Source organism: Specibacter sp. BI4 (assembly GCF_056680095.1).
In genome coordinates, this window is the sequence record NZ_CM155265.1 from 3,327,188 (window position 1) to 3,442,530 (window position 115,343).

The 115,343-nt window shown below is 64.2% G+C and carries 96 protein-coding genes, 1 tRNA gene and 3 rRNA genes (2 of these 100 running past the window's edge); 37 read left to right on the plus strand and 63 right to left on the minus strand.

Annotation, left to right across the window (positions count from 1 at the left end; translation table 11 throughout):
• Positions 1-1,435 carry the beginning of a pyruvate carboxylase gene (locus AC1L6K_RS15245; protein ID WP_480949697.1) on the minus strand. The gene continues 1,961 nt to the left of window position 1, outside the view, so the window shows 1,435 of its 3,396 coding nt (coding positions 1-1,435); its start codon is at positions 1,433-1,435; its stop codon lies off the left edge, out of view.
• 339 nt (positions 1,436-1,774) lie between these two features.
• Complete coding sequence (gcvP, locus tag AC1L6K_RS15250) at positions 1,775-4,636, minus strand: aminomethyl-transferring glycine dehydrogenase (protein ID WP_480952785.1); 2,862 nt, start codon at positions 4,634-4,636, stop codon at positions 1,775-1,777.
• A gap of 153 nt (positions 4,637-4,789) precedes the next feature.
• Between gcvP and AC1L6K_RS15255 the strand changes: the two genes are divergently transcribed.
• Positions 4,790-5,626 (plus strand): ParA family protein, encoded by an 837-nt coding sequence (locus AC1L6K_RS15255; RefSeq protein ID WP_480949698.1) that lies wholly within the window; start codon positions 4,790-4,792, stop codon positions 5,624-5,626.
• 101 nt (positions 5,627-5,727) lie between these two features.
• Here the strand turns inward: AC1L6K_RS15255 and AC1L6K_RS15260 are convergent, their stop codons facing one another.
• From AC1L6K_RS15260 to gcvH, 6 genes are all read right to left on the minus strand, one after another.
• Positions 5,728-6,666, minus strand: a complete 939-nt coding sequence (locus tag AC1L6K_RS15260) for an endonuclease domain-containing protein (protein ID WP_480949699.1) — start codon at positions 6,664-6,666, stop codon at positions 5,728-5,730.
• 149 nt (positions 6,667-6,815) lie between these two features.
• Entirely contained in the window at positions 6,816-7,409 is a 594-nt protein-coding gene (locus AC1L6K_RS15265) for a MerR family transcriptional regulator (protein ID WP_480949700.1), read from the minus strand.
• A gap of 264 nt (positions 7,410-7,673) precedes the next feature.
• Complete coding sequence (locus tag AC1L6K_RS15270; protein WP_480949701.1) at positions 7,674-8,183, minus strand: bifunctional nuclease family protein; 510 nt, start codon at positions 8,181-8,183, stop codon at positions 7,674-7,676.
• Positions 8,180-8,914, minus strand: a complete 735-nt coding sequence (gene ftsR / locus AC1L6K_RS15275) for a transcriptional regulator FtsR (protein WP_480952786.1) — start codon at positions 8,912-8,914, stop codon at positions 8,180-8,182. Before ftsR ends, AC1L6K_RS15270 begins: the two co-directional genes overlap by 4 nt.
• Before the next feature lie 39 nt (positions 8,915-8,953).
• Positions 8,954-9,451 (minus strand): FHA domain-containing protein, encoded by a 498-nt coding sequence (locus tag AC1L6K_RS15280; RefSeq protein ID WP_480949702.1) that lies wholly within the window; start codon positions 9,449-9,451, stop codon positions 8,954-8,956.
• Positions 9,452-9,605: 154 nt separating this feature from the next.
• A complete protein-coding gene (gcvH, locus tag AC1L6K_RS15285; RefSeq protein WP_480949703.1) occupies positions 9,606-9,992 on the minus strand; it encodes a glycine cleavage system protein GcvH in 387 nt (128 codons plus the stop codon).
• A gap of 206 nt (positions 9,993-10,198) precedes the next feature.
• On the opposite strand from gcvH, the gene AC1L6K_RS15290 reads away from it, so the two are divergent.
• Genes AC1L6K_RS15290 through crcB form a run of 4 tightly spaced genes read left to right on the plus strand, consistent with a single transcriptional unit; the run spans position 10,199 to position 12,431 of the window.
• Positions 10,199-11,008, plus strand: a complete 810-nt coding sequence (locus AC1L6K_RS15290) for a hypothetical protein (protein WP_480949704.1) — start codon at positions 10,199-10,201, stop codon at positions 11,006-11,008.
• A 9-nt stretch (positions 11,009-11,017) separates the two neighbouring features.
• Positions 11,018-11,539, plus strand: coding sequence for a universal stress protein (locus AC1L6K_RS15295; RefSeq protein ID WP_480949705.1), 522 nt, complete (start codon positions 11,018-11,020; stop codon positions 11,537-11,539).
• Entirely contained in the window at positions 11,536-12,057 is a 522-nt protein-coding gene (locus tag AC1L6K_RS15300) for a fluoride efflux transporter FluC (protein WP_480949706.1), read from the plus strand. The genes AC1L6K_RS15295 and AC1L6K_RS15300 overlap by 4 nt, the downstream gene beginning before the upstream one ends.
• Positions 12,054-12,431, plus strand: coding sequence for a fluoride efflux transporter CrcB (gene crcB / locus AC1L6K_RS15305; protein ID WP_480949707.1), 378 nt, complete (start codon positions 12,054-12,056; stop codon positions 12,429-12,431). Before AC1L6K_RS15300 ends, crcB begins: the two co-directional genes overlap by 4 nt.
• Here crcB and AC1L6K_RS15310 read toward each other — a convergent pair.
• The 3 genes from AC1L6K_RS15310 to AC1L6K_RS15320 form a co-directional block, all read right to left on the minus strand.
• Positions 12,428-12,907 carry a GNAT family N-acetyltransferase gene (locus AC1L6K_RS15310; RefSeq protein WP_480949708.1) on the minus strand — a complete coding sequence of 160 codons (480 nt, stop codon included), beginning with the start codon at positions 12,905-12,907 and terminating at the stop codon, positions 12,428-12,430. The genes crcB and AC1L6K_RS15310 overlap by 4 nt on opposite strands.
• A gap of 434 nt (positions 12,908-13,341) precedes the next feature.
• The gene (locus AC1L6K_RS15315) at positions 13,342-14,172 is read right to left on the minus strand and encodes an SMP-30/gluconolactonase/LRE family protein (protein ID WP_480949709.1); all 831 of its coding nucleotides are present in this window, start codon (positions 14,170-14,172) and stop codon (positions 13,342-13,344) included.
• 114 nt (positions 14,173-14,286) lie between these two features.
• Positions 14,287-15,033, minus strand: coding sequence for a sulfite exporter TauE/SafE family protein (locus AC1L6K_RS15320; RefSeq protein WP_480949710.1), 747 nt, complete (start codon positions 15,031-15,033; stop codon positions 14,287-14,289).
• Positions 15,034-15,284: 251 nt separating this feature from the next.
• Between AC1L6K_RS15320 and AC1L6K_RS15325 the strand changes: the two genes are divergently transcribed.
• Positions 15,285-17,081: an acyl-CoA dehydrogenase gene (locus AC1L6K_RS15325; protein ID WP_480949711.1), complete on the plus strand. Its 1,797-nt coding sequence runs from the start codon at positions 15,285-15,287 to the stop codon at positions 17,079-17,081.
• Here the strand turns inward: AC1L6K_RS15325 and AC1L6K_RS15330 are convergent.
• Positions 17,071-17,745, minus strand: a complete 675-nt coding sequence (locus AC1L6K_RS15330) for a GyrI-like domain-containing protein (RefSeq protein WP_480949712.1) — start codon at positions 17,743-17,745, stop codon at positions 17,071-17,073. The two genes, AC1L6K_RS15325 and AC1L6K_RS15330, sit on opposite strands and share 11 nt — an antisense overlap.
• 130 nt (positions 17,746-17,875) lie before the next feature.
• Between AC1L6K_RS15330 and AC1L6K_RS15335 the strand changes: the two genes are divergently transcribed.
• Positions 17,876-18,571, plus strand: coding sequence for a lysoplasmalogenase family protein (locus tag AC1L6K_RS15335; protein ID WP_480949713.1), 696 nt, complete (start codon positions 17,876-17,878; stop codon positions 18,569-18,571).
• Positions 18,572-19,442: 871 nt separating this feature from the next.
• Positions 19,443-20,129 (plus strand): HAD-IA family hydrolase, encoded by a 687-nt coding sequence (locus AC1L6K_RS15340; protein ID WP_480949714.1) that lies wholly within the window; start codon positions 19,443-19,445, stop codon positions 20,127-20,129.
• 117 nt (positions 20,130-20,246) lie between these two features.
• Here the strand turns inward: AC1L6K_RS15340 and AC1L6K_RS15345 are convergent, their stop codons facing one another.
• From AC1L6K_RS15345 to AC1L6K_RS15395, 11 genes are all read right to left on the minus strand, one after another.
• Positions 20,247-21,539 (minus strand): hypothetical protein, encoded by a 1,293-nt coding sequence (locus AC1L6K_RS15345; RefSeq protein ID WP_480949715.1) that lies wholly within the window; start codon positions 21,537-21,539, stop codon positions 20,247-20,249.
• Positions 21,540-21,562: 23 nt separating this feature from the next.
• A complete protein-coding gene (locus tag AC1L6K_RS15350) occupies positions 21,563-22,666 on the minus strand; it encodes an FAD-dependent monooxygenase (RefSeq protein ID WP_480949716.1) in 1,104 nt (367 codons plus the stop codon).
• Positions 22,667-22,980: 314 nt separating this feature from the next.
• A tRNA-Pro gene (locus tag AC1L6K_RS15355) sits at positions 22,981-23,054 on the minus strand.
• 104 nt (positions 23,055-23,158) lie between these two features.
• Entirely contained in the window at positions 23,159-24,715 is a 1,557-nt protein-coding gene (gene der / locus AC1L6K_RS15360; RefSeq protein WP_480949717.1) for a ribosome biogenesis GTPase Der, read from the minus strand.
• Positions 24,712-25,434: a lysophospholipid acyltransferase family protein gene (locus AC1L6K_RS15365; RefSeq protein WP_480949718.1), complete on the minus strand. Its 723-nt coding sequence runs from the start codon at positions 25,432-25,434 to the stop codon at positions 24,712-24,714. The genes der and AC1L6K_RS15365 overlap by 4 nt, the downstream gene beginning before the upstream one ends.
• Complete coding sequence (gene cmk / locus AC1L6K_RS15370) at positions 25,431-26,264, minus strand: (d)CMP kinase (protein ID WP_480949719.1); 834 nt, start codon at positions 26,262-26,264, stop codon at positions 25,431-25,433. Before cmk ends, AC1L6K_RS15365 begins: the two co-directional genes overlap by 4 nt.
• Entirely contained in the window at positions 26,261-27,364 is a 1,104-nt protein-coding gene (locus AC1L6K_RS15375; RefSeq protein ID WP_480949720.1) for a prephenate dehydrogenase, read from the minus strand. Before AC1L6K_RS15375 ends, cmk begins: the two co-directional genes overlap by 4 nt.
• A 7-nt stretch (positions 27,365-27,371) precedes the next feature.
• Positions 27,372-28,544, minus strand: a complete 1,173-nt coding sequence (locus AC1L6K_RS15380) for a pseudouridine synthase (protein WP_480949721.1) — start codon at positions 28,542-28,544, stop codon at positions 27,372-27,374.
• Between the two features lie 36 nt (positions 28,545-28,580).
• Positions 28,581-29,240 carry an SMC-Scp complex subunit ScpB gene (gene scpB, locus AC1L6K_RS15385; RefSeq protein ID WP_480949722.1) on the minus strand — a complete coding sequence of 220 codons (660 nt, stop codon included), beginning with the start codon at positions 29,238-29,240 and terminating at the stop codon, positions 28,581-28,583.
• On the minus strand, positions 29,233-30,168 hold the full coding sequence (locus tag AC1L6K_RS15390) for a segregation and condensation protein A (protein ID WP_480949723.1): 936 nt from the start codon (positions 30,166-30,168) through the stop codon (positions 29,233-29,235). The genes scpB and AC1L6K_RS15390 overlap by 8 nt, the downstream gene beginning before the upstream one ends.
• Before the next feature lies 1 nt (position 30,169).
• Entirely contained in the window at positions 30,170-31,051 is an 882-nt protein-coding gene (locus AC1L6K_RS15395) for a ParA family protein (protein WP_480949724.1), read from the minus strand.
• A 225-nt stretch (positions 31,052-31,276) separates the two neighbouring features.
• On the opposite strand from AC1L6K_RS15395, the gene AC1L6K_RS15400 reads away from it, so the two are divergent.
• Both AC1L6K_RS15400 and AC1L6K_RS15405 read left to right on the plus strand, forming a co-directional pair.
• Positions 31,277-32,011, plus strand: a complete 735-nt coding sequence (locus AC1L6K_RS15400; protein ID WP_480949725.1) for an ABC transporter ATP-binding protein — start codon at positions 31,277-31,279, stop codon at positions 32,009-32,011.
• A gap of 10 nt (positions 32,012-32,021) precedes the next feature.
• Positions 32,022-33,698 carry a DUF6297 family protein gene (locus AC1L6K_RS15405; RefSeq protein WP_480952787.1) on the plus strand — a complete coding sequence of 559 codons (1,677 nt, stop codon included), beginning with the start codon at positions 32,022-32,024 and terminating at the stop codon, positions 33,696-33,698.
• 533 nt (positions 33,699-34,231) lie between these two features.
• Here AC1L6K_RS15405 and AC1L6K_RS15410 read toward each other — a convergent pair.
• Positions 34,232-35,641 (minus strand): cation:dicarboxylate symporter family transporter, encoded by a 1,410-nt coding sequence (locus AC1L6K_RS15410; RefSeq protein WP_480949726.1) that lies wholly within the window; start codon positions 35,639-35,641, stop codon positions 34,232-34,234.
• Positions 35,642-35,768: 127 nt separating this feature from the next.
• Between AC1L6K_RS15410 and AC1L6K_RS15415 the strand changes: the two genes are divergently transcribed.
• The 7 genes from AC1L6K_RS15415 to AC1L6K_RS15445 all read left to right on the plus strand — a co-directional run bounded on the left by AC1L6K_RS15415 (position 35,769) and on the right by AC1L6K_RS15445 (position 45,100).
• Positions 35,769-37,391: a sensor histidine kinase gene (locus AC1L6K_RS15415; RefSeq protein WP_480949727.1), complete on the plus strand. Its 1,623-nt coding sequence runs from the start codon at positions 35,769-35,771 to the stop codon at positions 37,389-37,391.
• On the plus strand, positions 37,388-38,083 hold the full coding sequence (locus AC1L6K_RS15420) for a response regulator (protein ID WP_480949728.1): 696 nt from the start codon (positions 37,388-37,390) through the stop codon (positions 38,081-38,083). Before AC1L6K_RS15415 ends, AC1L6K_RS15420 begins: the two co-directional genes overlap by 4 nt.
• A 168-nt stretch (positions 38,084-38,251) precedes the next feature.
• Positions 38,252-39,808: a pyridoxal phosphate-dependent decarboxylase family protein gene (locus tag AC1L6K_RS15425; protein WP_480952788.1), complete on the plus strand. Its 1,557-nt coding sequence runs from the start codon at positions 38,252-38,254 to the stop codon at positions 39,806-39,808.
• Positions 39,805-41,145 (plus strand): lysine N(6)-hydroxylase/L-ornithine N(5)-oxygenase family protein, encoded by a 1,341-nt coding sequence (locus AC1L6K_RS15430; RefSeq protein ID WP_480949729.1) that lies wholly within the window; start codon positions 39,805-39,807, stop codon positions 41,143-41,145. Before AC1L6K_RS15425 ends, AC1L6K_RS15430 begins: the two co-directional genes overlap by 4 nt.
• Positions 41,142-41,702, plus strand: coding sequence for a GNAT family N-acetyltransferase (locus tag AC1L6K_RS15435; RefSeq protein WP_480949730.1), 561 nt, complete (start codon positions 41,142-41,144; stop codon positions 41,700-41,702). The genes AC1L6K_RS15430 and AC1L6K_RS15435 overlap by 4 nt, the downstream gene beginning before the upstream one ends.
• A complete protein-coding gene (locus AC1L6K_RS15440; RefSeq protein WP_480949731.1) occupies positions 41,699-43,600 on the plus strand; it encodes an IucA/IucC family protein in 1,902 nt (633 codons plus the stop codon). Before AC1L6K_RS15435 ends, AC1L6K_RS15440 begins: the two co-directional genes overlap by 4 nt.
• Positions 43,601-43,816: 216 nt before the next feature.
• A complete protein-coding gene (locus AC1L6K_RS15445) occupies positions 43,817-45,100 on the plus strand; it encodes a dicarboxylate/amino acid:cation symporter (protein ID WP_480949732.1) in 1,284 nt (427 codons plus the stop codon).
• Positions 45,101-45,146: 46 nt separating this feature from the next.
• Here the strand turns inward: AC1L6K_RS15445 and AC1L6K_RS15450 are convergent, their stop codons facing one another.
• Positions 45,147-47,045: an AMP-binding protein gene (locus AC1L6K_RS15450; protein WP_480949733.1), complete on the minus strand. Its 1,899-nt coding sequence runs from the start codon at positions 47,043-47,045 to the stop codon at positions 45,147-45,149.
• A 234-nt stretch (positions 47,046-47,279) separates the two neighbouring features.
• On the opposite strand from AC1L6K_RS15450, the gene AC1L6K_RS15455 reads away from it, so the two are divergent.
• The 5 genes from AC1L6K_RS15455 (at position 47,280) to AC1L6K_RS15475 (ending at position 52,144) form a co-directional block, all read left to right on the plus strand.
• On the plus strand, positions 47,280-47,915 hold the full coding sequence (locus AC1L6K_RS15455; protein WP_480949734.1) for a GntR family transcriptional regulator: 636 nt from the start codon (positions 47,280-47,282) through the stop codon (positions 47,913-47,915).
• A gap of 42 nt (positions 47,916-47,957) precedes the next feature.
• On the plus strand, positions 47,958-49,478 hold the full coding sequence (locus AC1L6K_RS15460) for an MmgE/PrpD family protein (protein ID WP_480949735.1): 1,521 nt from the start codon (positions 47,958-47,960) through the stop codon (positions 49,476-49,478).
• Between the two features lies 1 nt (position 49,479).
• The gene (prpB, locus tag AC1L6K_RS15465) at positions 49,480-50,409 is read left to right on the plus strand and encodes a methylisocitrate lyase (protein WP_480949736.1); all 930 of its coding nucleotides are present in this window, start codon (positions 49,480-49,482) and stop codon (positions 50,407-50,409) included.
• A 62-nt stretch (positions 50,410-50,471) separates the two neighbouring features.
• Entirely contained in the window at positions 50,472-51,611 is a 1,140-nt protein-coding gene (locus tag AC1L6K_RS15470; protein ID WP_480949737.1) for a bifunctional 2-methylcitrate synthase/citrate synthase, read from the plus strand.
• Positions 51,612-51,814: 203 nt separating this feature from the next.
• The gene (locus tag AC1L6K_RS15475; protein WP_480949738.1) at positions 51,815-52,144 is read left to right on the plus strand and encodes a cupin domain-containing protein; all 330 of its coding nucleotides are present in this window, start codon (positions 51,815-51,817) and stop codon (positions 52,142-52,144) included.
• Here AC1L6K_RS15475 and AC1L6K_RS15480 read toward each other — a convergent pair.
• From AC1L6K_RS15480 to AC1L6K_RS15560, 17 genes are all read right to left on the minus strand, one after another.
• A complete protein-coding gene (locus AC1L6K_RS15480) occupies positions 52,141-52,662 on the minus strand; it encodes an 8-oxo-dGTP diphosphatase (protein ID WP_480949739.1) in 522 nt (173 codons plus the stop codon). The two genes, AC1L6K_RS15475 and AC1L6K_RS15480, sit on opposite strands and share 4 nt — an antisense overlap.
• Positions 52,663-52,819: 157 nt before the next feature.
• A complete protein-coding gene (gene xerD / locus AC1L6K_RS15485) occupies positions 52,820-53,803 on the minus strand; it encodes a site-specific tyrosine recombinase XerD (protein WP_480949740.1) in 984 nt (327 codons plus the stop codon).
• 29 nt (positions 53,804-53,832) lie between these two features.
• Entirely contained in the window at positions 53,833-54,525 is a 693-nt protein-coding gene (locus AC1L6K_RS15490) for an NUDIX domain-containing protein (protein ID WP_480949741.1), read from the minus strand.
• Positions 54,526-56,232 carry a CTP synthase gene (locus AC1L6K_RS15495; protein ID WP_480949742.1) on the minus strand — a complete coding sequence of 569 codons (1,707 nt, stop codon included), beginning with the start codon at positions 56,230-56,232 and terminating at the stop codon, positions 54,526-54,528.
• Positions 56,233-56,290: 58 nt separating this feature from the next.
• The gene (gene recN / locus AC1L6K_RS15500; RefSeq protein ID WP_480949743.1) at positions 56,291-58,018 is read right to left on the minus strand and encodes a DNA repair protein RecN; all 1,728 of its coding nucleotides are present in this window, start codon (positions 58,016-58,018) and stop codon (positions 56,291-56,293) included.
• The gene (locus AC1L6K_RS15505) at positions 58,015-59,091 is read right to left on the minus strand and encodes an NAD kinase (RefSeq protein WP_480949744.1); all 1,077 of its coding nucleotides are present in this window, start codon (positions 59,089-59,091) and stop codon (positions 58,015-58,017) included. Before AC1L6K_RS15505 ends, recN begins: the two co-directional genes overlap by 4 nt.
• 106 nt (positions 59,092-59,197) lie before the next feature.
• Positions 59,198-60,043, minus strand: a complete 846-nt coding sequence (locus AC1L6K_RS15510) for a TlyA family RNA methyltransferase (protein ID WP_480949745.1) — start codon at positions 60,041-60,043, stop codon at positions 59,198-59,200.
• Positions 60,030-60,248, minus strand: coding sequence for a hypothetical protein (locus tag AC1L6K_RS15515; RefSeq protein WP_480949746.1), 219 nt, complete (start codon positions 60,246-60,248; stop codon positions 60,030-60,032). Before AC1L6K_RS15515 ends, AC1L6K_RS15510 begins: the two co-directional genes overlap by 14 nt.
• A gap of 13 nt (positions 60,249-60,261) precedes the next feature.
• On the minus strand, positions 60,262-61,272 hold the full coding sequence (locus AC1L6K_RS15520; protein WP_480949747.1) for an HAD-IIA family hydrolase: 1,011 nt from the start codon (positions 61,270-61,272) through the stop codon (positions 60,262-60,264).
• Positions 61,262-63,670: a tetratricopeptide repeat protein gene (locus tag AC1L6K_RS15525; protein ID WP_480949748.1), complete on the minus strand. Its 2,409-nt coding sequence runs from the start codon at positions 63,668-63,670 to the stop codon at positions 61,262-61,264. Before AC1L6K_RS15525 ends, AC1L6K_RS15520 begins: the two co-directional genes overlap by 11 nt.
• 104 nt (positions 63,671-63,774) lie before the next feature.
• The gene (locus AC1L6K_RS15530) at positions 63,775-64,215 is read right to left on the minus strand and encodes an SRPBCC domain-containing protein (protein WP_480949749.1); all 441 of its coding nucleotides are present in this window, start codon (positions 64,213-64,215) and stop codon (positions 63,775-63,777) included.
• Between the two features lie 189 nt (positions 64,216-64,404).
• A 5S ribosomal RNA gene (gene rrf / locus AC1L6K_RS15535) occupies positions 64,405-64,521 on the minus strand.
• Between the two features lie 232 nt (positions 64,522-64,753).
• A 23S ribosomal RNA gene (locus tag AC1L6K_RS15540) occupies positions 64,754-67,927 on the minus strand.
• Between the two features lie 555 nt (positions 67,928-68,482).
• Positions 68,483-70,020: ribosomal RNA gene (locus AC1L6K_RS15545) — 16S ribosomal RNA — on the minus strand.
• The 16S, 23S and 5S rRNA genes sit together here, the layout of an rRNA operon.
• A gap of 513 nt (positions 70,021-70,533) precedes the next feature.
• Positions 70,534-71,844 (minus strand): tyrosine--tRNA ligase, encoded by a 1,311-nt coding sequence (gene tyrS, locus AC1L6K_RS15550; protein WP_480949750.1) that lies wholly within the window; start codon positions 71,842-71,844, stop codon positions 70,534-70,536.
• A 102-nt stretch (positions 71,845-71,946) separates the two neighbouring features.
• Complete coding sequence (locus tag AC1L6K_RS15555; protein WP_480949751.1) at positions 71,947-74,187, minus strand: HelD family protein; 2,241 nt, start codon at positions 74,185-74,187, stop codon at positions 71,947-71,949.
• 92 nt (positions 74,188-74,279) lie between these two features.
• Positions 74,280-74,819: an adenine phosphoribosyltransferase gene (locus AC1L6K_RS15560; protein ID WP_480952789.1), complete on the minus strand. Its 540-nt coding sequence runs from the start codon at positions 74,817-74,819 to the stop codon at positions 74,280-74,282.
• Positions 74,820-74,930: 111 nt separating this feature from the next.
• On the opposite strand from AC1L6K_RS15560, the gene AC1L6K_RS15565 reads away from it, so the two are divergent.
• Positions 74,931-75,590: a GNAT family N-acetyltransferase gene (locus AC1L6K_RS15565; RefSeq protein WP_480949752.1), complete on the plus strand. Its 660-nt coding sequence runs from the start codon at positions 74,931-74,933 to the stop codon at positions 75,588-75,590.
• Here the strand turns inward: AC1L6K_RS15565 and AC1L6K_RS15570 are convergent.
• Both AC1L6K_RS15570 and AC1L6K_RS15575 read right to left on the minus strand, forming a co-directional pair.
• Positions 75,529-76,194 carry a DNA-3-methyladenine glycosylase gene (locus AC1L6K_RS15570; RefSeq protein WP_480949753.1) on the minus strand — a complete coding sequence of 222 codons (666 nt, stop codon included), beginning with the start codon at positions 76,192-76,194 and terminating at the stop codon, positions 75,529-75,531. The genes AC1L6K_RS15565 and AC1L6K_RS15570 overlap by 62 nt on opposite strands.
• Positions 76,195-76,290: 96 nt before the next feature.
• Entirely contained in the window at positions 76,291-76,929 is a 639-nt protein-coding gene (locus tag AC1L6K_RS15575) for an SRPBCC domain-containing protein (RefSeq protein WP_480949754.1), read from the minus strand.
• An 88-nt stretch (positions 76,930-77,017) separates the two neighbouring features.
• Between AC1L6K_RS15575 and AC1L6K_RS15580 the strand changes: the two genes are divergently transcribed.
• On the plus strand, positions 77,018-77,893 hold the full coding sequence (locus tag AC1L6K_RS15580; RefSeq protein WP_480949755.1) for a DNA-3-methyladenine glycosylase family protein: 876 nt from the start codon (positions 77,018-77,020) through the stop codon (positions 77,891-77,893).
• Between the two features lie 241 nt (positions 77,894-78,134).
• Here AC1L6K_RS15580 and AC1L6K_RS15585 read toward each other — a convergent pair whose 3' ends face one another.
• From AC1L6K_RS15585 to argC, 10 genes are all read right to left on the minus strand, one after another.
• Complete coding sequence (locus AC1L6K_RS15585) at positions 78,135-80,576, minus strand: HNH endonuclease signature motif containing protein (RefSeq protein WP_480949756.1); 2,442 nt, start codon at positions 80,574-80,576, stop codon at positions 78,135-78,137.
• 303 nt (positions 80,577-80,879) lie between these two features.
• Positions 80,880-81,614 carry a maleylpyruvate isomerase family mycothiol-dependent enzyme gene (locus tag AC1L6K_RS15590; RefSeq protein WP_480949757.1) on the minus strand — a complete coding sequence of 245 codons (735 nt, stop codon included), beginning with the start codon at positions 81,612-81,614 and terminating at the stop codon, positions 80,880-80,882.
• A gap of 227 nt (positions 81,615-81,841) precedes the next feature.
• Positions 81,842-83,257 (minus strand): argininosuccinate lyase, encoded by a 1,416-nt coding sequence (gene argH, locus AC1L6K_RS15595; protein ID WP_480949758.1) that lies wholly within the window; start codon positions 83,255-83,257, stop codon positions 81,842-81,844.
• A 2-nt stretch (positions 83,258-83,259) separates the two neighbouring features.
• A complete protein-coding gene (locus AC1L6K_RS15600) occupies positions 83,260-84,465 on the minus strand; it encodes an argininosuccinate synthase (protein ID WP_480949759.1) in 1,206 nt (401 codons plus the stop codon).
• 149 nt (positions 84,466-84,614) lie between these two features.
• Positions 84,615-85,148: an arginine repressor gene (locus tag AC1L6K_RS15605; RefSeq protein WP_480949760.1), complete on the minus strand. Its 534-nt coding sequence runs from the start codon at positions 85,146-85,148 to the stop codon at positions 84,615-84,617.
• Positions 85,149-85,150: 2 nt separating this feature from the next.
• Positions 85,151-86,257 carry an ornithine carbamoyltransferase gene (gene argF / locus AC1L6K_RS15610; RefSeq protein WP_480949761.1) on the minus strand — a complete coding sequence of 369 codons (1,107 nt, stop codon included), beginning with the start codon at positions 86,255-86,257 and terminating at the stop codon, positions 85,151-85,153.
• A complete protein-coding gene (locus AC1L6K_RS15615; RefSeq protein ID WP_480949762.1) occupies positions 86,258-87,562 on the minus strand; it encodes an acetylornithine transaminase in 1,305 nt (434 codons plus the stop codon).
• Positions 87,562-88,458 carry an acetylglutamate kinase gene (gene argB / locus AC1L6K_RS15620; RefSeq protein WP_480949763.1) on the minus strand — a complete coding sequence of 299 codons (897 nt, stop codon included), beginning with the start codon at positions 88,456-88,458 and terminating at the stop codon, positions 87,562-87,564. Before argB ends, AC1L6K_RS15615 begins: the two co-directional genes overlap by 1 nt.
• Positions 88,459-88,665: 207 nt before the next feature.
• Positions 88,666-89,835 carry a bifunctional glutamate N-acetyltransferase/amino-acid acetyltransferase ArgJ gene (gene argJ / locus AC1L6K_RS15625; protein WP_480949764.1) on the minus strand — a complete coding sequence of 390 codons (1,170 nt, stop codon included), beginning with the start codon at positions 89,833-89,835 and terminating at the stop codon, positions 88,666-88,668.
• Complete coding sequence (gene argC, locus AC1L6K_RS15630) at positions 89,832-90,878, minus strand: N-acetyl-gamma-glutamyl-phosphate reductase (protein WP_480949765.1); 1,047 nt, start codon at positions 90,876-90,878, stop codon at positions 89,832-89,834. The genes argJ and argC overlap by 4 nt, the downstream gene beginning before the upstream one ends.
• A gap of 138 nt (positions 90,879-91,016) precedes the next feature.
• Between argC and AC1L6K_RS15635 the strand changes: the two genes are divergently transcribed.
• The 7 genes from AC1L6K_RS15635 to AC1L6K_RS15665 all read left to right on the plus strand — a co-directional run bounded on the left by AC1L6K_RS15635 (position 91,017) and on the right by AC1L6K_RS15665 (position 101,400).
• Positions 91,017-91,991, plus strand: coding sequence for a quinone oxidoreductase family protein (locus AC1L6K_RS15635; protein ID WP_480949766.1), 975 nt, complete (start codon positions 91,017-91,019; stop codon positions 91,989-91,991).
• Between the two features lie 168 nt (positions 91,992-92,159).
• A complete protein-coding gene (locus tag AC1L6K_RS15640; RefSeq protein ID WP_480949767.1) occupies positions 92,160-92,624 on the plus strand; it encodes a hypothetical protein in 465 nt (154 codons plus the stop codon).
• Positions 92,625-92,977: 353 nt separating this feature from the next.
• Entirely contained in the window at positions 92,978-93,415 is a 438-nt protein-coding gene (locus AC1L6K_RS15645; protein WP_480949768.1) for a hypothetical protein, read from the plus strand.
• 685 nt (positions 93,416-94,100) lie between these two features.
• Positions 94,101-94,772 carry a VOC family protein gene (locus AC1L6K_RS15650; protein WP_480949769.1) on the plus strand — a complete coding sequence of 224 codons (672 nt, stop codon included), beginning with the start codon at positions 94,101-94,103 and terminating at the stop codon, positions 94,770-94,772.
• Between the two features lie 279 nt (positions 94,773-95,051).
• The gene (locus tag AC1L6K_RS15655; RefSeq protein WP_480952790.1) at positions 95,052-98,933 is read left to right on the plus strand and encodes a Pls/PosA family non-ribosomal peptide synthetase; all 3,882 of its coding nucleotides are present in this window, start codon (positions 95,052-95,054) and stop codon (positions 98,931-98,933) included.
• A gap of 80 nt (positions 98,934-99,013) precedes the next feature.
• A complete protein-coding gene (locus AC1L6K_RS15660; RefSeq protein WP_480949770.1) occupies positions 99,014-100,417 on the plus strand; it encodes a M1 family metallopeptidase in 1,404 nt (467 codons plus the stop codon).
• Positions 100,414-101,400: a hypothetical protein gene (locus AC1L6K_RS15665; RefSeq protein WP_480949771.1), complete on the plus strand. Its 987-nt coding sequence runs from the start codon at positions 100,414-100,416 to the stop codon at positions 101,398-101,400. Before AC1L6K_RS15660 ends, AC1L6K_RS15665 begins: the two co-directional genes overlap by 4 nt.
• Before the next feature lie 78 nt (positions 101,401-101,478).
• On the opposite strand, the gene AC1L6K_RS15670 is transcribed toward AC1L6K_RS15665, so the two are convergent.
• Complete coding sequence (locus tag AC1L6K_RS15670; protein WP_480949772.1) at positions 101,479-102,192, minus strand: 4'-phosphopantetheinyl transferase family protein; 714 nt, start codon at positions 102,190-102,192, stop codon at positions 101,479-101,481.
• Positions 102,193-102,247: 55 nt separating this feature from the next.
• Here AC1L6K_RS15670 and ppk2 point away from each other — a divergent pair, with 55 nt between their 5' ends.
• Complete coding sequence (ppk2, locus tag AC1L6K_RS15675) at positions 102,248-103,132, plus strand: polyphosphate kinase 2 (RefSeq protein WP_480949773.1); 885 nt, start codon at positions 102,248-102,250, stop codon at positions 103,130-103,132.
• A 193-nt stretch (positions 103,133-103,325) separates the two neighbouring features.
• On the opposite strand, the gene AC1L6K_RS15680 is transcribed toward ppk2, so the two are convergent.
• The 5 genes from AC1L6K_RS15680 to pheS form a co-directional block, all read right to left on the minus strand.
• Entirely contained in the window at positions 103,326-104,330 is a 1,005-nt protein-coding gene (locus AC1L6K_RS15680; protein WP_480949774.1) for a hypothetical protein, read from the minus strand.
• Positions 104,327-104,698, minus strand: coding sequence for a GntR family transcriptional regulator (locus AC1L6K_RS15685; RefSeq protein ID WP_480949775.1), 372 nt, complete (start codon positions 104,696-104,698; stop codon positions 104,327-104,329). The genes AC1L6K_RS15680 and AC1L6K_RS15685 overlap by 4 nt, the downstream gene beginning before the upstream one ends.
• Positions 104,699-104,735: 37 nt before the next feature.
• Complete coding sequence (locus AC1L6K_RS15690; protein ID WP_480949776.1) at positions 104,736-105,701, minus strand: alpha/beta fold hydrolase; 966 nt, start codon at positions 105,699-105,701, stop codon at positions 104,736-104,738.
• 157 nt (positions 105,702-105,858) lie between these two features.
• On the minus strand, positions 105,859-108,402 hold the full coding sequence (gene pheT / locus AC1L6K_RS15695; protein WP_480949777.1) for a phenylalanine--tRNA ligase subunit beta: 2,544 nt from the start codon (positions 108,400-108,402) through the stop codon (positions 105,859-105,861).
• 3 nt (positions 108,403-108,405) lie between these two features.
• Complete coding sequence (gene pheS, locus AC1L6K_RS15700) at positions 108,406-109,500, minus strand: phenylalanine--tRNA ligase subunit alpha (RefSeq protein ID WP_480949778.1); 1,095 nt, start codon at positions 109,498-109,500, stop codon at positions 108,406-108,408.
• Between the two features lie 151 nt (positions 109,501-109,651).
• Between pheS and AC1L6K_RS15705 the strand changes: the two genes are divergently transcribed.
• From AC1L6K_RS15705 to AC1L6K_RS15720, 4 genes are read left to right on the plus strand one after another with little or no spacing between them, the layout of a single operon-like run.
• A complete protein-coding gene (locus AC1L6K_RS15705; RefSeq protein WP_480949779.1) occupies positions 109,652-110,233 on the plus strand; it encodes a hypothetical protein in 582 nt (193 codons plus the stop codon).
• Positions 110,230-110,763, plus strand: coding sequence for a hypothetical protein (locus tag AC1L6K_RS15710; RefSeq protein ID WP_480949780.1), 534 nt, complete (start codon positions 110,230-110,232; stop codon positions 110,761-110,763). Before AC1L6K_RS15705 ends, AC1L6K_RS15710 begins: the two co-directional genes overlap by 4 nt.
• Positions 110,760-111,308, plus strand: a complete 549-nt coding sequence (locus AC1L6K_RS15715; RefSeq protein WP_480949781.1) for an eCIS core domain-containing protein — start codon at positions 110,760-110,762, stop codon at positions 111,306-111,308. Before AC1L6K_RS15710 ends, AC1L6K_RS15715 begins: the two co-directional genes overlap by 4 nt.
• A complete protein-coding gene (locus AC1L6K_RS15720; protein ID WP_480949782.1) occupies positions 111,301-111,939 on the plus strand; it encodes an SIMPL domain-containing protein in 639 nt (212 codons plus the stop codon). The genes AC1L6K_RS15715 and AC1L6K_RS15720 overlap by 8 nt, the downstream gene beginning before the upstream one ends.
• Before the next feature lie 56 nt (positions 111,940-111,995).
• Here the strand turns inward: AC1L6K_RS15720 and AC1L6K_RS15725 are convergent, their stop codons facing one another.
• Entirely contained in the window at positions 111,996-113,495 is a 1,500-nt protein-coding gene (locus AC1L6K_RS15725; protein WP_480949783.1) for a long-chain-fatty-acid--CoA ligase, read from the minus strand.
• 203 nt (positions 113,496-113,698) lie between these two features.
• Between AC1L6K_RS15725 and AC1L6K_RS15730 the strand changes: the two genes are divergently transcribed.
• Complete coding sequence (locus AC1L6K_RS15730) at positions 113,699-114,910, plus strand: Rv2578c family radical SAM protein (RefSeq protein WP_480949784.1); 1,212 nt, start codon at positions 113,699-113,701, stop codon at positions 114,908-114,910.
• Between the two features lie 92 nt (positions 114,911-115,002).
• Here the strand turns inward: AC1L6K_RS15730 and AC1L6K_RS15735 are convergent, their stop codons facing one another.
• Positions 115,003-115,194 (minus strand): DUF5302 domain-containing protein, encoded by a 192-nt coding sequence (locus AC1L6K_RS15735; protein ID WP_480949785.1) that lies wholly within the window; start codon positions 115,192-115,194, stop codon positions 115,003-115,005.
• Between the two features lie 86 nt (positions 115,195-115,280).
• Positions 115,281-115,343 carry the 3' end of a (deoxy)nucleoside triphosphate pyrophosphohydrolase gene (locus AC1L6K_RS15740; RefSeq protein WP_480949786.1) on the minus strand. The gene runs 366 nt beyond the window's last position, so 63 of the gene's 429 nt are visible here — the last part of the coding sequence; its start codon lies off the right edge, out of view — the gene reads right to left on this strand; the stop codon is at positions 115,281-115,283.

Consider the following 115,343-nt stretch of genomic DNA (forward strand, 5'->3'; position numbering starts at 1 on the left):
TGTTGACTGTCGTGTCGGCAAGCCAGGTCAGCAGCTTGGTGCCGCGGTCCGAGGACACGTGCGAGTTCAGCAGTTCGGGGCGCTCGTCGATGAAGGACGTGGCCACGTCCCCGGCGTTGAACGCGGGGTCGGCAAGAACTGCCTGCAGGAACGAAATGTTGGTGGAGACGCCGCGGATGCGGAACTCTGCCAGTGCGCGGCGGGCACGGGAAACCGCAGCCTCGTAGTTGCGTCCGCGGCAGGTGAGCTTGACCAGCATGGAGTCGAAGTGCGGGCTGATTTCGGCACCTGCATAGATCGTGCCGCCGTCGAGCCTGACACCGGCGCCGCCGGCTGAACGGTAGGTGGTGATCTTGCCGACGTCGGGCCGGAAACCGTTGGACGGGTCTTCGGTGGTGATGCGGCACTGCAGCGCGGCACCCTTGACCTGGACGGTTTCCTGGCTCAGGCCAAGGTCGGCCAGTGTTTCGCCGGCGGCGATGCGCAGCTGGGCCTGGACCAGGTCGACGTCGGTGATTTCTTCCGTGACCGTGTGCTCGACCTGGATGCGGGGGTTCATCTCAATGAACACGTGCTGGCCGGCGCGTTCGCCCACGGTGTCGACAAGGAACTCGACGGTGCCGGCGTTGACGTAGCCCATGGCCTTGGCGAACTTCACGGCGTCGGCGTGCAGCGCCTTGCGGATGCTCTCGTCCAGGTTTGGGGCCGGGGCGATTTCCACCACCTTCTGGTGGCGGCGCTGCAGGGAGCAGTCGCGCTCAAACAGGTGGATGACGTTGCCCTCGCCGTCCGCGAGGATCTGGACCTCGATGTGGCGGGGACGCAGCACGGCCTGCTCGAGGAACATGGTCGCGTCGCCAAAGGCGGCATCAGCTTCACGCATGGCAGCCTTGAGCGCCTCTTCGAGGTCTTCGGCCTTTTCCACGCGGCGCATGCCGCGCCCGCCGCCGCCGGCGACGGCCTTGGCAAAGATCGGGTAGCCGATGTCAGCGGCAGCACCCAGGAGGTACTCCAAGTCGTCGCTGGGCTCGCTTGACTCCAGCACCGGGATGCCGGCCTTGCGGGCGGCGTTCAGGGCGTGGACCTTGTTGCCCGTCAGTTCCAGCACTTCGGCCGGCGGGCCCACAAAAGTGATGCCTGCCTCCTTCGCAGCCGCGGCCAGGTCGGGGTTTTCCGAGAGGAATCCATAGCCGGGGTAGATGGCGTCGGCGCCGGCTTCCTTGGCGACGCGAATCACCTCTGCCACGTCCAGGTAGGCCCGCACGGGATGACCTTCTTCACCAATCAGGTAAGCCTCGTCGGCCTTTTGCCGGTGGATGGAGGTGCGGTCCTCGTAGGGGAATACCGCAACTGTCTTTGCACCAAGCTCGTAGCTGGCACGGAATGCCCGGATCGCGATTTCGCCGCGGTTGGCAACCAGAATTTTCGAAAACATCCCACTCCTGTGTGAACGATGGTCTGGTGGAACCTGCTTTGGCGCCTGATTCAAGGCACCCGCGCGGTGTCCCACTGTCTAAGGCGGCAGCCTGACGAGGTTACGCCCGGCACCGGCCCATTGTATAGAAGCTGAAAAACATCTGTCGTTCGGGAAACTGCGCCGGGGCCGTCCCGGCGGTAATTCCACCCCTGTGCCACGAAGCTGTGTCACGACACAAAGTTGTGTCAGTTTCCCCCCGCACGGCGACAGCGGGCAAATCCTGTGGCGCAACTCACTCTTGCCAGCGTAACAAACCCGCCGCGGCCCCACGCACCCGAGTTGCCCCGGGGGCCGGGGTCAGAAGACTTCCGCCAGTTCCTCAAGGGACGGGCAGGAACAAACCAGGTTTCTGTCGCCGTAGGCCTGGTCGACGCGGCGCACCACGGGCCAGTACTTGGCGCGAGGGTCCACCCCTGCCGGGAAGACAGCCTCTTCCCGGGTGTACGGGTGCTCCCACTCCAGTGCGATGCTCTGCGCGGTGTGCGGGGCGTTGACCAGCGGGTTGTCCGCCGCCGGCCACAGCCCATCCTGCACCGCAGCGATTTCCATGCGGATGGCGATCATGGCGTTGATGAATCTGTCGATCTCGCCCAGGTCCTCAGACTCGGTGGGCTCAACCATCAACGTGCCTGCCACGGGGAAGGACATGGTCGGCGCGTGGAAGCCGTAGTCGATGAGGCGCTTGGCCACGTCGTCCACGGTGACACCCGAATCCGCCGTAATGCCGCGCAGGTCAAGGATGCACTCGTGCGCCACCAGGTCGTTGGCGCCGGTGTACAGCACCGGGAAGTGCTCACCCAAGCTGCGGGCAATGTAGTTCGCGGACAGGATGGCCGTCTGGGTGGCCTGGCGCAGGCCGTCCGGGCCCATCATGCGGATGTAGGCCCAGGAGATCGGCAGGATCGACGCCGAACCGTACGGCGCGCTGGACACCAGCCCCACGGAGGTGTCGGCGCCAAGCTCGCGGGCGGGCAGGTGCTTGGCCAGGTGCGCACCAACAGCCACGGGGCCTACTCCGGGGCCGCCGCCGCCGTGCGGGATGCAAAACGTCTTGTGCAGGTTCAGGTGCGAAACGTCGGCACCGAACTTGCCCGGCTGGGCCAGCCCAACCAGTGCGTTGAGGTTGGCGCCGTCGACGTAAACCTGGCCTCCGGCGTCGTGGATCATGGCGCAGATGGTGCTGATGGACGTCTCAAACACGCCGTGGGTTGAGGGGTAGGTGACCATGATGGCGGCGAGATCATGCTCATGGTTCGTGATCTGGCGTTTGAGGTCGTCCATGTCGATGTTGCCGAATCCGTCCGTGGCGACCGGGACGACCTTGAGCCCGGCCATGACGGCGGAGGCGGCGTTCGTGCCGTGGGCGGAGCTGGGGATCAAGACGATGTCGCGGCCCGGGTTGCCGTTCTCCACGTGGTGGGCGCGGATGGCCATGAGCCCGGCGAACTCGCCCTGCGAGCCGGCGTTGGGCTGCACGGACACGGCGTCGTAGCCGGTGATTTCGGCCAGCCACGCCTCCAGCTGGGTTGCCATTTCCACGATGCCCACCGTGTCGGCGGCAGGCGCGAAGGGGTGCAGATTGGCGAACTCGGGCCAGGTGATGGCAGCCATTTCGGCGGTGGCGTTCAGCTTCATGGTGCACGAGCCCAGCGGAATCATGCCGCGGTCCAGCGCATAGTCGGCGTCGGCGAGCCTGCGCAGGTAGCGCAGCATCTGGGTTTCGGAGTTGTGCGTGTGGAACACGGCATTTTCCAGGTAGGCGGTGGCGCGGGCCGGCACGGGAAGCTCGACGTCGGCCGCAGCCCCGGTCAGCGCCGGCGCCCGGGTGCCCGCTCCGGATCCGCCAAGCAGCATTGCCAACGCGTCGACGTCGGCTTCCGTGGTGGTCTCGTCAACGGCGATCTGCAGGTTCTCGTGGTCCACCTGGCGCAGCAGGAAGCCGGCACGGTGGGCGGCGGCGACCAACTCGGCGGTGGAGTGCCCGCTGCCGGCGGCAATGCGGATCTTGACGGTGTCAAAGTAGTTCTCGTGGACCACCGTGTGCCCGGCCGCCGTTGCAGCGGCGGCAACAGCCCGGGCCGTGGCGTGGACGCGGGTGGCAATCTTCCGCAGCCCCTCGGGGCCGTGGTACACGGCGTACATGCCGGCCATCACGGCCAGCAGCACCTGGGCGGTGCAGATGTTGGAGGTGGCCTTCTCACGGCGGATGTGCTGCTCGCGGGTCTGCAGCGCCAGCCGGAAGGCCTGGTTTCCTGCGGCGTCCTTGGACACACCGACCAGCCGGCCCGGCAGGGACCGCTCCAGGCCCTTGCGGACGGCCATGTAGCCGGCGTGGGGTCCGCCAAAGCCCATGGGCACGCCAAAACGCTGGGAGGTGCCCACCGCAAGGTCCGCCCCAAGTTCGCCTGGGGATTCCAGCAGCGTCAGCGCCAGGAGGTCGGCAGCCACGGCCACCACCGCCTTTCTGGCATGGGCGGCGGCGATGACAGGGGCAATGTCACGGACCAGGCCCGAGTCGCCCGGATACTGCAGCAGGACCCCAAAGAACTCCACGTCGGGGAGGTCGTCGGCGAAGTCATGCGCGAGGACCGGGATGCCCATCGCCTTGGCGCGGGTATGCACCACTGCGAGGGTTTGGGGGAAGGTGTCAGCGTCAACCAGCAGGACGGCGTCGTCCGCTGCAGAACGGTTGGTGCGGCGCATCAGGGCCACGGCCTCAGCCGCTGCGGTGCCCTCATCCAGCATGGACGCGTTGGCCGTGGCCATGCCTGTCAGGTCGGCCACCACCGTCTGGAAATTCAGCAGCGCCTCGAGCCGGCCCTGGGAGATTTCAGGCTGATAGGGCGTGTAGGCGGTGTACCAGGCCGGGCTTTCAAGTACGTTGCGCTGAATCACACCCGGGGTGTGGGTGCCGTAGTAGCCCTGGCCGAGAAAGGACTTGTTGACGGTGTTTTTCCCCGCCAGCGCCTGCAACTCGGCCAACATCGCCTCCTCCGACACGGCGGCCGGCAAGGTCATCGGCGCCGTCGTGTAGATGGATTTGGGCAGCGCGGCCGTGGAAAGCTCCTCCAAAGAAACAAATCCGAGGGTACGCAACATATGATGAATGTGGGGCTGCGAAGTAACCCCGATGTGACGGTCACTAAAAACGGCCGACACACGGCTGTTAGTGTTCTGGCGCCCGGGCAATTGTTCTGGGGTGTTTGTCAATGGGTTCTCCAAGTCGCGAACGTTCCACGGCTATTGTATGTGGCAGAGCTATTCGCAGCAGCACATGATTGGGTAAGCAACGCAAAGGGTAATGGTTCATCCGTGCAAGTAGTGAGTATCAGCAGCCTCAAGGGCGGCGTAGGCAAGACGTCAGTGACGCTGGGCCTGGCTTCGGCAGCCTTGGCAGCAGGCATCCCCACCCTGGTGATCGACCTTGATCCCCACGCCGACGCCACGACCGGTCTGGGGGTGGCAGCCCGGGGGCAGCTGGACATTGGGCAGCTCATCAAGAATGCCCGCAAGGCGGATTTGGCCGCCAACATTGTGCCGAGCGGTTGGCTTGCCGCCCACAGGAACGACGACGGGTCCACACCGACGCTTGACGTCGCCATGGGCTCCGCGTTCAGCGGCATCTACGACCGCCCGGACCTGGGCAAGCGCGATCTGCGGCGCCTGTCCACGATCCTGGCCAACGCCGACCGCGACGGCAACGCTCCGTACCAGCTGGTGCTGATCGACTGCCCGCCATCGCTGAACGGCCTGACCCGCATGGCCTGGACCGCCAGCAGCCGGGTGCTGCTCGTGGCCGAGCCGGGCCTGTTTTCGGTGGCCGGCACGCAGCGGACCTTGCGTGCCATTGAACTTTTCCGGACCGAATTTGCCCCGGCACTGGTCCCTGCCGGCATCGTGGCCAACAGGGTGCGTACCGGCTCCAATGAGCATGCTTACCGTTTGGCCGAGATGAAAACCATGTTTGGCGAGCTGCTGCTCTCCCCCACCATTCCGGAGCAGGCCAACTGGCAGCAGATTCAAGGTGCGGCCCATCCTGTGCACCAGTGGCCCGGCGACTCGGCCAAGAACGCCTCAGCACTTTTTGACAGGCTGCTCGATTCGGTGCTGACCCAAAGCGCCACACGCAGCCGCCTGTACCGCGGCTGACCCGCCGGCTCCGCCCACCCCGCGCCGCCCTTTCCAACTACCCCGCAGAAGTGGTTGCTGAAACAGCCAATTTTGGTTGATTCAGCAACCACTTCTGCGGGTTACTTTTGCTTGGGGCGCCAGCCGCGCCGGTGGAGCGCGTCCCGGATCTTTCGGATGGCTGATTTCGCGTCATCACGCATGTGTTCCTTGCCAATTCGCACCTCAATCCAGCCGGCCTCCTCAAAGTCCTCCTGCCGCCGAATGTCGCGGCCGACTTGTGCAGCTTCTGAATGGGTGGCCCCGTCGTATTGCACCGCCACACGGTATTCCAGGAACTGGGCGTCGGGAGTGCGGGTCTTCCCATCCATCAGTTTCACTGGTACGTTGACGAGCGGTTCGGGCAGGCCTGCCCTGTCCATGGCCAGCCGAAGCCTCGTCTCCGGGGCGGAGTCCGACCCAACACGGGCCAAGGCCAACGCCTGCCGGGCCTTTTGAATGCCGGGCGTGCCTTTGTGCCGCTCCAGCATGGACAACAGGCCCTGGGGCGTTGTGTACGGTTCGGACCGGCCCTCAAACTCCGGCCGTGGAATGCGCAGGAGATGGTCGGCCACCACCACCAGCTCCTCGACGCTCATGCGCCTGGCGCAGTCGAGCCACGTGCGCACGCGGGTGGTGATCCACAGACCGTCAAGACACGTGAGCTCGTCATCCCGGAATTTCGTCATGTGGCCAACCACCCCGAACCTGCGGGGCTCGTCGTGTGGCGCCTGCCTAGAAATATGGATGCCCGGCTCTTCACTCCCCGGCAAGAATCCGGGAAACTCCCAAATGCAGAAGGCCGTGGCGTGGGAGGCTGCCGAATATCCTGTCACCTGCGTGTAAGGGCGCGTCAAAAGCGCCAAGGGCAAGTCGTCAACGGCAAAGGCAAGGATGCCGCGGCTGAGTGAAACCACGTCAGCGTGCCGCAATTTCCCCCGGCTCACACCCAGTTCAGAAGCTTCCCCCGCTGTGAAGGGGGCGGAGGTGAGTTTTATCGGCAAATCCACTGGCTCGTCCATGAATCAATCATGGCAATCGTCAGCCGGGCCCGCTTAAGTTATCCACAGACCCCCTCACCTTAAGCAAGTGACCCGCAGTTGTGGTTGCAAAACACCGTGAAATCGCGTGTTTAGCAACCACAACTGCGGGTCACTTGGAAAAAAGGGGGTTAGGAGATTTTGCGGGCCTCGCGGCGCTTGCTGAGCTCGTCGCCCGGGAACGACTGCACTGCTGCGTGTTCGCTGGGCAGCGCGGCCAGGCTGCCCTCAACCTCACGCCAGACACGTCCCACGGCGATCCCAAAGACGCCCTGCCCGCCCTGGACCAGGTCAATGACTTCGTCGGCCGAGGTGCATTCGTAGACTGAAGCGCCGTCGCTCATCAAGGTGATCTGTGCCAAGTCCTCGACGCCGCGCTCGCGCAGGTGTTCCACTGCGGTGCGGATCTGCTGCAGCGACACACCCGTGTCCAGCAGGCGCTTGACAACCTTGAGGACCAAAATGTCGCGGAAGCCATAAAGCCGCTGCGAGCCGGAGCCGGCCGCGCCGCGGACGGCGGGTTCCACCAGGCCGGTGCGGGCCCAGTAGTCCAGTTGGCGGTAGGTGATGCCGGCAGCCTTGCAGGCGGTGGGCCCGCGGTAGCCGGCGTGTTCGTCCAGGACAGGCAAATCTTCGGTGAACAGCAGGCCCTGCGACCCTGCCCTCATGGCAGTGCTGGGGACAACGGCTGCCGTCAGCTCGCCGGCGTCACTCTTGGCACTCACGTGGATCCTCCTGTTCACAGTCCCCCTGAACGGTTGTCTTGCCTGCACACTGGACAGGCACGGCACACCGAGGGTGAGCTGTAGGGGCTCTAACCTCAAGTGTGCCTGTACCGGCCGAAGCTGGCAATGGGGTACTCGATACTTCGACGTTAGAGGGGTGTGGGACCAAGGTCAAAGACGTCTGCACATCTATTTAAACGTGTCGAAAGTTTCAGCCTCAGCTTTAACGTTAGACATGGCGGTGAAACGCTGAAAACAAGCGGATTACTTGTCAAAATCCTCGGGTTCAACGTCATTGAGGAATTCCCTGAATTGACGAACCTCACGTTCCTTGGCCTCGTCGTCGTCGACAACTGCCTGCTCATTGCCATCCTCATCGTGGCCGCCGATCACAACGCCGGCCTCTTCCACGAGGCTTTCCGCAGCCCAAATCGGGCATTCGGCCCGCTGGGCAATGGCGATGGCGTCGGAGGCCCGGGAGCCGATGGTGGTTCCGTTCTCAAAGAGCAGTTCGGCATAAAACACGCCTTCTTCGACCTTTGTCAGGTTCACCCGCACGATCCTGTGGCCCAGGGCAACGACGACGCCGCAGAGCAGATCGTGGGTCAGCGGACGCGGCGGCACCACGCCCTGTTCGGCCAGGGCAATGGCCGTGGCCTCTGCAGCCCCGATCCAGATGGGGATGTGGCGCTCCCCCAGCAGCTCGCGCAGCAATACGAGCGGCTGGTTGGACGGCATTTCTATGCGGACGCCAACAATCTTGACCTCAATCACGGGGTTTCCATTTCGGCGATGCGTGCCTGCACCAGTGCACTGTGCAGGCCCAGGCACAGCTCGGCAATCTCGCGCGCAGCCTCGGCGGCACGCATGGCCGATGTGCTGTCCTTGCGGGAGGAAACAGGGCCGACGGCCCGTTCCACCAACCCGAATTCCCTGTCGGCGGCGGCCTGAAAGGGCCGCAGGTGCCGCGGCTCAAGCCCGTGGGCAGCCAGGGCGGTGCAGGCCTGCGCGACCTTCAGGGCATGGTCGTCAAAGGTGCCGCCGCGAAGCTCGATCAGCCCATAGCTGAGCATTGTCTCGTACAGTTCGGTGCCCGCGGCCGATTCCGTGCGCAGTTGTTCCGGCGTCAGCCGTCGCGACCTGCTCTTGAGTTCCTTGGCGAGGTCCTCGGACACCATCCGTGGCGCAATGGACACACCAGGGGGAAGGTTTTGCGGCGTGAGGCCCTGGTCAATGGCGTCAAGGTATTCGCGGATCACCTTCAGCGGCAGGTAGTGGTCCCGCTGGAGGGCCAGCACAAACCTCAGGCGTTCGACGTCGGACTCGCGAAACTGGCGGTAGCCGGCAGGCGTCCGCTGCGGGGTGATCAGTCCCTTTTCTTCGTAAAACCGGATCTTCGACGCCGTCACTGACGGGAAGTCAGCACACAAAAGTGCCAGGACTTCGCCAATGTTCAGGACGGGTGTGGCACCGGGGCGCCGGTTGGTGGTTTGTACATCCACCAAGCGGCGCCCGGCGCCCGGGCTCACGCTCACCACAGCGCCCTAGGCGTCCGCAGCCGAGTCGTTGGCCTTCGACTCATTGGCACTGAAGTAGTAGGTGAGGCGGAACTTTCCGATCTGCACCTCATTGCCTGTGCGCAGGCGCACGGCATCCACCCGGTCCCCGTTGACGTAGGTGCCGTTGAGGCTGCCTGCATCAATGACTTCAAAACCGCCGTCATACTTCATGAAGTTCACGTGCCTGCGCGAGACCGTCACGTCATCCAGGAAGATGTCCGCGTCCGGGTGGCGTCCGGCTGTTGTGACCTCGCTGTCAAGCAAAAACCTTGCACCTGCATTCGGCCCCACGTGGGCGATGAGCAGCGCTGAACCCGCGGGAAGCGAGTTCACGGCGCTTTGCTCATCGCTCGCCAGAACCGGAACCGTTGAGGGCCCGGCCTGGACGGGAGGGAGCTGAATCGAGGTGGTATCTGTTGCACCGGGCTGATCCTGGGCGTTCGCCTGATCATTCACCCCGGCGTCGTTACCCCTGTCAACCATTGGTACTCCTCCTTGCTGAAAAAATTGCGGGGAACCCAGTTGGGTACCCAGTAATAACAACGTACGGGCTTTCACTCGAAAAAGTCTGGGTGTGGCCGGCACACATGATTGCACGTGCTGCTGCGCCGGTCCTGCGCCAAAAGTTTCCTGGCTACTAGCCTACCTTTTCCTGGTAGTCTGCTGCGCTGAGCAAAGTGCCGTAGCTGGATGCATCCGCGAGCGTGATTTCCACGAGCCAACCGGCACCGTACGGATCCGAATTGATGAGTGCCGGATCGGTGTCCAGGGCCTCATTGCGGGCCGTCACAGTTCCGGTCAGCGGGGCATAAATGTCGCTGACGCTCTTGGTGGATTCAACTTCACCCACAACAGAGTTGGCCGTGACTTCGGTGCCAAGCTCGGGCACCTGGACATAGACGACGTCACCCAGGGCATCCTGGGCAAAATCGGTGATGCCAACGCGCACCACGCCGTCGGCGGTGGGTGCCAGGATCCACTCGTGTTCGGCCGTGTAGGACAGGTCTGCGGGAATGTTGCTCATAATGCGCACCTTTCGGGGTTCAATCGCTGCCGCTCGAAGAAAAAGTGAAGTTTAAAGTAAAACACAAACACAGTCTGTGGCAGATTTCACCCATAAACCACACCCAGTCTTTAGTGTGGCGGCGTTCTTTACAAGTCGAAGGTACTTTCTAGGATATTTCACGCGGATTTCACCCCGCCAGCCCTCGACTCTGACATGATTCAACTATGACTGAATCAGCAACGCCCACTCCCGGCGACGGCGGGCACACCCCGGGCGTCCAGGGAAATGGGACGGAAAAGGCACCGGCAGGCAGCGCCACCAAGGCAAAGATGCCGGTGTGGCTTTTCCGCACCATCCTCGGCGTGGCAGCGGCCGTCGTGCTTGTCGTGGTTTATCTCATCGCCTCCGTGACAGTGCCGCTCATGTGGGCAAACTCGATCCGGGACCAGATTGGCGGACAGCTGGGCAACAGCATTCCGCTGGGCATGTTTTACGGCTTTGTGTTCTCGTTCGTGCCTGTCACGATCGCGTGGCAGGCACATCGCCGCCACCTGAACAAGTGGGTCCGGGTCGGACTTGTCGTGCTGGGCGTGCTGCTGACCATCCCCAACCTGCTCACCTTGGCCGTCCTCTTCGGCGGCACCCAAACAGCTGCCGACGCCCGGTCAATCTGGGCCAACACCGCCAACTGGTTCGGCACCTGGAGCCAGATTTTCATGGTCGTAGGCGTGGTGTGCGCAGTGGCGCTGATCGTGCTGGGGCGCATGTGGCTGCGCCGCGGCAAGAAGATCCGGGAGATCAAGGCCGCCGAGAAGCTCGTGCACGAGGACAAGCTGGCCCGGTCGCTCGCCAGCAAGGAAGCCGCAAGAGAGGCTGAAAAACAGGCCAGGACGGATGCCCGCACTGCCGAAAAGGCCGCCAGGGAAGCTGCCCGTGCCCAACGCCGGCAGCACACGCCCGCCGCCAACGGTGCGTCCCCCGAAACAACGGGGACTGACAATCCGGCAACGCCCGGCGACACTCCAACGGCCTAGTCCCCCAGCATGAAACAGCACCAGCCGTGCGTGCTGGCCGGCGTCTTCCCCGGCCAGTCCCCCGCCGTCGTTGACGAGGCTGCCGGGTTCGCTGCCGCCTTGGGCTGGCCCCTCATCTGCGCCTACGCCAACCCCGCCCGCTACCCGGTCTCCGAAGCGGCGGACGGGACAGTGACCTCGGCACCCGTCGACCCCGACTTCATGGACGACGCCGGAGCCTCCTTCCCCGCACAGCTCGCCGACACGCTGGCACAGCAGTTGAACGCCGTTCAGTTCAATGCGGAGCCGTCCGATGCGGCACCCCTTCAGTGGCGCCTGCTGCTGCTCGCCGGCGACCCTGCCCAGGCCCTGGCCCGCTGTGCCGACACCCTGGGTGCGCACATGATTGTGGTGGGCACCCACGGCGAAAGCCACACACCACTGCGCGAGCTGGTGCACCGCTCGGTGGCTGTCCAGCTTTCCCGCAAACAACACCGCCCGGTCCTGGTTGTCCCCACCCATCATGGCCGGACGGAACAGGACCGCCTGTGACACGGCAGTTCCTGCACGCCCATTCCTTGGCCCTGGTGGCCGTGGGCGGCACCTTGGGTGCCGGCACGCGTGAGGCCCTGGTCCTGGCCGTGCCCGACGCCGGTCCCCTCCCTGTGGCGATCATCGTGGCCAACATTGCCGGCGCTTTCGTGTTGGGCCTGCTGTATGCGTCCCTCAACCGCCGGGATGCACAGGACAGCCGGCCACCCGGCACCACCCTGCCGCGCAGCCGCCGGCTCCGGTTGCTGCTGGGAACCGGCTTTTGTGGCGGCTTCACCACCTACAGCACGCTCGCCGTGGGGATGCTGCTGCTGGCCGGAACGGGGACATCGGATGCTGGTTCCGCAGCTGCCGGATCCGCAGGCTTGTCCTGGGCCGCGGCGTACGGACTCGGCACCGTCCTGGCCGGCGCCCTGGCCACCTGGGCCGGGATAGCCGTCGGGACTGGCTCCCGGCCCGCCGTCGAACGCCACCCGGACCTTCCGGAAGCCACGCACCGGGGAGGGCAACAGCCATGACACCGCTGGTCTTTGCGGCCCTCGCCGTGGCCGGCGGGCTCGGCGCCGCCGCACGGTTTGCCCTCGACGGGGTCATGGGCAGCCGATGGCGGACAGTTTTTCCGTGGGCCACCTTCACGATCAACGTTTCAGGCTCACTGGCCCTGGGCCTGCTGACCGCCCTGGCCGCCGGACACCTGCTCCCCCAGGAATGGGCGCTCATCCTGGGCACAGGGTTTTTGGGTGGATACACCACCTTCAGCACCACCAGCTATGAAACGGTCCGGCTGATGGGCGAAAAACGATACCTCGCATCACTCGCCAATGCAGTGGGAACACTGGCCGCAAGTGCCGGCGCCGCGTCACTGGGCTATTGGGCGGGCACCCTCTTCTAGGGCCGGTTTGCGCCGTCGGGCCCGGCGTCCCACATCATGCGCAGCAACGGGTTGGGCGAGCCGTGGGCGTCAGTTGCCGAGCGGCCCGTCGGCGTAAACCCGCGCCGGATGTAAAAAATCGCGGCTCGGGGGTTTTGTTCGTTGACTTCAAGGTGCAGGCGGGAAAACTGTTGCTGCGCCCAGCCGAGCAGTTCGCTGCCAATGCCTGTCGACCGTGCCTCGTCAGCCACAAAGAGCATGGCCACCTGGTCCTGGTCCAGCCCGATGAAGCCCAGTATGCAGCCATTGCGTTCGGCCACGTGGATCCTGAGGTTTGGCAGGTGCTCATCCCTGATCAGCGGTTCGAGCCTGTCAATGGCATCGAGGGACAGGAAGTGGTGGGTCGCTTCGACGGAATCTCGCCAGACATTGGTGAGCTCCTCAATGTCCTCGGGGCAGCGGCCTGCCCGCAGGATGACAGCCGCGCGCACATTCACGATTCCCCCATCGTGCCCCCACGAAGGCTGGCTGGCAGTTGCCGGCACCTTCGGCAGTGGGCAATTCCCAGCCTAGCGGCGGGGCGGCGCCAGCCACAGGCAAGTAATCGAAACGTTATTGCCGTCCCTGCCGGTCCCTGCCATCCCCTGAATGCACGACGGCGGTCAGCGCACGTTGGCTGGGATGCCGGGAATTGCGGTTGCGCACCAGGAAGGGGCCAAAGGCTGGTTGGCGCGGCAAAAGTCAGTTCGCCTTTAACTAAGTCGACCCGCAGAGCATCGGCGAGATACTCGTACGGGCCTAACCGCCGCTAACTCTGAGAAGAGCGCCTTGGCTAGTAAAAATAGTACCTGCCGACGGCCTCAACTGTTGCATTGAAAGGCGTTGATGAGCCGCAGTTCACATTACAGCCCCACCATTCACCGCTGGCACGCTAGTCACCGTCGGCACGATCCAGCCGGATGGCCACCGCCCGGCCCGTGGCGGCGGCGCCCGGTTGCATCGCCCCGGGCCAGTCGGCCGCCATGACCAGCAGCGTGTTGGCGTCCTCGCCGCCCACTGCGCAGGAAAAACAGCCTTGTTCCAATTCAATGGTGTCCAGCACCTCACCGCCGCGGGCCACCAGGACACAGCACTTCCCCGGCACGTCTGCGTACCAGATGCCACCCTCCCCCAGACAGATGCCATCCGGGGCACTCCCCGGCACGGCAGCCCACACATGCCGGTTGGCCAGCGAACCGTCGGCCAAGATATCGAAAGCCGTCAGGCACCCGGCGTTGGATTCGGCAACCACCAGGGTGCCGCCGTCGTCCGTGACCACCATCCCGTTCGGGAAGGCGAGGTGCTCCGCAACCACTGTTGCGCCGCCGTCGGGCTTCACGAGGGCAATCAGCCCGGACACCTGTGCCGGACCGGGGTAGGCGTAGCCAATGCAGTTGACGTACGCATGGTCGCTCAGGGTGGCAACCTCATTCCACGGCGTGGCGGATAGGTTGCCAAGATTGGCACGGCGGGCAAAGGTGCCGGCCGGGGTGAGCGTCAGCAATTCACCGGCGGAACCGGAAACAACCAGCAGTTCCCCGTCGGGCAGCCAGTCAAAAGTGATAGGGAAGGACGGCACGGCGAAACTTTGGTGCTCGGTGCCGTCCGGGTCGATGGCGTGGATGAGGCGTGCGGTCCAGTCCGCGAACCAAAAACGTCCCCCGTGCCACCGCGCCGATTCGCCCATGCCGATCCCCGCCGCGATGACCTGCTGCGTTTCCATGGTTCTCCTCCACCGTGCATTGGGATGTGGAACAGTGCCAGTTTAGGCGTCGCCGGGATGCCTTGGGAATCGCGATTTTTCCCGATACCGGCAGCGGGCTTGCGCACTTGATGCCTATCCGGCCAGCCCGACGAGCTCTGCGATGCCCCGGACCGTTGCCGCGGTCGCGCCACCATAGGCGAGCACCACCACAATGAAGCGTGCACGGTGCGGTGTCACCCATTTGGCCAGCACCTCTCCGGCAAGGAGCCCGGCGATGATTGCGGCACCGACGACACCCCATGCCAGCGGTTCCAGATGCGGCATCGATTCGGGACCCGCCACGTATTTGGCGGCAATGGAGGCAAGGCCGATCGTGAGGAAATATGGCTGCATGGTTGCGGCAAAGGAGCGCTGGTCCCATTTGGAGGCGATGGCGTAGATGCTCATGGCCGGCCCGCCCACCCCTGCGGTCGTGTTCATGATGCCGCTGGTGGCACCGGCGACCAGCATGGGCTTGAGCCCGGATTCGGGTTTGAGCGACTTCATGCGCAGGGACACTGTAAGGCTCACGAGCACAAGCAGCCCCACACCCACCTGCAGCCAGGCCCCGGGAACCTGCGTCACGATGAATGCCCCGGGCACGGCCCCCACCACGGCAGCCGGTGCCAGCACCAGGTATTTGCGCCAGTCAATGTGCCTGAACACCCTGAACAGGACAAATGCCGAAGCCACCACTACGCAGACATTGACAAGGACGATCCCCGTCACGGGTCCCATGATCAACACCACGAATGGGGCCGCCACCAAGGCGAACCCCATCCCCGTCAAACGTTGCATGGTGGCCCCGGTGAAGACAGCCAGCACGAGCAGCAGGGCCATTCCCACGCCTATGGCCGCCGCCCCAGCGAGTGTGTTCCAGAACTTTCTGCCACTTCTGCGGATCCTCCTTCATTGCCTCCGGCCCGATTGTGCCACACCATCGCAGTGGCGGCTGGTTCGCCCCGTGCCGCAGTCTCCCAGCCTGCAGTGCGGCCGTTAAGAAGCCGTCCATTCCCTGTGACCCGCACAACATTACTCGTTAGTAACAAATTTCCGGCTTAAACGCGTTCGGTCAAGGTACGCTGACGAATATGAGCCAATACCAGCCTCCAATTGCAGACATCGCCTTCGCCCTTGAGCATGTTGTGGGATACCCGGACATCGCCAATCTGCCGGGCTTCGAACACGCAGACCTCGACACCGTCGTCGAGCTCCTGGAACAGTGCGGGGAGTTCATGGCTGAGGCCGTGGCACCCCTGAACCAACAGGGCGACGTCCAAGGTTCCCACCTCCAGCCCGACGGGACTGTCAAGACGCCTGACGGCTTCAAGGAGGCTTACAAACAGTACGTCGACGCCGGATGGGGTTCCGTGCCTCTGCCGGAGGAATACGGCGGCGGCGGGTTCCCTCGCACCATTGGCCTCGCCATCCAGGAAATGTTCAACAGCGCGAACCTGGCCTTCTCACTGTGCCCGCTGCTGACCCAGGGCGCCATTGACGCCCTCCTGCACTACGGCGACGACGCCATGAAGAACCGCTACCTGCCCAAGATGGTCAGCGGCGAGTGGACGGGCACAATGAACCTGACCGAGCCACAGGCCGGCTCGGATGTTGGCGCTTTGACCACCAAGGCCGTCAGGAACGACGACGGCAGCTACGCCATCACGGGCCAGAAGATCTTCATCACCTACGGTGACCACGACATGGCCGAGCAGATCGTCCACCTGGTCCTGGCCCGCACCCCCGGCGCCCCGGAGGGCACCCGCGGCATCTCCTGTTTCATCGTACCGAAGTTCCACATCAACGACGACGAGTCGCTGGGCGAACGCAACGGGGTGCAAACCGTCTCACTGGAACACAAGATGGGCATCCACGCCTCCCCCACGTGCGTGCTGTCCTACGAGAACGCCACCGGCTACTTGATCGGCGAAGAAAACAAGGGCATGCGCATCATGTTCGTCATGATGAACGCCGCACGTCTTGGCGTCGGCGCCCAGGGCCTGGCCGTCGCAGAGCGCGCTTACCAGCAGTCACTGGAGTACGCCCGGCAGCGCCAGCAGGGCTTGGCCATCGGCGCCACCGGGACCAGCTCGGCCATCATCGAGTTCCCCGATGTGCGCCGCATGCTCATGACGCAGCGGGCCAGCATCGCGGCCCTGCGCTACCTGATTCTGCTGGATGCAAGCTATGTGGACCACAGCACGAACGACCCCGATCCGGGAGTCCGCGCCCGGGCCGATGAGATTGCGGGCATCCTGACACCCATTTGCAAGTCGTTCGGCACCGACCTTGGCAATGAGCTCACCTCGCTTGCCCTGCAGATCCACGGCGGCATGGGCTTCATCGAGGAAACCGGCGCGGCCCAGCATGTGCGCGATATTCGCATTGCCGCGATCTATGAAGGCACCAACGGCATCCAGGCAGCAGACCTCGTGGGCCGAAAGCTGGGCATCCGGGGCGGCGCCTCCGTCCTGGAATTCCTGGCCACCATGCGGGAAATTGATGCGGACCTGGATGCGGCAGGTGCCGACTTTGCGGGGATCCGTGAGGAGCTGGACCGCCAGTTCACGGCGCTGGAAAAAGCGACGCACTGGATGCTCCGCACAGGCCAGGGAGATCCGAATTCCGTTCTGGCAGGTTCCTCCCCGTACCTGCGCATGTGGGGGCTGTGCACGAGTGCCTGGATGCTGGCCCGGGCGGCCGTTGCGGCCGCGAAGACTGATGATGCGCGGCTGGCAAACGAGCAGTTGGTGCTGGCCCGCTTCTACGCCCAGCAGCTGCTGCCGGCGTGCGCCAGCCTGTTGGGCGCTGCCACGGCGGGTGCCGATGACCTGTTTGCACTGGATGCGAACAGTCTCGCAGGCGCCGGCCACAAGGTCAGGAGCTAGGAGCGGACCCGTCGGCGGCAGGGTCCGCTCCGCTGGCGGGCGCCACCGGCTGGCGCAGAATGGTTTTGAGCTTCTCCGGGGCCGAGCGGCGCGGATCGCTGAGGTAGATCTCATGGTGCTTGCCGTTGAATCGCAGGTTGTTGGCGGGCATGAACTCATGGTGCAGCCGTGCCAGGACGGGGCCTTCGTTGTCGTAGGGGCCGATGTGGAGGATCTGGACGCACAGCCCTTCCTGAACTTCCTCGAAGCGCAGGTGGGGGAACCCGGGCAGCTCCTTCTTGGCGGCGGGCTGCTCAATGGTTTCCCGTGCGAGCTCGGGGGTGATCCACTCCGGCTGGCTGATCATCATGGTCCAGTCCCAGCTGGCTTTGTCCCGGCTTGCGCCGTCCCCGGCGGTAAAGGTGGCCATGTCGTCGGCCCACCACAGCCCCTCCAAGGGTGCAACCACAAAGTCCCGGTCCAGTTTCTTCTTGCTGTGGAATTTCAGCGCATAGGATGTGGCGTACAACGCTTCCAACGCTTCGGCATATTTGGTTGAAGAGTTTGGATCTCCGTGGCCGTCAACGGCCAGGTAACGAAAAGCCGGCACCTCAACCAGGGAGAAGTCCTTGGCGCCGGGCGCGTAGAGGTCCTTGTGGGCTTTCTTGACGTCGTATTTGTCCATGGTTTCTTCCTCTTGTGCCGGTCAATCGTTTCCGCCCGGCTGCTTCCGCCCAGTCTAGGATGATGCGGCCCCGCAACGGCGCACCATCCCCCACCACGCCAAACCACGCCAAACCACGCCAAGGAGTTCAGTGTCCACTGAAACGAATCTGTCCGAGCCGGGGACCCGCCCCTTGTGGTGGGTGTTCGTCCCCTACATCCTGATCTCCTTGGTCCACGTTGCAGCCCGCTTCGCCAACAACGATGCACTGGCCGACCCCACCAAGCTGCTCCTCATGCCCGCCTTGCTCTTGGCTGCTGCCTGGGTACTGCGCCGGCTCGGCAACGGTGTGGTTTTGTGGCTGCTCCTTGCCGCACTGTTCTTCTCGTGGCTCGGCGACGGTGCGGGCGCGTTTTTCCCGTTTGCCCCGACGCTGCCGCTGATGCTGCTGTGCTTTGGCATTGCGCACCTTTGCTACATGCGGCTGTTTTGGCGCCACCTGGCCGCCCGGCCGGTGCCTTGGTGGGCACTGGTTTTTGCGGTGTGGTGGGTTGTGCTGTTGGTCTTCCTGTGGCCCCGTGCCGGCGGCCTGGCAATCGCCGTGGCAGCCTATGGCCTGGTACTGGGCGGCACTGCCGCGCTGTCCACGCGCTGCCACCCGGTCATCTTGTGGGGAGGCGTCTTCTTCCTGGCCTCGGACACCATTCTGGCGTTCAGGATCTTTGCCCTTGAACTGATGCCCGACTGGACCAGCGGCATGGTCATGCTGACGTACACCGTGGGCCAGGGGCTCATTGTTGCAGGCACCGTCCGCACCCTGCAACGGGAGAAACTCCCCACGCGGTAAGGAACCAGCAAGGTGAAGCAAGCTGGCGCCGGGAGCTGAACAGGGCGGTTCTGCGGAGTTGCCAGCCAGCGTGGGTGACTCCGTGCATCCCAGCCACCATCGTCAGCCCACCGCTGCCTGCGAGCGCAGTACCAAGCCTTTCACGGAAGATGACCGGGTCGTCGGCCGGGCGATGCGCACGGGGTCGTTTGTGACACTGCTTCAAGCTCGTTGACAGCCGTGCAATCCGCCTGCCACCGCGCTGCAGCCACGTTGACGGCGCCAGTGCATGTACGACGGAGGGGGGAGGGGCAGCCTTGGGCCGGGAGCATCCGCTCGTCCCGGCATTGGCAACGCTCCCCCGGTTTCCGCCCGGCCGACTCCGGGGTGCCGGCAGCGACGCTGCCCACTGGCTAACGGGAGATCGAAGGGGTGGTGCGCGGTCCACTACGGCAGGATTCCGACGTCGCATGCTCCCCGCCACAAGCCTTTGCCTCACCTGCTTGGGCCTAGCCCTCTTGCGTCTCACCACCCTGTGCGCCGTCACAGCCCTGGTCCGCCCGCCCGCTCCCTGACCGGACAGGTCCGCCGGAAAGGCCACAGTTCCCGACCGTCCGGGCCAGGCGCCGGGCAAGCCACGAGGGGGCTGCCATCATGGGGCTGGCACTGAAGCAAAAGCTAGTTCGAACATTTGTTCTAATTTGTCAATGGGGGGGGTATCCGTGACCGCCTGTCCGGACCCCGCCACCAGCCCCGCCAATCGCCGCACAGCCGTTGGCGGCCCTCGGCCCTGCGGACGTGCCGCAGTTGCCGCCTGGTCGCACGCAGGCCGGCCTCCCGCCGTCGGACGTCATGCCTCCGGCAGCTTTTCAGGCGCGGATAGGCTGGTGCCATGACGATTCATGATGCCGCTGCCAGCGGGCCGGGACCCATCCGCCAGTTCACAGTTGATGCCCTGCTGTTTGACCTGGACGGGACACTGATCGATTCGACTCCTGCCACTGAGCGGGCCTGGCGCCTCTGGGGCGAACAGATGGGCCTTCCCGGGTTCAGTTATGGCAGCCATGGCGTTCCGGCACAGGCCCTGGTCGACCAGCAAATTGCACCGTCACGGCGGGCAGAGGCCTTCGAGCTGATCAAGGCCCTGGAGATGGCCGACACCGAGGGTGTGGTGCGCAAGGACGGGGCGGTTGAACTGCTGGGGTCATTGCCTGCCGGCGCGTGGACCATCGTGACCTCGTGCACGCAGGGTCTGGCCGAAACCCGGATGCGGGCGGCAGGGGTCCCAACCCCCGCACACATGGTCACGGCCGACCAGGTGACTGATGGCAAGCCCCACCCGGAACCGTTCCTGCTCGGCGCCAGCCGGCTCGGAGCTGACATCGGCCGCTGCCTTGTTGTTGAAGACGCACCGGCAGGGCTGGCGTCGGGGCGCGCTGCCGGCGCCGTGACACTTGCCGTGGCGGGCACATCCGCCGCCCATGCCCTCGACGCCGACCATGTAGTCCACAGCCTCTCAGAGGTGGGCGCCAAGGTGCTCCCTGACGGACGGATCGAGATCACCCTGCACGCTCCCTGAGCCCTTGGCGCTGGCGAGATCGATGCAACCTCGGCATAGTCCAGCTTCAGCCTCTGCGGGCCCAGCGCTGCGGCGCGGCCCCTGCGCACACGAAAGCCAAGTGCGCTTGGAGCCGGTTTAGAATTTCAGGCGCTCAAGTTCCCGCAGCAGCCTCGGGCGGTTGCGGTTCCCGTTCCGGATCGTGGCGAGCAGGGCGACCGTTGCCTCTGGGCACCCCGCCGCTGTGGCTATGACGCGGTGTTGTCGCAGATGCGCCACGGCCATCTTGTAGTTGCGAACGTCCGCTCTGGCCAGGTCCCCGTCCAGGAGGTGTTCCAGCACGGGCAGGACAGCTGCCGGGTCGTGGACCTGGTAGGCATCGATGAGCCTGCCCCACAAGTCCGCACGCTCGATGCCCAACCGGTGCGCCTCCGACCAGGCCTGGGGCACGTCCTGCAAGGTCCGCAGCAGGAAGTCGATGTAATCCTCCGGGCGGTCGGCCAATCTCACCAGCGCTTCCCCCTGCATGGATGGCCAGGTTCCTGCCGCGGCGTCATGGAGGCGGGTTGCGTTGGCTGAACTTGGCCACCATTCAAACATCTTTCGACGTGCGCCTGCCTCGTCCCCGGGCCGATGCTTGTGCAGCAGCTGGCACCAGTACTCGGCGGCCGCTTCGGCCTGATGGCCGCTTTCCAGGAGGGCCCCGCGGTGCGCCCAGTCGATCGCCAGCCCGGTTTCGCCAATCTCGGCCAGGGCGGTGGCGGTGTGTTGCAATTTGTAGGAGCGGGTCTGGTCCCCGGCATGGGTGTCGATGATCCGCTGTGTGTCGCGGTGGACCACGGCAAGGCGTTCGGCGTTGTGTTGGAGCACAAATCTGACATGGGTGTGTTCGCCACGTCGTTGCCAGGCGGCAGTGCCGTCCGGCTGCAGCGGCCCTGCTGCCTGATTCTCGTTGGCACGCGTTTCGAGCTGGACAGCCGCCGACACCTTCGCCAGCCCTGTTTCGTATTTTGCAAGCCCCTTGGCACCAAGCGCGGAGGCGTAGTCGGCTGGGTCGAGAAGGACGAAGTCCTGCCCGTCGCCGAACTGGAATCGAATCATCCACGTCACCAGCCGCCCGTGCACCGGCGGCGCCTGTGCACACATTCGGGCGTGGAGTTCCAGCAGGCGGCCAAAGAGGCCGCCGATGCTTCCGTTCGAGTCGTCGGCGTGCAGCATGACCCGGCCCACCGAGGAGAGAGCCTTTTGCACCACCGCCAGAACCGCTGCCGGCCCCTCATTTTCCGCGGCTTCGTCCAATAGTGAAACACCGTGCCGTGCCTGCCTGCAGTAGCGGTCTACGGCATCCCACCGGTGCAGATCGGCCCGGCTGCGAAACAACGGCAGCACCTGCTTGCCGCCCCTGTACGAAGGCTGGGGGCGGGCGCGCACATGACAGCCGTCGAGAACCGTGGTTAGTTCCTGCCGCTGTTGCCGGGACGAAGTGCCCCACCGATCCGCAGCAGTCCGCCGACGGCCCCGACGGCCCCATTCCGCGCCAGGAAGCCCCTGCGCAACATCGCGAACCGGCCCATGTACCGGGAGAACGCCACCATGCGCTGGGTCTTGGCCCGGCGGGCCCGATTGTAGGCGGCCAGCCCCTCGGGCACCGAGTCGGCTGCGGCGAGGCAGCGGCCCAGGGTTGCGCCGTCGACCAGGGCCTCGCATGCCCCGCGGCCAAGGAACGGCCCCATGGAGTGGGCGGCATCGCCAATCAAGACTGTGTTGCCGTTGGCATATGCCGGAAGACGGGGTGTTTCAAAGAGTTCGTGGTGCAGGATGGATTCCTCGTGAACCAGGGCCAACACCTCCGCCGGACCCGACCGCCACGAACCGAAGATGTCCCAGAGGTGCTGCAGGTGTGGCGGGGCAAACTCCCGGTCGGCGCCGACACAGGCATACCAGTTGCTCCGGTCCGGGCCGGCTGGCGTGATCCCGAACATTGCCCCCGGCGCCCAGGTTTCACCGTATCGGCCGACGGCACCTGACACGGTCCCTCGCCAGGCCACCGCACCCAGCGGCCGGGCCCGGTAAGCATCGCCAAAAAGGGCCGTACGGGTTTGGCTGTGTGTTCCGTCGGCACCCACGACGACGTCGGCAGCCCCGCCGGGGTTCTGGCCCTCGGCCCCAAAGGTGATGTCCACGCCGTCGGCCAATGCGGCGAGCAGTGCCGGCCTGGGGACCATGAGCAGGCCTTCCCCTCCGGAGGTGGCCAGAAGGGAACGTCCGCCCGGGGTCCACAATCCTGTTTCGACGCCGGCTCTTTCCCCGGCGGCTGTTTTGCTGCCCCCTGCTGTGCCGCCGCCGGCAACCCGTGCCGTGCTGGCCAGGACCGCCCCCGCCACGCCGATTTCCGTGAGCGCAGCCATGGCTTCGGGCCACAATCCCAGCGCAGTGCCGGTCGTGGGCAGCGCCGGCGCCCGTTCCCGCACGGAGACGCCCCATCCGTGCATGGCCAGGGCCCTGGCCGCGGCGAGTCCGCCGATTCCTCCGCCAATGATGTCGGCTCGTGCTTTCATGCCAATGAGCCTACGCCTGGAAACCTCTCGGCGGGAGGACCAAGCAGTGCGGCCGCCCGGCCTCAGGGGCAGCCAGGCCACCCGCTAACGGTGGGATCAACGAAGGAGGGGATTCCGGGACGTTGAGCCAACTTACTCGGGCCCGGGGGTCGTTGTGGTCATTCGATGGCGGCCGGCCGGCATCGAATGACCACAGCGGCCCCTTGGCCCTGGCATTTTGTCCACATCCGGCGCGAACCACCACAGCAGCCCCCGGACAACAAAAAACCGCTCAGACTCCGGGTATTCCCAGTGTCTGAACGGTTTTTGTTCGGTCGGGCTGACAAGATTTGAACTTGCGACCCCTTGACCCCCAGTCAAGTGCGCTACCAAGCTGCGCTACAGCCCGAAAGTTCAACGTTTGGAAGGTATCTCCCGTGGCTGAACCACCTGAAGAAGCTTACCCCACATTTTTCCGGGACAGGACCAAAACAAGCCGAACTGTGAGCCAAGTCACTTCTTCTTGCTCCGCTTTTCGCGTACACGCATGGCTACTTCAATGGGCGTGCCCTCGAAGCCAAATGTTTCGCGCAGGCGGCGCGTGATGAAGCGGCGGTATCCCGGGTCAAGGAAGCCTGTGGTGAACAGGACAAACTTCGGCGGGCGGCTTGATGCCTGGGTGCCGAACAAGATGCGGGGCTGCTTGCCACCACGGACCGGGTGGGGGTGTTCCGAGACCAATTCGCCCAGGAACGCGTTGAGGCGTCCCGTGGGGATGCGGCGGTCCCAGTTCTCCAGTGCCAGGTCCAGGGCGGGCACGAGCTTGTCCTTGTGCCAGCCGGTCTTGGCCGAGATGTTCACGCGGGGCGCCCACACAACGTGGGCCAGGTCCTGGTCAATCTCACGTTCCAGGTACTTGCGGCGTTCGTCGTCCATCAAGTCCCACTTGTTGAACGCCAGCACCAGGGCGCGGCCTGATTCAATGGCAAGCTGCAGGATGCGTACGTCCTGCTCGCTCAGCACCTCATCCACGGCCATGAGCACCACGGCAACTTCGGCCTTTTCCAGGGCCGTCTGGGTGCGCAGCGACGCGTAGAAGTCGGCACCCTGCGCCATGTGGACGCGGCGGCGGATGCCGGCCGTGTCAACGAAGCGCCAGGTGCGGTCGCCCAGCTCAATGAGTTCGTCAACCGGGTCGCGGGTGGTGCCTGCAACGTTGTCAACGACGACGCGCTCGGAACCCGCCAGCTTGTTCAGCAGGGAGGACTTGCCCACGTTGGGCCGTCCCAGCAGGGCGATGCGGCGCGGTCCGCCGGTGCGCTCAAGACCGTCGACGGCGGAGAACTCAGGCAGGACCTCCATGACGCGGTCCAACATGTCGGCAACACCGCGGCCGTGCACGGCCGAGACCGGCAACGGCTCCCCGAGGCCGAGGCCCCACAGTGTTGCGGCGTCGGCCTCCTGGACCAGGTCGTCGATCTTGTTGCCCACGAGAATGACAGGCTTCTTGGCCTTGCGCAGCATGCGCACAATGGCTTCATCCGAGGCTGTGATGCCGACGATCGCGTCAACGACCAGCAGCACGGCGTCAGCCATTTCAACGGCAATTTCGGCTTGTTCGGCGACCCTCAGGTCGAGTCCGCGCGCATCGCGCTCCCAGCCGCCGGTGTCGACGAGGGTGAAGTTGCGCCCGTTCCAGTCAGCCGTGTACTGGACACGGTCGCGGGTGACACCGGGGGTGTCCTCAACAACTGCCTCGCGGCGGCCCAGGATGCGGTTCACCAGCGTTGACTTGCCCACGTTGGGCCGTCCCACGATGGCCAGCACCGGGTCCTGGCGATGCGCGTCAAAGGAGGCCCCGTCGTCGAACTCCCCCGACAGCAGTGCCGCATCCTCGTCCTCGAGCTCGTAGTTGGCCAGGCCAGCAAGCAGGCCGGCCGCGCGCGCATCGGCGTCCTCGTCGGAGATGGCCGCCAACTTCTCGGCGATCTGGTCGGTACCCGTGGGCACGTATTCCGGGTGACCAAACTCACCGTCACCGGAGGGTGCGGATGACTTGGGGTCGCTCATGGTTGCTGTCCTTTATGCTTTGAAGATAGGTGATCATCCGCAGGCAAATCCTGCCCTGTAGCGGCTTGCGATGCGGCAATGTGTGCCGCCAGCCGCAGGCGGATTTGTTCGGTTGCTCTGTCCATTGAAACACGCCCGGAAAGTCCCGGCTCACGCGTGATTGACAATGGTTCCCCAAACACTACGTGCAGTTTGCGCCGTGGTGCTGGAATTTTATCGCGATGTTCCCCGCTGCGCCTTGTTCCCAAGACCGCCACAGGTACGACGGCGGCGGCTGAGTTCAGTGCCAGCCACGCCACGCCGCTGTTCATGGAGGCGGCGTCCCCGGCTCCCCGGGTGCCTTCCGGAAGGATGCCAATGCAGTCTCCGCGGTCAAGGACCGCCTTGGCATATTGCAGGGCCGCCCTGTCACCGTTTCGGTTGACGGGAATTTGCCCGGATGCGTGCAAAACCCGGCCAAGGAGGCCCTTGAACATGTTGTGGCGGACCATGACATGCATGTACCTGTTGCTCGCACCGACCATAACAGGCCCGTCCAGGTAGCTCAAGTGGTTTGCGGCAAAAACCACTGGGCCGACAGCCGGGATATTCTCACGCCCCAGAACAGTGGTTTTGTACACCACATGATCCAGGAAGCGGCCCAGCGGACGGCTCCAACGGGTTTTCCACCGCGGCGGCGGCGCCGTCAGCACCCGCAGCGGCTTTGCGCCACGACTCATGCAGGCGAACCTGCGTTGACTGCCTGGCGGACAACGGCGATGACGGCGTCAATGGTTTCCTCAAAGTCAAGGTCCGAGGAATCAACTGTGTAGACACCGTCGGCGGCACGATGGAAGTCAACAACCGTCGAGTCCTTCGCATCGCGGGCCAGCACCTGTTCAGCCAGCTGCGCGGCGGACTGTGTGCCGCCCAGCTGGAGGCCCCTGCGGCGCAGGCGGGCTTCCTCGCTGGCGGTCAGGATGAGGCGCGCCTCGGCGTCCGGTGCCACAACTGTGGTGATGTCCCTGCCTTCCACCACAATGCGGCGGCCGTGCCCGGCAATGAGCTCCTGCTGGCGGCGCACCAGCTCGGCACGTGCGCCCAGGTTGGTGGCCACGGCGCTGACGGCTGCGGAAATCTGGGGTTCACGGATGGCGTCGGTGACATTGACACCGTTGACCCTCACGAACTCGGTCTCCGGAACCATGCTCTGCTCGAGCTTGATGGTGCGCGCTGCAGCCTCAACCATAGCCGTGTTGTTCAGGTCAAGGCCTGCGTTCAGGCAGTGCCAGGTCAACCCGCGGTACATGGCGCCGGTGTCCAGGAAGGCCAGGCCCAGGCGCTGGGCAACAGCCTTGCTGACACTTGACTTCCCCGACCCGGAGGGGCCGTCAACGGCCACGACGAGGGACTTGCCCTGGCGCAGCTGGTGCACTTCTTCCTGTCCCGCGGCGGGCTGTGCCGCCGCCTGGGCCTGTCCCGCGGCGGGCTGTGCCGCCGTCTGGGGCTGTGCTGCCATTTCGGAATGCGCTGCCATCGTTTCCTGCGGTGTCCTATCAGGGTTGCTCATTGCATTACCTTCCAACCGCGTGACGTCAATTCCTCAACCAACAGCACCCGCCGCGACGGCAGCACCGAAAGTTCAACCATGCCCACCTGATGCCCTGCGGAGTGGTCAAGGCGCAGGTCTTCGACGTTGACGCCAATCTCGCCGATCTCTGTCAACAACGCGGCAATCTGGCCGGGCTTGTCATCGACAAGCACCGTCAGCCACGAGTACTGGCGTGCGGGTCCGCCGTGCTTGCCGGGAATCCGGCTCTGCCCGGCATTGCCTTCAGCCATGAGCTGGGCCAGGTCCAGGCGTGCCCCGGGGGCCGTTGGTGCGCCGAGCGTGTTGATCAGGCGGTCCAAATCCGTGCGGACGCCCTCCATGATCTCCAGCAGCTTGGGCGCGTTGGCACCAAGAATCTGCACCCAAAGCGTCGGGTCGCTGGCAGCAATCCGGGTCACGTCCCGCAAGCCGTTGCCGGCGAGCGACAGGGCATGCGCAGGGGTATCCTGGAGCCTGCTTGCCACCAGCGACGACATGATCTGCGGCAGGTGCGAGACGAGGGCCACGGCCCCGTCGTGCTCATCCGGGGTAAACCGGAACACGACGGCGTCGAGGTCAATGGCCAGCGAATGCGCCACCTTGACGGCCTGGGCACTGCTGTCCTCCGACGGGCAGAGCACCCATGGCATCGAGTTGAACAGTTCGGCGCGCGCGGCAACCGGGCCCGAAAGTTCCCGCCCGGCCATGGGGTGCGTGCCCACGTAGCGCTGCAGTGACTGGCTGTCCAGGGTTTCAACGCCCTGAAGTTCGGCCAGCACGGCACCCTTCACACTTGCAATGTCAACCACGACAGCGGACGGGTACCTTGTGAGCGCCCCGGCCACCACCTGCGCGGTGACATCCGGCGGCGCGGCCACAACGACCAGTTCCGGGCTCAGTTCAACGGCAGCGTCAAAGGCGCGCCCGGCGCCGATGTCCACAGCCACGGCCTGGGCCGAGGGTGACGGGTCGCTGAGGACGACGTCGATGCCGCGGGCGCGCAGCCCCAAACCGATGCTGGCACCCAACAGCCCGCTGCCAAGAACCAGCACCGGGCCGGTCAAGTGCGAAGGATTCATGCGTGGCTTACATCCCCACGTCTGCGAGCAGGTAGCCGACCTCGTGGCGGCCAAGGACGCGAACGCTGCCCTGGCGCTGGTCGCCCAGGGCGATGGGTCCGAATTTCACGCGGACAAGGCGCTCAACCGGGTAGCCGACAGCGTCAAACATGCGGCGCACAATGCGGTTCTTGCCGGAGTGCAGGACAACCTCCGCCAAGACGTGGCCCGGGGTGGAGTCGACAAGCCGGAACGAGTCAACCCCCTGCCAGCCATCCTCAAGCTCCACGCCGTCCTTGAGCTGGACGCCCACACCGTGGGCCATCGGGCCGCGGACCTGGACCAGGTAGGTCTTGGGGATTTCGTATTTGGGGTGGCTCAGGCGGTTGGCAAGCTCGCCGTCGTTCGTCAAGATGAGCAGCCCCTCGGTGCCCGTGTCCAAACGGCCCACATGGAACAGGCGCTCACGGGTCTGGCGCTTCTTCAGGAAGTCGCTGATGCACGGGCGGCCTTCGGGGTCGTCCATGGTGGAGACGACACCCTTGGGCTTGTTGAAGACCATGTAAACCAAGGATTCGTTGGTCTGGATGGTCATGCCATCGACCGAGATTTCAGTGGTTTCCGGATCGACGCGCAGGCCCAGCTGGGTCACTGTCACGCCGTCAACCTGGACGCGGCCTTCAAGGATCATGTCCTCGCACAGGCGGCGAGATGCGACGCCGGCCATGGCCATGACCTTCTGCAGGCGCACACCCTCGGCATTGTGCATGTCAACGTCGTCGGTGGTGCGCACCGGCCGGCGGTTCTGCTCAGTGGGGCGGTTCCTGGCCGGGCGGACAGTGTTGCCGTACTGCTCGTTCTTGAACGGGCGGGCACCGGTCTGGCTGGGCTTGCGGGCGCCAGGCTTGCTGCCCGACTGCTTGGGGCCGCCCAGCTTGGGTGCACCGGACTTGTATCCGCCCTCGCTGGCCGCTTTGGCCCTGTCGGCGTTGTAACCTGCAGCGCGCAAAGCGCCTGGCTTGAGGCCGTCATCGCCCTGGTTCTTGCGTGGTCCGCCAGACTTGGATCCGCCGGATTTGAAGCCACCTGACTTGGGTGCGCCAGACTTGAAACCACCTGATTTGGGGGCGCCTGAGCGGGGTTTGCCGCCGCGCGGCTGGTTCTGCCCGGAAGAGCTTCCGGAGCGGGGTGACGGTGTCATTGTGAAATCCTTAAAACGCTAAATGTTGTGGTCGTGCTAAAAGTGTGAATCATCAAAATCTTGGAGGTTTTCCAGACCAGGCAGGTGCGGTGCAATTTGCGGCAACTCGTCCACGCTGCCCATCCCCAGCCGTTCCAGAAAGTACGCTGTGGTGCGGTACAGGAATGCCCCGGACACCGGATCGGTGCCCACTTCCTCAATCAGCCCGCGCTGGGCAAGCGTCCTCACGACCGAGTCCACGTTGACACCTCGGATGGCGGAAACGCGGGCCCGTGAGACCGGCTGGCGGTAGGCAATCACCGCCAAGGTCTCCAAGGCCGCCTGCGTGAGCCGGGCCGTCTGGCCGTCCACAACAAACTGGGACACAATGTCGGCGTAAGCGGCACGTGAATAAACACGCCATCCACCGGCTAGTTGCCGGAGTTCAAAGCCGCGGACCGGTATGGTGCCACTCTTCCTAGTATAACCGTCGTACTCCCTTGCCAGTTCGTGTAATAGCTCACGTACCGTGACTGTGGGCAAACCCACGACGGCGGCCAGCTGTTCCTCGGAGACGGGCTCATCAACAACCATCAGGACAGCTTCAAGCGCGGCTTTGACACTGTCGTGGGATTCGGAGTCGTGGGAGTCACCGGCATGGGCATCTGTCCCTGACGGGGTTGGTGTTCCCGCGGGCTGCGGATCTTCTTCAGTCATGGCCGTCGCCGCCTTCCTCGTCGAAGTCGCTGTCAGTTGTCTTCGCAGTCCCGGTTCCGGCACTCCAGCGGACCAACAGCTCGCCGAGCGGAACGGGCTGGTCAAAGGCCACCATTTGGTCCCTGAACAATTCCAGCAGGGCCAGGAAGCGGGCAATGACAACCATGGAGGTATCCGCGTCGGCGCTCAGAACGGCAAAGGACAGCGGCGTCCCGGCCCACAACGGCGCGCCGGGATCCAGTTTTTCCGGCCTGCCGGCTGTGAGCATGGCTGTGATGATGGCTGCTTGTTCCCTGACACTGACGGCCGGTGCATGCAGGTGTGCCAGACCGACTTCTGTGCTGGGTGCCTGCTTGGTTTCCATGGCCTTGGCAGCCAGCTCGGCGAACTGCTGCGGGGTGTGCCGCCACACGAGTTCGGGCAGCAGGGCCGCAAAATGCGGTTCGAGTTCCACCTCCCGGGGGAACCGTTTGGCTTCCCGGTCAAGTTCAGCACCCAAGAGGGTGGCGACTTCCTTGAACGCCTTGTATTGCAACAGCCGGGCGAACAAGAGGTCACGGGCCTCCAGGAGGGCCAGGTCGTCGTCGTTCTCCACCTCGCCGGCGGGCAGGAGCCGGGCGGCCTTCAGGTCCAGCAATGTTGCGGCCAGGACCAGGAATTCGCTGGCTTCATCCAGCGCCCATTCCTGCCCGAGATCCTGCAGGACCTTCAGGTAGCTGATGAATTCATCGGTGACAGTGGCGATGGCAACGTCGGTGATGTCCATTTCATGCTTGGAAATCAGACCCAACAGCAGGTCGAAGGGGCCGGTGAAATTCTCCAGCCGCACCTCAAAGCGCTGCTTGCCTGAAGTCTCGGTGCCGGTGGCCGCCGAGCTTTCAGGTGGTGTTTCTGCCGCGATCCCCGCGACTTTTGTTGTTGACTTCAAATCAGGGCGCGCCGCCCCGGGCGATCAGTTCCTTGGCCAGGCGGCGGTAGGACTCCGCGCCCTGGTGGTTGCTCGCGTAGGACGTGATGGGTTCGGCCGCCACAGAGGCGTCGGCAAACTTGATCGTGCGCTTGATCACAGTTTCGAAAACCTTGTCACCAAAGGCTTCCACGAGGCGGGCCAGGACCTCACGGCCGTGCAGTGTGCGGGCGTCGTACATGGTGGCCAGCACGCCGTCGACCTGCAGGCCGGGGTTCAGGCGGTCCTGCACCTTGTCGATGGTCTCCACCAGCAGGGCGACCGCGCGCAGGGCAAAGAATTCACAGATCAGCGGGATGATGACGCCGTGGGCGGCGGTCAGGGCGTTGACGGTGAGCAGGCCGAGAGACGGCTGGCAGTCGATGAGGACGACGTCGTACTCATCTTCGACCTTGCGCAGCGCACTGGCCAGAACCTGCTCGCGCGCCACCTCGTTGACCAGCTGCACTTCCGCCGCGGAGAGGTCAATGTTCGCGGGCAGGATGTCAATGTTCGCAACCTCGGTGTGGATGATCGCATCGCGGATGTCCACTTTTCGGTCCATCAACACGTTGTACACGGTGACGTCCAGCTCGTGGGGGTTCGTGCCGAATCCGGCCGACAGGGCTCCCTGCGGGTCGAAATCAACCAGCAGCACCTTGCGCCCGGCTTCCGCCAGGGCTGCACCCAAATTGATGGTCGACGTCGTCTTGCCCACGCCGCCCTTTTGATTCACCATGGCAATTACACGTGCCGGTCCGTGGGAGGACAACACCGGCGGTTCGGGGAATTCCGTCAGGGGGCGCCCTGTGGGGCCCAATACGTCTTCGCCGGCAAGTGCCGTTGCACCCTGCTCGTTGCTCACCTGTCAGTCCACACTTTCGCCGCTAATTTTTCTCACCACTGCCAGTGACTACGTTACCGGTTGCCGGGCGCATGTTTTGGACATTTGCCCGCGATGGCTTTTGAGCCTTGACCCTCAGGCTGAAGCTGAATGTTGCCTGGGGCGCCCGGATGTTCCTACGGCCCCACGGTCCGCACCCCCTGCCGAACACTGGAATGCGCCAATGCCAGCCTATACTTCCAAGTGATGACCAAAGCGACCAGCCCTTCCCAAAACAACCCCCCGCGGCGCAAGGATGTGGTGCGCGCAGAGAAGCTGCAGGCCGGCTACAGCGGCAAGCCCGTCTGCGGCATCGTCAGCTTCAGCGTGCATTCCGCCCAGTCGCTGGCGCTGGTGGGGCCCAACGGCGCCGGCAAGTCAACCGTGGTCAAGACAGTGGTCGGCCAGCTTGAGGCCGTCTCGGGAACCACGTTGATCAACGGCTCAAAGGTTGATGACAGGACCCTTGATTTTCGACGCGAAGTGGCAGTGGTCTTTGACGACGACGCCTTCTTCCCGGCGTTGACAGTTGAGGAACACCTCGCCATCGTTTCGGCCGGGCACGGCGTTGACGACGTCGAGGAGGTCATCGCCGCCGAGCTTGAGTTCTTTGGCCTCTCCGCCCAGGCCAAGTCACGGCCGTACAACTTGTCCTCAGGGCAGCGGCGCCGCATGCTGCTGGCCTCAGCGTTTGTGCGGCCGCGTTCCCTGCTGGTCCTGGATGAGCCCGAGCAGCGCCTCGACACGGCCATGCGGCACCGCCTGGCCACCCGGCTGCGGGCCGAGGTTGATGCGGGCCTTGCCCTGCTGGTTGTGACACACGACCCCGACTTCCTGTCCACAGTGGCCACCAAGGCCCTGTTCATTGCCGACACGATTCACACCATGACGCCCAGCCAGGCAGCGGTGGCCATCGCCTCCGAGAACCCGCACGCGGAGTAGGGCCGTGAGCATGCAAACCAGTGAGCGCTTCAGCGCCAAGGAAATCCGCCAGTACACGTTCCGGGCCGGCCTCAGCCGCACCCAGGGCGGGCTCATGGAACTCATCTCGGAGGTGTACACCTCCATTCTTGGCGGCCTGACGCTGCTCACCATGGCAGGGGCGCTGATTGTCGCCCTGCGCCACAGCCTGGGCGTGGGTGACGAATCGGCGCTGCTGGCGTCCGCCGTCGCCCCTGGTTTTCACTCGGTCACGCTGCTGCAGGCCAGCGCCACCGTGCTGCTGACGCTGGCGGCCGGGCTGTTGTCGGTTGAGATGGCCATGGGGCCAATTGCCATGACGCTGCCGCAAACCGCCTGGTGGCTGGGCCTGCCCGTGCGACGCAGGGGATTCATCCAGCCCGGCTTCCTGAAGTCGATGCTCTGGCCCACCATCGCGGCCATCATCGTGGTGCTGCCCCTGTCCCTGGGCATGTCCGCGGACGCCGGACCGGGGCGTCTTGTGCTGGCGGTGCTGTGCGGGGCGGGCCTGGCCTGGCTGCTGTACGGCCTTGCCTGCTGGTGCCAGATCACCGACTCCGGCGCGTGGCTGAAGAAGGCCATGGGGGCCATCACGCTCGTGGCACCGCTGACACTGGTAGCCACCGCGCTGTACAACAATGTGGCCGGCGCCGGCGCCATCACCGGCGCCCAGACGGCCTGGATGGCATATCTGCCAACCAGTTGGCCCTTGCTGGTGGCCGACGGCGCAAGCTGGCCGCTGCTGGCCGTGGCCCTTGCGCTGGTCCTGCTGGCCCTGGTGTACCTGAACCTTGAACGCATCACCACCGCGCAGCTCAAGGCCAGTGCCGCAGCCGGCGCCTACGCCGCCAGCTCGCTGCTGGCGATGGATGCCACGGAACTGTCGCGGTCGTTGAGCACCGGTCCGTCCACGGGCAACAGCAGGGTCCGGCTCAAGCTGATCTTCAAGAATGGCACCGCACACGCCCGAAGCATCAAGACGCTGCTCAGCACACATGCCACCATGGTGCTGCGCTCCCCCGCCACCTTGCTGCGGGTACTGGTGCTGGCCGCGATTCCTGCCTCGCTGGCGTCCGTCGAGTTCCTTGGCAACGCCGTGCTGATCGCCGTGGCCTTGTACCTGTGCGCCCATTTCGCAGCAACGGCGCTCGGGACCACGGCACGTTTTTCGGCGGGCAATCCGGCCGTCGACACACTAATGCCGCTCCCCGCCAAGACCGTGCGCCTCGTGCATTACGCTATCCCTGCGACGGTCATGACGCTCTGGGCGCCTGTCTGCTTTGGGCTGTTGCTGGCACTTGGGGTGGGCTCCCCCTCGCTGCTGGTCCTGGCGATCCTCGCCGGCCCCGGGCTCGGGGCTGCCACCCTGCGTGCAGCGTTCAAGCCCGCACCCGACTGGAACATGCCGGCCGTCGCCTCCCCCACCGGGCCGATCCCCATGGGTGCCATCAAGTCATTTTTGATCGGCCCCGACCTGACGCTCATCGTGCTGCTGCCGGTGCTGATCTGCTTGATCTCCGGCGGCGTTCCGGCCGTTGCCTTCCCCGCCCAACTGACACTGACCTGGCTGGCATTCCTGTGGGGCACGCACCTGCGCAAGCCCAAGTCGGAAAAAGACGCCGGATTGTTCGGCATGCCGGCGGCCACGGCGCCGGCAGCCAAGAAGTAGCCCTCGCAGCTGCGGGAAACCGCGGGCGCGGGCACGATGACCCTGCTGCGCCAGAATGGCCCGAACCCGCCAAACGCCCCCAAAAATACACCGTTCTTGCGGGCTCGACCCGGTTTCGGTGAAACGCGCAGCTTGGCCCCCGTCTTCGTGAGACCTGCGGCCCTGCCCGCTCTGCCGCCGGACGGGTGCCTGGTTCGTCCCTGGTGCGAGAGGCCTGCGGCACCGCCCGGGAACGCCTTCGGGCCCGGGCAATGGGCGTCGGCGCCCGTCGGACTCTGTCGGAACCGGAGCAGGTTAGCCGGAGCCGGGAAAGGCGCGGATCCAGCACGGGCGCGGACGGAATCCCGCACACACTGAAACGTGCACGGTAGCGTCCTCTCCCCCCAATCAAACGCGAAAGGCCCCGTCCGGGGAGCAGCTCAGAATGAACTGCTCCCCGGACGGGGCCTGATTCGGTGCAGGCACCGAACCCGGATGGCACGCATCGCAGCTGCTTGCGGAAAGCCTCTGCGATGCGTGCGGTGAAATTTCTACTAGGCGGGAACGGGAACCTTCTCCTCGTCCGCCCCGTTGCCATCCGCCCGGCTGCCAGCCAAGCCGGCCGCCTTGGGGTCCGTGGCGTCTGCGCCGCCGGAATCCGTGTTGTGGTGGTCGCCGTCGTCCATGGAGAGCTCATCAAAGGGGTCGCGGCCGGCGAGGACTTCGCGGGCCTTGTCGATGTCGAGCTCATGCGTCCACTTGCCGACGAGCAGCGTGGCGACGGCATTTCCGGTGAAGTTGGTGAGCGCGCGGCACTCGGACATGAACTTGTCGATGCCCACGATCACGCCCATGCCGTCGAGCAGGACCGGCTTGTGCGCGGCGAGACCGGCAGCGAGGGTGGCCAATCCGGCACCGGTTACACCGGCAGCACCCTTGGAAGCAATCACCATGAAGACCAACAGGCCAATCTGCTCACCAAGGTTCATGGGCAGGCCCATGGCGGTGGAGATGAACAGGGCGCTCATGGTCAGGTAGATGGCGGTGCCGTCAAGGTTGAAGGAGTAGCCGGTGGGGACCGTGATGCCCACGACGGGCTTGGACACTCCGGCGTGCTCCATCTTGGCCATCAGGCGGGGCAGCGCCGATTCAGAGGAGGAGGTGGCGAAGATCAGCAGGTATTCGCGGGCCAGGTAGCGCATCAAGGTGAAGATGTTCAGCCCGGTGACGAGACGCAGAATGGAGCCGAGGATGACCACGATGAACAGCGCACAGGTCAGGTAGAACGCGCCCATGAGAATCGCCATGGATCCGATGGCGGCCCAACCCGTGGCACCCACGACGGCGGCAATCGCACCAAAGGCACCGACAGGAGCCAGCCACATGATCATCATCATCAGCTTGAAGACAACTTTTTGGATCTCCTTGACGGCGTTGAGCACGGGCTCGCCCGCCTTGCCCAGGGACTGCAGGGCAAACCCAACCATCAGCGCCAGCACCAGGGTGGGCAGTACGGGGATGTCACCGGGGATCATGTCCATCAGGAACTTCACCGTGGAGTTTTCCTCGGCGCCGCCGGAAGCCTCGTACGGCTTCAGGTGCAGGCCGGCCCCGGGGTGGATGATGTTGCCCACCAGCAGGCCGATGCCCAAGGCAACCGTGGACATCGTCATGAAGTACAACAGGGCCAGACCGCCAACCTTGCCGACCGTGGCCGCCTTCGCGATGGAGCCGACACCTACCACCAGGGTGCAGAAGATGATGGGCGCAATGACCATCTTGATCAACGCAATGAACATGGTCCCCAGCGGCTTCAGAGACTTGCCAACTTCCGGGGCCATCAGGCCAATCGCGGCACCGAAAACAACCGCCGCGATCACCGCCACGTAGAGCCAGTGGGTCTTGTCCATCTTGCGGCGCGCGGTCGTTGTCTTGACGGCGGTCCCTCCCCGTTGAGATCTCATTGTCACTCCTTGTGGTGTTCGGTGGTTAGCATAGGTAGGTGGGCGTGCGATCCGCCTCACACAAGAGTGCCCCCAAAAGTGACTTGGCTCACCGTTGTGTTCATATTGGTCGCACGAAAGGTGCAGCATGTTTTGGCGCGGCTGGAGCATTGCCCGCAGGTTGTTCGTTGCCAACCTGCTGGTGTCGATCCTTTTAACGGCAGGTTTTGCCGCAGCCACTGTCGCCGACGCCGGCTCCCGCACTTATGAACAGACCCGCCAGCGCATGCTTTCAGTCGCCACGGCCATGGCGGATTCACCCTTGGTGGTGGCGGGCGCGTCGGCCACCAACCCGCCGGCAGAGCTCCAACCTTATGCCCAGGACGTGATGGCCGACGCCGGCGTGGATTTTGTCACCATGATGAACCCTGACGGCCGGCGCTGGACCCACCCCGACCCGGCCCAAATTGGCGGCCAATACGTCGGCTCCATCGCTGAGGCGCGGGCAGGACACCCCCATACCGAAACGACTGCAGGCACGCTGGGCCCCTCCGTGCGTGCCATTGTGCCCATCAAGGACGACGCCGGAAACGTCGTGGGCATGGTGGCCGCCGGTGTGACGGTCAAAAACGTTGAGGTGCTCGTTGCCGCCAGGCTCCCCGAGGTGCTGGGCCTGGCGGCCGCACTCATGCTGGCCGGTTCGGCTGCTTCCTGGCTGGTGGGACGCTACCTCAAGCGCGTCACGCTGGGCTGGGGCCCCGAGCAACTGGGCCAGCTGTTTGCCTACTATGAATCCGTGCTCCGCTCCGTCCGGGAGGGACTGGTGCTCGTGGATCCCCGCGGCACCATGGTCCTGTACAACGATCACGCCGCCTTGCTGCTGGGCATGGCACCGTCAAGTTCGACGACGGCCGGCACCCCGCCGTCGTTGGCGTCCCTGAACCTGCCCGCGTCGCTCACGGAACTTCTGCGCACGGGACGCACCGCCACGGATGAGGTCCATCTCGCCAGCGACCGCCTGCTGGTGGTCAGCCAGCGCCCCGCCTTGGCAGCTGGAAGCAATACCATCGCCGGAACCGTGGTGACATTGCGCGACCACACCGAACTAACGGCGCTGGCAGGCAGCCTCAGCAGCACCCAGACGCTGGTGGAAGCACTGCGCTCCCAAACACACGAACACGCCAACCGGCTGCACGCCATTATTTCCCTGATGGAACTGGGGCGCACCAGCGAGGCCCTGGCCTTTGCCACCTCGGAGCATTCAGAGAACGTGCGGCTCGGCGGGGAATTTGTGGACACCCTCGATGAGCCGTTCCTGGCGGCCCTGCTCATGGGCAAACATGCCCAGGCTGATGAACGCGGGGTAGCCCTTGTACTGACGGCATCCGGCACGCTGCCACCGGCCACGCTGGACACCCGCGAGCTGGTGACGCTGCTGGGCAACCTGGTGGACAATGCCATCGAGGCGACGGCAGGCCACTCCCAGGGCCCCACTGTCTGGGTTGACCTGCTCGTGGCCGACGGCACCCTGACCATTACCGTTGCCGACAACGGCCCGGGATTGCCCACCACCGACCTTGACGTGCTGGGTCGGATCGGAACCACCGGCAAGAACTCCGTTGCCCCCGGCGGACGCGGCTACGGCATTGCGCTCATCCGCCGCGCAACCGCCGCCCTCGGTGGCACCATCACAGGCGAGAACGACGGCGGCGCCGTCATGACCGCCGTCGTGCCCCTTGGCATGCATTATGAAACTCGAGGCAATCAATGACAGCATCCACACCCATACGGGTGCTCGTGGTGGACGACGAACCAATCGCGCTGGCCGCCCACGCCGACTATGTCCGGCGCCTGGACGGCTTTGTCGTCGTGGCGGAGGCCAACGGCATGGGGTCCGCCTTGGCCGCATTCAACGACCCAACGGTCCCCTCGATACAGCTGATCCTGTTGGACATGAACCTGACCGACGGCCACGGGCTGGACCTGCTGCGGCGCATCCACGGGCTGGGACTGGTGCCGGACGTCATCGCCATCACGGCCGTGCGTGAGGTTCATGTGGTGCGCTCCGCCATAGCGCTGGGCATTACGGCATACCTGATAAAGCCATTCACCTTTGCGGCCTTCCGGGACAAGCTGGAGAACTACCGCAGTTTCCACAATGTCCTGGCTGACAGGGCGCAAACGTCACAGGACGCGATTGACCGGGCGATGTCGCAGCTGCGGCCCTCAGGAAAGCTGACGCTGCCCAAGGGCATGCTTCCCGAGACGCTCGGCGCCGTGGTGGACTGGCTGCGCACCCAGGACCATGCGGAGTCAGCCACCGAAGCCGCAGCCGGGCTTGCAATGTCCAGGGTTACGGCCCGCCGGTACCTTGACCATCTGGTCGAGACCGGCACCGCCACCAAGGCTCCCCGGCACGGCTCCCCCGGCCGGCCGGAACTTGAGTACAGCTGGTCCCACTGACCGGGCCGGGCCCAACGTCCCAAGGATCCGAAAGAAACACTAACCCCGAAAAGAATATTTCGCTAATTACGCCACAATAACTTGACGTAAAGGTGACCCTAAGTAAGGGTAGGCTGTGCTTGGTTTTTGCCAGGTGCTACCAAACGCAAGGATTCCCTCTTGACATCGCTGCACACAATAAATGACCCATCATTGGCTGATCTCTCCTTTGGATCCGGCGTGGAGGAGGCTCTGGCCGCCAGCAATTATCTGTTCAATTCGGCAAACTCCGCCCGCTATGTTGCCGATGTCCTGCAGGGCGTGAACCTGGTGGCGACCACGGTGTCCCGCACGACGCGCCCCTTCACCGGGGCCACGCCGGCCGAGCTCTCCGCCCGCGTCGAGGCTGTCGATCTGGACCGGCCGCTGGAAGACACGGCTGCGGCCCTGACCGAACTTGAATCGCTGTACCTCAAGGACGCCATCTACTTCCACGACACGAAGTACGCTGCCCACCTGAACTGTCCCGTGGTGATCCCCGCCCTGGTGGGTGAGGCGGTGTTGTCGGCCGTGAACTCATCCCTGGACACCTGGGATCAAAGTGCCGGCGCGACCATGATCGAGCGCCGTCTGATCGATTGGACAACCGAGCGGCTTGGACTGGGCCCGGACAGCGACGGCGTGTTCACCAGCGGCGGCACCCAGTCCAACCTCCAGGCCATGCTGATCGCACGGAACCACGCAGTGGCACGCCTGCGCCTTGATCCTGCCAACGCAGGGCTGCGCCTTCCGGCCCTGCTGGAGCGGCTTCGGATCTTCACCTCCGGTGCCAGCCATTTCAGCATCCGCAAGTCGGCGTCAATGCTGGGGCTTGGCTATGACGCCGTCGTCGACATTGAGTGCGATGCAGCCCGGCGCATGGATCCGGCGGTGCTGGCCCGGGAACTGGCCGTTTGCCGGGCTGAAGGATTAATTCCGATGGCAGTCGTTGCCACGGCTGGAACCACCGATTTCGGCAGCATCGACCCCCTCCGTGAGGTGGCGGCCCTCAGCCGGGCCTACGGCAGCTGGTTCCATGTTGATGCAGCATATGGCGGAGGACTCATTACCTCGTCCCGGCATCGGCACCTGCTCGACGGGATTGGCCTGGCCGACTCCGTCACGATTGACTACCACAAGACGTTTTTCCAGCCCGTCAGCTCCAGCGCCCTGCTGGTCCGCAAGCGCGCCAACCTTGGCCATGTCACCTACTACGCCGACTACCTCAACCCGGAAAGCGCGGCCAAGGCCAATGTTCCCAACCAGGTTGACAAGAGCATCCAAACCACGCGCCGCTTCGATGCACTCAAATTGTGGCTGACCTTGCGAACCATGGGCGCCAACGGTGTGGGTGCGCTCTTTGATGAGGTGATTGACCTGGCCGCAAGCTCGGGCGAGCTGCTGGCCGCCCACCCGGACTTTGAGTTGGCCGCCAGTCCCCAATTGAGCACGCTGGTCTTCCGCTACAAGCCGGCCGGCAGCTCCGAAGCCGACGCCGACGGCTTGAACCCGCTGATCCGCTCGGCCGTTTTCGCATCCGGGGAGGCTGTGGTGGCAGGAACCAAGGTGGACGGCCACCACTTCCTGAAGTTCACCCTCCTCAACGCCGGCACAACGCTGGACGACATAAAACAAATCATCGAGCTGCTGCGCCACACCGGGACGTCCCTGCGCAGCGCCGGACACACTGCAGGGGGCACGGCATGAGCGCCGTTGAATTCGATGCGGGAGTCACGGCTTCCCAGCGCATCCACGACGTTGCCGGGATCGGCGTCGGGCCTTTCAACCTTGGCCTGGCCGCTCTCGCTGCACCGGTCGACGGGCTGGACGCCGTGTTTTTGGAGCAACTCAGCGGATTCGACTGGCACCCGGGCATGATGCTGGAATCGGCGCACCTGCAAGTGCCCTTCATGGCAGATCTGGTCACCCTGGCAGATCCAACCTCGCCCTATTCGTTTCTGAATTATCTCAAGAAGACCGGCCGGCTCTACCCGTTCTATATTCGGGAGACTTTCTACCCGCTGCGCGCCGAATACAACCAGTACTGCCAGTGGGTCGCCGCCCAGCTTCCCAACGTCCGCTTTGGCGTCACTGTTCAGCAGGTCACCTTCACCGACGGCATCTACGAACTGCACTGCACGGGTCCGGCGGGGGCAGAGGTGGTCAGGGCCAGGCGCCTGGTGCTTGGCACAGGCACCTCACCCCACATCCCTGCCGCCGGCGCCGGGCTGCTCACTGACGGGGGGCTGGTGCTGCACAATTGTGATTATTTGGCCCGCCGGGATGAACTGGTGCGCCAGCCCAGCATCACCATTGTGGGCAGCGGGCAAAGCGCAGCTGAGATCTACTACGACCTGCTGGGCGAGATCGACGTCCATGGCTACCAGCTGAATTGGGTGACCCGGTCGGGGCGTTACTTCCCGCTCGAATACAGCAAACTGACCCTGGAGATGACCTCACCGGAATATGTGGACTACTTCCATGCCCTGCCGGCGCAGACCCGGGACCGGCTGAACGCCAGCCAGAAGAACCTTTACAAGGGGATTGATGCGGAACTGATCAATGGCATTCACGAACTGCTCTACACGAAGAGCGTTGCCGGTCCGGTCCGTACATCCCTGCTGACGCACGCCGCCCTCTCCGGAGGCGCCTACGCCTCCGCCAACGGCACGCACCGGCTGGACTTCACGCATCAGGAACTGGGGGAGGACTTCAGCCTGGAGAGCGCCGCCTTGGTTCTGGCCACGGGCTACGCCTACCGGGAACCGATCTTTTTGACAGGCATTTCCGGGCGGATCCGCCGTGACGCTGCCGGGAGATTCGACGTCGGACGAAACTACGGGATCGGCGCGGCGGCCGACGACATCTTTGTCCAAAATGCCGAACTCCACACCCACGGCTTCGTCACCCCCGACCTGGGCATGGCCGCCTACCGCAATTCCTGCATCATCAGGGAAATCACCGGCCGGGAGGTCTACCCCGTGGAGCGCAGCATCGCGTTCCAACTCTTTGGTGTGCCGGAACGAACGTCGGTGCCGGCGTGAGGTTCAGCTTCCGGCCGGTTGATCCTGCCGCTGACGCCGCCCTGCTGCACTCCTGGGTGGGCATGGACTACGCCCGCTTCTGGGGCATGCAGTCCGCAACACTGGCCCAGGTGCGTGCAGAATACGCAGAGATTCAGGACTCGGGCCACCACACAGCGGTCCTGGGGCTGGAGGACGGGAATCCGGTGTTCCTGATGGAAAGCTACGACCCCACCCAATCGCCCCTCCACGGGCTCTACGAGGCGAAGGCCGGCGACATCGGCATGCACCTGCTCGTGGCTCCCCCGCTTCAACCCCGGCCGGGATTCACCACGGTGGTCATGTCCGCCGTCCTGGAGCGGCTCTTCACAGATCCCGCAACGGAGCGCGTGGTGGTGGAACCAGACGCCGCCAACCATAAGATCCACAGCCTCAATGCCCGCCTCGGCTTTCAGAAGCACGCCTTGCTTCGGCTCCCTGACAAGGACGCCTGGCTGAGCCTGTGCACCCGAGAAAACTTCCAAGACGCCCAGTTCCGGCTGGCAACCCAAACCGCTTCCGAAGGAGCCGCCCGATGACTGACACACTGACCGCCACCCCGACAGGGAATATCCCCACGCACCCCACAACGACCCCCCACCAGGGCACCGGGCCAGGCCATGCCGGCCAGGAGGTGGCCCATCTAACGCCCGAGAGCTGGGCCGCAGCCAATCGACACGTGCTTCGAAAGGCCTTGTCGGAATTCGCCCACGAACGCCTGCTCACACCGATTCCAACGGGTGGGAACAGCTACCGGCTGGCCAGCGACGACGGCGTGATCGAGTACCGTTTCACGGCCCGGCTGCTCCAGCTGGACCACTGGGCCATCGACGGAGCATCCATCCACCGAACCCGGTGCGGCGCCGGCACCGTGCCACCGCAGGGGCTTCCCCTGGACGTCCTGGACTTCATCACCGAGTTCCGCAGCACCCTGGGAGTGCGCCCGGACCTGCTCCCCCTCTATCTCGAGGAGATCAGCAGCACCCTGGCCAGCCACGCCTACAAACAGCTGGCTGACCGCCCCAATTCGGCTGAACTGGCCAAGGGAGCCAGCGCCGGACACGCCCCGGCGGCCGACTTTCAGATGATTGAAATGGCCATGACCGAGGGGCACCCGTGTTTTGTGGCCAACAACGGCCGGATGGGCTTCGGCAGCACCGACTACCGCGCCTTCGCCCCGGAGGCGGGCGCACCGGTGCGGCTCCAGTGGCTTGCCGTGCATCAATCCAGGGCGGTTTTCTCCGCCAGTGCGGGCCTGGATTACCATGCGCACCTGGAGGCCGAGCTCGGAGCCGCCGCACTCGCCGGATTTGACGCTGAGCTGACGGCGCTCGGCGTGGATCCCGGGGACTACCTGCTGATGCCTGTCCATCCCTGGCAGTGGGAAAACAAACTCGCTGTCACCTTTGCCGCCGAAATCGCCCTGCGCCACCTCGTCCCCCTGAGGCGTGGCAGCGACGACTATCAGGCCCAGCAATCCATCAGAACGTTTTTCAACACGAGCATCCCCGAACGCTGCTACGTCAAGACGGCCTTGTCAGTGCTGAACATGGGTTTCATGCGGGGGTTGTCCCCGCAGTACATGAAAGCCACCCCTGCCATCAATGATTGGCTGTCCTCCCTGATCGGTGCGGACCGGACCCTGCAGCACCACGGTCTGGCCATGCTCAAGGAGAAGGCAGCCGTGGGATACCACAACACCTACTTCGAGGCGGCCTCGGTGAAGGGTTCCCCCTACCGGCAGATGCTCTCTGCGCTGTGGCGGGAAAGCCCGCTGCCGCTTCTGCGCCCCGGCCAGCAACTGGCGACCATGGCGTCGCTGCTGCATGTGGATGGTGCCGGTGTCCCGTTCGCTGCGGAATTGATCCGCCAGTCCGGTTTGGGTGCGGCGGAATGGCTGCGCAGGTACCTGCATGCCTATCTGGTGCCCGTGGTGCACTGCCTCTTCCGCTACGAGCTCGCCTTCATGCCGCACGGGGAAAACGTCATCCTCGTGCTGGAGCACGGCGTGCCCGTACGGGCCATCATGAAGGACATCGGAGAGGAGATCGTCCTGATGGGCGACGGCGTGGAAGTCCCCGAGGAGGTGTCGCGGATCAAGGTGGCCATTCCGGAGGGCGAAAGGGTTCTGGCCGTGTTCACCGACGTCTTTGACTGCATCTTCCGGTTCCTGGCCGCCATACTCGTGGAAGACGGCGCGCTCAGCGAAGACGAGTTCTGGGGGACGGTGGCCGCCGTCGTGCATGGCTACCAGGGCGACCATCCGGAACTGGCAGAGGCGTTTGCCCGGCACGACCTCTTCGCCGACGAATTCGACCTCTCCTGCCTGAACCGGCTGCAGTTGCGCAACAACAAGAACATGCTTGATCTCGGCGACCCGTCCGGCGGGCTGCAAATTGCGGGCAGGCTTGCCAACCCGCTGGCCGCCTTCCGGTAAAACCAGCGGCGCCCCGGGAACAGTTGCCCCTGGTCCGGGGGGCCGGGCACCGGGGTTCCGGGGCGCCGGGGCGCCTTTTCGAGACCACCACCGGAACCGGGGTCCCAGCGGATTTCGAGGAACGGCCCGTCCCGTTTACTATTGCTGAGGCGTGTTTCGCGCCACAAGCGAGCGCACACCGCCGTGCGTCCCCCATTCTGTGATCTTGAGGCCCCCATGAAGTTGCTTAAATCGATTCCCCTGCTGGGCTGGATCATCGTCGCCATTGTTGTTGGCATTCTGACCGGACCGGTGATGCCCACCTGGCTCGGCAGCATCTTCCTCACCTACAACTCAATTTTTTCGGGCTTCCTGAGCTTTGTGGTGCCGCTGATCATCCTGGGGCTCGTCATGCCAGCCATCGCCGAACTCGGCAAGGGCGCCGGGAAATGGCTGGGCGTCACCGCCTTGATCGCCTACGGCTCAACCATCATCGCCGGATTGCTCGCCTACTTTGTGAGCCGCTGGCTGTTCACGTCACCACTGTCGGGAGGCGGCCTCGAGGCCTTCGGAGACGATTCCGGATCAGGGTTCAGCCCCTTCGTTTCCGTGGTCGCCAGCGCCGGCGATTCGGCGACGGAAATCGTTCTCGCACCTGTCATCGACGTGATGAGCGCACTCGTGCTCGCCTTTATCCTCGGGATCGGGTTGACGGCATTCCGCAGCAAGGTGCTCTTTCGCGGAGCCGTCGAGTTCCGCACCATCATTGAGGCCGTGATCCGGCGCATCATCGTGCCGGCGCTGCCGCTGTTCATCTTCGGCATCTTCATGGACCTCTCGGCCAGCGGCGCAGCCGTGACAGTCGTGACGAAGTTCCTGCTGGTCGCCGTCGTGTCCTTTGCCTTGACGTTCGTCGTGCTGCTTCTGCAATACTCCGTGGCCGGCGCCATGTCGGGCAGCAACCCGTTGAAGGCGTTGTGGAACATGCGCGATGCGTACTTCACAGCCCTGGGCACGTCATCGTCGGCCGCAACCATCCCGGTGACGCTCGCATCGACCAAGAAGAACGGCGTCTCCGACTCTGTCGCGGGCTTCGTGATCCCCCTGTGCGCCACGATCCACCTGTCGGGGTCGATGGTCAAGATCACCTGCTTCTCCATCGCGGTGCTGCTGCTCACCGGCGGTGACGTCTCGTTCGGTGCGTACCTGCCGTTCATCCTGATGCTCGGCGTCATGATGATCGCCGCCCCGGGCGTCCCAGGCGGTGCGATCGCCGCAGCCGCGGGCCTGCTCGTGCAGATGCTCGGATTTGGCGACGTCGAGGTGGGGCTCATGTTTGCCGCCTACATCGCCCTCGACAGCTTCGGCACGGCAACCAATGTGACAGGCGATGGTGCAATCGCCCTGATCATGAACAAGCTCACGCGCGGCCATCTCGGCTCGCAGGCACAGGACCCGGCGGACGAGGACGTGGCGGCGGGCGAGGGCAGCGAGACGGAATTGCACACCCTGGCCCAGTAGCCGCGTTGGCGCCGGTTTGCCCCCCTGTGGGGCAAACCGGCAGCCGCTAGCCCACGCGCAAGACCGGGATCAGCGCGTCGATGACGGCCGGGTCCTCGATGGTGGAGGGCACCGTGTAGTCGTCGCCGTCGGCGATCTGGCGCATGGTCTTGCGCAGGATCTTCCCGGAGCGGGTCTTGGGCAAGGCGTCCACCACCACGGCGGTCTTGAAATCCGCCACCGGGCCAATTTCGCGCCGCACCAGCGCCACCAACTCCTTTTGGAGCTGCTCCGGCACCAGGTCCACCCCCGATTTCAGGACCACATAGCCCACAGCCTTTTGTCCCTTGAGCACATCAACCACACCAATGACGGCGCATTCAGCCACAGCCGCATGCGTGCCGATGACCTGTTCGATGGCGCCGGTGGAGAGGCGGTGGCCGGCCACGTTGATGACGTCGTCGGTGCGGCCCATGACAAACACGTAGCCGTCCTCGTCCTGGTAGCCTGAGTCGCCCGTGACGTAGAAGCCCTCAAACGCGCTCAAGTAGGAGTCGATGAAGCGCTGGTCGTCGTTCCACAGGGTGGTCAGCGTGCCCGGAGGCAGCGGCAGTCCGAGCACAATGTTGCCCTCCTCCCCCGTGGCCACGTCGACGCCCATGCCATCGACGATCCGCAGGTCAAAGCCGGGCATGGCCACGGTTGGTGAGCCGGGCTTGAGCGGCATCGGGTCCAGTCCGCGCGGATTGCCCACGATGGCCCACCCGGTTTCGGTCTGCCACCAGTGGTCCACCACAGGCACCCCGAGCACCTTGCCCGCCCAATGGTAGGTGTCGGTGTCCAGCCGCTCACCGGCAGTGAACAGCGTTTGGAGACTGCCGACGTCGTACTTCTTCAGCAGTTCCGCCTCCGGGTCCATCTTGCGGATGGCCCGCAGCGCGGTGGGCGCCGTGAACAACGCCTTGACCCGGTGCTCCTCAATGACACGCCAAAACGCGCCGGCGTCGGGGGTGCCCACGGGCTTGCCTTCGTACATGAGCGTCGTGGCGCCGGCCAGCAGCGGCCCGTAGACAATATAGGAATGCCCCACGACCCAGCCAACATCCGAGGCCGTCCACCAAACATCCCCCGGACCGATGTTGTAATGGTTGGCCATGGTCCACAGAAGTGCGACGGCGTGTCCCCCGTTGTCGCGGACCACCCCCTTGGGTGCCCCGGTGGTGCCGGAGGTGTAGAGCACGTAGAGCGGGTCCGTCGCCTTCACGGGCACGGGCGCCGCGGGCTCGGCAGCTTCGGTGGCCGCATCCCAGTCCACGGCGTTCAGGCCGAGGGCTGCGGGATCGGCGGCAAATCCGTCGCGGTGCTTGATGACCACTGGCAGCTCTGGCAGCCCGGCCTTGGCCAGCGCCTCGTGGACGGTGGGCAGGTACTCGATGAGCCGGTTGGGTTCCAAACCGCCCGACGTGGTGACAATTACAGTGGGCCGGGCGTCCTGGATGCGCACGGCCAGCTCGCTGGCGGCAAACCCGCCAAACACCACCGAGTGGATGGCGCCGAGCCGGGCCGTGGCCAGCATGGCGATGGCCGCCTCGGGAATCATGGGCATGTAAATCAGGACCCGGTCGCCCTTGCCCACGCCCTGGGCGCGGAGCACCCCGGCGAAGCCGGCCACCAAATCGGTGAGCTCCCGGTAGCTGTACACACGCTGGCTGCCCTGCATGGCCGAGTCGTGGATCAGGGCCGGCTGCTCGCCGCGCCCTGCCTCGACGTGCCTGTCAAGGGCGTTGTAGCAAGTATTGAGCTCGCCATCCGCGAACCAGCGGCCCCGGGGCGACTGTTCCTTGTTGTGGGCCTGCTTCGGCGGCACCACCCAATCCACAGCCTGCGCTGCCTCCAGCCAGAACCCCTCCGGATCGCTGATGCTGCGCTCGTACTCGTCCTTGTAGCTGACGACTTTCAATGCCATGGCGGTTCTCCATCCACGTCGATGTGATGTGTGCCATGCTACCGCCGAAACTTGGGGCACGACAAGCCCAATGTATACACAGATCGCACATTTTTCCGGAATCTTTCTAAAAATGGGCCATAGTGACTGTTTTCTGTATACACTGATCGGGTATTGTGTTCCGTACAGCACAACAGGAGCAGCACCGCCGTCGCAGTTGATGTGCCGGCGGCTCAACGACGAGGGGAGGGACCCATGAGAGCCAGCGACCGCGCTTATGCCACCTTGCACAGCGACATCATCAACTGGCGCCTCACCCCGGGAACCGTGCTGGGCGAGGTTGAACTCTCCGAGCGTCTTGGCGTCTCCCGCACCCCGATCCGCGAGGCACTGGCCAAGCTCACCGGCGAGGGCCTGACCGAACCGCAAAGCGGCCGCGGCATGGTCGTCAGCGAAATCTCCCTTGACCACCTCGACGAGCTCTTTGAGCTCCGCTCGGCACTTGAATGCCGGGCGGCTGAACTGGCCGCCCAGCGCTGCGACCCTGACATTTTCAGGAAACTGCACCAGCAGCTTGCCAACGCCGGCGAGCTGCTCACGGCCGAGGACCCAGCCCGCATCGACTATTACCGGCTGGCGGGCGAGTTGGACAGTGCTGTGGATGCCGCCGCCGGCAACCACTACCTGAACCAGGCCCTGAAAAACCTGCGCGTGCACCTGGTCCGTGTCCGGCGGCTGGGCAAGGACAACCCCGCCCGGCTCCGCGACGCGGCTCGGGAGCATGCCGCCATCGCCCTGGCCATTGCCAACCGCAATCCCGCCGTGGCCAGCGCAGCCACCACCGTCCACCTGGACAACAGCCTGCGCCACCTGCTGAGCACCACACCCTAAAACTTTCAATACTTTGTTGAAGCACCCTGAGAAAGGAACATCATGACAATTGAGCACAACGTCCGCGTGTACAAGAGCGACGAGAACCTGGCCCGCGAGGACCAGCTGGCCCACAAGATCGCCACGGTTGCCGCCGACCCCGTGGCAGTGACCGCCGAGGTCACCGACATGATCATCAACCGCGTCATCGACAACGCCTCAGTGGCCATCGCCTCCCTGAACCGCGGCCCCATCGTTGCGGCCCGCGCCCAGGCCCTGACCCACGCCCCCTCCACCGGCGGCTCCGGCGCCTCCGTTTTTGGCATCACCGAGAAGGTCTCCCCCGAGTGGGCGGCCTGGGCCAACGGCGTTGCCGTGCGCGAGCTTGACTACCACGACACCTTCCTGGCTGCCGAGTACTCCCACCCTGGCGACAACATCCCGCCGATCCTGGCCGTCGCCCAGCACACGGGCGCCTCAGGTGCCGACCTGGTCCGCGGCATCGCCACCGGCTACGAGATCCAGGTTGACCTGGTGAAGGCCATCTGCCTGCACAAACACAAGATTGACCATGTTGCCCACCTCGGCCCGTCGGCCGCCGCCGGCATCGGCACCTTGTTGAACCTTGAGGTTGAGACCATCTTCCAGGCCGTGGGCCAGGGCCTGCACACCACCACGGCCACCCGCCAGTCACGCAAGGGCGAGATCTCCACCTGGAAGGCACACGCCCCCGCGTTCGCCGGCAAGATGGCAGTTGAAGCTGCGGACCGTGCCATGCGCGGGCAGACCTCACCGGTGCCGATCTATGAGGGCGAAGACGGTGTCATCGCCTGGATGCTCGACGGCGCTGACGCCCAGTACACCGTGCCGCTGCCGGCCGCCGGCGAAGCCAAGCGCGCCATCATGGACACGTACACGAAGGAACACTCCGCCGAGTACCAGGCGCAGGCGTGGATCGACTTGGCCCGCAAGCTCCACGGCGAGCACCCCGAGGCTGCCGACCCGGCCAACGTCGCCAGCGTGCTGATCAAGACCAGCCACCACACCCACTACGTGATCGGCTCCGGTGCCAACGATCCGCAGAAGTATGATCCCACCGCGTCACGGGAAACGCTTGACCACTCCATCCCGTACATCTTCACGGTGGCCCTCCAGGACGGCGCATGGCACCACGTTGACTCCTACTCCCCCGAGCGTGCCGGCCGCCCCGACACGGTTGAGCTGTGGCACAAGGTCACCACGGAAGAGGACGCCGAGTGGACGCGCCGCTACCACTCCCTGGACATTGCAGAGAAGGCATTCGGTGGCACAGTGGTCATCACCTTGAACGACGGCACAGCCATTGAAGACTCCATCGCCGTCGCCGACGCCCACCCGCTCGGCGCCCGGCCGTTTGCCCGCGAGCAGTACATCAACAAGTTCCGCACCCTGGCCGCCGGCCTGGTGGAGGAAGCCGAGATCAACCGCTTCATCGCGGCAGCTGAGTACCTGCCCAACCTGGCCGCCGGCGAACTGAACCAACTCAACATCACTGCAGCTCCCGGCGTCGTGGATCTTGCAGCCGCACCCAAGGGACTGTTCTAACATGCTGTACTCCAAGAAAACCCCCGAGCAGAAGCGCCGGGACCTGCGTGCCATGCTCGTACCCGGTGCGGCCGTGCAGTTCCCCGGGGCGTTCAACCCGCTGTCGGCCCGCCTCATTGAGGAAAAGAAGTTCGACGGCGTGTACATCTCCGGCGCCGTCCTCGCCAACGACCTCGGCCTGCCGGACATTGGCATGACCACGCTGACCGAGGTCGCCGCACGCGGCGGACAGATTGCCCGGATGACTGACCTGCCGTGCCTGATCGACGCCGACACCGGCTTCGGTGAGCCCATGAACGTGGCACGCACCATCCAGGAGCTGGAAAACGCCGGACTGGCCGGCTGCCACATCGAGGACCAGTTCAACCCGAAGCGCTGCGGCCACCTTGACGGCAAGAACATGGTTGACCTGGACACGGCTGTCAAGCGCATCGCCGCCGCCGCCGATGCCCGCCGCGATGAGAACTTCCTGATCATGGCACGCACCGACATCCGCGCCGTGGAGGGCCTGGACGCCGCGATCTCACGTGCCAAGGCACTCGTGGACGCCGGCGCGGACGCCATCTTCCCCGAAGCCATGAAGAGCGTCGCCGAATTTGAGGCCGTGTGCAAAGCAGTTGACGTGCCGGTGCTGGCCAACATGACCGAGTTTGGCAAGAGTGAGCTGTTCACACGCGATGCGCTGGCCGCGGCCGGCGTCGCCATGATCATCTACCCGGTGACCTTGCTGCGCAGCGCCATGGGCGCGGCCGAGCGGGTGTTGGACGCGATTTCCGCCGACGGCACCCAGGAAGCAGCCGTGCCGGAGATGCTGACGCGCGCGCGCCTTTATGATCTGGTTAACTATGAGGCGTACAACCAATTTGATACGGGCATTTTCAACTTTCAGGTCCCCAGCCTGGACATTGCCACCAACAGCGCCAACCTCTAGGTCAACAAATCACCAAGCCATCACAATGGTCTTGAAGAACGTTCGAAGAAGGAGTGCACACTGTGAGTGAAGAAGAAGTACGCAAGGGTCTTGCCGGTGTGGTTGCGGACTACACAGCCGTGTCCAAGGTCAACCCCGAGTCCAATTCACTGCTGTACCGCGGTTACCCGGTGCAGGAATTGGCGGCCAGCAAGTCGTTTGAAGAAGTGGCCCTGCTGCTGTGGACAGGCGAATTGCCCACCGAGGAGGAGCTGACGCTGTTTTCGGCATTTGAGCGGGCCAACCGCACCATGGACGCGACTGTCAAGGCGGCCATCGACCTGCTGCCGCTTGCCTGCCACCCGATGGATGTGGGCCGCACGGTGGTGTCGGTCCTGGGTGCGGGCCATCCGCTGGCCGAGGATTCCTCCCCGGAAGCGGAACTGGACAAGGCCAAGTCGCTCTTTGCACAGTTCCCCGCCGTCGTCGCATACGACCAGCGCCGCCGTCGCGGCTTGGACGTCGTGGAGCCCCGCGCGGACCTGGACTACTCGGCCAACTTCCTGTGGATGACCTTTGGCGAGGAAGCGGCACCGGAGGTGGTGGATGCCTTCCGCGTCTCCATGGTGCTGTACGCGGAGCACTCCTTCAATGCCTCGACGTTTACGGCGCGAGTCATCACCTCCACACTGTCCGATCTGCACTCGGCCGTGACGGGCGCCATCGGCGCGCTGAAGGGGCCGCTGCACGGCGGCGCCAATGAAGCCGTCATGCACACCTTCACCGAGATCGGCATCCGTGCCGACGAGTCCCGCGAGGAGGCCGCCGCGCGTGCCAAGGCGTGGATGGAGGACGCCCTGGCCGCCAAAAAGAAGGTCATGGGCTTCGGCCACCGCGTTTACAAGCACGGCGATTCGCGGGTGCCCACCATGAAGGCTGCCCTGGAGCGGATGGTCGCCCATTACGAGCGTCCGGAAATGATGGGCCTGTACGACGGTCTGGAGCAGGCCATGGATGAGGCCAAGGCGATCAAGCCAAACCTTGACTACCCGGCCGGGCCCACGTACCACCTGATGGGTTTTGACACCGACATGTTCACGCCCATCTTCATTGCCGCCCGCATCACCGGGTGGACGGCCCACATCATGGAGCAGCGTGCCGCCAACGCGCTCATCCGCCCCCTGAGCGCCTACAACGGTGTGGAAGAGCGCCACGTGGGCTAGTTCCTACGGCTGGAGAACGACGGCGGGAGGTCACCTTTGTCCGAAAGGTGGCCTCCCGCCGTTCGTTGCCTCCCGCCCCACGCCCCCACACAAACCCTCGCTCACTTGTGGTGCTGTTTTCCCAAACGCTCGCGCATATCCTGCACGGTTGCGGGTACTGTGAGGTTGACGACAGACAGACACCGCCGTTCACAAGGAGCATCGTGGAAAAATCATCCCTGACAGCGCTGGCCCGGGAGCTCATGGTTTCCGCCAAGGCCAAAAACAGCGGCCGCAGTGCGAGGACAGTTTATGGCGGTCACGAGCGGATCCTGCGCCAGACGGTGGTTGCCCTGACAGCCGGATCATCGCTGGATGAGCACGACAACCCGGGCGAGGCCACAGTCCAGGTGCTCAGCGGGCGCATCGTGCTCAAGACCGGCAATGTTCAGTGGGAGGGCTCGCCGGGCGACCATTTGGTGGTGCCGCTGGCGCGCCACAGTGTCGACGCCCTGGAAGATTCGGCGTTCCTGCTCACTGTGGCGAAGCCCTAGCTGCCCAAATTCTCCGCAGCCGGGCCGGCGGGCTTCCGCAGTTGTTCCGTGCGGGTGCTTGAGGCCACGGTCTCGTTGTCGTCATTGAGGACGACGCGCCAATGGCCGCGCCACCCCGAGAGGAACTCCGGGAGCCAATGAACGGCGTCGGCCCACATCTGCGCGTGCGGAAGCTGTCCCACAGGATGCCATTGCGGGGCGATCTCGCTGCTTTCCGTGGCAACACCGGCAAACCGCTCGCACAGGAACACAGTGGTGAACATGTCCCATGCGGGCCTGGCCGGAAAGATGAACTCGACGGTCCCTGCCGGCATCAGGTCCATGGCTTCAACCGTGATGTTGGTTTCCTCAGCAACTTCGCGGCAGATGGCCTGGACCACGCTTTCCCCGGGTTCCACGTGGCCGCCGATGCCCACCACCTTGCCGGTGCCCACGCCGGTCTTTTTCAAACCCAGCAGCACCTGCTCTTCGTCGTTGACGGTCCGGAGGAGGAAACACAGGGTTACAGGCGCGCTCATTGAATCAGCATACGTCCCTCCCCCGGGAATCTGCGTTGCAGTCGTTGGACCGAAAACAGCGAAAATCGGCTAAAACCGCACTACAACTGGATCACGGATCCGGGGCGGTTGGAGCCGGGGCAGATGCAGAAGTCGCGGGAGTCGAGCTCGAGCAGCGTCAGCCGAGGGCGCGGGGATGCGCAGCGGCGTAGACTTCCCGCAGCGTTTCCGCCGTGACAAGCGTGTACACCTGCGTGGTGGTGACCGAGGCGTGGCCCAGCAGTTCCTGGACGACACGGACGTCGGCTCCGCCCTCAAGCAGGTGTGTGGCGAAGGAATGCCGCAGCGTGTGCGGGGACACCTCGGCCTCCACCTTGGCATGCCCGGCCACCGTCTTCAGTATCGTCCACACGCTTTGGCGGCTGATCCGTCCGCCCCGGGCGTTCAGGAACAGGGCAGGGGTGCCGCCGCCCTTGGCCACCAGGGCCGGCCGGCCCCGGACCAAATAAGCGTCCAGGGCGCGCAGGGCATAGGAGCCAATGGGCACGATGCGTTCCTTGGACCCCTTGCCGAAGAGCCGTACGAGTGAGGGGCCGTCCTCCAGCGCGTCGGGCAAAACCAGGTCGTCCACGTCCAGGCCGACGGCTTCGCTGATGCGTGCGCCGGTGGAATACAGGAATTCCAGCATCGCCGCATCCCTCAACCCGGCCGGTGTGTCGGAGCCGGCCGATTCAAGAATGCGCGTCACGTCGTGGACGCTGATGGCCTTGGGCAGCCGCCGTCCCGCCTGTGGCGGGTGGATGTCGGCTGCAGGGTCGGCGTCGCTGATCCCTTCCAGTGCCCAAAACTTGTGCAGGCCCCGCACTGCCACAATGGTGCGGGCAACAGACCGGAGCCCAAGGGCCGACCCGCCGTCTGCGCCGTCGGAAAGTCCCTGCGCAAATTCGCTCACGTGGTGCCGGGTGATCCGGCCGGGCTCGGTGGCGCCGGCAGCCGTGAGGAACTCTTCATACCGGCGCAGGTCCCTGGTGTAGGCCTGCAGGGTGTTTGGTGCAAGGCCGCGTTCAACGCCCACGTGCAGCAGGTAGTCCTGAATCCCGCGGGCCAAGCCGGTCGCCGGGGCGGTGCCTGCCGGTGCACCCGCGGTGCCAGGTCCTCCCACGGCTCCGGCAGCTCCTGAAGCTGTCCTGGTCACCGCTGGCGCTGGGACGGGTGTTCGGGCCAGGGTGTGTTGCCCGGGCGCAAGGTGGCGAACCCTGTTCGTGCAGCCTGCGCAGCGGCCAGGATGCCGACGACGGCGGACGGGTTGTGTATGCGCCCGCCAAGAACCGCCGCTGCCGCCTCTTCGAGGTCAACCCAGGCAAACTGGATTTCCGCTTCTTCCTCGGTCCGCACGTGCCGCTGGTCCTCAGGGACCTCGGTGATCTGCCGGGCCAGGTAAATCCTGATGGCCTCGCTGGAGGAACCGGGGGAATTGAAAAAGTCTGTCAGCACGTGCCACTGCGCCGCCTCAATGTCGGCCTCTTCAGCCAATTCCCGGGCTGCCCCCACCACGAAGTCTTCGCCTTCAACGTCCAGGAGGCCGGCAGGAATTTCCCACAGGTTCATCTGGACGGGGTGCCGGTACTGCCGCAGCAGCAGCACCTGGTTGTGTTCGTTCAGCGCAACCACGGCCACTGCCCCGGGATGGGCAATGTAGTCCCGGGTCAGTGGTGCGGAGTCGGGAGTCAGTGAAAACGTGTCCGAGACGATGTCCCAGATGCGCCCTTGGTACACCGTGGACTGGGAATGCAGCGTCCGGTAGCTTTCCTCATCGGCAATCGATGCCGATGGGACGACGGCGGCAGGCTGCTCCCCCGCCCCTGGTGCACCAAGGTGGTTCACTTAGACCTCCAACAGCCGTGTGGCGTTCTGGCGTTCCAGGGCGGCAGCAACCAGGCCGGCAAAGAGCGGGTGCGGCCGGGTGGGGCGCGAGCTCAGTTCGGGATGCGCCTGGGTGGAGACGTAGTACGGGTGGACGCTTGCCGGCAGTTCAACATATTCCACAAGTTTGCCGTCCGGCGAGGTGCCGGAGAAGACGAGCCCCGCGGCAGCAATCTGCTCGCGGTACTTGTTGTTCACCTCGTAGCGGTGGCGGTGGCGCTCGGAAACATCAGTGGTGCCGTATGTTTGCGCAACAACCGATCCTTCGGTGAGCACTGCCGGGTAGAGGCCAAGGCGCATGGTTCCGCCAAGGTCTCCCCTGCCGGCAACAATGTCCTGCTGCTCCTCCATGGTGGCAATGACGGGGTAGGTGGGGTTCTCGTCGAATTCCGACGAGGAGGCACCTTCGAGGCCAACCACGTTGCGGGCGTATTCAATGACCATTGACTGCAGGCCAAGGCACAGGCCCAGGGTGGGGATCTGGTTTTCGCGGGCGAACTTCAGTGCACCCAGTTTGCCTTCAAGGCCGCGGATGCCGAAGCCGCCGGGGACGCAGATGGCGTCAACGTCGCCGATCGCCTTCAGGGCACCGGCCTCCGTGGCGCAGTCATCCGAGGGGACCCAGCGGATCTTGACCCGGGCGCTGTTGGCAAAGCCGCCGGCGCGCAGCGCCTCGGTGACAGAGAGGTAGGCGTCAGGCAGGTCGATGTACTTGCCGACCAGTGCGATTTCAACGTTGTGTGCGGGGTTGTGCACAACCTCAAGCAGTTCGTCCCACTTGGTCCAGTCAACGTCCTTGAAGGACAGGCCCAGGGCCCGCACGATGTAGGAGTCAAGGCCCTGGGAGTGCAGGATCTTCGGGATGTCGTAGATACTGGACGCGTCCGGGCAGCCAATGACGGCTTCCACGTCGACGTCGCAGGCACGGCCAATCTTGACGTGCATGGCGTCGGGCAGGACCCGGTCGGAGCGCAGGATGATGGCGTCGGGCTGGATGCCCAGGGAACGCAGCGCAGCAACGGAGTGCTGCGTGGGCTTGGTCTTGAGTTCCTGCGACGGGCCGATGTAGGGAACGAGGGACACGTGGGCGAAGAACACGTTGTTCCGGCCCACATCCTGGCGCACCTGGCGTGCTGATTCCAGGAACGGCTGGGACTCAATGTCGCCCACTGTGCCGCCAATTTCGGTGATGATCACGTCGGGGGCGTTTTCGCCCTCGGCGGGCATGCGCATGCGCCGCTTGATCTCATCGGTGATGTGCGGGATGACCTGCACGGTGTCGCCCAGGTATTCGCCGCGGCGTTCCTTGGCGATGACAGTTGAATACACCTGTCCTGTTGTGACGTTTGCCGAGCCTTCCAGATTTTCATCGAGGAAGCGCTCGTAATGGCCAATGTCCAGATCCGTTTCGGCGCCGTCGTCAGTAACGAAGACTTCACCGTGCTGGAAGGGATTCATTGTGCCTGGATCCACATTGAGATAGGGATCGAGCTTTTGCATTGTGACCGCGAGGCCGCGCGCACGCAGCAAGTGACCGAGGCTGGAAGCCGTCAGACCCTTACCGAGCGAGGACGCGACACCACCGGTGACGAAGATGTGTTTGGTCGTCTTGGACTGACCACTGAACCGGGAATTTGATCGTTGCACCACGGAATTCGAGCCTATCATCTAATGAGTCAATATAAGTTTGCAAGCGGCACCCAATTTTTCCCGGGCGGCCGAAAATCTAGGGAACGGGCCGTGCAGCATGGGCCAACAATTCCTTGGCGTGGGCCTGCGCTGTCACTGAATCCTCCTGCCCTGCCAGCATGCGGGCCAGTTCCACAACCCGCTCCTCGTGAGTCAAAAGCCGCACATTGCTGGTGGTAATTCCTGTTGAGTTCTTGCTCACAGAACTCTTCGTGACCAGGATGTGCTGGTCGGCAAACGCGGCCACCTGGGGCAGGTGTGTCACGACCAGGACCTGCACATGTTCGGCCAGCATGGCCAGCCTGCGGCCAATTTCCACGGCTGCCTTGCCGCCCACACCGGAGTCCACCTCATCGAACACAAAGGTGGGGACGGGGTCGACGGCGGCCAGCACCACTTCCAGCGCCAGCATCACCCGCGAGAGTTCACCTCCGGAAGCCCCCTTGCCCAACGGCCGGGGCAGCGCGCCGGCGTGGGGTGCCAACAGAAAGGCGATGTCGTCCTCGCCGTGAATGCTGCGTTCCGCCGCGGTGATCTCAATGACCAGCCTGGCATCGGGCATGGCCAGCGCCTTCAACTCGCCGCTGACAGCCTTGGCGAGCTTCTCGGCGGCCTTCCGCCGCAGGGTGGTGACCTCGGCCCCCAGCACGCCAAGCTCGGCCACTGCCGCCGCCTCACCGGCCTCCAGGGACTCGATCCGCCCCGAATCGTCGCTGAGCTCCGTCAACCGGATCCGGGCCGCGTCAGCCCACACGATGACCTCATCAATGCTCGGGGCGTACTTGCGCACCAGCACGGCGAGCTCCCCGCGCCTGTCCTCAACCTCGGCCAGGCGTCCGGGCCCCTCCGAGTCCAGGGAGGTGGCGTAGCTGGCCAGGTCCCTGGCAACGTCGGCCATCAAATAGCCAATCTCCGACAGCCGCTTGGTTGTTTGGGCCAGCTCCTCATCAGCCTCGGCAACAGTTTCCACCAGCCGCCTGGCGTTTTCGACCAGCGTCGCCGCATCAACCCCGTCACCGTAGTCGGCGGCGCTCAGTGCCTCGTGCGCCCCCAGTGCGGCCTTGCGCAGCTCTTCAACATTGCCCAGCTTCACCGCGGCGGCCTTGAGCAGTTCGTCCTCGGCCGCCAGCGGTTCGACGGCGTCGATCTCGGCCAGCGCCGTCGTCAGCGACTCAGCCTCCCGCAACCGTTCCCGGCTGGCCGAGCGCAGTTCCTGCAGCTCAGCCTGGATGGCCCGCCACTGTTCAAAGACGCCCCGGTAGCTGCCCATTTTGGCGGCAAAGCCTTTATGCGCCTCGGCGGCAAATTTGTCCAGGGCCGCCCGCTGCGCCGAGGGGTTCTTCAGCCGGATCTGGTCCGACTGCCCGTGCACGGCAACAAGGGCCTCCCCCAACTCGTTGAGCACCCCGATGGGGGCGCTGCGCCCGCCAACGTGGGCCCGGCTGCGGCCGTCGGCACTGACGGTGCGGGCCAGGATCAGCTGCGCACCGCCGTCGAACTCGTCAATCTCGGCACCGGCCTCGACGGCGCGCACAAGGGCGGGGTGGCCTGCGGGCAGTGTCAGGGTTGCCTCGGCAGAGGCGGATTTGGCGCCGTTGCGCACGGCCCCGGCGTCGGCCCTGTTGCCCAGCAACAGCCCGACGGCGGTCACCACCATGGTCTTGCCGGCACCTGTCTCGCCGCTGACGACGCTCAGTCCCGGGCCCAGCGGCAGCGTTGATTCGGAGATGACGCCGAGGTCGCGGATACGGATTTCCTCAATCATGTCCGGTCCTCCCCATAAAAATTTGTGGTGCCGGAATAGGAGCTCTCCTGCGGCGGAATGGTCAGGTCCGGCACTTGCGGGATGGGGCCGGTGCGCGGTCCCCCAAGGGCTGACTTGGGCCGGGGCGACTTGATGATGGGCAGCTGGGTTGTCGGCGCCGGCGGTTCCTCAATGGAGGGTCCGCGCCAGCCCTGGACGGGCAGTTCAAACTTTCGCACCAGGCGTTCGGAGAAGGTCGACTGCTGGGTCCGTGCCAGTTTGACGGGCTTGGCGGAGCGGGTGACCTCGATGCGGGCCCCGGGCAGCAGGTCAACCGTGCGCCGCCCGTCGCACCAGATCACGCCATAGGCTTCGTTGCGGCTCAGCACCTCCACCGCCAGCGTTGACGTCGGCGCCACGACGAGGGGCTTGGCAAAGAGCGCGTGGGCGCTGATGGGGACCATCAAAAGGGCCTCGACGCCGGGCCACACCACGGGGCCGCCGGCAGAAAAAGCGTAGGCCGTCGAGCCTGTCGGTGTTGCCATCACGACGCCGTCACAGCCAAAGGAGGTCAGCGGGCGGCCGTCAACTTCGGTGACAACCTCAATCATGCGTTCGCGGTTGCCCTTTTCCAGGGCAACCTCATTCAGCGCCCAGGTGTGTGCCACCATTTTGCCTGCCACCCTGACAACGACGTCAAGGCACATGCGCTCCTCCACCGAATATTTGCGTTCGACGACGGCCGCAACTGTTTGAATGAGCTCCTCCCGTTCGCTCTCAGCCAGGAAGCCGACGTGGCCCAGGTTCACGCCAAGCAGCGGCACGTCGTACTCGCGGACGAGCTCGGCCGCACGCAGGATGGTGCCGTCTCCGCCAAGGACCATGACAAGTTCAATGTCGGCCAGTGTGACGTCCCTGTCCAGAATCTCCATGTTGACGCCCGACACGCCCAGATAGCCTGTCATGTCGGAAAGTTCGTCGGCATACATGACGGGGACGATGTTGTTTGCATGAAGCTCAACGCACGCCTCGAGGGCGGCAAGCATCGACTCTTCACGACCCGTATGGGCCAGAATCAAGACGCGCCGTGTCATGTGCTGTTTCCTCATCACCTTGTGCGGGACCGCTTGATTGCGGGACCTCTCGTATCAGGACTGCGTTCGCAGGCTCCGGCTTCCGGACCTTCAGTCTCTCAGATCGTCAGGACACGGGAACTGCCGGCCCGGGCCAAAGTTTTGCCAGCAGCTTCTCCACAGCCTGTTCCTGTTTTTCGATGCTGCCCTGTTCCTTGATCTTATGCGCAGGCCCTGACACAACACGCGAGGCGAGGAGAAAATACTCAACATTTCCATCCTGGCCCGGGAGGGTGCTGACGCCAATGCCATCCAGCCGCAGCCCGTTGGCAACCGCCGCCGACGCCACCAGGGCGACTGCCCGGCGTCGCTCATTCTCACTGCTGACGACGCCGGTGCGGGCCAGCCGCTCACGGCCCACCTCAAATTGAGGTTTCACCATCAGCAGCAGCTCACCGCCCTCCTTGGTGGCAAGGGCCAGCGGGGCCATGACCAGCGTCAAGGAGATGAAGGACAGGTCGCAGACGGTGAGATCGGCGGGTCCGCCAATGTCGGCCGGCTGCATGTAACGGATGTTCAGGCCTTCGTAGACTTCCACCCGGGCGTCACGGCGCAGGGAATCCACCAGTTGGCCGTGCCCGACATCCACGGCCGCCACCGCCGCCGCGCCTTGGCGCAACAGCACGTCCGTGAAGCCGCCGGTGGATGCGCCGGCATCAAGGCAGCGTTTGCCGGCCACCGAAATCTGCGGGAAATGTGCGAGGGCCCCGGCTAGTTTGTGGCCGGCCCGGGACACATAGTCTTCTTCGTTGCCGGGCAGGACCTCGACAGTGGTTTCGGCATTGACGGCGTGGGCGGACTTCACTGACGGAACACCGCCCACGGTGACGCGGCCGGCCTTGATCAGGGTTGCCGCCACCGTGCGCGACCGTGCCAGCCCGCGATTCACCAGTTCCTGGTCAAGCCTGGTCATGGGCCTGCCCCCTGTCCGAGGCAACGTCCCGCAGCTCGGCTGCAGACCCGGCCGGGTCTGCATCGAGTTCACGTTCCAGGCCCGCAAGCACCCGGGTGTACAGCGCCTTGTGGCCGCCGGCCGGCAGCTGCTTGGCTTGTGCCCCAAGGTCCACCAGCGCGTCAACGTCAGGATCCCCCGTGGGCAGGGAGGCGCCGGGATTCATGAACAACCTGCTGTCATGGCAGCTCTGTGTGCCAGGTGACTGCGGGGTTGGTTGCCTGGTGCGCGTCCGGGACGGCTGCCCACCAAGCGGCGCAGGCGGCACGCCAGGCGTCGGTGTCGTCGGTGCTGCCGGCAATCTGCACGGTGCCCTCCCCCGAAGCGTCTGACACCACAGTCGCGGCAGCGCCACCACAGGTGACGGTTGCGCCGTCGTGCTTCACTTCGGGGTAGGCCGTGTACAGCTCGGACATGGTGTCCACGATGAACTGCGGCCGCTCCGCCGTGCACGCCCGCAGCGCGGTTTCGCAGGAGTCAACACCTGTCAGGACCAGGACTGTTGCCATCCCGGCGTTGTTGCCGCCGAGAATGTCGGTGTCCAGGCGGTCGCCCACCACGAGCGGGGCCTTGGCACCCAGGCGCTTGGCCGCGGTGTGAAACAGCGGGGCCTCGGGCTTGCCTGCCACCAGCGGATCATGTCCGACGGCGGCACGCACCGCCGCGACAAGGGCCCCGTTGCCGGGGGCGATGCCGCGGTCGCGGGGAATGGTCATGTCCGTGTTGGTGGCGATCCACACGGCACCGGCATTGACGGCGTAGCTGGCCTCGGCCAGGTCAGCCCAGCCCAGTGTTGGGTCGAAACCTTGGATGACAACGTCGGGGGCGTCGGTGGCGCTTTCCACCACTTTCATGCCCAGAGCCTGGACTTCCTGCGCCAGCGCCGGGCTGCCGGTGACAAGCACCTTGGAGCCGGCAGGGAACTTTTGGGCCAGCAGGGCAGCGCCTGCCTGGGCGGAGCTGACAACTTGGTCGTCATCAGCGGGTGCGCCGAGGTCGCGCAGGTGTGCTGCGACCTGCGCCGGCGTACGGGACGCATTGTTCGTCACGTACGCCAGCTTGACGTTGGCCCCGGCGAGGCCCACCAGGGCCTCGATGGCGCCGGGTATGGCGTTGGGCCCGGCATAAACGACGCCGTCCAGGTCAGCCAGGACCGCGTCGAAACCGGTCAGCAAGGTGTCAGCTGTCATTGCGGTTGAACCCTTCGGAATCCTCGCCCTCCGGGGCGCTGAATTCGACTGAATTGTCGTGGGCGGAGTTGTCCTGCCCTGATTTGTCCTGTTCGGCGAACTCGGCCGCGTCACCGGCGTCAACACTGTCGGCGTCGGATTCGGCGTCGTTCGACTCAAAGTAGGAAGAGTCGGCATCGTCCACGTTTGTCTCGTCCTGCTGCTTCACATCACCATTGGTGAGCTCGGCAGCTGCCTGGGTGTCGGCGTCGTTCATCACGGGAGCAACGGGTGCGGCCATGACATCTGAAACACGCACACGCTTGGATTCCATCGGAACTTCATCGTCGTCACCGAGGTCGATGATGATCTGGTCGGTGCCTTCGTCGATGCCCAGGGCTTCCTCGGCGACCAGGGCCTGACGCTCCCAGGTCTTCGCTTCGTCCTTGCGGCCGGCTGCGCGCAGGACCATGCCGTAGGCGCGGAACAGGCGCGGGCTGAAGGAGAAAGCGCGGTTCATGTCCAGCTGCGGGATCTCAAGGGCGGACAATGCTGCTTCCATCTCCCCAAGATCGCCGCGGGCGCCGGATTCAACAATGGCCAATTCCACCTTGCCTGCGGTGTCCAATGATTCGGCGTCTTCGGACTTGATCAGGTCAAGTGCACGGTCCGGGCGGCCCAGTCCGCGTTCGCAGTCGGCCATGAGCGGCAGGTGGGCGTTGGATCCGCTGATGCGGCGGAACGTGCGCAGTTCACGCAGCGCCTCGCCATACTTGCCGGCGGCGTAGGCCGTCATGGCCACAGCTTCGCGGACACAGGCCAAACGGCCGCCGCGACGGCTGGCTGCCAGTGCGTGCTCAAAGGCAACCTCGGGCACGAAGTCGATCAAACGCCCAGCCATGACCAGGTGCTTGGAAACCCACTCGTTGTTCTTGGCATCCAAAATGCGCAGCTGGGCGCGGGTGACCTTGTCCAGCTCCTCGCCCGTTACATCGGGGTCGATTTCAGGTGAACGCTCCCTGTCGGGACGGTTGGAGCTCCGCAGGTCGCCCGCGTTGCGCTCCGGTGGTGTGCGCGGCCCTGTGGTGCGCGGGGCGCGGTCGTCGCGGCCGCCAAAGCTGGGGCGGTCGTTGCTGCGTGCGGGACGATCGTCACGGCTGCCATATGACGGGCGTGAGTCGCGGTCACCGCTCGGGCGTCCACCCTGGCCACCGCGGTTGTCGCGGTCACCGTAGGGGCGGTCGTTGCTGCGTGCCGGACGCTCATCACGGCCACCAAAGCTGGGGCGGTCGTTGCTGCGTGCCGGACGCTCATCGCGGCCACCAAAGCTGGGGCGGTCGTTGCTGCGTGCCGGACGCTCATCGCGGCCACCAAAGCTGGGACGATCGTTGCTGCGCGCGGGGCGGTCGTCACGGCTGCCATATGACGGGCGTGAGTCGCGGTCACCGCTCGGGCGTCCACCCTGGCCACCGCGGTTGTCGCGGTCACCGTAGGGGCGGTCGTTGCTGCGTGCCGGACGGTCGTCACGGCCGCCAAAACTGGGACGATCGTTGCTACGTGCGGGGCGATCTCCGTACGACCGTTCGCCTGTCGGGCGTCCACCTTGGCCGCCGCGGTTGTCGCGGTCACCATAAGGGCGGTCGTTGCTGCGTGCGGGACGGTCGTCACGGTTGCCGTATGACGGGCGTGAGTCGCGGTCACCCGTGGGTCGTCCACCCTGGCCACCGCGGTTGTCGCGGTCACCGTACGGACGGTCGTTGCTGCGTGCCGGACGCTCGTCACGGCCGCCAAAGCTGGGGCGGTCGTTACTGCGTGCGGGACGGTCGTCACGGTTGCCATAAGACGGGCGCGAGTCGCGGTCACCCGTGGGTCGTCCACCCTGGCCACCGCGGTTGTCGCGGTCACCATAGGGACGGTCGTTGCTGCGTGCCGGACGCTCGTCACGGCCACCAAAGCTGGGGCGGTCGTTACTGCGTGCGGGACGGTCGTCACGGTTGCCATAAGACGGGCGCGAGTCGCGGTCACCCGTGGGTCGTCCACCCTGGCCACCGCGGTTATCGCGGTCGCCAAACGGCTTGCGGTCTTCGCGGCGTCCGTTGACCATGGGGCGGTCGGCGCTGCGGTTGTCACGGTCGCCGTAGGAAGGACGGTCGTTGCTGCGTGCCGGACGGTCGCCGTAGGAACGATCGCCCGTGGGGCGTCCGCCCTGACCGCCGCGGTCACCAAAGGAGGGACGGCCACTGTTATCGGACGTACGGCCGCCCGCGGGACGCCCACCCTGCCCACTGCGTTCATTGTAAGGACGCGCCGGCTGACGGTCGTTCGTTGCGGGACGCTCGGCGTAGGGCCTGCCGTTGCCGCTCTTGTTGTCTTGTCCGCGAGAATTATCGTCGCGCTTTCCTTCATACTGCTCAGCCATGTCGACTCCTAAAACTATGAGCGCACTAACTGGCACAGTAACAGCCGCTCTTCACTTTTGATCTTCTACTGCAAAAACCTTGGACCAATCGTCCAGACTACAGTCTAGTCGAGCTTCAGCGCCCCACCCATGAATCTGGCGTATCTGGACAAGATGAGTGGCCAATCACAGTACTTTTCGTATTGCTCGTGGCCAACCTCACCAGAGGCCCAGCCATCGTGCTTCAGTGTCACAGTCGTGGACTCTCCGCCGTGAGCGGTGAAGCCGATACTGACAGTTGTGGGCACTAGCGGGTTGTCTCCCAACTGCCACCTTAGAACCAACGACGCCGGCTCGTCCCAGGCCTGCACTTCTCCCCACACGCACTGCCTCCCGGTAAAGGAATCCTCAACGAGAAACCCATCCTCAAAACCGACATGTGACTCCGCTCCGAAGCCGCTGTGCGTATCCATGGGCCACCACAGGTGAATACCATCGGTGAAGCCATCGAACGCCTCGGCGATCGGCAAAGGCACGACCGCCACCGCAGACCGTGCAGCAAGCACCAAGTCATTCTCTGGGACAGGTTCCGGGGCATGGGAAAACAAACTAGACATCATGCAAGCTTACGTCTCAAGTGTCCTAATGGATTGCCCCTAGGCACCTTGGAAGTGCGGGTGGAGCCTCTGTTGGGTTGTTAAATGCAGGGAGGCCCCGCACCTGGTGGTGTGGGGCCTCGACCTGTTTTATGTGTTGTCCGGCGGTGTCCTACTCTCCCACATCCTCACGAATGCAGTACCATCGGCGCTGTGGGTCTTAGCTTCCGGGTTCGGAATGGGACCGGGCGTTTCCCCCACGCTATGACCACCGTAACTCGTTCCCCAGACCAGTCAGCGTGTTGCTGGTGGTTGGGTGGCTTGTTGGGTGTTCTTGTTTGGAACAACAGTATTTTATTATACAAGACATTTTCTACCAGGTGTTACCATTTGTGGTGGTAAAGATGGTGGTGGTGTCTTGCTTTTTTTGTTTCCGTGCAACATACCGGGTGGGTTTGTTGGTTGGGAACCACATAGTGAACGCGAGCATTAATTTTATAAAGTGTGTGTGGTGTAAGTTATCGGCCTATTAGTACCGGTCAGCTTCACGAGTCTTTAGTCCTCGCTTCCACGTCCGGCCTATCAACCCAGTGGTCTAGCTGGGGGCCTCTCACACATAACTGTGTATGGAAATCTCATCTTGAAGCGGGCTTCCCGCTTAGATGCTTTCAGCGGTTATCCCATCCGAACGTAGCTAATCAGCGATGCACTTGGCAGTACAACTGACACACCAGAGGTTCGTCCGTCCCGGTCCTCTCGTACTAAGGACAGCCCTTCTCAAATTTCCTGCGCGCGCAGCGGATAGGGACCGAACTGTCTCACGACGTTCTAAACCCAGCTCGCGTACCGCTTTAATGGGCGAACAGCCCAACCCTTGGGACCTACTCCAGCCCCAGGATGCGACGAGCCGACATCGAGGTGCCAAACCATGCCGTCGATATGGACTCTTGGGCAAGATCAGCCTGTTATCCCCGAGGTACCTTTTATCCGTTGAGCGACGGCCATTCCACAATGTGCCGCCGGATCACTAGTCCCGACTTTCGTCCCTGCTCGAGGTGTCCCTCTCACAGTCAAGCTCCCTTGTGCACTTACACTCGAAACCTGATTGCCAACCAGGCTGAGGGAACCTTTGGGCGCCTCCGTTACTTTTTAGGAGGCAACCGCCCCAGTTAAACTACCCATCAGGCACTGTCCCTGACCCGGATTACGGGCCGAAGTTAGATGTCCAAAGTGACCAGAGTGGTATTTCAACGATGACTCCACCGCAACTAGCGTTGCAGTTTCACAGTCTCCCACCTATCCTACACAAGCCACTCCGAACACCAATACCAAACTATAGTAAAGGTCTCGGGGTCTTTCCGTCCTGCTGCGCGTAACGAGCATCTTTACTCGTACTGCAATTTCGCCGAGTTTATGGTTGAGACAGCGGGGAAGTCGTTACTCCATTCGTGCAGGTCGGAACTTACCCGACAAGGAATTTCGCTACCTTAGGATGGTTATAGTTACCACCGCCGTTTACTGGGGCTTAAATTCTCAGCTTCGCCAACAAGTTGGCTAACCGGTCCTCTTAACCTTCCAGCACCGGGCAGGAGTCAGTCCGTATACATCGTCTTGCGACTTCGCACGGACCTGTGTTTTTAGTAAACAGTCGCTTCCCCCTGGTCTCTGCGGCCCACACCCGCTCATGAAGAGTAAATCTTCTTCACGGGGCAGGCCCCCCTTCTCCCGAAGTTACGGGGGCATTTTGCCGAGTTCCTTAACCATAATTCTCTCGATCGCCTTAGTATTCTCTACCTGATCACCTGTGTCGGTTTGGGGTACGGGCAGTTAGAACCTCACGTCGATGCTTTTCTAGGCAGCATAGGATCACCAAATTCCCCCGTACGGGGGTCCCATCAGATCTCAGAATCGTCATCAAAGACAACACAACGGATTTGCCTATCGTGTTTCCTACGTCCTTAGACCGGGACTACCATCGCCCGGCTTGGCTACCTTCCTGCGTCACACCTGTTAATACGCTTACCTCCCCGGTTCAGGTCCCACGCTCCCCACACACCCTGACCCCGAAGGGTACGCAGTGGTGGTTTGGGTGGTTAGTATCACCGGTTCAATATTGGCGGTTCTTCACCGGTACGGGAATATCAACCCGTTGTCCATCGACTACGCCTGTCGGCCTCGCCTTAGGTCCCGACTTACCCAGGGCAGATTAGCTTGACCCTGGAACCCTTGATCATTCGGCGGACGGGTTTCTCACCCGTCTTTCGCTACTCATGCCTGCATTCTCACTCGTGTAGGCTCCACCGCTAGTTCACACTGCGACTTCAATGCCCACACGACGCTCCCCTACCACTCCAAACCCCTGAACCAAGAAACAAGTCCTTGGTTTGGGTAGTGTTTGAAATCCACAACTTCGGCGGTGTACTTGAGCCCCGCTACATTGTCGGCGCGGGATCACTTGACCAGTGAGCTATTACGCACTCTTTTAAGGATGGCTGCTTCTAAGCCAACCTCCTGGTTGTCTAAGCAATCCCACATCCTTTCCCACTTAGCACACGCTTAGGGGCCTTAGTTGGTGGTCTGGGCTGTTTCCCTCTCGACTATGAAGCTTATCCCCCACAGTCTCACTGCTACGCTCTGACTTACCGGCATTCGGAGTTTGGCTGACGTCAGTAACCTTGTAGGGCCCATTAGCCATCCAGTAGCTCTACCTCCAGTAAGAAACACGCAACGCTGCACCTAAATGCATTTCGGGGAGAACCAGCTATCACGAAGTTTGATTGGCCTTTCACCCCTACCCACAGCTCATCCCCTCCATTTTCAACTGAAGTGGGTTCGGTCCTCCACGCGCTCTTACACACGCTTCAACCTGGCCATGGGTAGATCACTTCGCTTCGGGTCTAGATCACGCCACTAAACTCGCCCTATTCAGACTCGCTTTCGCTACGGCTTCCCCACACGGGTTAACCTCGCGACGTAACACTAACTCGCAGGCTCATTCTTCAAAAGGCACGCCATCACCACAACAACCACCCCCGCAAAGGGGCGCGGTGGCTCTGACGGATTGTAAGCACACGGTTTCAGGTACTATTTCACTCCCCTCCCGGGGTACTTTTCACCTTTCCCTCACGGTACTTGTCCGCTATCGGTCATTAGGTAGTATTTAGGCTTATCAGGTGGTCCTGACAGATTCACACGGGATTTCTCGGGCCCCGTGCTACTTGGGATACTCACCAGGGAGTGCACTGCATTTCAGTTACGGGACTCTCACCCTCTACGGTCGGCCATTCAAAACCGTTCACCTATACATGCACCATTCCCCTCACTGGTCCGGCAGAACCAATACGGTAAATCCCACAACCCCGCACCATGCAACGCCCGCCGGCTATCACACATGACACGGTTTAGCCTGTTCCGCGTTCGCTCGCCACTACTAACGGAATCACTGTTGTTTTCTCTTCCTGTGGGTACTGAGATGTTTCACTTCCCCACGTTCCCTCCACACACCCTATATATTCAGATGCGGGTCACCACCTCACCTTACGGCGGGTAGCGGGGTTCCCCCATTCGGACACCCTCGGATCAAAGTTTGGTTATCAACTCCCCGAGGCTTATCGCAGATTCCTACGTCCTTCTTCGGCTCCTAATGCCAAGGCATCCACCGTGCGCCCTTAAAAACTTGACCACACACATGCAGTCAACAACGCTATAAAACATTATCGAGAGAACCATGAAAACCAACACCACCAACACCCACCAAAAAGCAGGAATCAACAGCATCAGATCCAGGTTCAATTATCTCAAAGAAATTGCTTCTTTATAAAGATGCTCGCGTTCACTATGTAGTTCTCAAACAACAACCCCACCACACACCTACACCCAGACACGTTCAACACACAAACAAATTGTGTCTCACACCGTGACCGGTTCGGTTATGTGCGGGAAACCAGGCACAACACCACCACCAAACAAATGGTGGTCGTTGTTGCTCCAGGACCCAACAGTGTGCCAAACGCATAACAACCCACACACCCAACAACCCGTACGGCTCGTTCCCCACACCCACAAAGTCGGTGTTGTACTAAAACCAGGTCGCCAGATGCCGATCATCGGCTGTTTTATTGATATTCCACCCTTGAGCAACCCACCCAGGAACATGCGTCCTGGCAATGGGTCTTTACTCCTCACACCACCAACCAGCAACTATGCAGTCACCGTTGTGGTGTTTGGTGCTCCTTAGAAAGGAGGTGATCCAGCCGCACCTTCCGGTACGGCTACCTTGTTACGACTTAGTCCCAATCGCCAGTCCCACCTTCGACAGCTCCCTCCCCACAAGGGGGTTAGGCCACCGGCTTCGGGTGTTACCAACTTTCGTGACTTGACGGGCGGTGTGTACAAGGCCCGGGAACGTATTCACCGCAGCGTTGCTGATCTGCGATTACTAGCGACTCCGACTTCATGGGGTCGAGTTGCAGACCCCAATCCGAACTGAGACCGGCTTTTTGGGATTAGCTCCACCTCACAGTATCGCAACCCATTGTACCGGCCATTGTAGCATGCGTGAAGCCCAAGACATAAGGGGCATGATGATTTGACGTCGTCCTCACCTTCCTCCGAGTTGACCCCGGCAGTCTCCTATGAGTCCCCACCATCACGTGCTGGCAACATAGAACGAGGGTTGCGCTCGTTGCGGGACTTAACCCAACATCTCACGACACGAGCTGACGACAACCATGCACCACCTGTAAACCGACCGCAAGCGGGGCACCTGTTTCCAGGTGTTTCCAGTTCATGTCAAGCCTTGGTAAGGTTCTTCGCGTTGCATCGAATTAATCCGCATGCTCCGCCGCTTGTGCGGGCCCCCGTCAATTCCTTTGAGTTTTAGCCTTGCGGCCGTACTCCCCAGGCGGGGCACTTAATGCGTTAGCTACGGCGCGGAAAACGTGGAATGTCCCCCACACCTAGTGCCCAACGTTTACGGCATGGACTACCAGGGTATCTAATCCTGTTCGCTCCCCATGCTTTCGCTCCTCAGCGTCAGTTAATGCCCAGAGACCTGCCTTCGCCATCGGTGTTCCTCCTGATATCTGCGCATTTCACCGCTACACCAGGAATTCCAGTCTCCCCTACATCACTCTAGTCTGCCCGTACCCACCGCAGATCCGGGGTTGAGCCCCGGACTTTCACGGCAGACGCGACAAACCGCCTACGAGCTCTTTACGCCCAATAATTCCGGATAACGCTTGCGCCCTACGTATTACCGCGGCTGCTGGCACGTAGTTAGCCGGCGCTTCTTCTGCAAGTACCCTCAACCAGACAACGTCTGGCCTTGTTCCCTACTGAAAGAGGTTTACAACCCGAAGGCCGTCATCCCTCACGCGGCGTCGCTGCATCAGGCTTTCGCCCATTGTGCAATATTCCCCACTGCTGCCTCCCGTAGGAGTCTGGGCCGTGTCTCAGTCCCAGTGTGGCCGGTCACCCTCTCAGGCCGGCTACCCGTCGTCGCCTTGGTGAGCCATTACCTCACCAACAAGCTGATAGGCCGCGAGTCCATCCAAAACCAATAAATCTTTCAACCAAACACCATGCGATGTAAAGTCAATATCCAGTATTAGACCCCGTTTCCAAGGCTTATCCCAGAGTTAAGGGCAGGTTACTCACGTGTTACTCACCCGTTCGCCACTAATCCCCGACGCAAGCGCCAGTTCATCGTTCGACTTGCATGTGTTAAGCACGCCGCCAGCGTTCATCCTGAGCCAGGATCAAACTCTCCGTTAATAACTAAACAGACACACACAATCACACCGGAAAAAGGTAAATGAAAGCATGCACTAAATTCGAAACCAGCTAAACGATCATGCATCACCACAGGGGCGGCAACACACAACCAAATAACCAATTCAATATAAATAAATTGGTATCAATAAAACTTGGCACACTATTGAGTTCTCAAACAACAACTGCATTCGAGTAATTCCTAATTAGTGATTCATAATTAGTTTTCATCGTTGCGATGTTCATACTTTATTTCATTGGAATTCACTTTGTCCAATCCACAGCGTGTGTGGCTTGTCACTCGGTGCTTTCCTCAAATCCGTATTCTTATTCCAATATTTTCGACTCGAAGAGACGATTGTATTCGGTAAGTTTTCTTAGATTTTGGCTTCTTGCGAGGTGGTGGGCTCTTCCCCGCAAGCGGAGTGGCCCAGCGTTGCGCAAGCAACAACTAGAACAATACACGGATGCCCGCCTCCAATGCAAATTGGAGGCGGGCATCCCCACCGCGAGAATCTAGCCTGCCAGCTCCACCATTGCCAGTGTCCGCTTGCCGCGGCGCATCAACAAGTACTTGCCATGCAATGCATCGGCAACACCCAAAACAGTGTCGGGGTCGGTGATCTTTACGTTGTTTACGTAGGCGCCGCCCTCCCCCACCGTGCGGCGGGCAGCCGAATTGCTGTTGGACAATCCCGCGGCAACCAACAGTTCAACAATGGTCATGCCCGCGGCCGGCGCCGACGAGCGGGGCAGTTCACGCGTGGCCGACGCCAGGGTGTCCTCGTCAAGTGCAGCAACGTCGCCCTGGCCAAAGAGCGCAGCCGAGGCTGCGATGACCTTCAACGTGGAGTCCACACCGTGAACCAGTGAGGTCACCTGGAAGGCAAGGGTGCGCTGGCCTTCGCGGGCCTGCGGTTTCGAGGCCACTGCATCGGCAATTATCGCAATTTCCGCACGTGACAGGAAGGTGAAGACCTTCAGGCGGTCGACCACATCGGCATCTGAAGTGTTGAGCCAGAACTGGTACATGTCTAACGGGCTGCACATGGCGGCGTCTAGCCAGATGGCATTGCCCTCGCTCTTGCCGAATTTGGTGCCATCGGAGTTGGTGATCAATGGCGTCCCCAGTGCGTGGACGGAGGCCCCCTCAACCTTGCGGATCAGGTCGGTGCCGCTTGTCAGGTTGCCCCACTGGTCGGAACCGCCCTGCTGCAGCACACAACCGTATTGACGGTACAGCTCCAGGTAGTCCATGCCCTGCAGAATCTGGTAGCTGAATTCGGCGTAGCTGATGCCCTCATCGGAATTGAGGCGCGAGGCAACAATGTCCTTCTTGATCATGGTGCCGACACGGAAGTACTTGCCAACGTCACGCAGGAAATCGAGCACCGACATGGGCTCGGTCCAGTCAAGATTGTTGACCATGCGTGCCGCATTGTCGCCTTCGAAGGAGAGGAAGCGCTGGACCTGTCCCTGCAGGAAGCCAACCCACTCGGTTACCGTCTCCTTGGTGTTCATGGTGCGCTCCGCCGTCGGACGCGGGTCCCCCACCAAACCGGTGGAGCCGCCCACCAGGCCCAGCGGCTTGTGGCCGGCCAGCTGCATGCGTCGCATCGTCAGCAGCTGGACAAGGTTGCCAAGGTGCAGGCTGGGCGCTGTGGGGTCGAACCCGCAATAGTATGTGATCGGCTCGCCAGCGAGGAGCTCCTCAAGAGCTGCCTCGTCTGTGGAGACCTGGACCAGGCCTCGCCACTTGAGCTCCTGCCAAACATTGGCGAAGCTGGGATCGTTCTCGGGGGCGCGGAGTTCAGTTTGCAAAGACACGCTTCAAAATTACCAGCACGACGGCGTTTCTTTCGACTCCAGCCCCGTTATGTCCCGCTGTGGCCGCGAAGGTGACGACAGCGGGACGGCTTGTTTCCGTGCTTACGCTTCGATTCCCGCCGGCAGCGGCTCCGACGTGACCAGGCGGAGGCGCTGGGTGGGCCGGGTCATGGAGACATAAAGGTCGCCAACACGGCCGTTGGCACCGGCCAGCAAAGCTGCGGGCTCAACGATGATGACGCCGTCAAACTCGAGCCCCTTGGCCTCGTGCGGGTCAATCACCACAATGTCCTGTTCCAGTGACCCGGCCCCGTGGCCAATCCGGTTCCCATATACAGTGCGCAGGGCCGCCGCCGTGGCCTGCACCATGGCACTCGGGGCAATGACTGCCACCAGTCCCCCGCCCACGGCGGCGGTTTCCTCGGGCATGACGTCAACAACCCGCTTGATGACGTCGGCCGGAGCAACGAAGTCAACAAGGGGTTCCCACTCGCCATCGCGCACAGCCTTCGGCGCAGAAACCACCTGGCCCGCGGCATTGGCCATGCGCACGGCGGCCTCGGCGATCTGCGTCGGCGTGCGGTAGTTGACAGTCAGTTCCTCAATGTTCCAACGTTCACCGAGCAACGGTGTGAGCGCCTGCTGCCATGACATGGCGCCGGCTGCGGAACTTGTTTGGGCAATGTCGCCAACGATTGTGAAGGACTTCACGGGACAGCGGCGCACCAAGAGGCGCCACTGCATGGGTGAAAGTTCTTGGGCTTCGTCAACGACCACGTGGCCGTAGGCCCAGGACCTGTCGGTCAGGGCACGTTCGGCGCTGGTCTGTGATTCGGCCTCGACAATGTTGTAGTCGGCAAGCTGTTCGGCCGTCAGAATGCCGTCAACGCCGGAGTCCTCCAGCTGCTGGTTCATGTTGGAGATGGCCTTCTCCGCGTTGGCGAGATCACGCTTGCGCTGAGATTCTGAACTTGCCTGGGCGCGGCCGCCGGTGGCATCCAGTTCGCCCAGGAGTTCGGCTGCCTCATCCAGCAACGGCACATCCGACTCGCTCCAGGGCGCGCCGGGGCTGCGCAGCAGCAACTCGCGCTCGGTCTGGGTGAAGCCCGGCGTCACGGCAGCCAGAATCTCAGGCTTGCTGAACATGTCATCGACAAGCTGCTGGGCCGTCATGGGCATCCAACACAGGTTGAGCATGACTCGCACGTCGCGGGCTGACCGGACATCCTCGCCTAGATAGGACCTGTCGGCGTTGTTGCCGGCGCCGGCCGATTCAATGTGTTCGCGCAATTGTTCGGTGAGTTCGCGCAGCAGGGTCTTCACGAACGTGACCCGCGCTTCGTTGTGTGGCAGGCCGGTGGCCCGTGCCTTGTCCCTGGCTCGGCGCACCTGGCGGACCGTGAGGATCAAACGGGTGCCTTCGACGTCGAGCCTGACATCCTCCCGAGGCGTGCGCTGGCGGTTCGCCACGGCGTTGGCCACGACCTGGGCCATGGCGATGCGGCCCTTCAATTCCGCCGTCTCAGCAGATTCCGTCGCAGTGCCCTGCACGCCCGGGAAAAGGTTTCCCACGCTGGCCATGACGACGCCAGTTTCGCCCAAGGAGGGCAGCACCCGCTCAATGTACTTCATGAACGCATTCGACGGGCCCACCAGCAGCACGCCGGCCGATTGCAGCCTGTCGCGGTGGGTGTAAAGCAGGTAGGCGGCGCGGTGCAGCGCCACTGCGGTTTTTCCGGTGCCCGGCCCGCCCTGCACCACCAGCGCCCCACTGAGGGGAGAGCGGATGATCCTGTCCTGCTCGGCCTGGATGGTGCCGACGATGTCGTTCATGCGGCCCGTGCGCTTGGAGTTCAGTGCGGCCAGCAGCGCACCTTCGCCCTGCAGGTGTTCGCCTTCCACAAGCATGGTGTGGTCAAGGACATCGTCCTCAATGGCCTTGACGTTGCGCCCGTGCAGCAGCAGGTGGCGACGGCGGCGAACGCTCATGCGCTCGAAGGCTGTCGCCTGATAGAAGGTCCCTGCCTCCGGGGCACGCCAGTCAACCATCAACTGGCGCAGGTCCTCCGCGGAAAGACCGATGCGGCCAATGTAGCGGACCTGCCCGTCGTCCAGGTCCAGCCGGCCAAACACGAGCTTGTCATCCACGGCGTTCAGCTGCGCCAGGCGGTTCTCATACAGCGTGGCAAAGGCGTCCCGCTCGGAGCGGTTCTGGTGTGTGCCCATGGACTTGGTGCGGCGCACTTCACCCAGTTGCTCCACCTTTTCCGCGCGAAGTTCATCCAGGCGTGAATATAGACCGTCAACATAGCTGCGTTCTTGGGCCAACTCGTCGTCATACATGCAAGGCTCCTGATACGTAAGGCATACCGCCAAAAGGCGGACCGTCTATTCTATCCCTCTATCTGCACGGGCGCTGGCACATGTGAGCTCAGCTACACGTGGAGCAGCGAAACCACTGCATGGCCGCCCAGATTCTCACGTCCCGGCAATGCATCAATCTCCAGCACGACACCGATGCCTGCCACCACGGCACCTGTGCGTTCCAGCAGGCTCGCAGCGGCGCCGAGAGTGCCTCCGGTGGCAAGCACGTCGTCGAGAATTAACACACGCGTGCCAACTGGGACGTCGTCCTGGTGTATTTCCAGGGTGGCCTGCCCATACTCCAGTGAGTAGCTTTCGGAGTACACGGCACGTGGCAGTTTTCCAGCCTTGCGGATGGTGACCACCCCGGTCCCTGTGGCATAGGCAGCAGCCGCTGCAAGCAGGAAGCCGCGGGCTTCAACCCCGGCCACGGCATCGAACTGTCCGGCGAAGGCACCGACGATGGCGTCGACCACCTGTTTCAACGCCGGTCCGTCGGCAAAAACGGGGGTTAAATCTTTGAAAACAATACCCGGCGACGGGTAGTCTTCGACGGTGGCGCACAGCCGCTCAATGACTGCGGAAACGTGCGGATTTTCTGCGGTCGGCAGGGAGTTGGAAAATGGTGTTTCGGGCGCACTTAATCTCTCGTTCACCCTTCAACGGTACAGCGTCCCCACAGGGGCCTTTTCCCTCTCCCACAAGGGTGCTTGGATATTGCCGTGAGACACAAATTTTCCCTCCCCGGACACGGTGTCCGGCTTGTGCCGCTGCGGCGTCGCCACGCGGCAGATTTGTTCCCGCACATCGATGCGGGGATGTGGGCCGGCCTGGCTTCGGAACAGCCCACATCCAGGCGGGCCCTGGAACAGCTTTTTGCGGCGCGGATCGCCGACCCTGCCGTCATTGCCTTCGCGGTGATCGATGAGGACACCGGCACCGTTGCGGGGACCACCAGCCTGTACGACTATGTGCCGGAGCAGTCACGGGCTGAGCTGGGCATGACGTTCTTGCGCCGCGATTACTGGGGCCGCAACGTCAATGCCGCATCGAAGCTTGTGCTGCTGACTTTTGCCTTCGAGGAGCTGTCGGTCTGCAGGGTGACGTTGCGCTGCGACGTGCGCAACGTTCGCAGTGCCGCGGCGATTGAGAAACTGGGTGCCACCCTGGAGGGCGTTTTGCGCAGCTACCGCCACGGCCATCAGGGATCGCGGGTCGACAGCTGCGTGTATTCGCTGCTGGACCATGAGTGGCCGGCGACGCGATCGGGGCTGGTCCGGCGGCTGACACCCGCGGACCTGCTGCCGGAGGTTGTCGGCGCTATTGGCCGCTCGGAGCAGCCGGTGCGGTCCGACGCGGGCCGCGCACCACTCCCGGCTTGAATTTGGAGACGGTGGGGTCACCGGCGATCCAAAACCGCCACGGGTACTCCGCAGTGCCGCCGGGCCCGCTGATGCCAACGCGTGGACCCACCATGACAGCCTGGGCCGGCGTCTCCGGCAACGTTACTGTCACTTCCCCGCCGAGCGCCGCCACACCATTGTGCGTGAGGTTGAATCCCATTGCCTTGGTCAGCCTCGCCGGTCCCTGCGCCAGCTCAAGGTCGCGTTTGGCCGTGGGGCGGCGTGCGCGCGCCAAGTCCAGCCCTTCCACCACTTCGCCTGCCCGCATCAGGCATCCGGAGGACTCCCCCGCCGGGCGGCAGACCAGATTTGCGCAAAAATGCATGCCATAGGTGAAATACACATAAAGGTGCCCGGGCGGGCCAAACATCACTGCGTTGCGGTTGGTCTTGCCCCTGTAGCTGTGGGCGCCCGGGTCCGGATCGAGGGAATCTGCCGGGCCCAGATAGGCTTCCACCTCGGTCAGACGTACGACGACGGGGCCTTCCGGACTCTCATGGCGCACCAAGGCGCCCAGCAAGTGGGGCGCCACGACGGTGGCAGGATTTTGAAGTAGCTCAAGGATGTTAACTGGCTGGCCCATATTCTCAACTTAGCAGGAGCCGCCCGGCCGGGTGCGGGCTTCCTGCGGGACGTGCCGGGCGGCACTCCCACCCACGCGGTGCCGGCGGAAAGCGCCTTAGGAGGGTCCGGCGTCGTCCGCTTCAGTGTAAAACGCGGTGGTGCGCCCGGCTGCAGCCCACGCGGCTTCCGGGTCGGTGCCGTTGACGATGGCGGCATCGGCCCAGGCACGGCTGCTGGTCGCCGTGAACGGGTTCATCACCTCGGGCGGCAACGGGTTGGCGGGGCCGGTGGGCAGTCCGCGCAGAAAATCGTCCAAGCCCACCAGCGCCTGGTCCCAGCCGACGCCAACTGCGCCCGGCCCGTACGTTTCCATCATGCCGGTGCCGGCCGGGACCGTGTGGTCGAGCTCGAAGAGGGTGTGGTCAGTGTTGGTGGCGGTGAGCCGGATTTCCAGCTCGGAATGCGGCTCCTGGCCAAAGATCCACGACACCCGGAAGGACCGTGGCGCCGTGCAGTCGAGGATCTCCCCGGACGCATTGCCTTCCAAGGCGTAGTCTCCTCCGTCGCGCAGGTCCCCCGTGACGGGCAGAAACCATCGGCTGATGCGCTCCGGCGCAGTGCAGGCAGCCCACACATCCGCGGCCGAGGCTGACAGCTCCTGCTGCAGGACTACGGCGATGGCGTCCCCATGGCCCAGCTGGGCTGTCCTGACGCTGCGTGTGACGTCGGTGAGTGCTTTCATCATGTCCCTCATGCCGCCAACCCTAGGTGTGAACCATGCCCGGGGCAAGGGGCGTGGATGAAGAGCGGATCCTGCACCCGGTGGATGGGAGGATGGAATCATGACATTTGCGTTGTCGTTCATTCCCCCGTTCGAGCCGGGCATTTTTGACTTCCTGGCCGCACGTGCCGTGGCCGGTGTTGAGGAGGCGGATTCTGCAAGCTATGCCCGCACCCTCCTTCTGCCGGGCGGGCACGGCTGGTTTCGTGTCAGCTGGGACGGCAGTGCCCTGTGGCTTGAGCAGGATTTAGAGGACCCTTCCGACGCTGTCGAACTGCTCGTAAGGGTTCGCCGGCTGTTCAACTTGGATCATGATCCGGTGCAGGCCGACACCGCTTTGAGTGCGCACCCGTTGATTGCGGGCCGGGTGGCAGCACTTCCCGGCATCAGGCTGCCAGGCTGCGTGGATCCAGCCGAAATCCTCATTCGGGCCATGGTGGGCCAGCAAATCACTGTGGCAGCTGCCCGCACCGCGCTCAACCAATTGGTGGCATCGAGTACACCCAGCCGGATGCCGCACGGGACCATGACGCACTTCTTCCCGGGCCCGGCCGAGATTGCCTCCCACGGCCGGACCATTCTGCGCGGTCCCCAACGGCGGATCGATTCCATCGTGGCCGTTGCCGCAATGCTTTCCGACGGATCCTTGCAACTCGGCCCCGGCGACACCGAGGGAACCTTGGCCGAAAAACTTCTCCCCATCGCTGGCATCGGTCCGTGGACCGTAGGGTACGTCGCCATGCGGGTTCTGGGCAGCAGCGACATCTTCCTGCCCGGGGACGCAGCTGTCCGCAACGGCTACGGTCTCCTCCGGGGCGACTCCCTTGCCGAAGCCCGCACCATCAAGGCACCCGAGTTGAGTGCCATGGGTGCACCACTGGCACCATGGCGCTCCTACCTGACCCTTCACTTGTGGCGGGTCTCCGGGGGCAAATAGCCTGGCTCGCCAATGCCGTCTTCACAAAACTGGCGGGGAACCGAACTGCTGCGGAACGAGCCGCCGCCATATAGTTTCCGTGGCTTCTTGGCTCGTGGTGCCGTGTTAGCTGGTTGGCTGGTGGCTGGGGCGCTGGCTCCGGCTGAGTTGTACGCTGCGCCGGGGCGCTTCCTGCTCGAGAGCCGGACTGGCCCTCGGGGTTGTTCACTCCGTCAGGGGCGCTTCTTGCTCCGGGTGTTGTTCATGGCCTGGGGGTTGTTGGGCCTGTCCCGGGGTTTCTGTCCATGCCGCTGCTGCCTGCGTTGCTGGCGGCTGTGTTGGCGGCTGTGTTGCGTGGTGGGTTGAGGGCCTTGGCGAGGCGCCGCTTCAACCACTTCGGGTACTGCGTGCATTGAGGTGTCTCATACAAGGGCGCCCGATACTTCCCACCCGGGGTAATCCACCCCACCCTGCCATCAGCAGTGAGCTGCGGTGTCCAGCCCCGCAAACGAATCTGATGCCGATACGAATCCCGATACCGCCGATACATGCCATGACGATCCTTATCATCCTTAAAATGCCGCAAGCGATGATGAACAGCACACGCCGGGCGAACGTTCTCGAGCGTGGACTTGCCCCCGTGCTCCCACGACCTCAGATGATCCATCTCCGTGAGCACCACCGGATTCATGCAATTCTGGAAATAACAGCCCCCGGCCAGGGCCTGCAACACCGCTTTCTCCGCATCCCGCAGCGTGTACCGCTCCGGACTCAACGGCAACGCCTCACCCGTCACCGGATCAGTCAACACCCGCAAGAACGTCTTCGCACCCGCCATGAGCTTCCTGGCAATCCCCAACGGCACCGGCCCAGCCCCCTCACCGACCAACTCAGCCGGTTCAGCAGTGACACCCACCAACCCCAAAAACGGGACCTTGAGCAAAATCTGCGCCCTCGGCAACGGCGGATCCACCATCACCTTCCCCTGACGCATAGCCTCCAACTGCTCCAAATACTCCTGCTGACGGTCCTCGACAATCCCGTCAACCAACCCGCCCACATAACCAGAACCATCACCAACCAACGACCCCGACACCGGCACATCCCCCGCCACATCCACCAACCCCGGCCCCGGCCCAGGGTTATCCTGGCCTTTCGGCATGCTGGTGCCACTGAGAGGAGGTTCCGGCCCCGCCCCGCCAGGCACGACGGTGCCCCTGAGAGGTTGACCCTCGTCAGGCAGAGCTGTCCCCGCCCCGGAACCAATCACCGGATTCCCGGTGCTGGCGGTCCCGGAGCCGTCGGCGACGACGTCCTCGGTAATGATGCCAGGACCCGGGGCAGGGCCCGGGGTGGGGCCCGGGGTGCGGGGCGGATTCGCCTCTTCGCACTCCCACCCCGGCGCCTCAACCAAACTCACCCCAAACGCCGACTTCTCCCCAAAAACAACACCACCACCCCCACCAAAACCCACCCCACCGCCACAACCACCAACACCGCCACTACCGCCACTACCGCGAGCCGTACCGCTGCCGGCACCCTGGCCGGTGAAACCACCACTCCTGCTGCCATGAGTGGGTGTATTGCCGAAAGAAGAACCGTTCCGGCCTGTGCCGGCACCCTGGCTGTTATAGCCACCGGTGCTGTTGCTGTTGTGGCTGCCGGCCCCTTGGCCGCCGCTGCCTGTACGGGCCGTGCCTCGGCTGTGCGGGCTGGTGGTGTTTGGGTTGGTGGTGGTGGGGTTGGTGTAGCTGTTGGCCGGGAGTTCCTGGCCCATGAGCAGAATCGCGGCAACATCAGCACGGATCTGCTCACGCGTCCGGTACTCACGGCAATCCTCCCCCGCACCCACCGCGTCAGCAGCACGCTGACGTGCCGTGGCATCATTCTTGATCGCCTCCGCGAGCCGATGGCAATGAACCATGATCGCGTTCGCCGCCAACGTCGGAATATGCAACGTCAGCCACGACATCCCATCCCGGCCCGGATCATTGCTCAACCGCCGATTCTTGAACGCCTCCTTCGTGCGCGTCTCCATCGACTCAGGGAACATCTTCTCCCGCTCCCGCCGCGCCTTCCCCGCAAACCTGACAGCAGTGGTCCCCGGCGCCAACACCAACAACCGCCCCTCAAACACCCCCACATCAGCAGCCGTGACAGTGCCGGTGTCCTCCAACGTGGCGATCTCTTGAACAATCGTGCACGCATGACGCCAGGACAACACCCCCGCCCCCAACGCCGCAAACGTCCCCGGATGCGCCAACACCTCCAACGCATGATGCGTCAACGCCACCGCCGTCCGTTCAGCAATACCCAACGACTGGGCCGCCTCAACCACGGCACTGGACTCAGCCAGCTTCGCCTGCCACGGATCCAAATCCACAGCAACCCGCTCAACCCCCACAGCCCCCATCAACTGCCCCAACAACGACGCCTTGCACGCCGCCGTCGCATCCTCCAACAGCTTCACGACCGCCAACGCCGCAACAGCACCATCATGCACACCACAAGCAACACCGTGCTGGGACACCGGCTCCGGATCAGGCACCGGAAACCCCGCCAACAACGGCAACCCCGCCAAAACAGGATTGTCAGACCCAAAGGGTTCAATAAAAGGAAGAGCACCAACCGCGGCAAGAAGTGAAACCACATCCTGTGTGGCCTCACCACCCCGGTCCCCGGGGACAATCACCGGAATACTCATACCCCAAGAATACAACCACCGTTACCGGCACGCAATAGAACCCCGAAAGAATCTTCTAAATCTTTTTCGGTGGATCCCGGCACATCCACTCAGGCACCCCGCCCCAGCAGCGCCCGCCAGCGGCATCGCCCCAGCTGCGCCGGCCTGCAAGACGACCCCAGCAGCGCCCGCCCGCGGGACGACCCGCAACACCCACGCACCCAACCCAAACACCCAGCCAAGCTGACCGGCTCCGAAACGCAAGAACCGCCGTCGCCCCTTCAAAAGGGACAACGGCGGCATCCGGCAAAGTTGCCGACCCGGCTATTTCGCGGCGAACGCCGACGGCCAGGGCAGCAGCACTGGCAGCTCCACCGAATCCGCGGCGGCTTCCGCCCGCAGGGTGCCCATGGTGGGCGTGCGGCCCGACAGCCACGCCACGATGTCAGTGAGCATCCCCTGTATGGAAACGGCGCTCTCGCCCGAGCCGACAGTCATCGGCGGCAGGCCCAGCGGCAGCAGCTTGAGCTGGATGTCCCCGGGCACCCGGGTCGCCAGAAACTCGATCAGGTACAGGCAGAATTCCTTGGACCAGGTCTCAGGCCCGCGGCCCAGCTGCAGGTCGGCCAGGTGGATGACAAGCTCGCGCCAGTACGCCAGCGCGCCATCGCGCACCACGCCGTCGCGGTAGCTGATGGGCAGGTCCCACTGGGCGTCTTCGAGCCCGTCGATGACACCCAGCGCTCGGGTGAATGCGGCCGAAATATAATCCCGGTGTTCCTGGGCCGTGTGCCCGGCATTCATCTCGATTGCCTGCGTCCGGGCGCCAGGGCCGCCGTCGTAAAACTCGATCAGCTCCCCGCGCAGTGCATACTCGATCTGCCTGGCCATGGCATTTGAAACATGCGCCATATGCGCCAAAATATGCCCGCGGGTCCAACCGGGCAGTTCGGTGGGGGCCAGGACATCGGCGTCGCTGAGGGCCCCCAACTTTGCGCTCACATTGTCTGCTGCAGCCTTGAGTCGGTCCACCAGCTGGGCGTTTGAAATATCAGTCATGCCCCCAGCCTAACGGTCGAGGGGCCCGCGTCGAGCTTGCGAGGCGTGGGAGACCGTTCGGCGCTAACGGTCGAGGGGCCCGCTTGGGACCATAGCTGCGAGGCGTGGGAGCGGCCAGGGAGCGTGGGAGACCGTTCGGCGCTGGAACAGGAGATGCCCGCATCCACCAGGGATGCGGGCATCTCCAGGACTTTCCCCGGGGATCTGCGCGGGACGTCCGACGTCGGTCAGGCCAGGAAGGCGCGAACCTCGTCCAGCTGCCCCTCAAGGGCCGCCAACTGCGCCAGGACTGCGGACGGCGCCGTGCCGCCCTGCGAGTTGCGGCTGTTCAGCGAGCCGTCGGTGCTCAGGACTGTGCGGACCTCGGGGGTCAGGTGCGCCGAAATGCCGGCGTACTCCTCATCCGTCAGGTCCCACAGCTCAACGCCGCGAGACTCGGCAATCTTGACGGCTGCGCCCGAAAGTTCGTGCGCGTCACGGAACGGCACGCCCTGGCGGACAAGCCATTCGGCGATGTCGGTTGCCAGTGCGAAGCCCTGCGGTGCGAGAGCTTCCATCCGTTCGGTGTTGAACACCAGCGTGGCCATCATGCCGGAGACTGCGGGCAGCAGCAGTTCAAGGGTGTCCGCCGCGTCGAAGACGGGCTCCTTGTCCTCCTGCAGGTCCCTGTTGTAGGCCAACGGCAGGCCCTTCAGCGTTGCCAACAGCCCGGTCAGGTCGCCAATCAGGCGCCCGGCCTTGCCGCGGGCAAGCTCGGCCACATCGGGATTCTTCTTCTGCGGCATGATCGAGGAGCCCGTGGAGTAGGAATCATGCAGCTTCACGAAGGAGAACTCCTTCGTGGCCCACAGGATGACTTCCTCGGAGATCCTTGACAGGTCCACGCCAATCATGGCGCAAACCCAGGAAAACTCCGCGAAAACGTCGCGTGATGCCGTGCCGTCAATCGAGTTCCAGGTAGCCGAGTCAAAGCCAAGATCGGCGGCGACGGCATTCGGGTCCAGACCCAGTGAAGAACCAGCCAGGGCGCCCGAGCCGTACGGCGAAACAGCCGCACGCTTGTCCCAGTCAACAAGGCGCTGCACGTCGCGCAACAGCGCCCAGGCATGCGCCAGCAGATGGTGGCTGAGCAGCACCGGCTGGGCATGCTGGAGGTGTGTGCGACCGGGCATGGCCACACCGTGGTGTGCCTTGGCCTGGTCCACCAATGCGTCAATCACTGACACGACACCAGCCGCCACGATTCGTGCGTGGTCCCGCAGATACATCCGCCCCAACGTGGCAATCTGGTCGTTGCGGGAACGCCCTGCCCGGAGTTTTCCGCCCAGGATGGTTCCCGCGCGCGTCAGTAGCCCGCGCTCAAGTGAACCGTGCACATCCTCGTCGTAAACTGCGGGCCGGTAGGCGCCAGACTTCACATCGGCTTCAAGCTCCCCCAGGGCCTCGAGCATGTCTGCCAGCTCGACGTCGTCCAGCAATCCCGCGGTTCGCAGGACTCGGGCATGCGCCTTTGAACCGGCAATGTCGTACAGGGCCAAACGCCAGTCAAAGTGGGTTGACTTGCTCAGTGCCGCCAGCGCGTCGGCGGGGCCGCCCTGAAAACGGCCGCCCCACAGCGCACCCTCGTTAGTACCGTGCGCCATGGTTACAGGCCCAGGACGCGCTGGTCGCGCTGCGAAGCAACCTTTGAGGACATGCCCCACAGCTCGATGAAGCCCTTGGCCTGCGACTGGTCGAAGGTGTCGCCGGTGTCGTACGTCGCCAGGTCGAAGTCGTACAGGGACGTCTCGGAGCGGCGGCCGTTGACGATCGCCTGGCCACCATGCAGGGTCAGGCGGATGTCACCGTTGACGTGCTGCTGGGTGTCCTCGATGAACGCGTCCAGTGAACGCTTCAGCGGTGAGAACCACTGGCCGTCGTAGACCAGCTCGGCCCAGCGCTGGCCGACTGTTGCCTTGAAACGTGCCTGCTCGCGCTCGATGGTGATGTCCTCGAGGTGCTTGTGCGCCGTCATCAGCACCATTGCACCCGGTGCCTCGTAGATTTCGCGGCTCTTGATGCCAACGAGACGATCCTCGACGACGTCGATGCGTCCCACGCCCTGGGCGCCGCCGCGGCGGTTCAGTTCCTGGATTGCCTGCAGCGGGGTGACCTTGACGCCGTCAATGGCGACGGGGATGCCCTTGCTGAAGGAGATGACGACCTCGTCCGGTGCCGGCGGGAATTCCGGGGTGGCCGTGTAGTCGTAGATGTCCTTGGTGGGAGCATTCCAGATGTCTTCGAGGTAGCCGGTTTCAACGGCGCGGCCCCAGACGTTCTGGTCGATGGAGTACGGGTTCTTCTTGGTGGTTTCGATCGGCAGGCCCTTGGCCTCGGCGAAGGCGATGGCCTTGTCGCGGGTCAGTGCCAAGTCTCGGACCGGTGCGATGCACTTCAGGTCCGGGCCGAGCGTCTGGATGCCGACTTCAAAACGAACCTGGTCGTTGCCCTTGCCGGTGCAGCCGTGGGCAACCGTGGTGGCGCCAAATTCGCGGGCAGCCTTCACCAGGTGCTTGACGATCACGGGGCGGGAGATGGCCGAAACCAGCGGGTAGTGACCCTGGTACAGCGCATTGGCCTTCAGCGTGGGCATGGCGTATTCGTTGGCGAATTCGTCACGCGCATCGGCAACATAAGCCTCGACGGCGCCACAAGCAAGGGCGCGCTGACGGATGTCCTCCAGGGACTCCCCACCCTGTCCCACGTCAACAGCCACTGCAATAACTTCTGCACCGGTGGCTTCGCCGATCCAGCCAATGGCAACGGAGGTGTCGAGGCCACCGGAGTAGGCCAATACAATGCGATCAGTCACGTTCTGTCTCCCTAATGTTGAAAACCCGTCAGGTACCAAGGACCGTCGGAGTGTGTTTTCACGTTACTTCAAAGCATAATGCATGATTATGCAATCTGACTAAAATCTATTCAACCTGCCGCCGGCAGTTCCACCAGCCTAAAGCCGAATCAGGCTCCGGAGCTTGATTCAGCAGCAAATTGAAGGAACCTGTCCGCCACTGCATCCCCGCCCAGCGCGTCCCGGCTGATGACCATGACGGTGTCATCCCCGGCAATGGTGCCAAGAATGGACGGCATGACCGAATGGTCAATCGCCAGGGCCAGGAAGTTGGCAGCACCCGGAGGGGTTCGCAGCACGGCGATGTTGGCCGATCCCTCGGCCGTGACCAGGAGCTCCCCGCACAACCGGATCAGGCGTGTGTCAAGGAGTTCCTGGGACGAGGCGGCGTGCACGCTGCGGTCCCCGCCTTCGCGCGGCAGGGCATAAATCAGCCCGCCCTCCTTGCCCCGGACGCGCACGGCCCGCAATTCCACCAGGTCACGGGAGAGCGTCGCCTGCCCCACCACCAGGCCATCATCGGCCAGCAAAGCGGCCAGCTCGGCCTGGGAGCGCACAGCACGGCTGTTCAGCAGGGCCTGCACACGGGCCTGCCGTGCCGTTTTGGTGGCCGGCATTCCCGCCGGAATGGAGGGCTTGGCCATGGCTAGGCTCCGGCCCGTCGGCCCGAGGCTGAGTCGGCGCCCGTGCCGGTGGCGCCAGCGGTGCCTGTGGCGGAGGCCGTGCCCGTGCCGGTGGCGCCAGCGGTGCCTGTGGCGGAGGCCGTGCCCGTGGCGCCAGCAGCGGAAGCCGCGGCAGCACCGGCGTCGGACGTCTCAGTGGACTTCTCCACGAGCCAGACCATGAGGGCCTTCTGGGCGTGGAGGCGGTTCTCGGCCTCGTCCCAGACCACTGACTGCGGACCGTCGATCACGGAGGCGGAGATTTCATAGCCGCGGTAGGCGGGCAGGCAGTGCAGCACAATGGCGTCCGGGGCGGCCTGGGCGAGGGCGGCGTCGTCGAGCGCGTACTCGGTGAAGAGCTCCAGGCGCTGCGCCTTTTCCTCTTCCTGGCCCATCGACACCCATGTGTCGGTGACGAGGACGTCGGCCCCGGCAACGGCCTCGGCAACATCGGTGGTGATGAGGACGGAGCCGCCCGTCTGCGCGGCACGCTCCTGCGCGGCCTGCACGACGGCGTCTGCCGGCAGATGCCCGGCGGGCCCGGTGATGCGCACGTGCATGCCGGCCGTGACGCCGGCGAGCAGGTAGGAGTTCGCCATGTTGTTGGCCGAATCCCCCATGTAGGTCATGGTCAGCCCGGCCAGTTCACCCTTGTGCTCCTTGATGGTGAGGAGGTCCGCGAGCAGCTGGCAGGGGTGGTAGTCGTCGGAGAGCGCGTTGATGACGGGCACCTTGGAGTTGGCGGCCATCTCCTCGAGTCCGGCCTGGCTGTAGGTGCGCCATACGATCGTGGAGACCATGCGCTCGAGCACCTTGGCGGTGTCGGCCACGGATTCCTTGTGGCCGATCTGGGCCTCGCCCGGGTTGATGATCAGCGGGTTGCCGCCCAGGGCCGCGACGCCGGCGGCAAAGGACACGCGGGTGCGGGTGGAGGTCTTGTCAAAGATGACTGCGACAGTCTGGGAACCCGAGCCGTCGCCGGCAAACGTGTTCTTGGAGTACGGCGCCTTTTTCAGCGCGGCGGCAAGGTCCAGGACCTCCGCCTGCTCGGCCGGGCTGAGGTCGGTGTCTACGAGAAAGTGGCGTGTCATCTAAGAACTCTTTTCCAACTGGTGGGCGGCCGTGGCCGTGGCGATCAAGGCGGGCAATGCGGAAAGGAAGGACCGGGCCTGTTCGGGCGTCAGGTTCAGCGGCGGTGCGAGGCGGACGGTGTTGGGGCGCGGCGCGTTGACGATGAAGCCCGCTTCCAGCGCGGCGCTGACAACTCCGGCCGCGATGTCTTCGGTGAGATCAAAACCGATCAGGAGGCCGAAAGCTCGAACGTCGGTGACGCCGTCGACCTTGGCCAGGCCCTCGGCAAAGATGGTGCTGACGGCTTTGACGTTGGCCAGCACATGCTGGGATTCCAGAACGTGAAGTGTGGCCAGTGCCGCGGCCGTGGCGACGGGGTTGCCGCCGAAGGTGGTGCCGTGTTGGCCGGCGCTGAGCAGCAGGGACGGCCCCTCGCCAAAGGTGATGATGGCCCCGATCGGGAAGCCGCCGCCGAGGCCCTTGGCCAGGGTCATGGCGTCGGGCGTGATGCCGGCCTCGATCCCGGCGAACCAGCTGCCGGTGCGGCCGATGCCTGTTTGCACCTCGTCCACGATCAGAAGGGCACCGTGTTCGCGGGTCAGCTCCCGGGCGGCCGCAAGATATTCGGCGGAGAGCGGGCGCACGCCGGCCTCGCCCTGGATGGGCTCGATGACCAACGCGGCGACGGAGCTGTCCATGGCTGCGCGGAGGGCGTCAACGTCATTGAACGCGATGTGCCGCACGCCGGCAGGCATGGGCTCGAACGGTTCGCGGTAGGCGGCCTTGGCCGTCATGGCCAGCGCGCCCATGGTGCGGCCGTGGAAGCCGCCTTCCAGGGCCAGGATGGTGGGGCGTTCCTTGCCGCCGTGGGCACGGGCCAGCTTGAAGGCCGCCTCGTTGGCCTCGGTGCCGGAGTTGGCGAAGAACACCTTGGAGCCCGCGGGAGCCTCGGCCAGTTCCAGCAGCTTTTCGGCCAGGGCAATCTGTGTGGGACTGGTGAAGAAGTTGGAGACGTGGCCCAGGGTGGAGAGCTGGCTCGCGATCACCGAGGTGACGAACGGGTGGGCGTGGCCCAGTGCGTTCACGGCGATGCCGCCGAGCAGGTCCAAGTATTCCTTGCCGTCGGCGTCCCAGACCAGGGCGCCGGCGCCGCGGACCAGGACGCGCTGCGGGCTGCCAAAGACGCCCATGAGGGAATCCTTGTAGCGGGCCAGCCACTGGGCGCTGGTGCCCGTTCCGGTGACAGCTGCAGCATTGGCATTGGTCAGGTCTGCAGGCGACAGGTCCGTTTTGGGCTGCTCTGCCGGTTCGTTGTGTTCAGTCATTACTTCTCATCCTCATCCGGGAAAATTTGGGTTCCGTTGCCTTCAAAAGTCATCAGTTCCAGCAGCACCGAATGGGCACTGCGCCCGTCGACCACGGCGGCACGGGCCACGCCGCCGTCGACCGCGGCCAGGCAGGCACCCATCTTGGGGATCATGCCCGATTCCAGCTCCGGCAGCATGGCGCGCAGGGCCCCGGCGCCGATTTCGCTCAGCAGCGAGGACTTGTCCGGCCAGTTCGCGTAGAGGCCCTCGACGTCGGTCAGGATCACCAGCCGCGAAGCCGCCAGCGCGACGGCCAGTGCCGCCGCCGCGGTGTCGGCGTTGACGTTCAGCACGGTTGAGGCGTCCCCGACCTCGGGGGCGACGGTGGAGATCACGGGGATCCGGCCGGCCTCCAACAGGTCGAGAATGGCGCCGGGGTTCACGCCGACCACCTCACCAACCAGGCCCAGGTCCACGGGCAGGCCGTCAACCACTGTGCCGGTGCGTTCGGCCTGCAGCAGGGCGCCGTCCTCGCCGGAAAGTCCGACGGCGTAAGGGCCGTGTTCGTTGATCAAGCCCACGAGCTCGCGGCCAACCTGACCGGTCAGCACCATCCTGACCACGTCCATGGCCTCCGGCGTGGTGACGCGCAGCCCGCCCTTGAACTCGCTTTTGATGTCCAGCCGCTTGAGCATGGCGTTGATCTGCGGCCCGCCACCGTGCACCACCACCGGCTTGATCCCCACATGGTGCATAAACACAATGTCCTCGGCGAAGGCACGGCGCAGCTCATCGTTGATCATGGCGTTGCCACCATACTTGACCACCACCACGGTGCCGGCAAACTGCTGAATCCACGGCAGCGCCTCAATCAGCGTGCCGGCCTTGTCCTGGGCGGTTTCCACCGAAGTCATCATGTTTTCCTTAGTCCTGTTAAGTTGCACTGCTGCGCTTCCAACTCCCGCAACCGATGGGCCCGGCCATCGCAGCCGGCGGAGGAGCCGGGGTTTCCGTAGGCCGCGTAAAGGAGACGCCCAAGGCCGCTAGCGGCCGACGCGTCGGATAGCGGCCGAGGGAATCCCGGTCCGCAGCCGCACGCAACCCCGTCGGCCCGGGGGGTGTTACGAGGAGTAGGCGCTGTTTTCTTCGACGTAGGCGTGCGTCAGGTCGTTCGTCCAGATCGTTGCTGTGGCAAGGCCCGCGTTGAGGTCGATCTCGACGCTGACTTCACGCGGTGCCAGGTCAACCAGGTCGCGGGAGTCGCCGATGCAGCCATTGCGGCAGATCTGGACGCCGTTGATGCTGACGTTGATCTTGTCGGGGTCGAAGACGGCGTCGGTGGTGCCCACGGCGGCAAGGACGCGGCCCCAGTTGGGGTCGTTGCCGAAGATGGCGGCCTTGAACAGGTTTGACCGGGCCACTGAGCGGGAGACGATTTCGGCGTCACGTTCGCTGTCCGCATGCTTGGTGGTGATGGCGATGTCGTGGCTGGCTCCTTCGGCGTCGGCAATCAGGGCCCTGGCCAGGGCCGCGCAGACCTGGGTGAGCCCCTCGGTGAATTCCTCCATGTCGGGGAACGCCGTTGAGGCTCCCGAGGACATGAGCAGCACCGTGTCGTTGGTCGACATGCAGCCGTCGGAGTCCGCCCGGTTGAAGGTGACGCGCACGGCGTCCTGCAGTGCTGAATCGAGCCCCTCCACCTCAACTCCTGCGTCGGTGGTGATGACGACCAGCATGGTGGCCAGGCCGGGGGCCAGCATGCCCGCACCCTTGGCCATGCCGCCAATCGTGTAGCTGAGGCCGTCCGCGTTTACCGGCGAGGTCCAGAGCGCCTCCTTGGAGACACTGTCGGTGGTCATGATCGCGGTGGCGGCGGCAGCTCCGCCGTCGTCTGTCAGGGCACTGGCAGCAGCTTCAACGCCGGGCAGGATCTTGTCCATGGGCAGTTGCTCGCCGATCAGGCCCGTGGAGCACACGGCAACGTCGGTGGCGGAAATGCCCAGGACGGCGGCGACCTCCTCGGCAGTGGCGTGTGTGTTTTGGAAGCCTTCCGGACCGGTGCAGGCATTGGCACCGCCGGAATTAAGCACGACGGCGTCGACGCGGCCATCGCTGAGCACCTGCCGCGACCAGTGGATGGGCGCCGCTGCCACGCGGTTGGAGGTGAAGACTGCGGCGGCATTTCGCTGCGGACCATCGTTGACAACGAGGGCCAGGTCGGGGTTGCCTGAGGTTTTCAGTCCGGCCGTTACGCCGGAGGCCCGGAAGCCCAGTGGTGTGGTCACGCTCATGGTGCTACTCCTTGGAAGGTCAGGCCTGTGGTTTCGGGCAGGCCAAGTGCGATGTTCATTGACTGTACCGCCCCGCCCGCCGTGCCCTTGGTCAGATTGTCGATGGCGCAACAAACAATGACGCGGTTCACATGGGCGTCATAGGCGATTTGCAGGGCGGCATAGTTGGAGCCCTGCACGGATTTGGTGGCAGGCCACTGGCCTTCGGGAAGCACACGCACAAAAGGCTCCTCGGCGTAGGCGTCCTCCCAAATTTCCCGCAGCGCCGCCGCGGGGTCTGCCAGCGCGGCAAAGTCGGCCGAAACCTTGGCCGTGGCCGTGGTGAGGATGCCGCGGCTCATGGGAGCGAGCGTGGGAGTGAAGGAAACCTTCACATGCAGGCCTGAAGCATTGGACAGCCCCTGCTCTATCTCGGGTGTGTGCCGGTGTCCGCCACCCACGCCGTAGGGGCTCATGGACCCGATGACTTCGGAGCCAATGAGGTTCACCTTCGCGGCCTTGCCTGCTCCGGAGGTGCCAGACGCGGCAACGATGACGACGTCGTCGGGCAGCAGGGCGTTGGCGGCGAAGCCCGGCATCAGGGCCAGCAGGGAGCTTGTGGGGTAGCAGCCGGGGACGGCAATGCGTTTGGAGCCGTGGATCTTTTCGCGGTGGCCCGGCAGTTCGGGCAGGCCGTATGGCCACGTGCCCGCGTGCTCGGAGCCATAGAACTTTTCCCAGGCGGCGGCATCTTCCAGGCGGTGGTCGGCACCGGCGTCGATCACCAGCGTTTCGGCCGGCAGCTGCGCGGCGATGGCGGCGGAGGCCCCGTGCGGAAGTGCCAGGAAGACGACGTCGTGCCCGGACAGGTTTTCCACTGTGGTCTCAACCAGGACCCGGTCGGCCAGGGCGTGCAGATTGGGCGCCAAGGAACCCAGCAGGGCACCTGCGTTGCTGTGGGCTGTGATGGCACCAATGGTCACGTCGGGGTGGCTGGCCAGCAGGCGCAGCACTTCTCCCCCGGCATATCCGCTGGCACCGGAGACGGCTACTGAAATTGTCATAATTTGACTATACAGCAGAACTATTCATAGCCGCCGATATTTATCCACATTGTCGGCATTAATGTGGATTGGACGTTCTATGATGATCATGTGGGGCCTGCCCCGCCGAACGCATCAGCCACAGATTTGGAGTTCATCATGACCGAGTTCTGCAACGCCATCGTCGCGACTGCCCCGGGCGGACCCGACGTTTTGAAACTGGCGCAGGTTCCCGTGCCCGTTCCCGGCCCCGGAGAACTGTTGGTCAAAATTGCCGCCGTGGGCGTGAACTTCATTGAAAGCTACCAGCGCGACGGCACCTACACAGTGCCATTCCCCTTCACCCCCGGATCCGAGGCCGCAGGAAAAGTTGTGGCCGTTGGCCCGGGCGTGACGTCCTTTGCGGTGGGTGACCGCGTCGCCACGGCCGAAGGAACCCGCTGCTATGCCGAGTATGCAATTTTTCCGGCCGAGAAGGCCCTGCCGGTGCCCTCCAGCGTTCCGCTCGACGTGGCCGCGGCGCTCCCCCTGCAGGGCATGACGGCGCACTATCTGATGAACTCCGCCTACCATGTTGAGCCCGGACAGACGGTCCTGGTGCACGCCGGGGCGGGCGGCGTGGGCCTGCTGCTGACGCAGATGCTGAAGGAACGCGCGGCCCGCGTCATCACCACCGTCTCCACCGAGGAAAAGGAGGAGCTCTCCCGCGTTGCCGGCGCCGACGAGGTCCTGCGCTACGGAAACTTTGCCGAGCAGGTCCGCGAGCTCACCGACGGCGAGGGCGTGGATGTGGCGTACGACGGCGTCGGCAAGGACACGTTCGACGGCTCACTGGCGTCGCTGCGCACCAGAGGCACGCTGGTACTCTTTGGCGGCGCCTCCGGCCAGGTGCCGCCGCTTGACCTGCAGCGGCTGAACAGCGGCGGCTCCCTGTTCGTCACCCGGCCCACGCTGGGCCACTATCTGCTCAATGCCAAGGAACGCCTCTGGCGGTCAACCGAGGTGTTCAACGCCGCCGCCGCCGGCAAGCTGACTGCCCGGATCGGGTCCAGATTCCCACTGGCCGACGCAGGCGCGGCCCACACGGCACTGCAGGGCAGGGTCACCACGGGCAAGGTCATCCTGGAGCCCTAGCCGCATGGCAAGGCCACGCTGCGGGGCGGAATGAATCCCGTGCCAGCCCGAAGGCTTTTATTGCTGCCCTTGAATCTAGTGGCCCGCATTCCCAGCGGGCCATGCTGTTCATGCATCCGACATTTGAAAGATGCCTGCCGACGTTTGCACCGATACTTGGGGGTTTGCATGGAAATGGATTGGGTCGACAAATCACAGCCATCCGGGCGCCAAGCCATTCCGGTTGTGCTCGCCGTGCTGGTTGGTTTCTGTGGCATCTTTTTACCTCTCACGGCTGCCATGTACGGCCCCGCCTATATCTCCGCAATAGTTTTCGCCCTGGCGACTCCATTGGCTTTATTAGTGGTGGCCCCAAAAGGCTTGATAAAGCGGAGCCGGACCTTTCGCCGGTTATTCATCGCAATTGTGCTTTCGGCGGTATGTGCTGTCGTGACAGGCGGAATGCTGCTGTCGTTGGGCAGCCCTGAAGGGGCAGCTGGTGACATTGGCGGACTTCCCTTGTGGTTGCTTTCGACGGCAGCCTTGGTGGCCGTAACCAGTTGCGCCATCAAGGCATGCCGTACGGATCATGCTGGCCCGCCAACAACATTGCGTGGCCTCCAGCGGCTGGAACGTCGGGCACTTCACCGCTAAAACCGGAATTTCAAGCCCCTCCTGTCAACTGTGAATGTCCACTGTGAAAAATCATGTGACTCCGGGGGCGTATGGCAGCCCTGGGGTTCTTGGTGTGTCGCTTTTTGTGTTGGTTTTCGGTGAAACCCTAAGCAGATAGTCAATGGCATCGGCGTGAGCCCGTTGGACCACCACTTGAAAATCCATTCATTTGCTCCCGGACACGGTTGTGGATATTCAGGTCCACTCCAATCGATTCACATATATCGAAGTTCCTTCGGGACACCAAGTCGTGCTTCGTATTCTTTGCGTGCTTGTGCCATTTGGGCTGACCGATGCTGTAGCCTCGAGTGAAATCGCTACTGGGGGAGAAAATGAAACGTATATCACTTTCGCTCGTTGCCGCCGCTGGCATTGCGATTCTTCTACTGACTGGCTGTTCCGGGCAGGCAGGACTCGAGGTGTTTGACCGCGCCGCCACGCCCGAGGATTCGCTGCCAACAGCTGTCACGCTTCCCGACGAGGTCAACCGGGACAGCTCGCGCCTGCTCGCCACCAAGGACAGCGTGCAGTACTTCGCCGCTCAAAGCGACGATGCCAGAACGACCTGCGTGGCAATCGTTCCGTCTGACGAGGATCTTGGTTGGCATGCAGGTTGCGGGGGCACGAAGGGCAGCGGTGAAATTGTTAAGGTGTCGTCGGCGAAAGGACCGTTTTCGACGATTCTCCTGGGGGATCATTCCGACACTGGAAAGATCGAATCAGGCTGGACCCAGATCGCGGACAACGTTCTGGTCATTGATCGTTATTAAAGGCTCACATACGGCTTCATGACACACAGCAGCACATCGGCCCCCGCGTCCATGTGCGGACGGCCGGCCGGATCAACAAACTCGCGGCAGCTGCCGTAGCTTTTTCGGGGTCGTTGGCTGGCAATCGCTGCCCTGTGCATCGGACATACCGTCGCAACCCTGGACTTGGTCACCTCCCTGACTTATATGCCCACGCCGTTTCACTAGACGAGCCCAAGATTGAGGTTCCCTAGTCATTCCACAGCCGAACCGGCCGCTGGCCGCTGGCCGCTGGCCGCTGGCCGCTGGCCGCTGGCCGCTGGCCGCTGGCAAACGACACCGCCTTCCGAGGCGTCTCGACGACAATGCGGACTTGGACCTTCTGACGCCGCCACACCGTGAGGATTGCAGGGGTGAAGCTTCTTGAGGGCGAAAGACCCGCCTGTTGCCGGAGGTTCGAGCAGATGTCGTGAAGTTTCGAGATTCGCCATTCCCCTCAGCGGGTACCGACAAACTGGCCTGCCCGCAATTTCACCGTTGGGCAGGCTTGACCTCAAGTTAGCTTTATCTTGTTTCATGGTGCATACGTCTCCGAACAGTGCGCATCCGGCCGACAAATGAATCCACCCAGATCCTGTTGGCTCGAGAACCGCCTGAACCTGACGACAACCTGCAGAACCCATTTCGAAGGGAAGGCATTTCAAGCATGAAGATCCTCAACGTATCCATCACCGTCAGTGACCTCGCAAAAGCAGCCCAGTTCTACCGCGACATTCTGCTGCTGCCGGTCGAAGCGACTCCCGCTGGCACGGAGGTCGCCATTGGTTCAAGCCTGCTGACGCTGACCACCGGGGATGGTTTTGCCGGCGTCCATCATCTCGCCTTCGGAATCCTGCCGTCAGAGTTTGCCCTGGCACACGAATGGCTGGCCGGCCGTGTCTCTCTGCTCCAGGCGGACGGCTCAGAGGTCATCCTCGGTTCGGATGAGTGGAAGTCTCGTTCGTTGTATTTTTTGGGCCCCGAGGGCATCATCTTGGAGTTCATCGCCCGTGACGCTGATGCGTCCACCATTGCCAGCAAGGGCGAAAGACCTCACATGCTGTCCATAAGTGAAGTTGGCATTGGCGTGGAAGACGTACTGGACACCGCAGCCACGCTGTCCACGGAGTTGGCCATCCCCAACTTTTACGACCACTCCAGCACCTTCACCTCAATGGGCGGCAATGATGGACTCCTGATAGTTGTCGACCAGGATCGGGTCTGGTTCCCCACCGAATCATCTCAACCGGCCCGCGGGCCCCTCACAGTTCAGATCGAATCACCGGCGGGAAATTCCCGGGTGGATGTCAGCTCGGGAATCTCGATCGTCAGCGGCTAGCAATTCCGCCCCGCTGGATTGTGTCCGGTGGGGCGAGGCGGAGCTGAATGGCAGGTTCCCGGCATCGCCGCCCACGCCGTGCGGCCAACCCGTTGATGCCACGCGGCGGCATGCGCCACTGCCGGCGCACGGCGTAACTTGTTGCCAGCAATTCAACTTCCGTTCATGTTGATGGTGCATGGTAGGCCGGTGAACCCTGTCCCATTGAACAACTCCGCGGTCCAAGTCCCTGCAACACCCGAGCCGCCCGCATCGCCGGCAGCAGAATTTTCCGCACAAATGCCCGGCAGCGAACTCGCTCCGGAGCCCCGGACGCTGTGGAACATAGTGCAGGAGTCGGCGCGGCTCCACCCCGACGCCACAGCCTTGGACGACGGCGTAAAAGCCCTCAGCTACGACGAGCTTGTAAAGGCGGTGCAACGCCGGGCCGCAGACTTGACCCAGGCCGGGCTGGGCGCCGGAGACAGGATCGGCGTTCGCATCCCCTCCGGCACTTCCACGCTGTACCTAGCCATTTTGGCCATCATCTCGATTGGCGGCGCCTACGTCCCCGTCGATGCCGACGATCCCGAGGAACGCGCTGCCCTGGTCTTCGGTGAAGCCCAGGTCGCTGCTGTCCTGGGCGACCCGCTCACCGGCAAGGCACTGACCATGGCAGGGGAACGCCCCGCCCCGTTCGCGGCTCCTCGGCTGCCGCTTCCCACGGATGACGCCTGGATCATCTTCACGTCCGGTTCCACCGGAACCCCGAAGGGCGTGGCCGTCAGCAACCGCTCCGCCGCAGCCTTCGTCGATGCCGAGGCAAGCATCTTCTTGCAGTCCGAGCCGATCGGACCCGATGACCGGGTGCTTGCCGGACTCTCCGTGGCTTTCGATGCCTCCTGTGAGGAGATGTGGCTGGCCTGGCGCTACGGCGCCGCACTGGTTCCCGCGCCGAGGTCGCTGGTCCGTTCCGGCATGGATCTGGGACCCTGGCTCATTTCCCATGGCATCACGGTGGTTTCCACCGTTCCAACACTGGCCGCGCTCTGGCCGGCGGAGGCGCTGGAATCGGTCCGGCTGCTCATTTTTGGCGGCGAAGCCTGCCCTCCCGAACTTGCCAGCCGCCTGGCCGTCAAGGGCCGCGAGGTCTGGAACACCTATGGCCCCACCGAGGCAACCGTTGTTGCCTGTGCCGCTCCCTTGGGCGGAGAGGGCCCGGTCCGCATTGGTTTGCCGCTCAACGGCTGGGACCTGGCAGTGGTGGATGCCGCCGGGGAGCCCGTCGCCGAGGGCGAAGTGGGTGAGCTGATCATTGCCGGCGTCGGCCTGGCACGTTACCTCGACCCCGCCAAGGATGCCGAGAAATACGCTCCCATGCCCGCATTTGGCTGGGAACGCGCATACCGCAGCGGTGACCTGGTGCGACTGGAAAGCGCAGGCTTGGTCTTCATGGGCCGCGCCGACGACCAGGTCAAGCTGGGCGGACGGCGGATTGAGCTGGGCGAAATTGATGCCGCCCTCCAATCCCTGCCGGAAATTTCCGGCGCCGCAGCCGCTGTCCAGGACACGGCCGGAGGCAGCCAGCTGCTGGTCGGCTACCTGGTTCCGGCCCCCGGCACGTCCCCGGACCCGGCGGCGCTGCGTGCGGTCCTCGCCGAGTCGCTCCCCGCGGCCCTGATTCCGCTGCTCACCTTTACTGATGCCCTGCCCACAAAGATCAGTGGAAAAGTGGACCGCAAGGCCCTGCCGTGGCCGCTGGAACAAGCAACTGACGACGGCGATTCCCTCGCCGGAACGCTGGGGCCGGAGGCGCAGTGGGTGCTGGATCAATGGCAGGCTGTGCTGGGCGGCGCCCCGGCCTCCCTCGATACCGACTTCTTTGCCAGCGGCGGCGGCAGTCTCGCCGCCGCCCAGCTGGTCTCGGCGCTGCGGCAGCGCTACCCGCGGATTACTGTTGCAGACGTTTATTCGCACCCGCGGATCGGCGCCCTGCTGGAATTGGCACTGGGTTCCGTGCCGAGCGGCGGCCCCGTTGAAGTCGTGAACCGCACGGTGGGCCGCACGCAGCGAAAATCCCAGGTGTTCCAAACCCTCATGGGTGTTCCCCTGCACGTTTTGGTGGGCATGCGCTGGCTCACCTACCTGATGGCCTTGAACAACATCGCTGCCTGGCAGGGATGGCTGCCGGGAGCCCCCACGGTTTCCTGGTGGTGGGTGGCGGCCTCCTGGCTGGTGTTTGTGTCCCCGTGGGGCCGCATGGGGATCTCGGTCATCGCGGCCCGGGTGTTGCTGCGCGGGGTGGGTCCGGGCAGTTATCCCCGCTCCGGCAAGGTGCACCTGCGGCTGTGGCTGGCTGAACAAATTGCTGACCTGGCCGGCGCCGTCACCCTGGCCAGTGCCCCCTGGGTGCCGTACTACGCCCGTGCCCTCGGCGTGAAGATGGGCCGGAACGTGGACCTGCATTCAGTGCCGCCGGTCACCGGGTTGCTGCGCCTGGCGGAGGGCTGCTCGGTTGAACCCGAGGTGGACCTGTCCGGCTGGTGGATCGACGGCGACTGGGTCCACATCGGTGAGATCTCCATCGGAGCCGGCGCCGTGGTCGGCGCCCGCAGCACACTCATGCCGGGTGCCCGCATCGGGGCAGGCGCCCACGTTGCGCCGGGATCCGCCGTCCGCGGCAAGGTCAAGCCGGGCGTCACCGTCTCCGGCTCGCCGGCGGAGCGGACAGGCAAGGCCAAGCACTCCTGGCCCGAGCTGCACACACCAGCCACCTGGCGGCGCGAGCTGCCGTTTGCCGGCGCCTCCGCATTCCTGTCGTTGATTCCGTTTGCCGCAGCTGCCGCCGCCGTCTGGATCGTGCTGGTGGCCGTCAACGGGCAGCAGTCACTTTCAGCGGCCGTCCCCACCCTGCTCTGGTCGGTGCCGGTGGCGGCCCTTGTCTGGTTCCTGACACTGCTGCTGTTGATCCTGGCCACTGTGCGCCTGCTGGGCATCGGCCTGCGCGAAGGGCACTACCCCGTCCGCAGCCGGATCGGCTGGCAGGTCTGGGCCACCGAGCGTGTCCTGGACATGGCCCGTGACCTCTTGTTCCCCATTTACTCGAGCCTGTTCACGCCCGTCTGGCTGCGCCTGCTGGGCGCCAAGGTCGGCAAGAACGTGGAGGCCTCCACTGTGCTGCTGCTGCCGAAAATGACAACCATTGGCGCCGGCGCATTCCTGGCCGACGACACCATGATTGCCTCCTATGAACTGGGCGGCGGCTACATCCACATTGCCCCCGCAAAGGTGGGCAAGCGGTCCTTCCTGGGGAACTCGGGCATGGCCGCGGCGGGGCGCACCCTGCCCCGCAACTCGCTGGTGGCCGTGCTGTCGGCAGCCCCGGCCAAGGCCAAGGCCGGCACCTCCTGGCTGGGCAGCCCGCCCGTCCGCCTGCGCCGCACGAACCTGGACACCGACAAGTCCCTGACCTTCAACCCGCCCCTGCGGCTCAAGGTGGCAAGGGCCCTCTGGGAGAGTTGCCGGCTGATCCCCACCGTGCTGTCGGTGGCTGTGGCGGCCGCCGTCCTGGCCGTGTTCGACGCCGTCGCACTTGCCGCCGGCTACTGGCTGGCCGCCCTGCTCAGCGGCCTGGTCATCATGGTGGTGGGCGCCCTTGCCGCGGGCAGCTCGGTGGTCGCCAAATGGGTGCTGGTGGGCCGCATCAAGCCCGGCGAGCATCCCCTGTGGAGCTCGTTCATCTGGCGCAACGAAGTGGTGGACACCTTCATTGAAATGGTCACCGCGCCGTGGTTTGCCCGTGCAGCAGTGGGCACACCCGCCATGGTGTGGTGGCTGCGTGCACTCGGTGCCAAGATCGGGCACGGCGCCTGGTGTGAAAGCTATTGGCTGCCGGAGGCCGACCTGGTCACCCTGGGCGAAAGCTCCACCGTCAACCGCGGCTGCGTGATTCAGACGCACCTCTTCCATGACCGCGTCATGGCCATCGATACGGTTACGCTGGAGGACGGGGCCACCATGGGCCCGCATGGAGTGATCCTGCCTGCGGCACGCATCGCCACCAGCGGCACCGTGGGTCCGGCTTCCCTTGTCATGCGCGGAGAAACCGTACCTGCCAGCAGCTACTGGATGGGCAACCCCATCAGCCCCTGGAAGGGACCGGATTTCTCGGACCGCGCATGACAGGCACCTGCCCCTGACCCGCAATTCCCTCGACCCGGGACTGCTCCCGACAACCAACTGATTCGGATACCCAGCCCAGCATGAGTTTTCTCCACCGCACCCGGCCTTCCGCCCCAGGCTCCGCGGCCGCGGATGTCCCCGCCCGGCCTGACCCGTACATCCCCCTCCACGGCAGCACCAGCTACGCGGTGACGCACTACGAGCTGGAACTGGAGGCCAGGCTGGCCGGAAACCAGCTCCAGGGCCGGGCCGTCATCACGGCCCGGGCCCTGGTGCCGATGACCTCGGTGGAGCTTGACCTCACCGGACTGGGCATGGACAAGGCTTCCGTCGACGGAATCCGCGTGGTGAAGCATTCCCACCGGCAGGGGAAATTGCGGCTCCAGCTGCCTGCCCCCGCGGACGCCGGGACGGAGTTCACCGTGGACATCCGCTACAGCGGCAACCCCTCCCCCGACGACGGCGAGTGGGGCGACGTCGGCTGGGAAGAACTGAACGACGGCGTACTGGTCGCCGGCCAGCCCACCGGGGCCCCGACGTGGTTCCCCTGCAACGACAGGCCCGGTGACAAGGCGTCCTACCGCTTCACCGTCACCACCGACGCCGACTACACGGTCGTGTGCAACGGCACGCTGGTCTCCCATGCGAAAAAATCCAGCCGGGAAACCTGGGTGTACGAGCAGCCCGCACCGATGGCCACCTACCTGGCCACCCTGCAGATTGGCCGGTACAAACTGCTGGACCTGCCCGCCGCCGCAGGCCAAACACAGCTGCCCATCACGGTGGCCGTGCCCAAGAAGCTCCAGCCCCGGGCCGCCACTGCCCTGGCCCGGCAGCGGGAGATGGTTGACGTCTTCAGCAAGCATTTCGGGCCCTACCCTTTTCCTGCCTACACGGTGGTGGTGACCGAGGACGAACTCGAGATCCCGCTCGAGGCGCAGTCCCTGTCCATCCTGGGCAGCAACCACATGGACACCGGGTGGGAAGCGCAGCGGCTGATCGCCCACGAACTCTCACACCAGTGGTTTGGCAACTCCCTGACGCTGGCGTCCTGGCGTGACATCTGGCTGCACGAGGGCTTTGCCTGCTACGCCGAGTGGCTCTGGTCCGAAGACAGCGGCTCCATGACGGTTGCCGAACGGGCTGCTGCGGCACACGAAAGACTGCAGTCCGGGGCCGACTCCCTGGCGGTCGGGGACCCCGGGCCGGAGCTGATGTTTGACGACGCCGTCTACAAGCGCGGGGCCCTTGCGTTGGAGGCTGTAAGGGAGGGCGCCGGCGACAGCAACTTCTTTGCCCTGCTGCACCAGTGGGTGGCGGAGAACCGCCACGGCTCCGTGTCCACGGAGTGCTTCATTGCCCTGGCCGATCGGCTGTGCGCCGATGTGCCGGGGTTCTCTGCCGCCGACATCCTCACCCCCTGGCTGTACCAGCAACCGTTGCCGCCACTGCCCGGCGGCCACACCGGGGACGCCAGGCCGTGAACGCCGGGGCGGGGCCCGTCGTGCTTTCCGGGTTTGGTCCGGTAGGGCAGGAATTCCTCACCAGGATCCGGCGGAACCACAGTGGTGAAATCCATGTTGCGGGGATCCGGGGGCACACCGGGGAGGTCAAGCTGGGCCCGGACACCATTGTTCCGGCACGCACAGACTGGAACCCTCTCACGCCCATCACCGACTTCCTGCAGGGAACTGGCGCCAGGGTGCTGGTGCAGGCCCTCCCATCCACCAGCGAAGCCCGTCCGCGCGCCGTTGAAGAGTCGATTGCCGCACTTCGCCAGGGTGTGCACGTGGTCAGCGCAACAAAAAGCCACCTCCTCACCCACTGGCGGGAGCTGGAAGAAGCAGCGCAGCTGGGCGGGAGCCGGATCAGAATTTCCGGCGCCACCGGCGCCGCGCTGCCGGTGGCGGACCTGGCCCGCACCGGCCTGCAGGGCTTGGGCTGCCGGGCGGTCCGCGCCTGTCCAAACGGAACCTCAACATTTGTGCTTGACCGGATGGCAGAAGGCGGAAGCCTCGAGGACGCCATCAAGACGGCACAACAACTCGGCATTGCGGAAGCGGATGTGGCCGCTGATCTGTCCGGCTCCGACGCAGCCAACAAAGCGAGCCTGATCGCCGGCTTGTTGTGGGGCTGGGACGTTGCCAGGATCCGTGTCGAAAGGGAAGGAATCGATGCGGGCTCTGTACGCCGCGCCACAGCCACGGCTGCTGCCGGCCAAAAGCTCCGTGCTGTTGCCACGGCATCGGTTGACAGTCCCCTGAGGGTCTCGGTGGGATTGGAACTGGTCTCAGCCGGCGATCCGCTGCATCAAATTTCCGGCCCGGAAAAAGCCGTCACCTTCCACTGCCCCGAGGCGGGCGACATCACCGTGCAGGGCGGCCGGTCAAGCCCCGCCGGAGCAGGCCTGGCCATGGTCAAGGACGTGCTCAACCTGCTGCGCACCGGCGCTGCCGGTTTCTGCTGACTGGACGAAACGACCACTGGAAACTGCTGGTCTGGATGCCGCTGGGCTAAAAAAGCGGCAGGGCTGAAAGCCGCTGGGCTAAAAAGCCACGGCGGCGGCAAACCCCGCCGGCAGGCCCACCTCGGCCGGCACCACATCCCACACGTCCGGGGCAGCGCCCTGACCCCGGACGCCCCCAGTGACCCCAGGGAAAATAGCTTCCGGGAAGGCCGGGATGAGGGCCGGGTCCGTGCGCAGTCCCAATCCTGAGTGCTTGGCCAGTGCTTCCTTGCGCGCCCAGGCGGCGGCCCGCCACGCATCCCGCAACTCCGGGGCAACCGCGGCGAGGCGCACCTTTTCGGCGGGACTGAGCGCGACGTCGTCGAACCCGGCAAAGGCCACCGAGGCAAGGTGCTGCACATCAACGCCAAGGGACAGGCCGGCTGCCGGCACCATGACAACCAGGGCCCAGCCGCGGCTGCGCGAAAAACTGATTGACAGCTCAGCGCGGACGCCGTCGTGCAGGTAGCCCGGACGGCCGTGCGAGGGGACGGGGTTTGGGCCGCAGTCGGGACAAGCGTAGGCCGCCTCCAGGCTGTGCGGGGCGGCTCCGAGCAGTTCCGCGGCCATGAGGCGCTGCGCCACACGCCCGGCCATGAAGTCGCGACGTGTGGCGGCGTCGAGGATGGCTGCGGCCCGGGCCAGTTCGGCCGGATCCAGCAACCCGGCCTGTTGCAGGTCAACGGCCGCCAGTTCAAAGGCCCGCACTGTCAGCCGGCCGCGAAGATCCGCACCGGTTACCGCCTCGTTCACCTGTCCTCCACCCTCCGTTCACCTTGCATTTCTTCTGTAGGGCTATGATCGGGCCATGACTCGACCCATCCCTGATTTCACCGGCTTCACCGTTATGGACAATGACGACGACGACCCCATCCTGCTGGCTCCGGACGGATCCCGGGTGGACACGTGGCGCGACGGCTACCCTTACGATGCGCGGCTGCGGCGGGACGTCTACGACGTTGAAAAGCGGTTGCTGCAAATTGAGTTGCTGAAGCTGCAGCAATACATCAAGGCTACCGGGCAGCGGGTGGTTGTCTTGTTCGAGGGCCGCGACGCCGCAGGGAAGGGCGGCACCATCAAGCGTTTCACCGAACACCTGAACCCGAGGGGCGCCCGGGTGGTGGCGCTGGAAAAACCCAGTAAACGCGAGTCCAGCCAGTGGTATTTCCAGCGCTATGTCGCCCACCTGCCCAGCGCCGGGGAAATGGTCTTGTTTGACCGGTCCTGGTACAACAGGACCGGCGTTGAAAGGGTCATGGGGTTTTGCACGAAGGAAGAATATGACGAGTTCATCCGCCAGGCCCCGGTGTTTGAACGGATGCTGGCCAATGACGGCATGACTGTCATCAAGTTCTGGTTTTCCGTCACGCAGGCAGAACAGCGGACCCGGTTCATCATTCGCCAGGTGGACCCTGTGCGCCAGTGGAAGCTTTCACCCATGGACGTGGCCTCATTGGACAAATGGGATGCGTACACCCAGGCCAAGGAACGCATGTTCAAAAGGACCGACACCAAGCACGCACCGTGGACGGTGGTCAAGTCCAATGACAAGAAGCGGGCCAGGTTGGCGGCCATGCGCCATGTGCTGAATTTGTTTGACTACCCAGGCAAGGACCACGAAGTGGTGGGAGTGCCGGATCCGCTCATTGTGGGCCCGGCGTCGGCCGTGGTGGGCGAGGGCGAGGAATTCTAGGGCCAGCTATGCTCACACCGTGGAAGCCACAGCGCAGACACTGAACGCAGTACCGACGCCTGCCGCGCTTGCTGCGGCCCGGTGAACCGCCACTTTAACAAGTAACCCGCAGTTGTGGCTGAAAAACACGCTAAATTCGCGATTTTTCCAGCCACGACTGCGGGTCAGATGTTCGTTGCGGGGGGGGGTCTGGTCACACTGTCTGTGCGGTGGCGCCCGGGCGGGATCCGCCGTCGTGCTTCCTATCCCGCAGGGCAAGCAAAAGGCTTGCAGCGGTGGCCGGATCGCCAACAGTGACGGCGAATTGCTTGTCGGCAGTAGTGGTGACGATGAGGCCGGGGCCCGCGCCCATGACGACGGCGGAACGTCCGGGCATGAACCGGTAGCCCCAGCCGCCCCACTCGGAAGGACGGATCTCGGTGACCTCGACGGCGGCAATGTCCTCGAGGCGGATGCGCTTGAGCGGGATGCGGCCCAGGGTGGAGACGATGCGCAGGCCGCGCCAGTCGACGGTCAGGTGCATGTGGGCGATGAGTGCGACGACGACTGTGCTGGCGAGCATGGTGCCGAGGCCAATCCACGACACACCGCTGCCGTCCAGGACCGCCGGGAGGTACAGTGCGGCGGTCAATGCCAGGAGAGCAAACGGCATCCAGAGCAGTATTTTTGAGGTGACGGACCGGGACCATGCGCCGGATTCCTGCGCCCCCAACGGGATCCGGGTTTCGTGCCGCGTGGTGGTGAACTTTGGCTTGGGTGCGATAAAGTACGGCACCGCGCCGAACAGGAACGAGGCAATGAGTGCGGCCAGCCACCAGCCCAACACGGCGTTTTCGGCGTTTCCGGCCTGTAACGTGAGACCTGCGGAGATCAGCCAGGTGCCTGCTCCCATGCCGGATATCATGCCTGCGAATCCCACAATGCCGCGCAACAGGGCGGGGCGCAGGGTGCCCAAGCAGGCTGAGACCAGGGCGATGGTTGCCGGAATGACCGTCAGGGCCAGACCGAGGCCAAGCGCGGTTCCCGTTCCTGTGAAGTCGTCCGGCACCCCGGTGCCGGACCAGTGCGAGGCCAGCTCAGCGGGCAGTTTGTCCTGCCACAGCAGCCACGTCAGCACGACTGCAGCCAAGGGCAAGAGTCCGACGATGCCGGAGGCGATGCGCCGGGTGGCGCTGGTCCTTTGTTGTACCTCAGTCATGCTTGTGCAACTCCCCCAATCAAACGCGCGACATCCTGCTGGGACATTCCCAGCTTGCGCGCTTCTTCCAATAGTTGTTCTGCCAATTCGGTGATGCGTATCAGCCCAGGCCCCGCATCTTGGCGCACAAATGCTCCGCGACCCTGGCGCATCTCGATAACGCCCTCGTCGCGCAGCTGTTTGTAGGCACGAAGCACTGTGTGCATGTTTATCTGCAACGCCGTGGCGAGATCACGCGCCGGCGGCAGTCGCTCCCCCGGCACCAAGGCGCCGTCGACAACTCCCGCACGAACCTGGACCGCAATCTGGTCGGCCAGTGACAGCGCCGATGCAGAATCAACACGAAATAACATGTTTGCAATACACATGCGAACAATGCGATCACCGCAATGCGAACAACCCGCGTCAGGTGCGCGCCTCTTCTTGTTGGCCGGCGGCGATATCCTCGACGGCGCTGACCAAGGCCTGGACGGACCGTGGCCCACCGTGGCCTTCGTCCTCGACAATCGTCAGCACACTGCCCGGCCACCGCTGGTGCAGGCGCCAGGGTGTCACCACCGGGCCGCTGACATCGCGCCGGCCATGTATGAGGTGGCCGGGAATCCCGTTGAGCTCGTGGATCCTGTCCGTGATCTCCAAACCTTCGGCCGAAAATCCATCATTCGACCAGTAGTGCGTCACCAGCAAGGCGAACGTCATGCGAGTACGCTCGTCCTGGATCCAGGGCCCCGGGATCAGCGTGGAGTTCAGCGACACGTGCCAGGACTCCCAGCTGTCCCAGCCAGCGGCAGCAACCCTTGCATCTTCCCTGTCCGCCCCGGCCAGCCGCCGGGCATAGGCTTCCACCACCCGCTCGCCGGGCCGGGCGCCCGATGCCTGGGAAAATTCCTGCCAGGCCTCCGGGAAGATCATCCCCACTCCCTCGGTGATCCAGTCAACTTCGCCTCGGCTGGTTGTCGTGACAGCCATCAAGGCTATCCCGGTGACCCGCTCCGGATGAGCCAGCGAGTAGGCCAGGCCCAGGGTGCTGCCCCACGAAACACCTGTGACGATCCACTTTTCAATGCCCAGGTGTTCCCGGACCGCTTCGATGTCGGCGATCAACGTCTGGGTGGTGTTGCGTGACAGCTGCTCCAGGTCGTCCTGGACAGTGGGCGTGCTGCGGCCGCACCCGCGCTGATCGAGCCCTATGGTCCAAAAACGTTCGGGCTCATGGCGATTTCGATAGCCTCCCGCGCCCAATGAGCTGCCCGGGCCGCCGTGCAGATACAAGACCGGCACACCGTCCGGATTGCCCGATGTTTCCCAATAGATCCTTGCCTCGGGGACATCCACCCAGCCGTTTCCCAAGTCTTTTCGTTCAGTCGCCATGAATCAATTGTGCATTACGGGCCCCAGGGAACTCCGCCATCCAGGCACCGGACGTTAAAGAAGTGACCCGCAGTTGTGGTCGCAAAAGTGACGTTTTCACGTCATTTTGCGACCACAACTGCGGGTCACTTGTATGGGAACGGGGCCTGCGTAGGGATCAGCGCTGGGTGGCGCCGAACCGCTCTGCAGCAAGCTCGACGGCGGATGCCCGCGCCGCCGATGCCTCATCGGCCGTCAGGGTCCTGTCGGCGGCGCGGAAGCGCAGGCCAAAGGCCAGCGACTTGCGTCCCTCCGGAATGCCGGCGCCCTGGTATTCGTCAAACAAGGCCACATCCTCAAGGAGCTCGCCCGCGCCTTCGCGCAGGGTTTCCAGCACGGACTGTGCCGGGATCTCTGCGGGAACCACCAGTGCCACGTCCTGGGTTGCCACCGGGAAGGTGGAGATCGGCTTGGCAACAATGACGTCGGCAGCAGCGGCAAACACCTTGTCGGCGTTGATCTCCATGGCCACCGTCCGGGCGGGCATGTGCAGCTCGGCCAGCAGCTTCGGGTGCAGCTCGCCGGCATAGCCGACAACGTCCCCATTGCGAAGTGTCAGCTCGGCGGCACGTCCCGGGTGGAACGCCTGGTGCGAGCCCTGTGTCACGACAAGTTCCACACCAACGACGTCGGCCACCAGGCGGGCGGCGTCAATGGCATCTGCCCAGTCCCAGGCACGCGGTGCATGCGAGGGGGCGGCCGGGGAATCCTTGCCGGTGAACACTGCAGCCATGGTGAGCGGCTGGTACGGGATGCCGTCGTACAGGGCGTCAAGGACGTCCTCGGACGGCTTGATGCCCAGCGGCGGGATGGCCGCGGTGCCAAACGTCTCGTCCGGCAGGAACACCAGGCCGGACTCAAAGAGGGCCAGGTCGTGGAAGCCGCGCGAGTGGTTGCGCTTGGCAATCTCAATCAGGCCCGGCAGCACGGAGGTCCGCAGGAAGCCGAATTCCTCGCTGAGCGGGTTGGCAAGCTTCACGGCCGTGCGGGCGGCACCGGCGTCGGCCACGCCGAAGGTGTCGTTGGACGCCTTCGACACGAACGGGTAAGCCAGAATTTCGGTCAGCCCGGAGTCGGCCAGGGCCTGGACCACGCGGCGGCGCTGCTGCTGGACGCGCGAGTAGCCGCGGCCGGGAGGTGCCGTGGGAAGGGTCGCCGGGATGAGGTTGTAGCCCACCAGGCGGGCCACCTCCTCCGTCAGGTCTTCCTTGGTGAGCAGGTCGTGGCGCCAGCTGGGGGCCGCGACGGAATATCCGCCGTCGACCTTGTCCACCACGGCGCCCAGGTCGGTCAGCGAACCGATGATCTGCGACTGCGTGAACTCGATGCCGATGCGGGCCGAGGTGAACCCGGACGGCAGGAACACGGGAGCCACCACGGCGGGGGTGCCAACGTCGGTGATGGTGGTTTCCTCTGTGCCGCCGGCCAACTCAACCAGGAGGTTCACGGCGCGCTGGGCTGCAACGTCGGCAACCTCGGGGTCAACGCCGCGCTCGAAGCGCTTGGACGCCTCGGACGGGAGCTTGTGGCGCCGGCGCGAGCGGGAGATGGACACTTCCTCGAAGTGCGCGGCCTCGATGAGCACCCGGGTGGTGGCGGAGGTGACCTCGGTGGCGGCCCCGCCCATGACGCCGGCAACCCCGATGGCGCCGGAACCGTCGGTGATGAGCAGGTCCTCGGCGTCGAGCTTGCGGACCTTGCCGTCAAGGGTCTTCAGCGTTTCGCCGGCGGCGGCGCGGCGGACCGTGATCGGGCCGGAGAGTTTGTCGGCGTCGTAGAAGTGCAGCGGCTGGCCGAGTTCCAGCATGACGTAGTTGGAGATGTCCACCGGCAGGGAGATGGAACGGATCCCGGCCAGGCGCAGTCGCGAGGACATCCACGTCGGAGTTGGCGCACCGGGGTTAATTCCGGTGACTGTGCGTGCCACAAACCTGTCGCAGCCCGGCAGGCCGTAGATTGGCGCCTCGTCGGCAAGCACGACGGCGTGACCCTCACCCGAGGGTTCGCTCACCGTCACCAGGGATGCCGGATCCGTGAACACGCTGTCCGTGGCGTGCGCGTATTCACGGGCAACGCCGCGGATGCTGAACGCGTAGCCGCGGTCCGGGGTGACGTTGATTTCGGCTGCTTCGTCCGTCAAGCCCAGGAGCTCCAGCGCGTCGGTGCCCAGCTCCGGGTCAAGGCCCAGGGTGGAGAGCACCAGGATGCCGTCGTGGTCCTCGCCCATGCCCAGCTCACGCACTGAGGCGATCATGCCTGCCGAGACGTGGCCGTAGGTCTTGCGCGGGGTGATGCGGAAGTCGCCGGGCAGCACGGCACCGGGCAGGGTCACAACAACCTTGTCCCCCACCTCGAAGTTGTGTGCACCGCAAACAATGCCCTGCACGCCGGAGGGATCGATGCCGTCAATGTCCAGGGTCTGGGCGGCACCCTCGGGCACCACACGGACGGTGCACCAGTTGATGGTCTTGCCGTTCGTCTGTGCTTCCTTCTCAAGGGTCAGGACCTGGCCCACCACGATGGGGCCGCTGATCTCATCCAGGGGACGGTGCACGTCTTCTTCTTCAAATCCGACCTTTACCAGGTCGGTCATTACGTCTTCGGCGGTTGCGCCCGCCGGTACCTGCGCATACTCGCGCAGCCAAGTCAGTGGAATACGCACCGCTTAGATCTCCATCCCAAAGTGTTCGCTGAATCGTACGTCGCCCTCGATCATGTCGTGCATGTCGCCCACTTCGTTGCGGAACATGAGCGCCCGCTCGATGCCCATGCCGAAGGCAAATCCTGAGTATTCGTCCGGGTCGATGCCGGCCGCGCGGAGCACGTTCGGGTTGACCATGCCGCAGCCGCCCCACTCGATCCAGCGCGGGCCGCCCTTGGCGCCGGGGTGCCAAATGTCAATCTCGGCGGAGGGCTCGGTGAACGGGAAGTAGTTCGGGCGCATGCGCACGATGGCTTCTGCACCAAACATCTGCTGGACAAAGTGCTCCAGCGTCCCGCGCAAGTCCGCCATGGACAGGTTCTTGTCGATGGCCAGGCCCTCGAACTGGTGGAACACGGGGGTGTGCGTGGCGTCGAGCTCGTCGGTGCGGAACACCTTGCCCGGGCACAGCACGTACACGGGCAGCTCGCGTTCCAGCAGGGCGCGGACCTGCACCGGTGAGGTGTGGGTGCGCAGCAGCAGGTGGGCCTCGGGGGGCTCCACGAAGAACGTGTCCTGCATTTCGCGGGCCGGGTGGTCCGGCTTGAAGTTCAGGGCATCGAAGTTGAACCATTCCGATTCAAGTTCGGGGCCTTCGGCGATTTCCCAGCCCATGCCCACGAAGATGTCGCTGACGCGGTCCTGCAGCGTGGACAGCGGGTGGCGGGCACCGGCACGGCGGCGGCGCGGGGCGGCCGTGACATCAACTGTCTCCTCGACCAGGATGCGCGCGGCGTCCTCGGCCTCGAGCACACCGGTGCGGGCTGCGAGCGCCTTGGCGACACGGCCGCGCGAGCCGCCCATGAGCTTGCCGGCGGCAGCCTTGAATTCCTTGGCGAGCCCGCCGATCTCACGGTTGGCAAGGCTCAGCGGCGACTTTTCGCCGGTGTGCGCCAGCCGGGCGGTCTTCAGCTCATCCAGTGTGGCGGCGTCGGCAATGGCTGCGAGCGCGTTGTCAACGGCTGTGCCAATGGCTGCTTCGTCCAGCGGATCCGGGACCGTTGCGGGTTCGATGGTTGGTTCGGGCATCTCTGCCGTCTTTTGGGGCATTTCAGACATCTACAGTTTTTACCTAAGCTCGTGTGCGAGTAAGCGGCGGGGTAGCTCCTCCCGCCTGTTCCAGTCTAGTTGACGGCGTGTGCCTGCGATGAACCCAATTCGCAACCACATCGCGACCCATTTGCGCGCCCCTCTTGTTACGCTAACGCTCATGAGCTCCCTTCGCCGCAGAAGTACGACGCCGGTTCCCCGCCTGGCGCTGCTGGCCTGCCTTGCGCAGGTGTCTTCCATGGCAATGGCCGGGTGCAGCGTCCCTGCCGCCAAGGTGACGCAGTACCATCCGGATCCGGCCGTGGTGCAACAAGCCGTTGACTGCCCGGCCTCCATCAGCGGCTTTCCCGGCTACGTCCCCACCGCCCCGCCAGCTGCCCTGGCCGGATCTGTGCCTGCAGGATTTGTGCCGGAGAAGGTGTTCATCTGCCGCACGGGCGGCAGCGACGTTGACGGCGTACACAAGGTTCTCTTCCAGCAGGAGCAACTTGCCGGCGACTTCGCTCCCTTGCTGGCGGCCCTGGCGCAACCCAGCGACAAACAAGGAAACGGTCCGTGCACTGCAGACATGGAACTGGTGCCCGGATTGTGGCTGGTCAATGCGGCGGGCGACACCGTGCAAGTCACGTGGCCCACGGACTCCTGCGGAAAGACCCGAGGGAAGCCGGACACGCAAAAGGCCATTGCTGCGTTGCAGGTTGTGGACATCGTGGTGCTGCCCAATCCGGGGCAGGGCAAATGACGGCTTCGGACCCGACGGGTGAATCGGCCCGCCTCGTTCTGCGCCTGGCGGCCCTGGCCTGTGCCCTCCTGCTCATTGTGTCTTGTTCCTCCCCCGGGCAATACCTGCCAGGACCTGCCTCGCTGCAGTCCGCCGTCGACTGTTCCACGGCAACCGGCCGGGAGTCCGCCTCCACCGAGCCTGCCGCGCTGCTCAAGGGCCGGGTGCCGGACGGTTTTGGCACCGTTGAGGTGGTCAGCTGCACGCCCGGCGAAATGCATGGCGAAGTCACACGGGAAAACCTCTCCGGAGACTACGCGCCGCTTCTGGCGGCCCTAGCCCAACCCAGCGAGCGCGGCGGCAACGCATCCTGCCTGGACTACGGTGAGATCCTGCCAGCCATCTGGCTCGTCAACGCATCGGGGCAGGCAATCAACGTCCAGTGGCCCATGGACGCCTGCGGCCATTCCACACCGGGCACCGCGCAGGCACTCGCCGCACTCACAGTCACCTCCACGCAACCCATTCCAAGCAAGGACGCCGCCTCGTGAAATTGTCCCCGCGCATTCGCGCCGTCGCCAATGCAGTGAACCTCTCCACTCCTGCCGGCCTGCTGCTGGCCACACTCACCCGCACCCCGGTTGAAAAGGGCCCGCAGGGGCTGCTGCTGGGCACCGGCTACCAGCCGAAACTGCCGCTGGCCGGGGCATTCACGGTGGGCAATGTGATCCTTTACCGGGCAGACAGGCCCTTCATCGACTCCCGTCCCGAGCTGTTGGCCCACGAGGCCGGGCACGCCACGCAGTACGCATGGTGTTTGGGCCTGCCGTTCCTGCCGCTCTACTTTGCCTGCGCCGCATACTCGTGGTGGCGGACAGGGGATCCCGGCAGCCGCAACTTCTTTGAACGCAACGCAGGCTTGGCGTTGGGCGGGTACCGGGAACTGCCAACGATTGCCCGGCTGCCCGCCATCAGGAACCAATTGCAGCGCCTGGCGTTGTTTAAGTCAGCGGGGCTTCAGGCCCCTGGCATTCAATCCCCGCCCCGAAAACACTCAAGTCCACAACATCCCGGGAAGGGAACCCGCAATGACTGATGCAAAGCATTCCATTACCGTCACAGGACAAGGCACTGCACAGGCAGCCCCCGACTATTTCAACATCAACATTGGCGTCGAGTCCGCGCAGCCAACCGTGCGCGCCGCCTACTCGACAGCCAGCGAGGCAGTCAACGCCGTCAACGCCAGGCTTCTTGCCATGGGTGTGGCAAGGGAATCCATCACTTCGTCTTCATTGGACGTCCGTGTGGACACCCGCTGGCAGGACGGCACCGGCTCGGTGGCGACCGGCTACACGGTCTCAAGCACGCTGGCCGTCTCCCTTCGCTACGATCAAGGCGCCGAAGACGTCATCGCTGCTGTGGTGGACAGCGGCAACAACAACGTCCGGCTGAACGGGATGTCACCGGCGGTCTCAGACCCGTCTGCAGCCCAGGATGCCGCCCGGTCGGCGGCTTGGGCGGATGCCCGGCGTGCGGCCGAACTTTATGCCGGCCTGGCCGGGCGCACACTGGGCGAGGTGAGCCACGTCAGCGAAGGGGTGGTCCGTGACACGCCGCCGCGGCCCATGATGGCCAGGGCCGCCCTGGTCGCCGACAGCTCCATGGCCATTGAACCGGGGCAACGCGACGTTGCCATGGCCGTGCAGGTCACCTGGCTGCTGAACTAGCCGCAGCACGCCGGCCGGGCAGCGGCGGCCACCGGCGACGCCGCTCCCGGAGAGCACTAGGGCATGCTGATCTCGCGTTTGAGGATCTTGCCCGTCGGACCCTTGGGCAGTGCCTCCATGATGATGATCTGGCGCGGGTATTTGTAGGCGGCAACCCGGGCCTTGACGAACTCCTTGATGTCCGCGGCAAGGGCTTCCGGGTCGTCCGCACCCTCGGCACCGTCCTTGAGCGACACCGCAGCACAGACCTCCTCGCCGTGGACGTCGTCGGGCTTTCCAAGGACGGCAGCCTCGGCCACGGCAGGGTGCTCGTACAGGACTTCCTCAATCTCGCGCGGATAGATGTTGTAGCCGCCGCGCAGGATCATGTCCTTCTTGCGATCCACGATGAAGAACACGCTGTCCTCGTCCATGCGGCCCAGGTCGCCCGTGCGGAACCAGCCGTCGGGGATGGCAGCGGCCGTCGCCTCGGGGTTGTTCCAATAGCCCTTCATGACATACGGCCCGGCCACGGCGATCTCCCCCACCGTGCCGGGTTCGACGTCGGCACCTGCGTCGTCAACCACCCGCATTTGTGCCCCGGCCACCATGGTGCCCACGGAGCCGGGCTTGCGGATGCCGTCCATCTGGTTGAAGGATATGACTGGCGACGTCTCTGACAGCCCGTAGCCTTCCAGCAAAGTGGCATCGAAGGCCGACTCAAATTCGTGCAGGATCTCCATCGGCAGCGCGGAGCCGCCGGATGCGGCCACGCGCAGGGAGCTGAGGTCGTAGTTTTCCCGACCGGGGGCGCGCAGCAAGGCAATGTACATGCTCGGCACCCCCTCAAAGATGGTGACCTTGTCACGCTGGATGATTTCCAGGGCCTTGACCGGGTCAAATCGGGGCAGCAGCGTCACTGTCGCGCCAGCCATCACCGCTGAGTTCAGTGCACAAGTCTGGCCAAAGATGTGGAAGAACGGGAGCCCGCCAAAAATCACGTCGCCATCCCGGCTGGAAAAGAGGCCTACGGACACTTCGGCGTTGCTGCGCAGGTTTTCGTGCGTCAGTTCGGCACCCTTCGGCTTGCCCGTGGTACCGGACGTGTACAGGATGACTGCGGTGTCCCCCTTGTCGGCAGCGGCAACCTCGGACAGCGGCTCGAAGGGAGCCAGCAGCGCCATGAACCCTGCGTCAATGGGAATGATGGCGGTGCCGGTTTCGGCGGCGCCACCCTCAACCTCAGCCATGACCCCCTCCCAGGCAAAGGCAAGCATGGCGCCCGAGTCCCTGAGGTGGTACGCAACCTCGCGGGCCTTGAGCAGCGGATTCAACGGCACCACAATGGCACCGTAGCGCAGGATTCCGTAGTAGATGGCTGGCATCTGCGGCAGGTTCGGTGATATCAAGGCCACCCTGTCCCCTGGTTTCGTGCCACGGGCAGCCAGCAGTGCCGCAACCTTGGCACTGAGCACCTCCAGGGCGCCAAAGGAGATTTCAATGTCATCGAGCTTGATGGCAACCCCACCGGGGTTCCGTGCGGCCGAGGCTGGGACGATGGTGGCCAGGTTCGTCATGACTGCTCCTTTGTGCTGGGGCTGCCAAGCACCGGCCCGCATCGTCATTGATGTGGGCCTGGCCGGGCAGCTGGGGCATCATCGCCCGCATGCCTCCACCATAGTGCCACACAGCGTGACTTGGGACACATCACTACCCGCCGGTAACAAACATTTTGCGCAGGGGCGTTGCCCCTGATTAGAATATATGTTCTAATCGACTCATGCGGTGGACAAATCAAGAACTCAACCAGCCACTTTTCCCCGAGCCAACCGGCGGCGCGGCACCCGACACGGCGGCGACAACGCAGCCCCTGCTGCCACTGGCCGGACTCGTCAAAAGTGTCCAGACACCGGAATTTGCGGGCATCACCTTTCACGAGGTGCTCTCCAAATCGGCCCTGAACAAGGTGCCGCCCAGCTCCACCATGCCGTTTGAATGGACAGTGAATCCGTACCGGGGCTGCTCGCACGCCTGTGTTTATTGCTTCGCCCGCAAAAGCCACACCTATCTGGACTTTGACCCCGGCGTTGACTTTGACTCCCAGGTGGTCGTCAAGGTCAATGTGGCGCAGGTGCTGCGCAAGGAACTGTTCAAGCCGTCATGGCAGCGCCCCCACGTGGCGCTGGGAACCAACACCGACCCCTATCAACGGGCCGAAGGCCGCTACAAGCTCATGCCCGGGATCATCTCGGCCCTTGCCGATTCGGGCACCCCATTTTCCATCCTGACGAAGGGGACGCTGCTGGCACGGGACCTGCCCGCACTGAGCAAGGCCGGAGAGCAGGTCAGCGTTGGCATGGGTATCTCGCTGGCGTTGCTCGATGAAGACCTGGCCCACACCCTGGAACCCGGGACACCCTCCCCCAAGGCCCGGCTGGCGTTGATCAGCAAACTGCGCGACGCAGGCCTCCCCTGCGGTGTCATGGCCATGCCCATCCTGCCCTGGCTCACCGATTCCGAGGAGTCGCTGGATGCCCTGTTCGCTGCGCTGGCCGGCGCCGGCGCGACAGGGGTCAGTGCGGGTGCCTTGTATTTGCGGCCGGGAACCCGGGAATGGTTCATGCAATGGCTGGCCCGCGAACACCCCTCGCTGGTGGGACGGTACCAGCGCCTCTACGGCGCGGGCTCCTACGCGTCAAAGGAATACCGCCAGTGGCTTGCGGCCCGGGTGAATGAGGCCAAGAAGCGCAACGGCTTCTCCGCCCAGGGGTTTGTTCATGATCCCCGGCGCGAGGAAGCCCAATATCCCCACGGCAGCATGCCGTCGAACACCGCGGCATTGGGCGATGCCCCGACAGGCCAGGGACAGGCAGCTGGCCGGGCCGGTAGCGATGGGCCGCCTGCGGGATTCAGGGGCACCCGGGGCACCAAAAAGGCGGGATCCCCCGCGGAGGATCCCGCCTTGGCCAGCCTGGCCCCCACCCTGTTCTGACAGCACGGGCGGCTGCCGAGCCCTTGGACGCCTGCCGGTACACGGGAGACGCCCAGGGCCTGTCAAACGATCAGGGGACGGCCGACTGGTGGTTATCCGCTCTTGCGGCGGAATTCACGCTTGTGGCTGGCTGAACCGTGTGATGCGCTGATCTTTGCATCGGTGGCGGCTCCAACACTGCCGTGCTGCTTGTTTTTCTTGTTTTCCAGGGCCTGGCGAAACTTTTCCTTCGTTTCGTCGCTGGCACCGGTGGGGGCTTGTTCGTCGTGATTTTCACTCGTCATGGCACAACCTCCTTGGGGTCTTCTGCACCCAGTCTGGCACAGGGCGGCTGAATTTCAACAGCCGCCGTGCCATTTTTTGCCGCCGGTTATTGCCGGGCCGTGAATGACACAAGCGCCTGCACGATGGGGCGGTCCGCCGGGATCCACTC

Excerpts from the sequence above, each read along its gene's own strand:
- AC1L6K_RS15260 (WP_480949699.1), bottom strand. The coding sequence starts at position 6,666 with ATGGACGAGCCAGTGGATTTGCCGATAAAACTCACCTCCGCCCCCTTC.
- AC1L6K_RS15280 (WP_480949702.1), bottom strand. The coding sequence starts at position 9,451 with ATGGTTGACAGGGGTAACGACGCCGGGGTGAATGATCAGGCGAACGCC.
- gcvH (WP_480949703.1), bottom strand. The coding sequence starts at position 9,992 with ATGAGCAACATTCCCGCAGACCTGTCCTACACGGCCGAACACGAGTGG.
- AC1L6K_RS15290 (WP_480949704.1), top strand. The coding sequence starts at position 10,199 with ATGACTGAATCAGCAACGCCCACTCCCGGCGACGGCGGGCACACCCCG.
- AC1L6K_RS15295 (WP_480949705.1), top strand. The coding sequence starts at position 11,018 with ATGAAACAGCACCAGCCGTGCGTGCTGGCCGGCGTCTTCCCCGGCCAG.
- crcB (WP_480949707.1), top strand. The coding sequence starts at position 12,054 with ATGACACCGCTGGTCTTTGCGGCCCTCGCCGTGGCCGGCGGGCTCGGC.
- AC1L6K_RS15315 (WP_480949709.1), bottom strand. The coding sequence starts at position 14,172 with ATGGAAACGCAGCAGGTCATCGCGGCGGGGATCGGCATGGGCGAATCG.
- AC1L6K_RS15320 (WP_480949710.1), bottom strand. The coding sequence starts at position 15,033 with ATGGCCCTGCTGCTCGTGCTGGCTGTCTTCACCGGGGCCACCATGCAA.
- AC1L6K_RS15325 (WP_480949711.1), top strand. The coding sequence starts at position 15,285 with ATGAGCCAATACCAGCCTCCAATTGCAGACATCGCCTTCGCCCTTGAG.
- AC1L6K_RS15330 (WP_480949712.1), bottom strand. The coding sequence starts at position 17,745 with ATGGACAAATACGACGTCAAGAAAGCCCACAAGGACCTCTACGCGCCC.
- AC1L6K_RS15340 (WP_480949714.1), top strand. The coding sequence starts at position 19,443 with ATGACGATTCATGATGCCGCTGCCAGCGGGCCGGGACCCATCCGCCAG.
- AC1L6K_RS15350 (WP_480949716.1), bottom strand. The coding sequence starts at position 22,666 with ATGAAAGCACGAGCCGACATCATTGGCGGAGGAATCGGCGGACTCGCC.
- der (WP_480949717.1), bottom strand. The coding sequence starts at position 24,715 with ATGAGCGACCCCAAGTCATCCGCACCCTCCGGTGACGGTGAGTTTGGT.
- AC1L6K_RS15365 (WP_480949718.1), bottom strand. The coding sequence starts at position 25,434 with ATGAGTCGTGGCGCAAAGCCGCTGCGGGTGCTGACGGCGCCGCCGCCG.
- cmk (WP_480949719.1), bottom strand. The coding sequence starts at position 26,264 with ATGAGCAACCCTGATAGGACACCGCAGGAAACGATGGCAGCGCATTCC.
- AC1L6K_RS15375 (WP_480949720.1), bottom strand. The coding sequence starts at position 27,364 with ATGAATCCTTCGCACTTGACCGGCCCGGTGCTGGTTCTTGGCAGCGGG.
- AC1L6K_RS15380 (WP_480949721.1), bottom strand. The coding sequence starts at position 28,544 with ATGACACCGTCACCCCGCTCCGGAAGCTCTTCCGGGCAGAACCAGCCG.
- scpB (WP_480949722.1), bottom strand. The coding sequence starts at position 29,240 with ATGACTGAAGAAGATCCGCAGCCCGCGGGAACACCAACCCCGTCAGGG.
- AC1L6K_RS15400 (WP_480949725.1), top strand. The coding sequence starts at position 31,277 with ATGACCAAAGCGACCAGCCCTTCCCAAAACAACCCCCCGCGGCGCAAG.
- AC1L6K_RS15405 (WP_480952787.1), top strand. The coding sequence starts at position 32,022 with ATGCAAACCAGTGAGCGCTTCAGCGCCAAGGAAATCCGCCAGTACACG.
- AC1L6K_RS15410 (WP_480949726.1), bottom strand. The coding sequence starts at position 35,641 with ATGAGATCTCAACGGGGAGGGACCGCCGTCAAGACAACGACCGCGCGC.
- AC1L6K_RS15415 (WP_480949727.1), top strand. The coding sequence starts at position 35,769 with ATGTTTTGGCGCGGCTGGAGCATTGCCCGCAGGTTGTTCGTTGCCAAC.
- AC1L6K_RS15420 (WP_480949728.1), top strand. The coding sequence starts at position 37,388 with ATGACAGCATCCACACCCATACGGGTGCTCGTGGTGGACGACGAACCA.
- AC1L6K_RS15430 (WP_480949729.1), top strand. The coding sequence starts at position 39,805 with ATGAGCGCCGTTGAATTCGATGCGGGAGTCACGGCTTCCCAGCGCATC.
- AC1L6K_RS15440 (WP_480949731.1), top strand. The coding sequence starts at position 41,699 with ATGACTGACACACTGACCGCCACCCCGACAGGGAATATCCCCACGCAC.
- AC1L6K_RS15445 (WP_480949732.1), top strand. The coding sequence starts at position 43,817 with ATGAAGTTGCTTAAATCGATTCCCCTGCTGGGCTGGATCATCGTCGCC.
- AC1L6K_RS15450 (WP_480949733.1), bottom strand. The coding sequence starts at position 47,045 with ATGGCATTGAAAGTCGTCAGCTACAAGGACGAGTACGAGCGCAGCATC.
- AC1L6K_RS15455 (WP_480949734.1), top strand. The coding sequence starts at position 47,280 with ATGAGAGCCAGCGACCGCGCTTATGCCACCTTGCACAGCGACATCATC.
- AC1L6K_RS15460 (WP_480949735.1), top strand. The coding sequence starts at position 47,958 with ATGACAATTGAGCACAACGTCCGCGTGTACAAGAGCGACGAGAACCTG.
- prpB (WP_480949736.1), top strand. The coding sequence starts at position 49,480 with ATGCTGTACTCCAAGAAAACCCCCGAGCAGAAGCGCCGGGACCTGCGT.
- AC1L6K_RS15480 (WP_480949739.1), bottom strand. The coding sequence starts at position 52,662 with ATGAGCGCGCCTGTAACCCTGTGTTTCCTCCTCCGGACCGTCAACGAC.
- AC1L6K_RS15495 (WP_480949742.1), bottom strand. The coding sequence starts at position 56,232 with ATGATAGGCTCGAATTCCGTGGTGCAACGATCAAATTCCCGGTTCAGT.
- recN (WP_480949743.1), bottom strand. The coding sequence starts at position 58,018 with ATGATTGAGGAAATCCGTATCCGCGACCTCGGCGTCATCTCCGAATCA.
- AC1L6K_RS15505 (WP_480949744.1), bottom strand. The coding sequence starts at position 59,091 with ATGACACGGCGCGTCTTGATTCTGGCCCATACGGGTCGTGAAGAGTCG.
- AC1L6K_RS15510 (WP_480949745.1), bottom strand. The coding sequence starts at position 60,043 with ATGACCAGGCTTGACCAGGAACTGGTGAATCGCGGGCTGGCACGGTCG.
- AC1L6K_RS15515 (WP_480949746.1), bottom strand. The coding sequence starts at position 60,248 with ATGAATCCCGGCGCCTCCCTGCCCACGGGGGATCCTGACGTTGACGCG.
- AC1L6K_RS15520 (WP_480949747.1), bottom strand. The coding sequence starts at position 61,272 with ATGACAGCTGACACCTTGCTGACCGGTTTCGACGCGGTCCTGGCTGAC.
- AC1L6K_RS15525 (WP_480949748.1), bottom strand. The coding sequence starts at position 63,670 with ATGGCTGAGCAGTATGAAGGAAAGCGCGACGATAATTCTCGCGGACAA.
- AC1L6K_RS15555 (WP_480949751.1), bottom strand. The coding sequence starts at position 74,187 with ATGTATGACGACGAGTTGGCCCAAGAACGCAGCTATGTTGACGGTCTA.
- AC1L6K_RS15570 (WP_480949753.1), bottom strand. The coding sequence starts at position 76,194 with ATGGGCCAGCCAGTTAACATCCTTGAGCTACTTCAAAATCCTGCCACC.
- AC1L6K_RS15575 (WP_480949754.1), bottom strand. The coding sequence starts at position 76,929 with ATGAGGGACATGATGAAAGCACTCACCGACGTCACACGCAGCGTCAGG.
- AC1L6K_RS15580 (WP_480949755.1), top strand. The coding sequence starts at position 77,018 with ATGACATTTGCGTTGTCGTTCATTCCCCCGTTCGAGCCGGGCATTTTT.
- AC1L6K_RS15585 (WP_480949756.1), bottom strand. The coding sequence starts at position 80,576 with ATGAGTATTCCGGTGATTGTCCCCGGGGACCGGGGTGGTGAGGCCACA.
- AC1L6K_RS15590 (WP_480949757.1), bottom strand. The coding sequence starts at position 81,614 with ATGACTGATATTTCAAACGCCCAGCTGGTGGACCGACTCAAGGCTGCA.
- argH (WP_480949758.1), bottom strand. The coding sequence starts at position 83,257 with ATGGCGCACGGTACTAACGAGGGTGCGCTGTGGGGCGGCCGTTTTCAG.
- AC1L6K_RS15605 (WP_480949760.1), bottom strand. The coding sequence starts at position 85,148 with ATGGCCAAGCCCTCCATTCCGGCGGGAATGCCGGCCACCAAAACGGCA.
- argF (WP_480949761.1), bottom strand. The coding sequence starts at position 86,257 with ATGACACGCCACTTTCTCGTAGACACCGACCTCAGCCCGGCCGAGCAG.
- AC1L6K_RS15615 (WP_480949762.1), bottom strand. The coding sequence starts at position 87,562 with ATGACTGAACACAACGAACCGGCAGAGCAGCCCAAAACGGACCTGTCG.
- argB (WP_480949763.1), bottom strand. The coding sequence starts at position 88,458 with ATGACTTCGGTGGAAACCGCCCAGGACAAGGCCGGCACGCTGATTGAG.
- argJ (WP_480949764.1), bottom strand. The coding sequence starts at position 89,835 with ATGAGCGTGACCACACCACTGGGCTTCCGGGCCTCCGGCGTAACGGCC.
- argC (WP_480949765.1), bottom strand. The coding sequence starts at position 90,878 with ATGACAATTTCAGTAGCCGTCTCCGGTGCCAGCGGATATGCCGGGGGA.
- AC1L6K_RS15635 (WP_480949766.1), top strand. The coding sequence starts at position 91,017 with ATGACCGAGTTCTGCAACGCCATCGTCGCGACTGCCCCGGGCGGACCC.
- AC1L6K_RS15640 (WP_480949767.1), top strand. The coding sequence starts at position 92,160 with ATGGAAATGGATTGGGTCGACAAATCACAGCCATCCGGGCGCCAAGCC.
- AC1L6K_RS15645 (WP_480949768.1), top strand. The coding sequence starts at position 92,978 with ATGAAACGTATATCACTTTCGCTCGTTGCCGCCGCTGGCATTGCGATT.
- AC1L6K_RS15650 (WP_480949769.1), top strand. The coding sequence starts at position 94,101 with ATGAAGATCCTCAACGTATCCATCACCGTCAGTGACCTCGCAAAAGCA.
- AC1L6K_RS15655 (WP_480952790.1), top strand. The coding sequence starts at position 95,052 with ATGCCCGGCAGCGAACTCGCTCCGGAGCCCCGGACGCTGTGGAACATA.
- AC1L6K_RS15660 (WP_480949770.1), top strand. The coding sequence starts at position 99,014 with ATGAGTTTTCTCCACCGCACCCGGCCTTCCGCCCCAGGCTCCGCGGCC.
- ppk2 (WP_480949773.1), top strand. The coding sequence starts at position 102,248 with ATGACTCGACCCATCCCTGATTTCACCGGCTTCACCGTTATGGACAAT.
- AC1L6K_RS15680 (WP_480949774.1), bottom strand. The coding sequence starts at position 104,330 with ATGACTGAGGTACAACAAAGGACCAGCGCCACCCGGCGCATCGCCTCC.
- AC1L6K_RS15685 (WP_480949775.1), bottom strand. The coding sequence starts at position 104,698 with ATGTGTATTGCAAACATGTTATTTCGTGTTGATTCTGCATCGGCGCTG.
- AC1L6K_RS15690 (WP_480949776.1), bottom strand. The coding sequence starts at position 105,701 with ATGGCGACTGAACGAAAAGACTTGGGAAACGGCTGGGTGGATGTCCCC.
- pheS (WP_480949778.1), bottom strand. The coding sequence starts at position 109,500 with ATGTCTGAAATGCCCCAAAAGACGGCAGAGATGCCCGAACCAACCATC.
- AC1L6K_RS15705 (WP_480949779.1), top strand. The coding sequence starts at position 109,652 with ATGAGCTCCCTTCGCCGCAGAAGTACGACGCCGGTTCCCCGCCTGGCG.
- AC1L6K_RS15710 (WP_480949780.1), top strand. The coding sequence starts at position 110,230 with ATGACGGCTTCGGACCCGACGGGTGAATCGGCCCGCCTCGTTCTGCGC.
- AC1L6K_RS15720 (WP_480949782.1), top strand. The coding sequence starts at position 111,301 with ATGACTGATGCAAAGCATTCCATTACCGTCACAGGACAAGGCACTGCA.
- AC1L6K_RS15725 (WP_480949783.1), bottom strand. The coding sequence starts at position 113,495 with ATGACGAACCTGGCCACCATCGTCCCAGCCTCGGCCGCACGGAACCCC.
- AC1L6K_RS15730 (WP_480949784.1), top strand. The coding sequence starts at position 113,699 with ATGCGGTGGACAAATCAAGAACTCAACCAGCCACTTTTCCCCGAGCCA.
- AC1L6K_RS15735 (WP_480949785.1), bottom strand. The coding sequence starts at position 115,194 with ATGACGAGTGAAAATCACGACGAACAAGCCCCCACCGGTGCCAGCGAC.